The sequence below is a fragment of the Pseudomonas sp. ASL4 genome (assembly GCF_056680395.1).
In genome coordinates this window covers 6,490,216-6,605,558 of sequence record NZ_CM155280.1, presented here as the reverse complement: position 1 = coordinate 6,605,558, position 115,343 = coordinate 6,490,216, and the positions used below count along the sequence as shown (strand labels likewise).

At 57.8% G+C, this 115,343-nt stretch carries 81 protein-coding genes, 1 tRNA gene and 2 pseudogenes (1 of these 84 running past the window's edge); 56 read left to right on the top strand and 28 right to left on the bottom strand.

Going from position 1 to position 115,343, the window contains the following annotated elements:
* The 4 genes from rpoE to AC1MEW_RS30160 form a co-directional block, all read left to right on the top strand.
* A protein-coding gene (rpoE, locus tag AC1MEW_RS30175; RefSeq protein ID WP_007944079.1) for an RNA polymerase sigma factor RpoE/AlgU crosses the window boundary here: on the top strand, positions 1-555 show its 3' portion. 27 nt of this gene lie to the left of the window's left edge; the window shows 555 of its 582 coding nt (coding positions 28-582); the start codon falls outside the window, past its left edge; it ends in the stop codon at positions 553-555.
* Between the two features lie 30 nt (positions 556-585).
* Positions 586-1,173 (top strand): sigma-E factor negative regulatory protein, encoded by a 588-nt coding sequence (locus tag AC1MEW_RS30170; protein WP_322270751.1) that lies wholly within the window; start codon positions 586-588, stop codon positions 1,171-1,173.
* 8 nt (positions 1,174-1,181) lie between these two features.
* The gene (locus AC1MEW_RS30165; RefSeq protein ID WP_201201489.1) at positions 1,182-2,141 is read left to right on the top strand and encodes a MucB/RseB C-terminal domain-containing protein; all 960 of its coding nucleotides are present in this window, start codon (positions 1,182-1,184) and stop codon (positions 2,139-2,141) included.
* A gap of 246 nt (positions 2,142-2,387) precedes the next feature.
* Positions 2,388-3,812, top strand: coding sequence for a DegQ family serine endoprotease (locus tag AC1MEW_RS30160; protein WP_201201490.1), 1,425 nt, complete (start codon positions 2,388-2,390; stop codon positions 3,810-3,812).
* 78 nt (positions 3,813-3,890) lie between these two features.
* On the opposite strand, the gene AC1MEW_RS30155 is transcribed toward AC1MEW_RS30160, so the two are convergent.
* Positions 3,891-5,324: a M48 family metalloprotease gene (locus tag AC1MEW_RS30155; protein ID WP_201201492.1), complete on the bottom strand. Its 1,434-nt coding sequence runs from the start codon at positions 5,322-5,324 to the stop codon at positions 3,891-3,893.
* A 98-nt stretch (positions 5,325-5,422) separates the two neighbouring features.
* Between AC1MEW_RS30155 and AC1MEW_RS30150 the strand changes: the two genes are divergently transcribed.
* Both AC1MEW_RS30150 and AC1MEW_RS30145 read left to right on the top strand, forming a co-directional pair.
* Positions 5,423-5,662, top strand: coding sequence for a sulfurtransferase TusA family protein (locus AC1MEW_RS30150; RefSeq protein ID WP_201201494.1), 240 nt, complete (start codon positions 5,423-5,425; stop codon positions 5,660-5,662).
* Between the two features lie 31 nt (positions 5,663-5,693).
* Complete coding sequence (locus AC1MEW_RS30145) at positions 5,694-6,764, top strand: AI-2E family transporter (RefSeq protein WP_201195256.1); 1,071 nt, start codon at positions 5,694-5,696, stop codon at positions 6,762-6,764.
* Between the two features lie 93 nt (positions 6,765-6,857).
* On the opposite strand, the gene AC1MEW_RS30140 is transcribed toward AC1MEW_RS30145, so the two are convergent.
* Positions 6,858-7,331, bottom strand: a complete 474-nt coding sequence (locus AC1MEW_RS30140) for a peroxiredoxin (protein ID WP_201201496.1) — start codon at positions 7,329-7,331, stop codon at positions 6,858-6,860.
* 10 nt (positions 7,332-7,341) lie between these two features.
* Complete coding sequence (locus tag AC1MEW_RS30135) at positions 7,342-7,902, bottom strand: glycine cleavage system transcriptional repressor (RefSeq protein ID WP_017336973.1); 561 nt, start codon at positions 7,900-7,902, stop codon at positions 7,342-7,344.
* Positions 7,903-8,230: 328 nt separating this feature from the next.
* On the opposite strand from AC1MEW_RS30135, the gene dapA reads away from it, so the two are divergent.
* From dapA to AC1MEW_RS30110, 5 genes are all read left to right on the top strand, one after another.
* The gene (dapA, locus tag AC1MEW_RS30130) at positions 8,231-9,109 is read left to right on the top strand and encodes a 4-hydroxy-tetrahydrodipicolinate synthase (protein ID WP_201201498.1); all 879 of its coding nucleotides are present in this window, start codon (positions 8,231-8,233) and stop codon (positions 9,107-9,109) included.
* Positions 9,110-9,126: 17 nt separating this feature from the next.
* The gene (gene bamC, locus AC1MEW_RS30125; protein ID WP_201201505.1) at positions 9,127-10,242 is read left to right on the top strand and encodes an outer membrane protein assembly factor BamC; all 1,116 of its coding nucleotides are present in this window, start codon (positions 9,127-9,129) and stop codon (positions 10,240-10,242) included.
* A gap of 4 nt (positions 10,243-10,246) precedes the next feature.
* The gene (locus AC1MEW_RS30120) at positions 10,247-11,005 is read left to right on the top strand and encodes an MBL fold metallo-hydrolase (RefSeq protein WP_201195251.1); all 759 of its coding nucleotides are present in this window, start codon (positions 10,247-10,249) and stop codon (positions 11,003-11,005) included.
* A gap of 28 nt (positions 11,006-11,033) precedes the next feature.
* Positions 11,034-11,747 carry a phosphoribosylaminoimidazolesuccinocarboxamide synthase gene (purC, locus tag AC1MEW_RS30115; protein ID WP_480424659.1) on the top strand — a complete coding sequence of 238 codons (714 nt, stop codon included), beginning with the start codon at positions 11,034-11,036 and terminating at the stop codon, positions 11,745-11,747.
* Between the two features lie 84 nt (positions 11,748-11,831).
* A tRNA-Ser gene (locus tag AC1MEW_RS30110) sits at positions 11,832-11,921 on the top strand.
* Positions 11,922-12,144: 223 nt separating this feature from the next.
* Here AC1MEW_RS30110 and AC1MEW_RS30105 read toward each other — a convergent pair.
* The 3 genes from AC1MEW_RS30105 to AC1MEW_RS30095 form a co-directional block, all read right to left on the bottom strand.
* Positions 12,145-12,882, bottom strand: coding sequence for an SGNH/GDSL hydrolase family protein (locus AC1MEW_RS30105; protein ID WP_322270752.1), 738 nt, complete (start codon positions 12,880-12,882; stop codon positions 12,145-12,147).
* Positions 12,883-13,077: 195 nt separating this feature from the next.
* Positions 13,078-15,216, bottom strand: coding sequence for a bifunctional mannitol-1-phosphate dehydrogenase/phosphatase (gene mtlD / locus AC1MEW_RS30100; protein WP_480424658.1), 2,139 nt, complete (start codon positions 15,214-15,216; stop codon positions 13,078-13,080).
* Between the two features lie 678 nt (positions 15,217-15,894).
* Entirely contained in the window at positions 15,895-16,086 is a 192-nt protein-coding gene (locus AC1MEW_RS30095; protein WP_201255769.1) for a YegP family protein, read from the bottom strand.
* Positions 16,087-16,364: 278 nt separating this feature from the next.
* Here AC1MEW_RS30095 and AC1MEW_RS30090 point away from each other — a divergent pair, with 278 nt between their 5' ends.
* From AC1MEW_RS30090 to AC1MEW_RS30060, 7 genes are all read left to right on the top strand, one after another.
* Complete coding sequence (locus AC1MEW_RS30090; protein ID WP_201255768.1) at positions 16,365-17,333, top strand: glycosyltransferase family 2 protein; 969 nt, start codon at positions 16,365-16,367, stop codon at positions 17,331-17,333.
* Between the two features lie 3 nt (positions 17,334-17,336).
* Complete coding sequence (locus AC1MEW_RS30085) at positions 17,337-18,047, top strand: class I SAM-dependent methyltransferase (protein WP_480424656.1); 711 nt, start codon at positions 17,337-17,339, stop codon at positions 18,045-18,047.
* Complete coding sequence (locus AC1MEW_RS30080; protein WP_201201512.1) at positions 18,044-18,430, top strand: GtrA family protein; 387 nt, start codon at positions 18,044-18,046, stop codon at positions 18,428-18,430. Before AC1MEW_RS30085 ends, AC1MEW_RS30080 begins: the two co-directional genes overlap by 4 nt.
* Positions 18,427-20,523 (top strand): DUF6311 domain-containing protein, encoded by a 2,097-nt coding sequence (locus tag AC1MEW_RS30075; protein WP_480424655.1) that lies wholly within the window; start codon positions 18,427-18,429, stop codon positions 20,521-20,523. Before AC1MEW_RS30080 ends, AC1MEW_RS30075 begins: the two co-directional genes overlap by 4 nt.
* 86 nt (positions 20,524-20,609) lie before the next feature.
* A complete protein-coding gene (locus AC1MEW_RS30070; protein WP_201255766.1) occupies positions 20,610-21,548 on the top strand; it encodes a LysR substrate-binding domain-containing protein in 939 nt (312 codons plus the stop codon).
* A 16-nt stretch (positions 21,549-21,564) separates the two neighbouring features.
* A complete protein-coding gene (locus AC1MEW_RS30065) occupies positions 21,565-22,755 on the top strand; it encodes a low temperature requirement protein A (protein WP_480424654.1) in 1,191 nt (396 codons plus the stop codon).
* A gap of 70 nt (positions 22,756-22,825) precedes the next feature.
* Entirely contained in the window at positions 22,826-23,191 is a 366-nt protein-coding gene (locus tag AC1MEW_RS30060; RefSeq protein ID WP_322270757.1) for a 5-carboxymethyl-2-hydroxymuconate Delta-isomerase, read from the top strand.
* A 3-nt stretch (positions 23,192-23,194) separates the two neighbouring features.
* On the opposite strand, the gene AC1MEW_RS30055 is transcribed toward AC1MEW_RS30060, so the two are convergent.
* Together AC1MEW_RS30055 and AC1MEW_RS30050 are read right to left on the bottom strand one after the other, a co-directional pair.
* Positions 23,195-24,130: a LysR family transcriptional regulator gene (locus AC1MEW_RS30055; protein WP_322270758.1), complete on the bottom strand. Its 936-nt coding sequence runs from the start codon at positions 24,128-24,130 to the stop codon at positions 23,195-23,197.
* Positions 24,131-24,398: 268 nt separating this feature from the next.
* On the bottom strand, positions 24,399-25,334 hold the full coding sequence (locus AC1MEW_RS30050) for a LysR family transcriptional regulator (RefSeq protein WP_322270759.1): 936 nt from the start codon (positions 25,332-25,334) through the stop codon (positions 24,399-24,401).
* 173 nt (positions 25,335-25,507) lie between these two features.
* On the opposite strand from AC1MEW_RS30050, the gene AC1MEW_RS30045 reads away from it, so the two are divergent.
* The 6 genes from AC1MEW_RS30045 to AC1MEW_RS30020 are packed head-to-tail and all read left to right on the top strand — an operon-like array spanning position 25,508 to position 32,416.
* Positions 25,508-26,125, top strand: coding sequence for a thermostable hemolysin (locus AC1MEW_RS30045; protein ID WP_201255762.1), 618 nt, complete (start codon positions 25,508-25,510; stop codon positions 26,123-26,125).
* Complete coding sequence (locus tag AC1MEW_RS30040; RefSeq protein ID WP_201255761.1) at positions 26,122-27,687, top strand: AMP-binding protein; 1,566 nt, start codon at positions 26,122-26,124, stop codon at positions 27,685-27,687. The genes AC1MEW_RS30045 and AC1MEW_RS30040 overlap by 4 nt, the downstream gene beginning before the upstream one ends.
* A complete protein-coding gene (locus tag AC1MEW_RS30035) occupies positions 27,662-28,543 on the top strand; it encodes a TauD/TfdA family dioxygenase (protein ID WP_480424651.1) in 882 nt (293 codons plus the stop codon). Before AC1MEW_RS30040 ends, AC1MEW_RS30035 begins: the two co-directional genes overlap by 26 nt.
* 9 nt (positions 28,544-28,552) lie before the next feature.
* The gene (locus AC1MEW_RS30030) at positions 28,553-29,680 is read left to right on the top strand and encodes an aminotransferase class III-fold pyridoxal phosphate-dependent enzyme (protein ID WP_201255759.1); all 1,128 of its coding nucleotides are present in this window, start codon (positions 28,553-28,555) and stop codon (positions 29,678-29,680) included.
* Positions 29,658-30,998 carry an aspartate aminotransferase family protein gene (locus AC1MEW_RS30025; RefSeq protein ID WP_201255758.1) on the top strand — a complete coding sequence of 447 codons (1,341 nt, stop codon included), beginning with the start codon at positions 29,658-29,660 and terminating at the stop codon, positions 30,996-30,998. The genes AC1MEW_RS30030 and AC1MEW_RS30025 overlap by 23 nt, the downstream gene beginning before the upstream one ends.
* A 2-nt stretch (positions 30,999-31,000) precedes the next feature.
* Entirely contained in the window at positions 31,001-32,416 is a 1,416-nt protein-coding gene (locus AC1MEW_RS30020; RefSeq protein WP_201255757.1) for an amidase, read from the top strand.
* Positions 32,417-32,651: 235 nt separating this feature from the next.
* Here the strand turns inward: AC1MEW_RS30020 and AC1MEW_RS30015 are convergent, their stop codons facing one another.
* Positions 32,652-33,563 carry a DMT family transporter gene (locus AC1MEW_RS30015; RefSeq protein WP_201255756.1) on the bottom strand — a complete coding sequence of 304 codons (912 nt, stop codon included), beginning with the start codon at positions 33,561-33,563 and terminating at the stop codon, positions 32,652-32,654.
* Between the two features lie 194 nt (positions 33,564-33,757).
* Positions 33,758-34,945 (bottom strand): cyanate transporter, encoded by a 1,188-nt coding sequence (locus AC1MEW_RS30010; protein ID WP_201255755.1) that lies wholly within the window; start codon positions 34,943-34,945, stop codon positions 33,758-33,760.
* Positions 34,946-35,642: 697 nt separating this feature from the next.
* Between AC1MEW_RS30010 and AC1MEW_RS30005 the strand changes: the two genes are divergently transcribed.
* From AC1MEW_RS30005 to AC1MEW_RS29980, 6 genes are all read left to right on the top strand, one after another.
* A complete protein-coding gene (locus AC1MEW_RS30005; RefSeq protein ID WP_323570119.1) occupies positions 35,643-37,025 on the top strand; it encodes a glutamine synthetase family protein in 1,383 nt (460 codons plus the stop codon).
* 168 nt (positions 37,026-37,193) lie between these two features.
* Positions 37,194-38,843: a phosphoethanolamine transferase gene (locus AC1MEW_RS30000; protein WP_480424648.1), complete on the top strand. Its 1,650-nt coding sequence runs from the start codon at positions 37,194-37,196 to the stop codon at positions 38,841-38,843.
* 73 nt (positions 38,844-38,916) lie between these two features.
* Positions 38,917-39,579 (top strand): class I SAM-dependent methyltransferase, encoded by a 663-nt coding sequence (locus AC1MEW_RS29995; RefSeq protein WP_201255752.1) that lies wholly within the window; start codon positions 38,917-38,919, stop codon positions 39,577-39,579.
* A gap of 123 nt (positions 39,580-39,702) precedes the next feature.
* The gene (gene rnd, locus AC1MEW_RS29990; RefSeq protein ID WP_201201528.1) at positions 39,703-40,836 is read left to right on the top strand and encodes a ribonuclease D; all 1,134 of its coding nucleotides are present in this window, start codon (positions 39,703-39,705) and stop codon (positions 40,834-40,836) included.
* On the top strand, positions 40,833-41,126 hold the full coding sequence (locus AC1MEW_RS29985) for a YcgL domain-containing protein (RefSeq protein ID WP_007898694.1): 294 nt from the start codon (positions 40,833-40,835) through the stop codon (positions 41,124-41,126). The genes rnd and AC1MEW_RS29985 overlap by 4 nt, the downstream gene beginning before the upstream one ends.
* A 121-nt stretch (positions 41,127-41,247) precedes the next feature.
* Positions 41,248-42,180 (top strand): D-2-hydroxyacid dehydrogenase, encoded by a 933-nt coding sequence (locus AC1MEW_RS29980; protein WP_201255751.1) that lies wholly within the window; start codon positions 41,248-41,250, stop codon positions 42,178-42,180.
* 90 nt (positions 42,181-42,270) lie between these two features.
* Here the strand turns inward: AC1MEW_RS29980 and AC1MEW_RS29975 are convergent, their stop codons facing one another.
* A complete protein-coding gene (locus tag AC1MEW_RS29975) occupies positions 42,271-42,864 on the bottom strand; it encodes a nitroreductase family protein (RefSeq protein WP_201201530.1) in 594 nt (197 codons plus the stop codon).
* Between the two features lie 279 nt (positions 42,865-43,143).
* Between AC1MEW_RS29975 and AC1MEW_RS29970 the strand changes: the two genes are divergently transcribed.
* The gene (locus tag AC1MEW_RS29970; RefSeq protein ID WP_201201531.1) at positions 43,144-43,593 is read left to right on the top strand and encodes a YcgN family cysteine cluster protein; all 450 of its coding nucleotides are present in this window, start codon (positions 43,144-43,146) and stop codon (positions 43,591-43,593) included.
* 115 nt (positions 43,594-43,708) lie between these two features.
* The gene (locus AC1MEW_RS29965) at positions 43,709-44,938 is read left to right on the top strand and encodes a hypothetical protein (protein ID WP_480424644.1); all 1,230 of its coding nucleotides are present in this window, start codon (positions 43,709-43,711) and stop codon (positions 44,936-44,938) included.
* Positions 44,939-45,055: 117 nt separating this feature from the next.
* Here the strand turns inward: AC1MEW_RS29965 and AC1MEW_RS29960 are convergent, their stop codons facing one another.
* From AC1MEW_RS29960 to AC1MEW_RS29940, 5 genes are all read right to left on the bottom strand, one after another.
* Positions 45,056-45,433, bottom strand: a complete 378-nt coding sequence (locus AC1MEW_RS29960; RefSeq protein ID WP_322270764.1) for a YgaP family membrane protein — start codon at positions 45,431-45,433, stop codon at positions 45,056-45,058.
* Between the two features lie 77 nt (positions 45,434-45,510).
* A complete protein-coding gene (locus AC1MEW_RS29955) occupies positions 45,511-45,981 on the bottom strand; it encodes an RNA methyltransferase (protein ID WP_201195200.1) in 471 nt (156 codons plus the stop codon).
* A 213-nt stretch (positions 45,982-46,194) separates the two neighbouring features.
* Positions 46,195-47,607 (bottom strand): efflux transporter outer membrane subunit, encoded by a 1,413-nt coding sequence (locus AC1MEW_RS29950; protein ID WP_480424640.1) that lies wholly within the window; start codon positions 47,605-47,607, stop codon positions 46,195-46,197.
* Positions 47,591-48,757: an efflux RND transporter periplasmic adaptor subunit gene (locus AC1MEW_RS29945; protein ID WP_201255748.1), complete on the bottom strand. Its 1,167-nt coding sequence runs from the start codon at positions 48,755-48,757 to the stop codon at positions 47,591-47,593. The genes AC1MEW_RS29950 and AC1MEW_RS29945 overlap by 17 nt, the downstream gene beginning before the upstream one ends.
* Entirely contained in the window at positions 48,747-51,980 is a 3,234-nt protein-coding gene (locus AC1MEW_RS29940) for an efflux RND transporter permease subunit (RefSeq protein ID WP_480427368.1), read from the bottom strand. Before AC1MEW_RS29940 ends, AC1MEW_RS29945 begins: the two co-directional genes overlap by 11 nt.
* Positions 51,981-52,205: 225 nt before the next feature.
* On the opposite strand from AC1MEW_RS29940, the gene AC1MEW_RS29935 reads away from it, so the two are divergent.
* Both AC1MEW_RS29935 and AC1MEW_RS29930 read left to right on the top strand, forming a co-directional pair.
* Positions 52,206-52,610, top strand: a complete 405-nt coding sequence (locus AC1MEW_RS29935; protein WP_322270766.1) for a PA0061/PA0062 family lipoprotein — start codon at positions 52,206-52,208, stop codon at positions 52,608-52,610.
* A gap of 154 nt (positions 52,611-52,764) precedes the next feature.
* Positions 52,765-53,175: a PA0061/PA0062 family lipoprotein gene (locus tag AC1MEW_RS29930; RefSeq protein WP_201255746.1), complete on the top strand. Its 411-nt coding sequence runs from the start codon at positions 52,765-52,767 to the stop codon at positions 53,173-53,175.
* 170 nt (positions 53,176-53,345) lie between these two features.
* On the opposite strand, the gene AC1MEW_RS29925 is transcribed toward AC1MEW_RS29930, so the two are convergent.
* From AC1MEW_RS29925 to AC1MEW_RS29915, 3 genes and pseudogenes are all read right to left on the bottom strand, one after another.
* Positions 53,346-54,029 (bottom strand): response regulator transcription factor, encoded by a 684-nt coding sequence (locus AC1MEW_RS29925; protein ID WP_201255745.1) that lies wholly within the window; start codon positions 54,027-54,029, stop codon positions 53,346-53,348.
* A 260-nt stretch (positions 54,030-54,289) separates the two neighbouring features.
* A complete protein-coding gene (locus AC1MEW_RS29920) occupies positions 54,290-55,156 on the bottom strand; it encodes a hypothetical protein (RefSeq protein ID WP_201255744.1) in 867 nt (288 codons plus the stop codon).
* Between the two features lie 325 nt (positions 55,157-55,481).
* Positions 55,482-55,631: pseudogene (locus tag AC1MEW_RS29915) on the bottom strand (HNH endonuclease family protein); the annotation flags it as partial.
* Between the two features lie 132 nt (positions 55,632-55,763).
* On the opposite strand from AC1MEW_RS29915, the gene AC1MEW_RS29910 reads away from it, so the two are divergent.
* From AC1MEW_RS29910 to AC1MEW_RS29895, 4 genes are all read left to right on the top strand, one after another.
* Positions 55,764-57,113, top strand: a complete 1,350-nt coding sequence (locus AC1MEW_RS29910) for a hypothetical protein (protein ID WP_480424635.1) — start codon at positions 55,764-55,766, stop codon at positions 57,111-57,113.
* Positions 57,114-57,144: 31 nt separating this feature from the next.
* Entirely contained in the window at positions 57,145-59,079 is a 1,935-nt protein-coding gene (locus AC1MEW_RS29905; RefSeq protein ID WP_480424633.1) for a hypothetical protein, read from the top strand.
* A gap of 4 nt (positions 59,080-59,083) precedes the next feature.
* A complete protein-coding gene (locus tag AC1MEW_RS29900; protein ID WP_480424632.1) occupies positions 59,084-61,090 on the top strand; it encodes a hypothetical protein in 2,007 nt (668 codons plus the stop codon).
* Positions 61,091-61,161: 71 nt separating this feature from the next.
* Positions 61,162-61,596: a lysis system spanin subunit gene (locus AC1MEW_RS29895; RefSeq protein ID WP_480424631.1), complete on the top strand. Its 435-nt coding sequence runs from the start codon at positions 61,162-61,164 to the stop codon at positions 61,594-61,596.
* Positions 61,597-61,777: 181 nt separating this feature from the next.
* Here AC1MEW_RS29895 and AC1MEW_RS29890 read toward each other — a convergent pair whose 3' ends face one another.
* Together AC1MEW_RS29890 and AC1MEW_RS29885 are read right to left on the bottom strand one after the other, a co-directional pair.
* A complete protein-coding gene (locus AC1MEW_RS29890; protein ID WP_480424630.1) occupies positions 61,778-62,047 on the bottom strand; it encodes a helix-turn-helix domain-containing protein in 270 nt (89 codons plus the stop codon).
* A gap of 113 nt (positions 62,048-62,160) precedes the next feature.
* Positions 62,161-62,631, bottom strand: a complete 471-nt coding sequence (locus tag AC1MEW_RS29885) for a hypothetical protein (RefSeq protein ID WP_480424628.1) — start codon at positions 62,629-62,631, stop codon at positions 62,161-62,163.
* A gap of 463 nt (positions 62,632-63,094) precedes the next feature.
* On the opposite strand from AC1MEW_RS29885, the gene AC1MEW_RS29880 reads away from it, so the two are divergent.
* From AC1MEW_RS29880 to AC1MEW_RS29870, 3 genes are all read left to right on the top strand, one after another.
* Complete coding sequence (locus AC1MEW_RS29880) at positions 63,095-63,292, top strand: hypothetical protein (RefSeq protein WP_480424625.1); 198 nt, start codon at positions 63,095-63,097, stop codon at positions 63,290-63,292.
* An 81-nt stretch (positions 63,293-63,373) separates the two neighbouring features.
* Entirely contained in the window at positions 63,374-63,823 is a 450-nt protein-coding gene (locus AC1MEW_RS29875; protein WP_480424624.1) for an antitoxin Xre/MbcA/ParS toxin-binding domain-containing protein, read from the top strand.
* A 49-nt stretch (positions 63,824-63,872) separates the two neighbouring features.
* Positions 63,873-64,199, top strand: coding sequence for a hypothetical protein (locus AC1MEW_RS29870; RefSeq protein WP_480424622.1), 327 nt, complete (start codon positions 63,873-63,875; stop codon positions 64,197-64,199).
* A gap of 635 nt (positions 64,200-64,834) precedes the next feature.
* Here the strand turns inward: AC1MEW_RS29870 and AC1MEW_RS29865 are convergent.
* Positions 64,835-65,461, bottom strand: a complete 627-nt coding sequence (locus AC1MEW_RS29865) for a hypothetical protein (RefSeq protein ID WP_480424619.1) — start codon at positions 65,459-65,461, stop codon at positions 64,835-64,837.
* Between the two features lie 429 nt (positions 65,462-65,890).
* On the opposite strand from AC1MEW_RS29865, the pseudogene AC1MEW_RS29860 reads away from it, so the two are divergent.
* From AC1MEW_RS29860 to AC1MEW_RS29850, 3 genes and pseudogenes are all read left to right on the top strand, one after another.
* A pseudogene (locus AC1MEW_RS29860) lies at positions 65,891-67,050 on the top strand (IS3 family transposase).
* Positions 67,051-67,147: 97 nt separating this feature from the next.
* A complete protein-coding gene (locus AC1MEW_RS29855) occupies positions 67,148-67,948 on the top strand; it encodes a GNAT family N-acetyltransferase (RefSeq protein WP_480424618.1) in 801 nt (266 codons plus the stop codon).
* A gap of 460 nt (positions 67,949-68,408) precedes the next feature.
* A complete protein-coding gene (locus AC1MEW_RS29850) occupies positions 68,409-69,272 on the top strand; it encodes a pirin family protein (RefSeq protein ID WP_480424617.1) in 864 nt (287 codons plus the stop codon).
* Positions 69,273-69,414: 142 nt separating this feature from the next.
* On the opposite strand, the gene AC1MEW_RS29845 is transcribed toward AC1MEW_RS29850, so the two are convergent.
* The 3 genes from AC1MEW_RS29845 to AC1MEW_RS29835 are packed head-to-tail and all read right to left on the bottom strand — an operon-like array spanning position 69,415 to position 73,189.
* Complete coding sequence (locus tag AC1MEW_RS29845; protein ID WP_480424615.1) at positions 69,415-70,698, bottom strand: coproporphyrinogen-III oxidase family protein; 1,284 nt, start codon at positions 70,696-70,698, stop codon at positions 69,415-69,417.
* A 27-nt stretch (positions 70,699-70,725) separates the two neighbouring features.
* The gene (locus AC1MEW_RS29840) at positions 70,726-71,364 is read right to left on the bottom strand and encodes an MBL fold metallo-hydrolase (protein WP_480424614.1); all 639 of its coding nucleotides are present in this window, start codon (positions 71,362-71,364) and stop codon (positions 70,726-70,728) included.
* Positions 71,365-71,398: 34 nt separating this feature from the next.
* On the bottom strand, positions 71,399-73,189 hold the full coding sequence (locus AC1MEW_RS29835) for an ABC transporter ATP-binding protein (protein ID WP_480424612.1): 1,791 nt from the start codon (positions 73,187-73,189) through the stop codon (positions 71,399-71,401).
* 68 nt (positions 73,190-73,257) lie between these two features.
* On the opposite strand from AC1MEW_RS29835, the gene AC1MEW_RS29830 reads away from it, so the two are divergent.
* Positions 73,258-74,208 carry a pentapeptide repeat-containing protein gene (locus AC1MEW_RS29830; RefSeq protein ID WP_480424611.1) on the top strand — a complete coding sequence of 317 codons (951 nt, stop codon included), beginning with the start codon at positions 73,258-73,260 and terminating at the stop codon, positions 74,206-74,208.
* Here AC1MEW_RS29830 and AC1MEW_RS29825 read toward each other — a convergent pair.
* The 3 genes from AC1MEW_RS29825 to AC1MEW_RS29815 are packed head-to-tail and all read right to left on the bottom strand — an operon-like array spanning position 74,205 to position 80,559.
* A complete protein-coding gene (locus AC1MEW_RS29825) occupies positions 74,205-76,526 on the bottom strand; it encodes a condensation domain-containing protein (RefSeq protein ID WP_480424609.1) in 2,322 nt (773 codons plus the stop codon). The genes AC1MEW_RS29830 and AC1MEW_RS29825 overlap by 4 nt on opposite strands.
* Before the next feature lie 8 nt (positions 76,527-76,534).
* Entirely contained in the window at positions 76,535-78,364 is a 1,830-nt protein-coding gene (locus tag AC1MEW_RS29820; RefSeq protein WP_480424608.1) for a non-ribosomal peptide synthetase, read from the bottom strand.
* Positions 78,365-78,372: 8 nt separating this feature from the next.
* Positions 78,373-80,559, bottom strand: coding sequence for a penicillin acylase family protein (locus tag AC1MEW_RS29815; RefSeq protein WP_480424606.1), 2,187 nt, complete (start codon positions 80,557-80,559; stop codon positions 78,373-78,375).
* 362 nt (positions 80,560-80,921) lie between these two features.
* On the opposite strand from AC1MEW_RS29815, the gene AC1MEW_RS29810 reads away from it, so the two are divergent.
* The 11 genes from AC1MEW_RS29810 to AC1MEW_RS29760 all read left to right on the top strand — a co-directional run bounded on the left by AC1MEW_RS29810 (position 80,922) and on the right by AC1MEW_RS29760 (position 115,335).
* Positions 80,922-85,418 (top strand): amino acid adenylation domain-containing protein, encoded by a 4,497-nt coding sequence (locus AC1MEW_RS29810; RefSeq protein ID WP_480424605.1) that lies wholly within the window; start codon positions 80,922-80,924, stop codon positions 85,416-85,418.
* On the top strand, positions 85,415-86,911 hold the full coding sequence (locus AC1MEW_RS29805) for a condensation domain-containing protein (protein ID WP_480424603.1): 1,497 nt from the start codon (positions 85,415-85,417) through the stop codon (positions 86,909-86,911). The genes AC1MEW_RS29810 and AC1MEW_RS29805 overlap by 4 nt, the downstream gene beginning before the upstream one ends.
* Before the next feature lie 51 nt (positions 86,912-86,962).
* The gene (gene asnB / locus AC1MEW_RS29800; RefSeq protein ID WP_480424601.1) at positions 86,963-88,804 is read left to right on the top strand and encodes an asparagine synthase (glutamine-hydrolyzing); all 1,842 of its coding nucleotides are present in this window, start codon (positions 86,963-86,965) and stop codon (positions 88,802-88,804) included.
* Between the two features lie 512 nt (positions 88,805-89,316).
* Positions 89,317-90,246, top strand: a complete 930-nt coding sequence (locus AC1MEW_RS29795; RefSeq protein WP_480424599.1) for a pentapeptide repeat-containing protein — start codon at positions 89,317-89,319, stop codon at positions 90,244-90,246.
* A 234-nt stretch (positions 90,247-90,480) separates the two neighbouring features.
* Entirely contained in the window at positions 90,481-95,574 is a 5,094-nt protein-coding gene (locus AC1MEW_RS29790; protein WP_480424597.1) for an AMP-binding protein, read from the top strand.
* Complete coding sequence (locus AC1MEW_RS29785; RefSeq protein WP_480424596.1) at positions 95,574-97,106, top strand: HAL/PAL/TAL family ammonia-lyase; 1,533 nt, start codon at positions 95,574-95,576, stop codon at positions 97,104-97,106. Before AC1MEW_RS29790 ends, AC1MEW_RS29785 begins: the two co-directional genes overlap by 1 nt.
* On the top strand, positions 97,103-99,406 hold the full coding sequence (locus tag AC1MEW_RS29780; RefSeq protein ID WP_480424594.1) for a condensation domain-containing protein: 2,304 nt from the start codon (positions 97,103-97,105) through the stop codon (positions 99,404-99,406). Before AC1MEW_RS29785 ends, AC1MEW_RS29780 begins: the two co-directional genes overlap by 4 nt.
* Before the next feature lie 2 nt (positions 99,407-99,408).
* Positions 99,409-112,266, top strand: coding sequence for an amino acid adenylation domain-containing protein (locus tag AC1MEW_RS29775; protein WP_480424593.1), 12,858 nt, complete (start codon positions 99,409-99,411; stop codon positions 112,264-112,266).
* Positions 112,267-112,322: 56 nt separating this feature from the next.
* Positions 112,323-113,294: a 2,3-diaminopropionate biosynthesis protein SbnA gene (gene sbnA / locus AC1MEW_RS29770; protein ID WP_480424592.1), complete on the top strand. Its 972-nt coding sequence runs from the start codon at positions 112,323-112,325 to the stop codon at positions 113,292-113,294.
* Complete coding sequence (sbnB, locus tag AC1MEW_RS29765) at positions 113,291-114,310, top strand: 2,3-diaminopropionate biosynthesis protein SbnB (RefSeq protein ID WP_480424590.1); 1,020 nt, start codon at positions 113,291-113,293, stop codon at positions 114,308-114,310. The genes sbnA and sbnB overlap by 4 nt, the downstream gene beginning before the upstream one ends.
* A gap of 5 nt (positions 114,311-114,315) precedes the next feature.
* Positions 114,316-115,335, top strand: coding sequence for a threonine ammonia-lyase (locus AC1MEW_RS29760; RefSeq protein ID WP_480424588.1), 1,020 nt, complete (start codon positions 114,316-114,318; stop codon positions 115,333-115,335).
* The last annotated feature ends 8 nt before the right edge of the window (positions 115,336-115,343 follow it).

The following is a 115,343-nucleotide window of genomic DNA, read 5'->3' as shown; positions in this document are numbered from 1 at the left end:
CTGGTCGAGCGCGTCCAACGCGGCGACAAGCGAGCTTTCGATCTGCTAGTGCTGAAATACCAGCACAAAATTCTCGGGTTGATCGTGCGTTTCGTGCACGACACCCATGAAGCCCAGGATGTCGCACAGGAAGCCTTTATCAAGGCGTACCGTGCACTTGGTAATTTCCGCGGAGACAGCGCGTTTTATACGTGGCTTTACCGCATCGCCATCAACACGGCGAAAAACTATTTGGTTTCACGCGGCCGCCGGCCGCCGGATAGCGATGTCAGTTCTGAAGACGCAGAGTTCTACGATGGCGATCATGGCCTCAAGGATCTCGAGTCGCCAGAACGCGCATTGCTGCGGGATGAGATCGAAGGCACCGTCCATCGAACCATCCAGCAACTGCCAGAAGATTTGCGTACGGCTTTAACTTTACGTGAATTCGATGGTCTGAGTTACGAGGACATTGCGGCGGTTATGCAGTGTCCGGTGGGTACCGTGCGTTCCCGGATTTTCCGGGCTCGGGAAGCCATTGATAAAGCCCTGCAGCCGTTGTTGCAGGAAAACTGAGACAGCGGCGACAGCCAAGAGAGGAACGCCATGAGTCGTGAAGCCCTGCAGGAATCGCTGTCCGCAGTGATGGATAACGAAGCGGATGAGCTGGAGTTGCGTCGGGTACTGAATGCCTTTGACGATGTTGAAACCCGCGATACCTGGGCTCGTTACCAGATCGCTCGGGCAGTCATGCATAAGGATCTGCTGCTTCCACGTCTGGACATCGCTGCGGCAGTTTCTGCTGCGCTGGAAGACGAAGCCGTCCCGGCCAAGGCATCTCGCGGTCCATGGCGCAGCCTGGGTCGTCTGGCCGTTGCTGCTTCGGTGACCATCGCCGTACTGGCAGGTGTTCGTCTGTACAACCAGGACGAAATTGCTGGCGTCGAACTGGCTCAGCAATCCAATCAGCCTGCTCTGGCCGTTCCTCAGGTCAAGGGCCCAGCTGTATTGGCAGGCTACAGTGAGAGCTCGGAAGCCACTGGCCCTATGGCCAACGGCGTATTGCAAGGTCAGCCGGGCTGGCACGATCAGCGTCTGCCAAGTTACTTGCGCCAACATGCTCAACAGGCTGCCTTGAAAGGCACTGAAAGTGCTCTGCCTTATGCTCGTGCAGCAAGCCTGGAAAACCGTTAAGGAGGATCATGCGCGCCATACCTCTACTTACGCTTCTGCTTGGTGGCTGGTTTGTTGTTCCAGCCCACGCTGATGAAGCCCAAGACTGGTTGACCCGTCTGGGCCAGGCCGAGCAAACGCAAAGCTTCCACGGTACTTTTGTTTACGAGCGTAACGGTAGTTTTTCTACCCATAACATCTGGCACCGCGTCCAGGATGGCAAGGTCCGCGAGCGTTTACTCCAGCTCGACGGCTCGGCACAGGAAGTCGTGCGCATTGATGGGCATACTCAATGCGTCAGCGGCACCCTGATAGCGGGGCTGGGGGAGTCTCCCAAATCTGCTGCTCGTGCACTCGATCCACAAAAGCTCAAGAATTGGTACGACCTTGCCGTCATCGGTAAGTCGCGTGTGGCTGGGCGTGCGGCGGTGATCGTTTCGCTAACGCCGCGTGACCAGCATCGTTACGGTTTCGAGTTACATCTGGACAAGGAGACCGGCTTGCCCCTCAAGTCATTGCTGCTAAATGACAAGGGTCAGTTGCTCGAGCGATTCCAGTTCACGCAACTGGATACCGCCGATGTCCCATCAGACAAAGATTTGCAGGCAGGTCCTGATTGCAAGACAGTCTCCCTGGAACCTGACAAGGCAGAGGCGCTTAAAACCGCCGAGGTCTGGCATTCGGACTGGTTACCGCCTGGTTTCGAACTCAGTAGCAGTTCTTCGCGCAAAGACCCTGAGACCAAAACTCAGGTCAGTAGCTTGATGTATGACGATGGCTTGGCCCGCTTCTCGGTGTTTCTTGAGCCGTTGAACGGCGCTACTGTCACCGATACGCGTACCCAGTTGGGTCCAACCGTAGCGGTTTCCCGACGCTTGACTACGCCTCAGGGCGAGATCATGGTGACCGTGGTCGGTGAGATCCCTATCGGTACCGCCGAACGCATTGCGCTGTCCATGCGCTCCGATGCTACTGCGGCCAAACAGTGAGCTGAATTGTGATGCTCATGGATCGGCAATTTGATTGTGCGAGAGGCCAGCGATGCCCATTCCACCATTGAGATGTCGAAATGTTTGGTGAACATTTCAATTTGCAAATCCCCCTGAATTTTTCTATAGGTCAGAGCCTCACGGCTCTGGCCTTGTTTGTTGTTCCCGGAACAAAAATACCGGCGTATCGTTCCCGGTGTTCCTTGCTCCATATCGCTTAACCATGCTCGTCGTAACGGGAGCCGTATGTCGATACCACGCTTGAAGTCTTACCTCTCCATTTTTGCCACCGTGCTGGTGCTCGGTCAGGCGGTCTCTGCTCAAGCGGCCGAATTGCCTGACTTCACGCAACTGGTTGAACAGGCCTCGCCTGCGGTGGTGAACATCAGTACCACGCAGAAACTGCCTGATCGCAAAGTGTCCAGCCAGATGCCGGATCTTGAAGGCCTGCCGCCAGCGCTGCGCGAGTTCTTTGAGCGCGGCATGCCGCAACAACGTTCGCCTCGCGGCGATCGTCAGCGCGAAGCGCAGTCCCTGGGGTCGGGTTTTATCATCTCGCCTGATGGCTACATCCTGACCAACAACCACGTGATCGCCGATGCCGACGAAATTCTTGTCCGCCTGGCCGACCGCAGTGAGTTGAAAGCCAAACTGATCGGCACCGACCCGCGTTCCGACGTGGCGTTGCTGAAAATCGAGGGCAAGGACCTGCCGGTTCTCAAACTCGGCAAATCCCAGGACCTGAAGGCTGGCCAATGGGTTGTCGCCATCGGTTCGCCGTTCGGCTTTGACCACACCGTGACCCAAGGCATTGTCAGCGCCATCGGTCGCAGCCTGCCGAACGAAAACTATGTCCCGTTCATCCAGACCGACGTGCCGATCAACCCGGGTAACTCCGGTGGCCCGCTGTTTAATCTGAACGGTGAAGTGGTCGGGATCAACTCACAAATCTACACCCGTTCGGGCGGCTTCATGGGTGTGTCGTTCGCGATCCCGATCGATGTCGCGATGGACGTATCCAATCAACTGAAAAGCGGCGGCAAAGTCAGCCGAGGCTGGTTGGGTGTCGTGATTCAGGAGGTGAACAAGGACCTGGCTGAGTCGTTCGGTCTGGAGAAGCCGGCCGGTGCGCTGGTGGCTCAGATCCAGGATGACGGCCCGGCGGCCAAGGGTGGCCTGCAGGTGGGCGACGTGATCTTGAGCATGAACGGTCAACCGATCGTCATGTCTGCTGATCTGCCACACCTGGTTGGCGCGCTCAAGGCAGGCGCCAAGGCTAATCTTGAAGTGATCCGCGAGGGTAAGCGCAAGAACGTCGAGCTGACCGTCGGCGCAATCCCGGAGGAAGGCAAAGAGCTGGGCGCGCAGGCGAAATCCGGGGTTGAGGGCAGCAGCAACCGCTTGGGTGTTTCCGTTGCCGAGCTGACCGATGAGCAGAAGAAAGCCAACGACCTCAAGGGCGGCGTGGTGATCAAGGACATCCAGGACGGTCCTGCTTCGCTGATCGGCTTGCAGCCAGGTGATGTGATTACTCACCTGAACAACCAGGCGATCGGCTCCACCAAGGAGTTCACCGAGATCGCCAAGGCACTGCCGAAGAACCGCTCGGTGTCGATGCGGGTTCTGCGTCAAGGTCGTGCCAGCTTCATCACCTTCAAACTGGCTGAATAAACCGGTTGTTGGCTGAATAAAAAACCGCCTCGAAAGAGGCGGTTTTTTTGTGTCTGAAGTTTTTGTTCCAGGAGCAGATCAGCCCATCATGTCCTTGACCATGCGCTCTTGCTCCATCAGCTCTCGTTGCCGTGCATCGATCCGTGACGACAATGGGAAGTTGCTTCCGGCCTTGCGCTTGGCAAAGTCCAGTTGCTGAATGGCCTGGCGGTAATCGCCGACCAGAGCGAAGTATTCGGCGCGAGCCTGGTGTAAGCCAATGATGTTGCCCGACAGGCCGCGAGTCTCCGCCACCATGTACCAGACATCCGGATCGTCCGGACGAGATTTGAGCAAACTTTCCAGGGCTTTTTCCGCGTCCGCAGTACGGTTTTGTTTGAGTAGCAAGTCGACACGGACCTGGTTCAGCGGGTAGTTGCCCGGATACTGAGTCAACAGTCGATCAACCCGCGTTTGGGCCTCCGGCAGGCGATTGTTGGTGATGTCCAGATCGACCTGAGCCAGGTTGTAGATAATCTCGTTCGGCGCCGTGGCCAGCAGTAGCTTGAGATTCTCCCGTGCCTCGTTCAATTGGCCACCCTTGATCTGGGCAATGGCCAAGCCGTAGCGCGCGACGTCGTTTTTCGGGTTCTCATCCAATTGGGCGCGGAAGCGTTTGGCCCCCAGGCCAGGAGTTTCTTCGTAGATCAGTTGCACCCGTGCGCGAATCAGCTGGTAACGCATGCTGTCTTCGATGCCGCCCGGTTTGGACTGTTCGGCACGGTTACGGGTGTCGGCGATCCGTGATTCGGTCACCGGGTGAGTCAGCAGGAATTCCGGTGGCTTGGCATCGAAGCGGTACTGACGCATCAAGCGCTCGAACATGTTCGGCATCGAGCGCGGATCGTAACCGGCCTTTTCCAGATTGAGGATGCCGATCCGGTCGGCTTCCTGTTCGTTCTGGCGCGAGAAGCGCCGTTGTTCCTGGATCGCTGCTGCCTGGGTACCGGCAATGGTGGCGATCCCGGCATCACCGGCGCCAGCGGCGGCAATCACGATCCCGGCCAACAGAGCGGCCATCATCGGCACTTGCATGCGTTGCGAGGCTTCGACGCCTCGGGCGAAGTGGCGTTGCGACAAGTGAGCCAATTCGTGAGCCAGCACCGAAGCATATTCACCTTCGGTCTGGGCATTGAGGAACAAGCCGCCGTTGACCCCGATGATCCCGCCCGGCGCGGCAAAGGCGTTGAGCTGCGGGCTGTTGATCAGGATGAACTCCAGGCGTCGGTCAGTGACCTGACTGGTTTCCACCAGTTTGTAGACGCTGGATTCGACATAATCCTTGAGCTGCGGATCATTGAGCTGCAATACCTGGCTGCGCAACATTGCCAGCCACGCGCGGCCCAATTGGTATTCCTGTTGCGGCGAGACAATGGCAGAACTGGCGTCACCGAGTGACGGCAGGTCGTCGGCGAAGCCTGGTGAGGCAAGCAGGCAAGCGAGCGTCAGCAGGGTAGGGCGCAAAAAAGTCATGCACAAAGCCTTAGTCGACAAAGACCTTACTGTAGCCGGACACTGGCCTTCGGACCAGATATTCTAGGCCGCTCAACCACCTGATCCGGAGTGATGCAATGACCGACGCTGTAGCCCATGACGTGGAACTGGACGCCAGTGGCCTGAATTGTCCGTTGCCGTTGCTCAAGGCCAAACTTGAGCTTAATCGCATGGCCAGCGGTGCGGTACTCAAGGTCATCGCCACGGACGCGGGTTCTCAGCGCGACTTCCGCACCTTTGCCCGATTGGCCGGTCATACGCTGCTGCTCGAAGAAGACGAGGCGGGTGTTTACCGCTATTGGTTGAAAAAAGCCTGAAACCGGCTGCGTTCGTTCTTAAGGATTATTGATGTTCAAAGTGTTACGGGACTGGATTCAGCGCTACTTCTCCGACGAAGAGGCCGTGGTGCTGGCGGTGCTGTTGATTCTGGGGTTTACCGCGGTGCTCACGTTGGGCGGCATGCTCGCGCCAGTGCTGGCCGGGATGGTGCTGGCGTATCTGATGCAGGGGCTGGTCGTCACCCTTGAGCGCCTGCGCGTTCCCGGTGGTGTGGCCGTGGGGCTGGTCTTCGCGTTGTTCATGGGGTTGTTGCTGGTGTTCATCGTAGTGGTGGTGCCGTTGCTCTGGCATCAGTTGATCACCTTGTTCAACGAACTGCCCGGCATGCTCGCCAAGTGGCAGTCGCTATTGTTGCTGTTACCCGAGCGCTATCCGCATCTGGTGTCCGACGAGCAGGTGCTGCAAGCCATTGAAGTGGCCCGGGGCGAAATCGGCAAGTTCGGTCAGTGGGCGCTGACATTCTCGCTGTCGAGCCTGCCGCTGCTGGTCAACATCATGATCTATTTGGTGTTGGTGCCAATCCTGGTGTTTTTCTTCCTGAAAGACCGGGAAATGATCGGGCAGTGGGTGCGCGGCTACCTGCCGCGTGAGCGGGCGCTGATCACTCGGGTTGCGCAAGAGATGAATCGGCAGATCGCCAACTACATTCGCGGCAAGGTCATTGAAATCATCATTTGCGGTGGCGTGACCTACATCGCGTTCGTCGCTTTGGGGCTCAATTACGCGGCGCTGCTGGCGTTGCTGGTGGGCGTTTCGGTGGTGGTGCCTTACGTCGGGGCGGTGGTGGTGACGGTGCCGGTGCTGCTGATCGCGTTGTTCCAGTGGGGCTGGAGTGATCAGTTCATCTACCTGATGGCGGTCTACGGAATCATTCAGACGCTGGATGGCAACGTGCTGGTACCGCTGCTGTTCTCGGAGGCGGTCAACCTGCACCCGGTGGCGATCATCTGCGCGGTGCTGTTGTTTGGCGGGTTGTGGGGCTTCTGGGGGGTATTCTTTGCGATTCCCCTGGCGACACTGTTCAAGGCCGTGCTGGATGCCTGGCCGCGCAAGGAGCCGGTGGTGGCTCCGTTGCTCTAGAACGATGGTGATCAAAAAGATCGCAGCCTGCGGCAGCTCCTACAGAAGCTCCGCGATCGGCGTAGCTGCCGAAGGCTGCGATCTTTTTCGGTATCAAGCCTTGTTCAAGGTCTGAGCCGCAGCCAATACCGCATCCACATGCCCCGGCACCTTCACGCCGCGCCATTCCTGACGCAACACACCGTCCTTGTCGATCAGGAAAGTGCTGCGATCAACGCCCATGTATTCCTTGCCGTAGAGCTTTTTCAGCTTGATCACGTCGAACAGCTGGCAGAGCGCTTCTTCCTTGTCGCTGATCAGCTCGAAGGTGAATGCCTGCTTGGCTTTGAAATTTTCGTGGGATTTCAGGCTGTCACGGGACACACCGAAGACTTCGGTGTTGGCAGCCTTAAAGGCCTCAAGCTGATCGCGAAAGCCCTGGCCTTGGGTCGTGCAGCCCGGGGTGCTGTCCTTCGGATAGAAGTAAATCACCACTTGCTTGCCTTTGAGGCTCGCGAGGCTGACGGTCTGCCCGCTGGTGGCGGGTGCTTCGAAGTCGGTAACCGGTTGGTCGATAGCAACGGCCATGAAAGCTTCCTTACATTGGGTTTTGTGGGCGCCACGGTTCGATCAGGGCGTCCAGGTTCAGCGCATCGGCGAAATCCAGGAACTGATCGCGCAGCCAGCTGATTTGCACGCCGGCCGGCAGCGTCACGGTAAACGTGGCGTTGAGCATGGTGCCGCCGGTTTGCGGCGCCTGATACGTGTCGCAGGTCAGGTTTTCCAGCTCGACGTTGTGGTCCATGAAGAACTGGCACAACTCGTTGATGATGTCCGAGCGGTAAGCGGAACTGACATAGGCAACGTAAGGCAGGGCTTGAGGACGGTTCTCCAGTGCCGCACTGCGCACCACGTTGACCGTGAAGGCGTGCTTCTTGGCGAGGGTTGGCAGGCTGCCTTCCAGGCGGGCCAGAGCGTCCCAGCTGCCGGAGATCTCGAGGATCAGGGCACTGCACTCGCCATGACGGGTCAGGCGAGAGGTGACCACGGCGCAGCGGTTTTCATGGCTGGCGCGGCACAGGACGTTAGTCAGCTCCATGGGGTTGGCGCCGAGGGCACTGATGACAAGGAATTGTTCGCGAACTGTGGGGGTGGACATGCAGCATTCCTAAAGCGATGAGCGGTCGATACTTCTACGGGCTTTTTTAGCCGGGGGCGACCCTGCGCAGACGAATTCAGAAAACCCGGGCCGAAGGTTGCAACGTGCTCCAGAGTGGCCGGAGCGAGGGGTGGCAACGCTGGATCGGGGCTTGTGATGCCGAAAATGGAGGCTGGAACCCGGCGTACGAGCTTATCAGTACCGATCAAAGTCTGAAGGGTAGCGAAAAGCAGCGCCAAGGGGAATGGCAGCAGCGCAGTACTTCGCTTGTACAAGCATCTTGGCGCCAGTACCATTACGGCTCTCTTTTTCCGGCAGGAGCGGTTGCATGATTGCGGGCAGTATGGTGGCACTGGTCACACCCATGGATGCACAAGGTCGTCTCGACTGGGACAGCCTGAGCAAACTGGTGGACTTTCACCTGCAAAACGGCACCCACGCCATCGTGGCGGTCGGCACTACAGGTGAATCGGCCACGCTAGACGTGAACGAACACATCGAAGTGATTCGTTACGTGGTCAAGCAGGTTGCAGGGCGCATCCCGGTCATCGCCGGTACCGGTGCCAACTCGACGCGCGAAGCCATCGAGCTGACCACTAATGCCAAGGTCGCTGGCGCCGATGCCTGCCTGCTGGTCACGCCTTACTACAACAAGCCGACCCAGGAAGGCTTGTACCAGCACTTCAAGGCCATCGCCGAAGCGGTCGATATCCCGCAGATCCTTTACAACGTGCCTGGCCGCACCGCGTGCGACATGCAGGCCGAGACTGTGATCCGCCTGTCGACCGTGAAAAATATCATCGGTATCAAGGAAGCCACTGGCGACCTGGACCGTGCCAAGGCGATCATCGACGGTGTCAGCAAAGACTTCCTGGTGATCTCCGGTGACGATGCCACCGCTGTCGAGCTGATCCTGCTGGGCGGCAAAGGCAACATCTCGGTGACCGCCAACGTCGCCCCGCGTGACATGGCCGATCTGTGCAACGCCGCGCTCAAGGGCGACGCCGTGACTGCTCGTGCCATCCACGAAAAGCTGATGCCGCTCAATAAAACCCTGTTTATCGAATCCAACCCTATCCCCGTGAAATGGGCGCTGCATGAAATGGGCTTGATGCCGGACGGTATCCGTCTGCCGCTCACCTGGCTCAGTGCTGCCTGTCACGAACCGCTGCGGCAGGCCATGCGCCAGTCCGGCGTCCTGGTTTAATTGAGGAAGTACAACGCATGAAGCGAATGGCCGGACTTTCCGCACTTGCCTTGATTATCTCCAGCACCAGTGGCTGCGGATGGATCTGGGGCCCGGAAGGTTACTTCCGTGACCGTGGTAGCGATTACCTGGAAGCGCAACAGACTGCACCGATGCAACTGCCCCCGAATGTCAGCACCTCCAAACGTCTGGATCCGCTGTTGCCGATCCCGCGTAACGTGGCCGATGACACCACCAAGGGCGAATACATCGTGCCGCGTCCGCAGCCGCTGTCGGCGATTGCTGATGCCAGCGACTACACGCTGCAAAAAAGCGCTGGTTCGAGCTGGGTCATGGGTCAGCACCCACCGGCCGAAGTCTGGCCAGTGGCTGTTCAGTTCTTCCAGGACAACGGTTTCCGTCTGGACGAACAACGCCCGCAAACCGGTGAGTTCACGACCACCTGGCAGCATTCCGACGAGCTCTCCGCTGCCATGGCCAAGCGCCTGAGCGCGGCTGGCATCGCCGCCGACAGCGAAACCCGCGTGCGGGTCCGCATCGAGCCAGGCGTGCAGCGCAACACCAGTGAAATCTACGTGGTCAGCGCCCAGCGTCCTGCTGGCAGCACCTCCGACGTCGATTTCACCAACCGTTCGGTCAACACTGGCCTGGACGCGGCACTGGTGGACGACATGCTTGCGAGCATGAGCCGCATCTCCGAGAAGGGCGGTTCGGTCTCCATGCTGGCTTCCCAGGACTCCGACAAGCCAAACCGCGTCAGCCTAAGCGAAGACGGCAGCGGCAACCCGATCCTGAACGTCGGTCCGGACCTGGACCGCGCCTGGTCGAGTGTCGGTCGTGCGCTGGAACAGGGCGAATGGCGTGTTGAAGACATCAACCGCAGCCTGGGCCTGTACTACATCAACTTGTCGGAAAAAGCCGAGAAGAAAGACGAGAAGCCTGGTTTCTTCAGCAGCCTGTTCGGCAGTGCGCCGACCAAGGAAGAAGTTGAAGCCCGTGCCGACCGTTACCAGGTTCGTCTGAGCAAGGTGGGCGAGAACGTCCAGGTCACCGTCGAGAAAAACATCAACACCGTGGCGCCGGCAGAAGTGGCTCGCAAAGTGTTGAGCGTGATTCAGGACAACCTGGGCTGATCACATGCGTTTTGCCGTTCTCGGCAGCGGTAGCCAAGGGAACGGCACGCTGATAGCCAGCGCTGACACGTATGTGCTGGTGGATTGTGGTTTCTCCCTGCGGGAAACCGAAAAACGCCTGCTGCGCCTGGGTGTAAACCCGGCGCAGTTGAGCGCGATACTCGTGACCCACGAACATGCCGACCACGTGCATGGCGTGGGTTTGCTGTCTCGGCGCTACAATCTGCCTGTCTACCTCAGTCGCGGCACCCTGCGCGGGATGCGCAAACCGATTGAACCCGCGGGCTTCCTGGCCGGCGGCGAGCAATTGCAAATCGGCGCCCTGAACATCGAAGTCATTGCCGTGGCCCACGATGCACAGGAACCGACGCAATACGTCTTCAATGACGGTGAGCGGCGCTTCGGCCTGTTGACCGACCTGGGCTCGTATTGCAGCAAGGTGCTGGACGGCTATCGAGACCTCGATGCGTTGATGATCGAGTCCAACCATTGCCGTGACATGCTGGCTCGCGGTCACTACCCGTACTTCCTGAAGCAACGGGTGGGCGGTGAACTGGGACATTTGAACAACCACCAGGCGGCATTCCTGGTGTCCGAGTTGGGCTGGCAAGGCCTGCAACACCTGGTCCTGGCCCATCTGAGCAGCAAGAACAACCTGCCGCAGCTGGCCCGGCAATGTTTTGTCGACACCCTCGGGTGCGACCCGGACTGGCTGCAACTGGCCGATCAAGATTCAGGGCTCGACTGGCGACACATCGCCTAGCCCACCTACTTAGCAAGCGGAGCCCATCATGGAAAAACGTGAAGAACTCTACCGCGGCAAAGCCAAATCGGTTTTCAAGACCGATGACGCTGACCGCTTGATCCTGCTGTTTCGCAACGACACCTCGGCGTTCGACGGCAAGCGTATCGAGCAGCTCGACCGCAAAGGCATGGTGAACAACAAGTTCAACGCCTTCATCATGCAGAAACTCGAAGCGTCCGGCGTGCCGACCCAATTCGACAAACTGCTGGGCGACAACGAGTGCCTGGTGAAGAAGCTCGACATGATCCCGGTCGAGTGCGTCGTGCGTAACTACGCCGCCGGCAGCCTGGTCAAGCGTCTGGGCGTCGAAGAAGGCCTGAAGCTCAACCCTTACACCTTCGAACTGTTCCTGAAGGACGACGCCAAGGGCGACCCGTTCATCAACGAATCCCACGTCGTGGCGTTCGGTTGGGGTACCGCCGAGCAACTGGTTCGCATGAAAGAACTGTCGCTCAAGGTCAACGAAGTCCTGAGCAAACTGTTCGACGACGCCGGCCTGCTGCTGGTCGACTTCAAACTCGAGTTCGGCGTGTTCTCCGACGGCTCCATCGTCCTGGGCGACGAATTCAGCCCGGACGGCTGCCGTCTGTGGGACAAGGCTACTGGCAAGAAAATGGACAAAGACCGCTTCCGCCAGGGCCTCGGTGACGTCATCGAAGCCTACGAAGAAGTCGCCAATCGTCTGGGCGTACCGCTTTAATCGACGCAAGCATCTGATAGCACGGAAAAAATTTCGCTTAGGGGGTTCGCTTCCGGCAAAAGTGTTGTTATGATGCGCGCCGTTGGAGAGATGCCAGAGTGGCCGAATGGGACGGATTCGAAATCCGTTGTACCTTCACCGGTACCTAGGGTTCGAATCCCTATCTCTCCGCCATTATTGAACAAGACGAAGCCCCCGTAATCATTGCTGATTACGGGGGTTTTTTCGTTTCTGGCGTTTTGTTTAGGGCATTTCCAAGAGCTAAACCGCACCGTTCCAGTCCGCTCTAAAGCCCCTCATTTTTGACACGATACCCGTCGCCATACTTTTGGTGGCCTTCGGCATCACCTTCCGAAACGATCCGCTGAAAATCCTCGTACATCCAGGTATCCCTTGATTACTTAAGGGGATTGCGCGCTACAAGACGGGAAATAAATTTCCCCAGCTGTTTTATTTTTCCTTCCTGTTTGGAGGGTCCATATTGAGCGTGAAGCGCTTCTAGCAAGGGTGCCGCTAGCAGTTTTACGTGCTCAGCCGGATTGTAATGATGGTCGAGTTTGTTGGGGTTTAGCAGGGACTCTCTTAATTTGCCATCTGGCGTTGTTGAGCCGGCATCAAGTGCAATGTAGGTAATGCCAGCTTCAGCACAAAAAGCATTCATGAACTTATTAAAGCTGATCGTCAGGGCTGTGCGTTCTGCCTGTGTTGCCTTGACTTCTTTTCTTAAGTTGGCAACCTCGCCCCATTGCATGTCATCTTGTATGGTCGGCAGCGGGGTGCTTATACAGATCGCGTTAAACTTTTCAGAGATTTTAGATAGAAAACTTTGGTAGTTCTCTAATGCCAGGTTCAGCATGTCGTCTACCGAGATTCCGTGTTTTTGAGCTCGGTACCAAATGACAAAGCCGGTGTCGACTTCGCCCAGCATTACAACGACTGTTTCAGCCGAGGTGGCATCAAGAGCTTCGACGTACCGGGGCATTGCCTTTGTGACTGAATTTGGGTTTTCCAAGCCGGAAACCGTTGCGCCACCCACCGAAACAATCTCGAATTCAAACTCTGGAAATGCTTCTTTCATAGGCGGGGCGTTGAACACTTCGACATGCGAATCGCCTAGTACCAATACTTTCTTCATGAGATCCAGGTCGTTCCTTTCCGAGTTGCCCGCTGTGAATGTCGGATTTGCGTGTTTGAAGATTGCAAAAACGGATGATATCGAAAATCCACGAGATCGGTCATGTCAATCAAAACGCAGCAACATGCTTGATCCTGGAACAGGCTTACACCTGTTTCGGGGCTGGACATGTTGCTGCGACTAGTCCTCTTCCAGTTATTCCTGCACCGGCCATCCCCAATGCCCGGAGTCGGGCTGCACCAGCCGCTCGAAGTGCCCGGCAACGCCCTCGATCAACCCTGCATCCCTGATCGGGTCCAGTCCCGGATATGGCTTGCCGTTATAACTCCCCGTGTACGTCAATACCGCCTCTACACTCCCGCTCTCCTCGTAAAGCGTTCTCATCAACTGGCTCTCCTGATCCTTGCTGTCCGTCGAGCGCAGGGCGTAGTGCAGCGCCAGTGCTGTGCCGAATTCGAGGCCGGTGGAGTCGATCCCGTGTTTGCGGGCCAGGTCGATGCTGCGCAGGATGCGTTCGTTGCGTTGAAGTTTGCGCAAAGGATCGCGGCCGACTCGCGCACATGGGTCCTTGAAGGACGTGTTGCAGCGCTCGAGAAAGGTTTTGGCGAAGCCCGCGACGGCTTCGCTCATTTGTGGGTTCTCGGCGACCAGGGCCGGGCCGACTTCTTCTCGGATCAGGCGTTCGGCCAGGGCGCTGACGCGTGGATCGCCCATGCCCTGGCCCAGCCATGAATAGCCCAACAGACTGGCGTACCAGGCAATGATCGCGTGGGGGCCATTCCACAGGAGGTTTTTGATCACCTGGGTCTGGGTGATGTCCTCCACGGTTTTCACTTGGCGCAGTCGCTCAAGCAGGTTGCTACCGCGCTCGACGTACAGGGGCATGTCCGGTTCGCTGTTGAACAGGATCAGGTGCATCTGGCTAAGGGCGTTACTGGACTGGGCAAAGGGCCGGAAGCGACCGATCAACCGTTCATATTCGGGCGCCTTGGCGGTGGTCGGTACCTGTGGGGCGGCCGGTTCGTCGCTTAGGCTGTTTTGGAAGATCTTTGATTTGATCCGCAGCTGTCTGAGCAGGGCCTCGTTGGAGATCTTCGATACGATGCGGCTGACGACCGTTTCGGCAAAGTGGGTTTTTTCCAGGATCTGCTGGCAGGTCTCGGGTGAAACCAGGAGCAGCAGTTGCGCTTCGACATGGCGGCGCACGAAAGCAGCGCCGCCAACCTTGTTTAGCACGATCAGGATGGTCAGCTCGCGTCGACGGCGTTCAAAGCGGCGAATGAGGCCCTTGGCGATCACGTCGGCCTGTTTGCGGATCGCGGGTTCAGGCAGGCTCAGACCGACGATCTCCGCGACGTCGTACATATCGATCACTGCTTCGGCGTCGTCCATGTCGATCATCCGCAGGTTTTCGATGGTCTGGTCGAAGGACGTTGCGCCGTAGCGCACGCTGAAGCGGCCGAAGGCCTCGACCGTTTCACGCAGCATGCGTGAGCGGGTGGCGCCGATGATTTCGCAGGGGCGGGTGTAGCCGTCCCAGTGGGAGAAAATCTGCGTCAGGTAGCCACCGCCCATCGCGCCGAAGCCGTGGATGCCCACGCGAAACTGGTTGAGCGCCTGGGGGAAGGTTTCGGTCAGCTCGGGCGTGCCGAGGTCGGGCATGCATTCGGTCAGGTCACCTAGAAACTCCTGCATGTTGCCGTAAGCCTTGAGCGCGCCGGCCTTGACCTCGGGCGCAGGAGGCTTGATGTCCTCGATCAGGATCGGTTGCCCTTCGGCACGGATGGCCGAGAGCAGGCCGTTTTCCGAATCTTCGACCATGAAGCAATGGCCCGGCTCGCAATTGAGCGCACTGGCGGCCCGTAGGAAGATCTCCGGATGAGGCTTGCCCTGACTGACTTCGTCGCCACACACGGTGATGTCGAAATACTTGAGCACGTTGGCATTGATCAGGTATTCCTCGGCGATCGCCCGACGGCTTGAGGTCGCGACCGCCATGGTCAGGCCGTACTTGCGCAAGCGCTCCAGCACTTCCAGCAGGCCTGGCTTGATGGGGACGCCTTCATTGCGCACAAACGCCAGTTCCAGTTCATCGGCACGCTGGCGGATCTCGGCATAGGGGAAGTCTTCACCGTTGTGGGCCTTCGCCAAGGCTTCGGCCTTCTTGGCGCTCAAGCCCAGCGAGCCGATCAGGGTTTCCTCGCTCAATGGCTTGCCGAAAATCTCGCTGGAAGCCTGCTTGAGGGTTTTGAAACGCAGGCGTTCGGTGTCAAACATGGTGCCATCCATGTCGAAGATGGCGCTGAATATTCTTTTTCCCTGGAAAAAAATCATCGATTGATACTCCTTGTACCGTGGGGTGGCTCGACGCAAAGCCGCCTCATGAGGGGCACTGCGCCTGCAAAATCGGGTGACCTGGAGCTGACGGGCACGGTTCGAGGCGTGAAGGCCGACCGGCGATGTCTCGCTCAGGAAATGAAGGGTTCAGATAGAAAAGCCAGGCGAGCACAAACTCCGCGAAAAAACGGGAGAAGGACGCATCGGTTCAGTGGCTGGCGATCAGAAACAGGCGGGCGGAGGGATGGAACGATGGCGCCGATAAGCGCAGCGGCCGAAACAGGGTCGCAAGAGGTGTAAAGCGAGGAGTGCAAAGAGGCGGGAAACAAGCCCTGTGGCTGCGCCAGCGCAGCGTTTGATGTGAGGCCCACAGTGCGCAATCAGGGATGCGGAAGGTGGGCCGGCAAGGCGATCGATACGTGTGATTCCATGCATAAGGCGGTGTTATTTCCTGCGGTGTGGCTTAGAGTCTTTTTAGGTATACAGCATGGGAAGTGTCTAGATCAAGGTTGGGGGCGGGGGTGTTTGGCGTTTGGATGGGGCGGGTTGATCGCTGATAACGGTGTGAATGTGGGTTGCCATGCCCTTGAATTGAGATAAAACATGCCGTCATTGAAAAGCCTCGTAGCGTAACGTTACGAGGCTTTTTTTAGGCCGAGATGTTCGCCTTGTTCCTTAAATCTCCTTAACCGGCGTCCCTTCCTGCACGCCCTTTATCAACTCAATCACATGCAAACAATCAGACTTGTTCACATACGACTCGCCACTGGCAACCGTCTCGTGATTCCCCGCCCTTAGCCGCCAGCGCCACTGACCCTTGCCAGTATTCGGGGTGCCTTTCGATTGCCTGTAAATCTCAAAATACATTCAGCTCGCTCCATGCGATTCGTCAATTGCGACAACCTGTGTGCCGCATGTCAGCAAGCCTAGCGGAGCTGGGTTTTTTGACCATCGGGCATTTGTTTCCAATGATTTGAGGGTTTTTCCTACAGTCAGGCGAGTGCTGGGAGAATGGCCAAAACCGCCGCAGTTTCGCTCTTGCATCACCTTCCTTGCTCCTGCTTAATACGACTCGGCTCATGACGCTGGATTACACCTCGGCGACCGAAGATTGTTGAACAATCACTATAAAAAAGAGCAGTCAATTGACTCATCAGCACGGAACGCAATTGGCCGGGCACGTGGCGCTTTCGCTCGTTATCCCGGTGTTCAATGAAGCGGCGACCATCGACTTGTTCATCGCGCGGATTACTGACGTCTTCAAAGCTGAGGCGCTGGTGAGTCTGGAGATGGTGTTCGTCAATGACGGCAGTACTGACACGACGCTGGACTTGCTGCTTGAGCATCAGCAGTCTGATCCGCGTGTGCGTGTCGTCGATCTGAGTCGCAATTTCGGCAAGGAGGCGGCGTTGACCGCTGGCTTGCAGACGGCCACTGGCCAGGTGGTGGTGCCGATTGATGTCGATTTGCAGGACCCACCTGAAGTGATCCTGCAAATGATTGCCCTGTGGCGGCAAGGTTATGAAGTGGTATTGGGTCATCGTGTGAGTCGTAATACCGACTCCTGGGCCAAGAAAACCTCGGCCAATTGGTTCTATCGCCTGCACAACAAAATCTCTGACCAACCATTGCCCAAGGATGTCGGTGACTTCCGGCTGATGGATCGCTGCGTGGTTGAGGCGTTGGAATCGTTGCCCGAGTCCCGGCGCTTCATGAAGGGCTTGTTCGCCTGGGTCGGGTTTCGCACCACGCATGTCGATTACGAGCGGCCGGAGCGGGTGGCAGGTGAAACCAAGTTCAACGGGTGGCGCCTGTGGAATTTTGCACTGGAAGGCATCACCAGTTTCAGTACCGACCCGCTCAAGGTCTGGACGTATCTGGGGTTGTTCGTATCGGTGGTGTCTTTTGCCTTCGCCATTTTCATTGTGGTGCGCACGTTGTTTACCGGGATTGACGTGCCGGGTTACGCCTCGCTGATGGTGGCGGTGACCTTTCTCGGTGGCCTGCAACTGATCGGCATCGGGGTGCTCGGCGAATACCTGGGCCGCACCTACATCGAATCAAAGCGCCGGCCGGTTTATCTGGTGCGTCGTGTCTATAACCCCAAGGACTGAACCATGGATCTCAAGGAAACCGACATCCTCGGTTCAAGCATTGACCAGCATTGGTATTACGCCTCAAAAGCAGCGGCCACCAAGCGTCTACTGAGCGATACACCGATCAAAAAGATTCTCGATGTGGGCGCCGGCTCCGGGTTTTTTACCCATCACCTGCTGACCCACACCGCCGCGAACGAAGCCTGGTGCGTGGACATCAGTTACGACGCGGATTCCGACGCCAGCACCTGCGGGAAACCGGTGCATTACCGTCGCGGCATTGAGGCCGTGGATGCCGATCTGGTGCTGCTGATGGATGTGCTGGAGCATGTCGACGACGACGTCGGGCTGCTCAAGGCTTATGTCGATAAAGTGCCGTCCGGCAGCCGTTTCTTGATGACGGTGCCGGCGTTCCAGTTCCTCTGGAGCGGGCACGATGACTTCCTCGAACACAAACGTCGCTACACCCTGGCGCAATTTGAAAAAGTAGCCCGGGACGCTGGTTTGACGGTGAAGCAGGGCGCCTACTATTTTGGTGCGGTGTTCCCGATTGCGGCGACGTTGCGGCTATTGCCCAAAGGCGCGCAACCGTCGCCGCCGCGTTCGCAACTCAAACAGCATCATCGCGTGGTGAACTCAATCCTGAAGACCTTGTGCAGCATCGAATTACCGCTCATGGGCTTGAATCGTCTGGCCGGTCTGACGGTGTTTGTACTGGCGCAGAAGCCGTGACGTCAGCCGAAAAATCAGCGGTGATCAAAAGGGCGCTGAGGTTTGCCGTGACCGGATTATTTGTCACCGCGCTTCACGCAGTCGTCGCGGTGCTGTTCATCAACTTCGTGATGCCGATGCCGCCCCTGGCCAATGGCGTGGCATTTGCCGTGGCCACCGTGGTGTCTTACGTGATCAACACCACCTGGAGCTTTTCCGCACGGCTGCATGGCCGCACATTACTGCGCTTCATGATGGTCTCCGGCGCAGGCTTTCTACTGGCGATGTTCGTGGCTTGGGCGGCGCAAATGGCCGGGCTCAATTATTTGCTGGGGATCGGCGCGGTGGCGTTGACCCTTCCGGCCTTCACCTTTGTATTGCATAACTTCTGGACGTATCGATGAAGGATTCAGGCAAGCAGAAGGCGCTCGCATTGCTGCCCCTTTTGATGGGCGTTTTCGCGTTTTTCATGGTGATCGGTCCACGAGCCCTGGACCCGCAAAATATCGCCTGGCTGGAAAGTGGCGACCCGGCGACTCATTACCTGGGCTGGGTATTTTTCCGACACTCGCCTTGGTCTTTTCCGCTTGGCCTCAACCCCTCTTACGGGTTGGAGTTGGGCAGCGCGATTATTTTCTCGGACTCTAACCCGCTGCTGGCCTTTATATTCAAACCCTTCAGCGCATGGCTGCCCGAGACATTCCAGTACTTCGGCATCTGGCTGTTGGCGTGTTTTGTCCTGCAAGCCTGGTTTGGCTGGAAGTTAATCGGCTTGGTGACGCCTAACGTTGCCCTGAAATTATTGGGAGCGGGCCTGTTCCTGTTTTCCCCACCGATGTTCCTGCGTATGGGCGGTCACCTGTCCCTGGCCGGGCATTTTCTGATCCTGGCTGCGCTCTATCTGGCGCTGCATCCCGGATTGCGCAAGCGCCGTCTGGCCTGGGGCGTGTTGTTGGCTGCGACGGCGCTGGTGCACGCTTACTTGTTGGCGATGGTGGCGTTGATCTGGATCGCCGACGTTGCCGGCCGAACCCTTAAAGGCCAGTTGACGCGCCGCACTGCTGTGATCGAGGTGGTACTGCTATTTCTGCTGGTGAGTGTGTGTTGCTGGCAAGCGGGCTATTTCAGTATTGGCGACGGCATGGCGTCCGGTGGCTTTGGTTTGTACCGCATGAATCTGTTGGCGCCGATTGATGCCAGCGGCTGGTCATTGGTATTGCCGGACCTGCCGGAAGCCAGTGGCGACTACGAAGGTTTCAATTACCTCGGAGCGGGGACGCTGTTGTTGGTGATCTGCGCTGCTGTCGTTCTGCTGCGAGGTAAAACCGGTTTCGGCAGCGCTGCACGCAGTTTGCCGATTCTGTTGTTGGCGCTGATCGGCCTGCTGCTGTTCGCGCTATCGAACGAGATCGGCATCGGTCTGCTTAACGTTCACTACCCGCTGCCGGGGAAAATCGTCAAATTGGCGAATATCTTCCGGGCGTCGGGGCGGATGTTCTGGCCTGTGTTCTACGTCATTGTGTTTGTGGCGATTTACCTCGTGGTGCGTGGCACCCGGCCACGTATAGCGGTGAGCCTGCTGGCGGTGGCGCTGTGTATTCAAGTTGTAGATACCCAAAATGGTTGGACGGGGTTGCGACAGGCCAGAATGATGGCGCCGGCCAGCGAGTGGTCGACCCCGCTGCGTGATCCATTCTGGGCCAGCGCCGCGCTCCACTACGCGAACGTCCGTTCGTTGCCGTCGCAGAACCAGTCGGACACTTGGCAACTACTGGCCAATTACGCGGCCAAGTATGGTTTGAACACTGACTCCGCCTATCTGGGCCGGATGAGTTCGAAGGCGTTGGACCAGGCCCAGAAAAAGACCCAGCGGATGCTGGAAACCGGGCAGTACGACGCTGACTCGCTGTACTTTCTTGATGAAAACTCCATACCTGCCGCCGTGAAAACCATCAACGGCGACACTGATCTGCTCGCTCGCATCGACGGGAGGGTGGTGCTGGCGCCGGGCTGGAAGCGATGCACTCAATGCCTTGCGGTCGCCGACGAAAGTCATTCGATGCAGTTGGTGCCGATGATCAAGACCGGGCAACAGCAACTGTTCAACTACAAGACTCACCACTTGAGGCAGGGCTGGGGAACTCCGGAAACCTGGGGCACCTGGTCTGAAGGCGGGGAGGCGGACATTCTGCTTCGTGTGCCGCCGCAGGCTCATTCCATTGTGATCGAGGCCCTGGCTTTCGTGCAGCCGACGCACCTTGGGCAAACGGTGATCTTCAGCATCAACGGCGTACAAGCCCTGTCGACACGTCTTACAGCGCTGCAAGGCAATCGCATTGAAATCCCGTTGACGGCGGCCATCCATGAAGCTGTTGTCAATGACAAACTGATGCGGATTCATGTGCAGCTACCTGACGCGATCAGCCCGAAGCAATTGGGGCTCGGGGTGGATCCGCGTGTCCTGGGGCTGGGCATGAAGTCGCTGACGGTGCAGTGATCCTGCGTACAACGGCGATCATGCCGATAGACGCCACCCCCGGGCCTTTCTAAACTGGCCCAAGTCTTGGGGACCGGGGGCAGTGGATGAATCGCAACGAACTACGCAAGGCCGACATCAACCTGATGGTGGTGTTCGAGACATTGATGCTCGAACGCAACGTGACGCGGGTGGCGGAGAAGCTGTTTCTCGGCCAGCCGACCATCAGCGCCGCACTCAACCGCTTGCGCACGATGTTCAACGATCCACTGTTCATTCGCGTCGGTCACCGCATGGAGCCGACGGCCCGGGCTGAGGAAATCATTCAGCACTTGTCGCCGGCGTTGGATTCGCTGTCGGTGGCCTTGAGCCTGACCCACAATTTCGACCCTGCCAGCAGCACCATGACCTTTCGTATCGGGCTGTCGGACGATGTCGAGTTCGGCTTGTTACCGCCGCTGCTGCGCGCCTTGCGCCAGGAAGCGCCGAAAGTGGTGTTCGTGGTTCAGCATGTCGATTACTGGCGGATTCCCGACCTGTTGGCCTCCGGCGATATCACCGTCGGCATCAGCCAGACGCGTGGGCTGCCGGCCAACGCCAAGCGCAAATTGCTGCGGCACATCCAGCCCAGTGTCTTGCGCGCCGATGCGTCCGACACGCCATTGACCCTCGATGAATATTGCTCACGGCCGCACGTGTTGGTGTCGCACACCGCCAACGTGGCCGGTTTCGCCGATGAGTGGCTGGCGGAGATTGGCCGCAAGCGTCATGTCGTGCTGTCCGTGCCGCAATACAGTGCCTTGCCGGCCCTGTTGGCCGGGACCGATCTGATTGCCAGCCTGCCGGACTACACCGCGATCGCCATGGCCGCCTCGGGTCATTTGTTCAATGAGCCGTTTCCGTTCAAGACGCCGACCCTGGACTTGTCGATGGTCTGGCTCAGCCACGTCGATACCGACCCCGCCGAACGCTGGTTGCGCTCGCGCCTGGAAGCGTTCATGAGCGAGCGCGGTCTGGCCGATCCCCAAAGTTCGGGTTCACACTGATAACGGAGACATTGCGATGAGCCAATCCCGTTCTTTGCTGCGTGGGCGCGGCAGCCATGACAGTGGCAAGGTGGGCATGGTCGAGTTATTTTTCGATCTGGTGTTCGTGTTTGCGGTGACCCAGCTCTCGCATTCCCTGCTGGCGCATTTGTCGGTTGGCGGCGCGGTGCAGGTCGCGTTGTTGATGGTGGCGGTGTGGTGGGTGTGGATCTTCACCTCGTGGATCACCAATTGGCTCGATCCGGAAAAATTGCCGATCCGTCTCGGGCTGTTTGGCCTGATGATCGCCGGTTTGCTGCTCTCGTCATCGATTCCCAAAGCCTTCACCGATCACGGGCTGATGTTTGCCGGGGCGTTCGTGTTCATGCAGGTCGGACGCACGCTGTTTGCGATCTGGGCGGTGCGTGGCGAACCGCTGAACATGACCCGCAACTTCCAACGCATCCTTGCATGGCTGGTACTGTCCGGGGTGTTCTGGATCGCTGGCGCGTTTGTGCAAGGTGATCAGCGCCTGGCCTTGTGGGCACTGGCGCTGTTGATCGAACTGGTCTCGCCGTCCCTGTATTTCTGGGTGCCGGGGCTCGGGTGTTCGACGCTGCAGGACTGGAATGTGGAAGGCAATCACATGGCCGAGCGCTGCGGGCTGTTCGTGATCATTGCCCTGGGTGAATCGCTGCTGGTGACTGGCGCGACCTTTGCCGAACTGGCGTTGAGCGTGCAAGGCGTGACGGCGTTTGTGGTGGCGGTGCTCGGCAGCATTGCCATGTGGTGGGTGTATTTCGACACCGGCGCCGAGCGTGCCCACCATCGCATCGTTCATTCCTCCGACCCCGGCCGGCAAGCGCGGATTGCCTACACCTACCTGCATGTCTTGATTGTCGCCGGGGTCATCGTCAGTGCGGTGGCTGATGAGCTGGTACTGGTGCATCCGGATCACGCCAGTGACGCCGGCATCCTCGCGATCATCGCCGGGCCGTGGTTGTTTTTACTGGGTAACGCCCTGTTCAAATGGGTTATGGCTGATCGGCTATTGCCGCCGTTGTCCCATTTGGTCGGTCTGGGATTGTTGCTCGTGCTGCTGCCGCTGGCGTTGAATCATCTGTTTTCGGCGTTGGTGCTGGGCGCGCTGACCACGGGAGTGGTGATGTTGGTGGCGGCTTGGGAAAGCATCGCGCTGCGCGAATCCCTGGGCGCACCGGAGCATTAAAAGCTGCCTGGGAGTAGGGCGGCTCTGTGTTATATGTAGGCCCTTTCTGCCAACTCCCAGGAGCACCGTCATGCCTCATCTGCACATGGAATACACCGCCAACCTGCCCGAGCTGAACGCCGACGTGGCGCTCATACGGCTCAACAATACGTTGGTGGCTTCCGGTCAGTTTGCGGCGGAGTTCGATATCAAGAGCCGCGCCATTAAGGTCGAGACCTTTAAAGTCGGCACCAGCCTGGGCGAGCGTGCGTTCGTGCATGTGAAGCTGGCGTTGCTGAGCGGACGCTCGCCGCAGATCAAGAAGCAACTGTCCGAGAGCTTGTTGGCCGTGGTGCAGGAGTTGTGTGAATGGCCGAAGGATGTCGAAGTCCAGTTGTGCGTGGAAATCCTCGACATTGATCGCGAGTCCTACACCAAGACAGCCATCAGCCATTAAGTATCAGGCGGCCTGCTGCTCGGCGCAGGCCTTGACCACTTGCTCACGCAGCCACGTGTTGGCGCTGTCCTGATCGACGTTTTGGCTCCATTGCATATCGAGGCTGAACCCCGGCAAACCGTTGGGGGCTTCGCAATGATTGAACACCGCCCCGCTGGCCAGCAAACGCTGGATGCGCCGGGGCACGGTCAGGATGAAATCAGTGCCGGTGATCATTTTCAGTGCTGCGCTGTAGCTATTGGATCGCGTGACGATCTGGCGCTTTTGCGCCTGACGCTCCAGCCAGCCATCGACGATGTCGGTGGTGGAGGACCACGGTGTCGGGAACACATGCCGGCGTGCGGTGAAGGCTTGCAAGCTTAAACGCGGTTCCAGTGGTGTGGCGCGTTTGTCGAAGACGCAGACCAGATCGTCTTCGAGCAGCCTTAGGGATTTGAAGTCGTTGTGGTTGCGATGGAAGTTCGGGCCGAAACAGATCACTAGGTCGAGGCTGCCGTCACGCAAATCGTCGGCCGGTATATCGGTTTCGAATTTATGCAGGTTGACGTTCACTGGCAGGTCAGCGAAATCGAAGCGCTTCAACAAGCGCGGCAGGATCAACTGCTCGAAGTATTCCGGTGCGCAGATGTTGAAGGTGACTGGCTGTGCGGTCGGGTCGAACGCCTGGGCGCTGGCATGACACAGGTTGATGCATTCAAGGATCTTCAGCACATGGGTATACATGATGCTGGCCTTGTGGGTGGGGCGCATTCCGGTGCGAGTATTGATGAACAACTCGTCCTCGAAACTGGTGCGCAGTTTTTTCAGGCAGTAACTCACGGTGGACTGACTGACGAAGAGTGCCTCCGACACACCGGTGACGCTGCTTTGCTCATACACGGCGATAAACACCATGAGGTCCTGCATATCGAGCTTTCTAAGCAAGTTACTGTTCAGCATCCGTACTGTCTCGCTGTGCTCCTTGCGCTGACTGTGCGCAAACGTGTGCGAACGATCCTAACGGAACGATGGTGCCAAGAGAATGCCTCGTAGGAAACTTCAGTGTCAGATGTGGGACACATCGTGTAGGTAACACGACCTGCTGCTTGAAAGTGATCAGCGTCGAGCCCAGGGAGCGCTGGTTATCCAGTCACCAAGTGCCGGAGTGATGGCCGGGCACTTGGACCAGATCGCAAGTTCACTTTAACTTGTATCTTAATAATTCCTATTACAGCAAACCGTCCTGCGCGCAAACGCTGACAATCTGTTCGCGAAACCAGTTATTGGCGCTGTCATGACCCGGTTTCTCGTTCCACAACATGTCCAGGGTAAAGTTGGGTAAACCGGTCGGTGGTTTGCAATGGCTGTATTTTTCTTCGTTACCGAGCAGCATCTGGATGCGCCGAGGCAGGGTGAGCACGAAATCGGTCCCGGTAATCATATTGAGTGCCGCCACGTAACTATTGGCCCGCGCGACAATTTGCCGGCTGTAGGCCCATTTGCTCAGCCAGCCATCCACCATGTTGGTGTCTGAAGTCCAAGGGGTCGGGAAGATGTGCTGGCGTGCGACAAAGGTATCCAGGCTGAACTCGTCCTCTGGCGGCGCGAAGTTTTTGTCGACGACGCACACCAGATCATCTTCCAGCAGTATTTGTGATTTAAGATTTTTAGAACTGCGATGAAAGTTTGGACCAAAACAAATAACCAGATCGAAGCGGCCATCCATAAGCTCTTCGGTTGGAATGTCTCTATGAAACTTCTGGATATTTACAATGACCGGGAAACTGCTGCCGATAAAGCGCTTTAATAAGTTTGGAAGAATCAGTAGTTCAAAGTATTCGGGCGCGCAAATATTAAAAGTTATCTCTTTTTGCGTCGGGTCGAATGCGTGCAGTCCGGAGTGGCATATGTTTATGCTTTTAAGGATTTTAAGGACGTGACCGTACATGGTGGTGGCTTTGTTGGTTGGCCACATGCCATTGCGGGTATTGATGAATAGCTCGTCATCGAAGCTCGTGCGCAGCTTTTTCAAGCAGTAACTCACGGTGGACTGGCTGACACATAGGGTTTCGGAGACCTCGGTGACGCTGCTTTGCTCGTACACCGCCACGAACACCATCAGATCCTGCATATCCAGCTTTCTGAGCAAATTGCTATTAAGCATAAAATCCGTCTCGGTGAAAATCCATGTACGTCACTGTTCGTTGTATTTGTGACAGGGTTATTTATTTATATATTAGCGGAAGCAATTGGTTTTTTAAATAGTCTGTCGGACGTTTCCTCCATATATTCTCGCTCACTTTAAAAGGAGTCCTGAATAGGGACAGGGAGGTCAAAGTGTTGGTACGTGTCACGGAGAGTCAGACACCGTTGTGGGTTCAGGCGACTGAAGTTGTGAAGGAGAAGTTTCGCAGCTCTTATAACGCCTCCGTAGAGCCGAGCCCGCAGTATTTTGCGCTCACTCTAGACAGTGAGGAGCGTATTCTTTCTTGCGCCGGTATAACGTTTGCGGATCACCGCACATTGTTCTCTGAACAATACCTGTCGCAACCGATAGAAACGATACTGTCCGAACGTTTTGAAAAGACGATCGATCGGTCAACTATCGCTGAGATCGGCAGTTTGATTTCTCATCACCTGACGGCCGGAATGATCATGGTCAACATGATTCCGCTGCTGGCCTGGTGCATGGGCGGCCACTATCTGTTGTGCACCGTCACGCCCCGGGTCCGGGAAATGATGGAAAGCTGCCAGATCGATTTCGAGCCGCTGCTCACCGCAGACCCCCAGCGCCTGGCCAATGATGGCGGCAAAAACTGGGGAAGTTACTACTCGAAAATGCCGGTCACCGGTTTTATCCGCGTCGACCCGAAACGCTCGCGATTCGCCGCCATGACCCTCGGCACCTTGTTCACCCAGTTGCCGACCGATCTGCCAGCGAGGGCGCAGCCATGAGTGCTCGCTTCATTGCCGACCTGCGGCAGGCGTTGCAGGTCAATCGCCAGAAAGTCTGTGCAATCGATTGCGCCCCGACGGGTCTGGAGCACGCCTCAGCCATGACCTACGGCGAACTGGAATCCCGGGCGTTGAACCTGGCGGCGGAACTGCAACGGCGTTTCGACACGCCCGCCCATGGCGACCACGTCGTGCTGGGCATCGCGACACGCAACAGCAGCGACTGGCTGATTGCCGATCTGGCGTGCCTGTTCGCCGGGATCACCGCGTTGCCTTTGCCGCTGGCGTTCAGTCAGTCTCAGGCTGAGCACTTGGCCGAGCGCTGTGACGGGTTTCTGGTGGATGCCGCCGGGGAACGGACGCTGGCCGATCGCTGGATGCTCGACTTTCCTGACAGTCGCCTGCGCCGCATCAGCGAGCCGGCCCTGGAGCAATCGTTGCTGCGTGAGTCGGACGGCAGTGACTGGATCTGCAAAATCATTCACACCTCGGGCACGACCAGTCGGCCAAAAGGCGTGCGCCTGAGCACGGCGGCGGTGGGGGCGGTATTGACGTCGCTGCGGCAATGGATGCCGGTCGACGCCCATCGCAGTTACCTGTCGTTGGTACCTTTGAGCCTGCTGCTGGAACAAGTGACCGCTGCTTACTTGCCGCTGCTGGCCGGTGGGATCGTGTACTTCCTGCCCGAAGGTGAGCCGCTGCTCGGTGAGCCGGGGACTTCGCCGCAGCGTTTGATCGAGTGGATTCTGCGGGTCGAGCCGACGGCCCTGACCGTGCCGCCGGTGATGCTCAATCGCTTTTACGAGCAACTGGCCCAAGGTGACGCGCCGGGCAAACGCCTGTCGCGTTACCTGCATTCGGGCGTGCACATCACCTGTGGCGGCGCGGCCGTCAGCCTCGATATCCTGAATGCCCTCGCCGAGGATGGAATCCCGGTGTTCCAGGGTTACGGGCTCTCCGAGAACGCTTCTGTGGTCAGCATGAACACCTTGGAGCACCAACGCCTGGGCAGTGTCGGCAAGCCGTTGCCGCATGTTCAAGTGCGTATCGGCGCCGACCAGACCATCGAGGTCAAGAGCAGCTCGTTGTTCAGCGGCTACTCGGGCAAGGACCCGAGCGCCTGTTCCATGTCTGACGATGGCTGGATGGACACCGGCGACCTGGGCGAACTGGATGCCGACGGCTATCTGTACGTTCGCGGCCGCAAGAAGAATGTGATCTGTCTGCCCAATGGCCGCAACGTCAGCCCGGAACAAGTCGAGCTGGAATACCGTGAATACCCCGGCGTGCGCGATGCTGCCGTTTTTTTCGATGAAACCCATGGTCTGGTGGCATTGCTCTGTGTCGAGTCGGCACCGGATCGCGCTGACCTGTCCGCCTGGTCGACCCAACGCTTTTCCGACATCGAGCGACCGAGCCACCTGTGGTTACTGACCAAGGACGACCCGCTGCTCGAGCAACTCTATACCGTCACCGGCCGCCCAAAACGCGCCGATATCGCCACTGTTTTCTCCGACCTGCAAAGGACTGCATCTGATGAACACGCCTGCCTATCACTCTGAATGCCCCGACATCTCGATTATCGAGCCACATCATTTCGCCAGCCTGGGCAAGTCCGAGCTGTACCAATTGCTCGGGCAATACGGTGTCGTGCTGCTGCGCAACTGCATCCACAACGCTGAAGATTTCGGCACCTATGTGCGGCAGAACAGCTCGCGGCTGAGCCTCGACCCGGCGCGGATTATGGTCGGCGGCGCCGCGCAATTGGTGGATGCCGGTCGCCAGGCGATCGGCCTGCATTGCGAGAATGGCAACTCACCGTTCTGGCCGGACATCACCTGGTTCTATTGCCAGGAAGCGCCGCGCAAAGGCTCGCAAACCACGCTGTGCGACGGCGAGAAAGTGCTGGCGAAACTGTCACCGGCCTGCCGGACGTTTTTCGAATGCAACCCGATTCGCTACAGCCGCACCGTGGCCGGCGACAAATGGCGGCGGCTGGTTTGTCACTATTCGCCGGCGCTCTCCGACCCGGCTGCGGTCAGCATCGACGATCTGCTGCAGATCATTGGCGATGATCCGCAGACGCTGATCACCTTCAATCCTGCCGATGATTCAATTCACTACGCCTTCAGCACCCCGGCGATTCTGGTCTCTGACTTCAGTCAGCGCCCGGCCTTCGCCAACAGCATTCTGGGGCCGTCCTTCAACTATGAAGTGCCGGTGATCGACACCGTGTCCGGGCAACCGATTCCCCCGGAGTTCCTGGCCGAGATCGACAAGGTTTCGGCGCAATACACTTACCCGGTCGGCTGGCGTGACCATGACATGGTGATGATCGACAACCGTCGGGTGATGCATGGTCGCGAGGCCATCGTTGACGAGCGTCGCCGTATTTTCAACGCCTTGAGTTACCGCTGAGAACGATTGATGAAGACCAATAACAAACAAATAATCTCTGGTCAGTACGAGACGTATACCGACGGTAATGGCCGCCAGATCATCGATCTGGCCGGCGGATTTGGCTTTCAGGTACCTGCGGTGATCGAAGCGGTCAGCCATCAGGCGGACCGCATGGGATTGTCCAATCGCGTGTTGATGTCCGAACCCCTGATCGCCTTGTGCCGACGTTTGGCCGAGTTGCTGCCGCCACCGCTGGTCAGTTCTTATGTGTGCAGCTCCGGCGATGAAGCTTTTGAAGGGGCCTTGAAACTGTGCAAAGGCCTCAAGCCCAAGGGCAACACCCTCGTCTTCATCGAGGGCGGCGATTACGGCTCGCTGACTTACGGGCGTTGCCTGAACGCGCTGCAAAGCTATCAGGAGATCCGGCGTTTCCTCGGCATCAAGCTCGTGGCGGTCAGGAATGTCCGCGACCTGGACGCGGTGGACTGGCACGACTGCTTTGCGGTTTGCCACACCAGCACGTTGCTGGATGAAGAGGGGCGCCTGCGACTGATCGACCCGGCGCTGCTCGATCAGTTGTATGCCGCGGCGGCCAAGGTTTCGGCGCCGGTCATCGCGGTCGATGTGCAAAGTTGCCTGGGCAGCCTGGGTACCTTGTTTGGTTTCCAGCGCTATCACAACTCTCCGGACATCGTGGTGTTGGGCGGAGCCTTGGGTGGCAGCGCGATTCCTATCGGCACCTACACCTGCAGCGAGCAGATGGCCTATCAGGTTTATGGTCGCAGCAGCCCGGCGAAACATGGCAGCACCACGGCCGGCAATCCGATGGCCTGTGTCGCTGCGATGGCGGCGCTGGATTACGTGCACGACAACAACTCGGCCCGCCAGTGTCTCGACAACGGCCAGATCCTGGCGCAAGCGCTCAATGCGTTCGGTGCCGTCGCGTGCGGTGCCTGGGTCAGTCTGCCGCTGGCCGTCGACGTCAACGCGGTCGACTTGTGCGAAGAGCTTTATCAGCGTGGCGTCTACGTCAGCCTACCCCGTGGTCGTGAATTGATTCTGCGTTGCCCGATCACCGCGCGAGCCGAACAGATCCAGCGTGCCTCGACGATCATTCAGGAGACTTTCAGCTATGTCCTTAGCCATGCCGCATGAACAACTGCTGGACGATTGCCAGCGGCATTGGAGTGCCTCGGCGGCCAAGCTCTATCGCCTGGGTAAAACCAGCGTCGAGAAGGAAACCGATGGCATCTTTGTCACCGATCATACCGGCAAGCGCTTCATCGACTGCGCCTGCAGTTATGGGGTGTTTATCGTCGGTCATCGTAATCCGGTGGTACGTGAGGCTGTGCATACACAGCTGCACCAGATGGCCTGGGTTCCGGAAGGGCGGGTGCACCCGCAGCAAGATCTGTTGACCGAGCGCCTGCGGCAGTTGGTGCCGGGTGACTGGGGCGATGTGCAGTACATGGTGTCGGGCGCCGAAGCCATCGAACAAAGCATGCGTTATGTGCTCAAGGTGCAGAAGCACCGGCGCGGGATCGTGGTCATGAGCGATTCCTACCACGGCAAGACGCTGGCGGCGATGAGCATCCTCGGCCAGCAGCAACACCATCGCAGTTACGGCACCGGGGCGCCGGAGGTGACTTATGTGCCGTATGGCGATTTCGCCGCGTTGCAAAAAGCAGTGGGCGAGGGCGTGTGTGCGGTGTATGTCGAGCCGATTCTCGGCGGCGCGCACTTGCAGGTTCCACCCGTGGGCTACATGGCGAACATCCGTGCCCTATGCGATGCCACCCAGACCTTGCTGGTGGCCGACGAAATCCAGACCGGTTTCGGTCGCTGTGGCAAATGGTTCGCCGTGCAGTACGACGACGTCGTGCCGGACATCATGATCCTCTCCAAAGGCCTGACGGGCGGCTACACCTCATTTGCCTGCGCGATGTACAGCCAGCGCCTGGCCGAGAAATACCCGCTGCACGTGATCGAGCCGGACCAGCGAACCAATGGCGGGCATCCGGTGGCATGCGCCTCGGCGCTGGCCGCTATCGATTACATCGAGCAGCACAACCTGGTCGAGCAATCGCGGATCAATGGCGGCTTGCTGCGTCACGGCCTGCAACGGCTGGCCCAGCGTTACCCGCAGATTATCGAGGATGTGCCCGGTGTCGGCCTGATGACGGGTTTGCGCTTGCGCGGCTCGGTCTACGAAGCGCTGATGAGCATGGAGTTGGGCAAGCGTGGCGTGCATGCCGGGCATTCGATGAATGAAAAAGCCGCACACCCGGTGCTGCGCTTTTACCCGCCACTGAGCATCACGCCCGAAGCGCTGCGGCATGTCCTGGCCATGACTGAAGAAGCCCTGGACGCCATCGCCCGGCGTCCGAAACTGGCGGTCAAGGCGTTTTCCCTGGTGGTCAGAAACATGTACCACATCCCCAACAAGCTGCTTCGCAGCAAAGCGGAGCATTGAGCATGTTCAATCCGGATACCTTGACCCTGCGCGAAATGGCCGGTCTGCTGCGACGCGGTGTGCTGACCAGCGCCAGCCTGGTGGATTTCTACCTTCAACGCATTGCCGAGCGTAACCCGCAGATCAATGCGCTGATTCAACTGGAGTCTGCCGAAGCACTGCGTCGGCAGGCTCGCGAGGCCGACGAGATGGCGCGCATCGGTAATATTCGTGGTCCGCTGCATGGCATTCCGATGACCATCAAGGATGTCTGTCATGTGCGCGGCTTCTGCATGTCGCGAGGGTTGGAGGAGTTGCTCGGCGAAGCCAGCGAAGAAGATGCCACGGTAGTCGCGCGGCTGCGGCAGGCGGGCGCGATCATCCTCGGGATCACCAATGTTCCTGAGCTGTGCATGGCGTTTGAAACCGACAACTTGTTGTACGGTCGCACGCTTAACCCCTACGACCCGCAACGTTCCGCCGGCGGTAGCAGTGGCGGTGAAGCGGCAGCCATCGCGGCCGGTTGCTCGCCAGCCGGGCTGGCCTCGGACGCCTGCGGCAGTGTGCGGATCCCGGCACATTTCAACGGCATTTGTGGCTTGAAACTGACCCAGGGACGGGTGCCGTTGACCGGCCAGTTTCCCAACGACCGCTCCGGGTTGTTTCATCTGACTTCGGCGTTTGGCGTGATGGGGCGTTATGTCGACGACTTGGCGCTGCTTGGGCCACTGATCAGCGGCGCTGATGGCCGCGACCCGGACACCGTCGATGTGCCGTTCACCGAAAGCAAACCCCTGTCCGGACTGCGTGTTGCATTGTCCTGGGAATCATCCCGAACCCAGGTTAGTTCGGCGGTGAAGCAGGTGCTGCAACGGGTCGAGTCGTGCCTGAGCAGCGTGGTTGAGCAGGTGACACTGACCGCTCCGCCAATGCTCGACGAGGCCAGCGATGTACTGTGGCGGGTGTTTATCACCGGCGCGGATGCCGGGCGAGGCTGGAAGAAGCTGTTTGCGTCGATGAACAAGCAGACCTACACGCCCGCCACCTCGGAATTGATCCGCTTGAGCGAAGAGGTCGAGTTGAGCGTGGATGAGATGAAGCGCGACTGGATTATGATCGATACGTTTCGCTATCAGTTGGCGAAGTTCTTCAATCAGCATGATCTGTTCATCTGCCCGGTGTTCCCGGACGTGGCGTTCGGTCACGGTGATTCGCTGCGCGAACGTGATCGCTATGCCTTCGTGTTCCCGTTCAGCCTCTCCGGTTCCCCGGCAGTGGTCATTCGCGCCGGGCACGACCCGGTCAGCGGGATGCCGATCGGCATCCAGATCGTCGGCCCGCATTGGCAGGAGGAACGCTTGCTGGCCGTGGCCAATTTCCTTGAACGGGAAATGACGCGATGGAGCCCGGTAACCCCAAAGGCAACGACCCTTTACTGATTCCCCATGTGGGAACGGGCTTGCTCGCGAAAGCGGAGTGTCATTCAACAATGATGTCGACTGACACGGCCCCTTCGCGAGCAAGCTCAGCTCCTACAGGAATTGTGGCCGCACACAAATACCCGGCCCACCACCGAACAACTGTGGGAGCGGGCTTGCTCGCGAAAGCGGTGTGTCATTCAACAATGATGTCGACTGACACGGCCTCTTCGCGAGCAAGCCCGCTCCCACAGTTTCAAGCAGTAACTGCTTTCACATTTCGACTACTCATCACCAGCGCCAACATCCCGACCCCCACCAGCAGCGCACCGCCGAGCTCCATCAACGTCGGTTGCTGCCGCAGCCAGAACCAGTGGAACAGCGTGACAAACAGCGTGTTCAGGTAAACGTAGGAAATCACCGTCGACGGTGAAATCACCCCGATTGCCCGATGCAACAGCCAGAAGGTGGCGAGGGTGCCGAACACCGCCAGGTACACCAGCCACAACATATCGCGCACCGACAGCAGCGCACCACTGCGCCAGCCGCCGCTGAACAGGCAGAACACCAGCAAAAACACGGCGCCGAACAGCATGTTCCAGAAGGTCATCGCCACCGGGTCACGGCCCTTCAAGGTCTTGGCCTTGAAGCGCTGGCTCAATGGCGAATAGAGCGCCATCGCCAGGCAGCCGACGCCGAATACCAGCACCGGGTAGGGCGAGGGCAGTTCGCCTGGGGCCGAGCCCTTGAGGATCAGCAACACCGCACCGGTCGCCGCCATCAACATCGGCAGCAAGCGCGTCTTCAGGGTTGGGCTCGGCAGCAGGAACACCTCGAAAAACAGCGTCATCAATGGCACCAGCGTGTACAGCGTCGCGGTGTTGACCGCCGAGGTGTAGCGCAGCGCTTCAAACAGCGAACCAAAATACGTCGCCAGCAACAACCCGAGTACCGCATGAGCCAGCAAGCCTTTGGCCGAGATGGGTGCGGTGCTTTTCAACAACAGCAGCGGCAAGAACATCAAGGCTGAAAACAACAGGCGCAGCCCGGTCAGGAGGATCGGATCAATCGATTGGCCGACCTGCGCCGCTGCAAAAAAAGACGCGGCGATCAGCATCGCCCAAATCAGCATCCCCCAATGGGCTGCTGCAAAACCGACTTGTTTCATGAGTTCTTCCCTTGCGTCTGAATGCACGACGCCATGATCGGTAAGCCGGCCTGAAGGCTCTGGCAGTTTTTAAATACACGACCGCAAATACTTGCAGGCGATGTGGTGAAAGCGAGAGACGCTTTTGCGTGAAACGGTCCTTTCAAGGTCGGCTGATCAGCCACATAGGTGGGCCTTGAAAGAACCGTCGACGACTATTGGATATGCTGCGCGTAACGTTTCGGGTTGAAACGCAGCACCATCACGATCATCACCGCCATCACTGCCGTGAGTGACCACCAGGCCCATTCGAAGCTGCCCAACTGGTCGCGAATCATCCCGGCGATCAGCGGTGAAAGCCCGGCGATCAAGTAACCGATGCCTTGGACAAAAGCCGTCAGGCCACCGGCACGGCGCGGGTTGTCGAGGTGATCAAGGGACACGATCAGGCTCATCGGGAACAGACCGCCAATGCCCAGGCCCAGCAAGCACGGCCAGAGCAGGCTGAAGCGTTCCGGGCTGAGGATCAGGCCGCAGAAACCGGCCATGATCAGCGCCAACAGCACCACCAGCACCAGACGTTTGTCCTGGCTGCGGTTGGCAATCGCGGGCGTGATCAACCCGGAGATCACTTCCATGGCCGTCAGAAACCCCAGCAGCAGACCTGCGTTCTGTTCACTCCAGCCTTTTTCCACGTAATACGGCGCGAGCCAGGCCAATACGCAGGTGTAGGACGCCGTGCCCAAGCCGAAGAAAATCGCCAGTAACCAGGCCCGTGAGTTACCGACGAAAGACTCTTGGCGACCCTGCGGTGCCGCCGGCAATTTCGGGATGGCCGAACGTTGGGCGAACCAGAAGCCCAGGGCCAGCAGTGCCAGCAACGCCCAGATCGCCAGGCCCATGCGCCAACTGCCGGTCTGCGCCAGGACGAAAGGCGAGAACGAAGCCGCAATGGCCGCGCCGCCCATGATCGAGGTGACGTACAAACCCATGAACAGCGAGACGTTGTCGCTGAAGCGCGACTTGATCAGTGCCGGCATCACCGCTTGGATAAGGGCAATCCCGACCCCGGCCAGCACCGCGCTGAGGATCAATTCAAGGGTGCTGTCGAGGTACAACCGCGAGACCGTGGCCACGCCGATGATCAACAACGACACGACGATGGTGCGGTGTTCGCCGAAGCGTTGGGCGACACGCATGCCGAGGAACATTGCCAGGCCCATCGCCATGACCGGCAGCATGGTCAGCAGCGACGCGGTACTGAAACTCAGCGGGATATCCCCGCGAATCGCCGACAGCAAGGGGCCGACAGCGGCCATGGACGGACGCAGGTTCAGTGCGACCAGAATGATGCTGGCTATTAACCAGAATGCGGGACGAGTAGTTGCGCGAACGTTTTCCATGAGCGGACCTTAAAGAGCTAGGACTCGATTAGGCGCGAGGGGTAGGGCAGCGGCAAACTAGAAAGTCTGGGGCGATATCTAGAAATTAAATAAACCGGTGTGCACCTGTAGGAGCAAGGCTTGCCCGCGATGGCGATTTCACGTTTTGCGCAACCTGTGGCGAGGGGGCTTGCTTGTGGCGAGGGGGCTTGCCCCCGTTGGGTTGCGAAGCGCCCCCAAAAACGGTCGATGCATTTTTCCAATCAGGCAGCACCGTATCATTTACGACTGCTTCGCCGCCGAACGGGGGCAAGCCCCCTCGCCACAGGGATTGGTGGCGACCCTGCGAGTATGTTTAGCCAACCCACAACCAAACTTCTTCAAATCACGATTTAACCTCCCATCCACCCGTGTGACGCTGCGGCACATCTGTTTTCTGCGGTTTTCTCTATGGACGGTTGGCCAATCGCACTCCACCACCAGGCATCCAGCGGCGCTTGTGCGTCCAGCCTCGGTCGTCGGTTCCTGCCTGCCACCGCGCCAAACCTCTCAGCACTTCCGTCCGAACTGGCCTTCTGGGCGCTGTGGCATTGTCGTCATGCGCGCCCACCGGATTCCTGCGTTTCCCGTTGAATGTTCCTACAGGTCCCGGGCAATGCATCGGGATCAAATCGGCAGCGCCTGCGCGTTTGCCTGACACGGAAAAACGAGAATTCCCATGAGTAGTGCCATGACCGCCTTCGCCACGCAGCAAGAAGCCCTGACCTTTCTGGAACAGCACCCGGATATCGAGATGTTCGAGCTGTTCATCCTCGACAACAACGGCGTGCCACGCGGCAAGTTGCTGCATCGTGATGAACTGTTGGCGGTGTACGAAAGCGGCCGGCCACTGCCCAGCACCATTCTGGGCCTGACCATCAATGGCGATGACGTGGAAAACTCCGGGCTGGTGTGGGACGTCGGTGATATCGACTGCCGCGCCTATCCGGTCAGCGGCAGTTTGCAGCGCATGCCGTGGCGGCTGATTCCAACCGCGGCGGTGCAAGTCAGCATGCATCCCAAGGAAGGGCTACCGGCGACCATTGCCGACCCACGGCACTTGCTGGCAAAGGTTATCGAGGGCTTGCAGGCCGACGGCTATTACCCGGTGATGGCGGCGGAGCTGGAGTTTTATCTGCTGGATCAACAGCGCGATAGCAATGGTCGGCCGCAACCGGCGCGGGACGTTGATGGTGGGCGACCACGGGCCACCCAGGTTTATGGTTTACGCGAACTGGAGCAGATCGAACCGTTCTTGGCCGACCTCTACAGCGCCTGCAAACTCCAGGGCATTCCGGCGCGCACGGCGATTTCCGAATATGCGCCGGGCCAGGTCGAAATCACCCTCGAACATCGCACCGACGCCTTGCAGGCGATGGACGAAGCGGTGCGTTACAAACGGCTGGTCAAAGGTGTGGCCCACAAGCACGGGATGGCCGCTTGCTTCATGGCCAAACCCTTCGATGACCTGGCCGGCACCGGGATGCACATGCACGTCAGCCTGGCCGACAAGGACGGCAACAACCTGTTCGCCAGCGCAGCGCCCGACGGCACGCCGCTGCTCAGGCATGCAGTGGGCGGGATGCTCAGTACGTTGCTCGATTCGCTGCTGTTGTTCTGCCCGAACGCCAACTCCTATCGCCGTTTCCAGACCAACAGCTATGCGCCACTGGCCGCCACCTGGGGGGTGGACAACCGCACCGTGAGCCTGCGGGTGCCGGGCGGGCCGGCGTTCTCCCGGCATATCGAACACCGCATCTGCGGCGCCGACGCCAACCCTTACCTGGCAGCGGCCGCGATCCTGGCCGGTATTCACCGTGGCATTCGCGAGCAACTCGACCCCGGTGCTCCGGTGGAAGGCAACGGTTATGCCCAGGCCACCGAACTGCTACCCACCGACTGGTTGACCACATTACGGGCGCTGGAAGGCTCGAGTTGGGCGCGGGATGCGTTCGGTACCGAGTTTTTGGGGGTGTACCTGGCGGTGAAACGCGCCGAGTATCGCCAATTTATGGGGGAGGTCGGGGAGCAGGACTGGCGCTGGTACCTGAATCAGGCCTGAGCATTTTGCAAATAATTTGAAAGATTTGCCCTAATACCTGAAGCCAACTATTCGTTGGCTTCTTTTTCACGAAAAATTGATGGTCGGCTGATTAAAGTTTGCGTTGTCGCGGAAAATGAAATTTTCACAATTACCGGCGACGCTTCTTTTCAGGAACAATCGACCTGCATGTTGAAATTAAAAGCCGTGCGCCCCGAGTGGGTGACACTGATTGCCAGTGCCTTTTTACTGGCCGGGTTCAATCTGGTCCTGTGGCAGCACCTCTTCGAAATCACCGCTTCCGACGCCAAAGGCATCGCCATGCGCGTGGCATTTGGCGTCATGGTGTTCGGCGCCTTCAACGTCGTCCTGACTGTGCTGGCGTTCCGCCCCGTATTAAAACCGCTGCTGACGTTGGTCTTCATGGTCAGTGCCGGCGTGGCTTACTTTATGAGTCAATATGGCGTGCTGATCGATGCCGGCATGTTTCGTAACTTTGCCGAAACCAATGCCACGGAAGTTCGCGACTTACTGTCGATAAAGTTGTTTGTCTATATTGTCCTGCTCGGTGTTCTGCCTTCGTGGTTATTGTGGAAAACACCGGTCAATTATCGCGCCTGGCACCGTGAGCTATTAAGTAAAGCCCTGGTGAGTGTCGTCTCTGTCGCGGTGATCGGTGGCGTGGCGCTGATGAATTATCAAGGCCTGTCGTCTCTGTTTCGCAATCACCATGAATTGCATTTGATGGTGGTGCCGAGCAACTACATCGGCGCCTCGGTCGGTTATCTGCGTGAGCAGGTGGTGTCCTCGCAACAACCCTTTGTCAAAATTGGCGAAGACGCCCGTAAAGACCAGGCCTGGCAGTCCCATGAGCGCAAATCCCTGACGGTGCTGGTGGTCGGCGAAAGTGCCCGGGCCGAGAACTTCGGCATCCTCGGCTACAACCGCGACACCACACCCAAACTGAGTAAAGAAACCGGGCTGATCGCTTTCACCGACGTGCATTCCTGCGGCACGGAAACTGCGGTATCGGTGCCTTGCATGTTCTCCAACATGGGCCGCAAGGATTACAACGCCAGCAAGGCAAAGAACGAAGAAGGTTTGCTGGACGTGCTCAAGCGGGCCGGTCTGGACGTGATCTGGCGCGACAATCAATCGGGCTGCAAAGGCACGTGCGATCGGGTCACCATCGAGGATGTCAGCAATCTGAAAGACCCGGTGTTGTGCTCCAGCAGCGAGTGCCGCGATGAAATTCTCCTGCAAGGTTTGCAGCACTTCATCGACACCCTCGACAAAGACACCGTGCTGGTCCTGCACCAGATGGGCAGCCACGGCCCGGAATACTTCAAGCGTTATCCCAAAGAATACGAACACTTCACACCCGTGTGTGAAAGCAATGCGCTGAACAATTGCAGCCGCGACAGTATCGTCAATGGTTACGACAACACCCTGGTGTATACCGACCACGTGCTGTCGACCCTGATCGATCTGTTGCGCAGCAACCAGGACAAAGTGGATACCGCGATGCTCTACCTGTCCGACCACGGAGAGTCCCTGGGCGAGTACAACCTGTTCCTCCATGGCACGCCTTACATGATGGCGCCGGAACAACAAAAGCATGTGGCAATGCTGGCGTGGTTTTCCGACAGTTATCAAAAGTCGTTCTCGGTAGACGCCCATTGCCTGCAACAAAGTCGCGACAAACCCTTGAGCCAGGACAACCTGTTCCATTCGATGCTCGGTCTGCTGGAAGTCGACAGCAAGGTCTACGACCCGAGTCTGGACATGTTCGCCGGCTGCCGGGGGCCTGTAGGCGACGGCGTGCTGGCTAAAAAGTGAGTGCTTCGACTTATTTTTCACGGGCCGACCGCTAATCTGCGGTCGGTAGATCTTCCAACAAGAGCCCCTACACATGTCTTCGCTGCCCCCATCCGCCATCGAGCTTGAGTTCGCCCGGCGCTACGACCAGGAACACGCTCGCGTCTGTTTGCAGCCGCAACCGCGTGGCATGGCGGGCCGCCTGGCGTTTCGGCGCGAAGAGCAGTTGGTGCGCAACGCGCTCAAGGCCGCCGGCGAGCCGGGTCTGATCCTCGACGTGGCCTGCGGGGCCGGGCGTTTCTGGCCGGTGCTGGCCGAACATGGGAATCGGGTGATCCTTGCATCAGACCCGTCCCAGGACATGCTTGATCATGCCCGTACCCATCACCCGAAGCCGTTGCTCAAGCGGATCAAGACCTTTCAGAGCTCGGCGTTCACCATTGGTTTGTCGGTGAACGCGGTGGATTGCATTATTTGCATGCAACTGTTTCAGCATCTTTCTCGTCCCGAGCACCGGTTGGCCATGCTCGGGGAGTTCCACCGCGTCAGTCGTGACACAGTGATTGTCGCGGTTCAGCTTGAAAGCCGCCTCCGGCGCCAGCCCGCTGCTGCCGAAGGCGTTCAAGCGCAAACGCTGGTGAACAAGGCCGAGGTCGAAGCCGAGTTCAGGCAAGCGGGTTTCAGCCTGCTCAGTCACCAGGACTTCTTTCCCGGTTGCTCGCGGATGCGGGTCTACGTGCTGCGTAAGACCGGTTAGTCTCCCTTCGTCAGACATTTCTTGCCTTCCGGCAGGCATTTTCGCTAAAGCTCTTGTTCAGTGCATGCGCGGAAATCGTCAGGGGCGATATATACTGCGCGCCATTCTTCAAGGGAGAGCCGTGTGGCCATCGATATTCACTGGATTCGCGACAACGATAGCCTCGGTCAGTTTTGCGCCGAGTGGCAGCAGTTGCCATTCGTTGCCCTCGACACCGAATTCATGCGGGTCGACACCTTTTATCCGATTGCCGGCCTGCTGCAGATCGGCGATGGCGTACGCGCTTACCTGATTGACCCGCTGACCATCGACAACTGGCAACCCTTGGCCGCGTTGCTGGAAAACCCGGCCGTGGTGAAAGTCGTTCACGCGTGCAGCGAAGACCTCGAAGTTCTGTTGCGCCTGACCGGCAGCCTGCCGGCGCCGCTGTTCGACACTCAATTGGCCGCCGCCTATCTGAACCTGGGTTTCTCCATGGGTTACTCGCGGCTGGTACAGGAAGTGCTCGGCATCGACCTGCCGAAGGGCGAGACCCGTTCCGACTGGCTGCAACGTCCGCTGTCCGACACCCAGATCAGCTACGCCGCCGAAGATGCCCTGCACCTGGCGGAAGTTTTCGTACGCCTGCAACCGAAGTTGTCTGAAGACAAATACAACTGGGTCTTGGAGGATGGCGCCGAACTGGTGGCTAACCTGCGCCGTGAGGTCGATCCGTACGAGGTTTACCGCGAAGCCAAGCTGGCCTGGAAGCTGTCCCGCGCCCAACTCGTGGTGTTGCGTGAACTCTGCGCCTGGCGTGAGCACGAAGCCCGCGCTCGCGATCTGCCGCGTAACCGCATCGTCCGTGAGCACTCTTTGTGGCCGCTGGCGCGGACTCAACCGGACAACCTCGGCGCGTTGGCGAAAATCGAAGACATGCACCCGCGTACCGTGCGTCAGGACGGCGAATTTCTGCTTGATCTGATCAAGCGCTCTGGCAGTGTGTCGCCAGATCAGTGGCCGCCCGCCGTGCCGGAGCCATTGCCGGTGGACGCCGCCGTGCTGGTCAAGCAACTGCGCGCCATCGGCCAGGCCGAAGCCGAGCGCTTGAACATTGCACCAGAGTTGATGCTACGCAAGAAAACCCTGGAAGCCTTGCTCAAGAGCGGCTACCCCAACGGTCCTTACCAATTGCCTGATTCGCTGCGTGGCTGGCGCCGCGAATTGATGGGCCAGGCGCTGCTCGACAGCCTGGCCACCGCCGGAGAACAGCCTTGAAACGTATTTGCTCCATCTATCGAAGCCTGAAGAAAAACGAGATGTACCTCTACGTGCTCAAAAGCGATGCACTGGAGCGCGTCCCGGAATCGCTGATGGCGGCGTTCGGCAAGCCACATCACGCCTTCGACCTGGTGCTGACCCCCGAGCGCAAACTGTCGCGCGAGGACATCACCGTGGTCCTGGAAAACCTCGAAAAGCAGGGCTACCACCTGCAAATGCCACCGGCCGAGGACGAGTACATCGAACACTTGCCCGAAGAATTGCTGCGCCGCAACGACCCGATGTGATTGGCAGACAGGCTCTGTTCAGAGCCTGTGTGAAAAACTGGAATAATTTTGACGATGGCCGCGACCGATGGAGCGATACTCCGTCCGCGGCTGTCTGCCCTGTTTTTGAAAGGTTTGAACCATGCGCGTTCTGATTGCTGAACACGATCACCCTGTGTACGCCCAACTGTTGCGTCAGGCTGTGCCTGAGCTGGAAGTACTGACCAGCGGCGACTCCGCCGAACTGGCACGTCAAGCGGCCGATTGTCCGATCTGGCTTGGCCAGCCGGACTTGCTGGCGACCCTGCTGCGTCAGGGCCACCAGCCACAATGGCTGCAATCGACCTGGGCCGGCATCACGCCGCTGCTGGCCGACGGCTTGCCACGCCACTATCGCCTGACCCGGGCGGTGGGGATTTTCGGCCAGGTCATGGCTGAATACGTCCTGACTTACATGCTTGGCCACGAACGCGAAGTGCTGGCGCGACTGGTCAGCCAGGTCGAGCGCAAGTGGGACAATCGCCTGGGCCAGAGCCTGGCAGGGCGCAAGGTGTTGATCGTCGGCACTGGCGACATCGGCCAGACCGTGGCGAAATTCCTCGTGCCGTTTGGCGTCGAGTTGTATGGCATCGCCAGCGAAGCCCGCGAGCAGGTACCGTTTGTTGAAGTCGGCGCGCTGAGCGACTTGCCGCGGCTGGTCGGCGAAGTGGATTACGTGATCAATCTGCTGCCCAACACGCCGAACACCCACGACCTGTACGACGCGGCGCTGTTCAAGCAATTCAAGCCGACCGGCGTGTTCATCAACGTCGGGCGCGGTGTGGCGGTGGTCGATGCGGATCTGGTCGAAGCCTTGAAAGAAGGGCATCTGGCGGGCGCGGTGATCGACGTCTGCCGTCAGGAACCGTTGCCGCAACGGCATCCGTTCTGGACCGCCTGGGGCCTGTTGCTGACCGGCCACAGCTCGGCACCGACCTCGCCATCGATGATGGTCAACCTGTTCGTCGAAAACCTGCGGGCGTATGAGGCGGGCGAAGCATTGCGCGGCGAAGTGGACTTCAATCGCGGGTATTGAGGCGCGACCAAAAAGATCGCAGCCTTCGGCAGCTCCTACAGGGTTATGTGTACACCTGTAGGAGCTGCCGAAGGCTGCGATCTTTTGCTTTTAGAGGGTGAAGTCGCCTTCAGCAGCGAGCTCGCTCAACGGACGACGCGGGCTCGGTTCTTCGCGCGATTGCAGGTAATCCGCCAGCGTCGCTTTATCTCCCAGCTTGCCCACTGCCACTGCTGCGTGCAGGGCGTAGCCCTCGGGGATGTTCAGTTCTTTGCGGGTCAGGTCCTGGTCGAAACCGGCCATGCCGTGGGTGTGCCAGCCGCTGATGCTCGCTTGCAGCGCCAGGTGGCCCCAGGCCGAACCGGTGTCGAAGGTGTGCCACAGCGCCGGGGTTTCTTCGGTGGCACCGGGCGCCGTGAAGGTGGTTTTCGAGATCACGATCACCAGCGCCGAGGCGTGTTGCGCCCAGCCGCGGTTGAACTCGTTCAGCAGGCCCAGGAAACGCTCCCAGTTCGGCGTGTCGCGGCGCGCGTAGAGAAACCGCCAAGGCTGCGAGTTGTAGGCCGACGGCGCCCAGCGCGCGGCTTCGAAGAAGCTCAGCAGGGTTTCTTCCGGGATGCTTTCGCCGGTAAAGGCCCGTGGCGACCAACGATTGGTGAACTGTGGGTGAATGGCATGATCGGCAACGCGTGGATTGGCACTCATTCAGAGATTCCTTACTACGTTTGGACAGGGAGTCAAATAAAAACCAGCGGCCGCAGTTGAGCTGAGCGATAAGGTTTTCTTGAGCCGTGGCAGTTCACCGGAATGCAACGCGGTTGCGCGTTAATGGCCTTCAGGTTTGGCTCGTTGCGACTGGCAAAGCTACTCGGCGGCGCAAAAACTGACAAGTGAAGTTCTACCGACAGTCGCCAGCGCTTGGCCCGCGAGGCCTTGGGCACTAGACTGGCGGCCTTTTCACAACCTGATGTTGATGCTCGAGCCATGGCCGCCAAAGTCGAACCGTTCTGGATACGCAAAACCCTCGATCAACTCGATCCAGAGGAATGGGAATCGCTGTGCGACGGCTGTGGTCTGTGCTGCCTGCAAAAGCTCGAGGATGAAGACGACAACAGCGTCTACTACACGCGCATCGCCTGCAAACTGCTGGACCTGAAAACCTGTCAGTGCACTGACTACCCGAACCGTCGGGACTTCGTGCCGGATTGCATTCAGCTCACGCCGGGCAAGGCTGAGGAGTTCCAGTGGCTGCCGCCGACCTGCGGTTATCGACTGGTCAGCGAAGGCAAGGACCTGCCGCTGTGGCATCACCTGGTGTGCGGCGACCGCGATGCGGTGCACCACGAACGTATTTCCCAGTCCGGGCGCATGCTCGCCGAAGGCAGCGTGGCCGAAGACGATTGGGAAGACCATCTGATTTTCCGCGCCGGCTGAATGCCGACTGCTTTTGTGGCGAGGGAGCTTGTCGGATCGCCGCACCGTCCCGCTTGAGTGCGCAGCACTCACAATGTCGTCAATGATTACTAGAACTTTGCCACAAGGAGTGTGTATGGCTGTGGGATTGCGGCTGGCGTTGGCCGTTGGGGCGTTGGCCCTGAGTTCGTCGGTGTGGGCGGCGAAAAAGGTCGATCTGGATTACCACGTGCGTCTGTTGCCGCAAAGCGACCAGGCCGAAGTGCGCCTGACCCTGGCGCAGGGCTCGGCGGTGCGCAGCCTGGACTTTGATCTGGGCGACGGCAGCGACTACAGCGATTTCAAGGCCGATGGCCAATGGCAGCTCACGCCGGGCAAAGCGGCCCGTGGTGTCTGGCGCCCGGCCGCCGACAAGGCCAGCCTGACCTACCGCGTGCGCATCAGCCATGGACGCAAGAACGGCAGTTTTGACACGCGCATGACGCCAAACTGGGCGTTGTTGCGTGGCGACGATCTGGTGCCGGCGGCCAAGCTCGATCAACAGGACGGCACCGAGCTGGTGTCGCGCCTTGAGTTCGAATTACCCACCGGTTGGAAAAGCGTCGAAACCGCCTGGCCGCGCATCGGCAAGAATAAATTCCGGGTCAACAATGCTTCCCGACTGTTCGACCGGCCGACGGGCTGGATGCTCGCCGGCCACCTCGGCAGCCGCCGCACGCGGCTGGGCGAAACCGAGGTCACCGTCGCCTCGCCGCTGGGGCAGGGCATGCATCGCATGGATGTGCTGACACTGCTGACCTTTGTCTGGCCGCAAGCACAAGCGGTGTTCCCGCGTCACCCGAGCAAGTTGCTGATCGTCGGCGCCAGTGACCCGATGTGGCGTGGCAGTCTGGCGGCGCGGGAGTCGATCTACCTCAACAGCCGAATGCCGCTGGTCAGCGAAAGCGGCAGCAGTGCGCTGGTGCGGGAGATGGTCCAAGTGTTCGGGCGAATCAATGACCGTGAGCGCAGCGACTGGATCAGTGAAGGGTTTGCCGAGTTCTACGCCATCGAACTGGTGCGCCGTGCCAGCGGCATGAGTGATGAACGGTACGAGAGCTTGCAGAAAAAGTTGGCCAAGGACAGCCAGCAGGTCACGACCTTGCGCGGTGAGAAGCTCAGCCCGGCGCAGGTGTCAAAAACAGTGATTTTGCTGGGGGAACTGGATCGCGAGATTCGCCTGAAGACCCGCAACAAACGCTCGCTCGATGATGTGTTGCGTGGGGCGATGCATCTGGGGAGTGTTGATACCAAGGAATTTGTTCAGCTTGCCGAGAGCGTCATTGGTGAGTCTTCCAAGGTGCTCGATACGGAGTTGCTTCAGTAACACCGCCATCGCGAGCAGGCTCGCTTCCACATTAGACCGCGGCCGTCTGGACAACGCGGTCAACTGTGGGAGCGAGCTTGCTCGCGATGAGGCCATAAGCCTCACCGCAATATCGGATCAGCCCCCGGCTTTGGGCGAATTCAAAGAATCATTGCCGGTCACGGTCGCGGTGTTGGTCGCCGCCTCGGCATTCGCCTTCAACTGGCTCAACTCTTCCCCCGCCCGCTGAATCTTCGCCCGCACGTTGTTCATGTCCTGACGGCTTTTTTCCAGCAGGCTTTTCACCGAGCTGTGCCCGGTGATGCCACGGGCCAACGCCACGCCGCCAATCGCCACTTGAATCAAACCGAACACGCCGCCGCGACGCAGGCCCTTGCCGACCATTACCACGCCGCCGGCCAGGGAGCCGATGCGTTCCCAGCCCTCGACGTTCTGGTCAGGGGACGTCTGGAATGGCGTGGATTGAATGCGCTCTACGCGTTTGAGTTCGCTCATGATCTGTCTCCAGGCAGTAATGGATAGTTAAGCTGACTGCCGGGGCGGGCAGCTTGTTCCATCAGATGTGCGGTGAATCAGCGGAATTTCGGACCGGAGCGAGTGTTCAGGCCCTTGGCCATGCGGTCGTAGAGCACGACGTTGACCGTGGCCGCGAGGTTCATGCAACCGGTGGTCGGGATGTAGATCACGTCTTCACACCAGTCACGGATGTCTTGATCCAGTGAGCCGTCTTCCGGGCCGAAAATGTAGAGGGCACGGTCCGGGTGGGTGTATTCCGGCAGCGAACGAGCGCCTTCCACCAGTTCCACGGCAACTGGTGTGCAGCCCAGCGGCAGGATCTTTTTCAGGTCATCGATGCCGATCAGCGGAATGTCGTAGTGCACACGCTTGGTGTCGGTGACGAAGTCGGCGGCGCGTTCATAGCGCTTGCCGGTGTAGAACACTGACGCCGCGCCATAACAGCCAGCGGCGCGCATCACCGAACCGACGTTCTCCGGTGACTTGGGGTTATACAAACCAATGCAGCTGTACCGTTTATCTGCCACGAGCGGGGTGCCTTCGGGGAAAAAAGCGCGATTATACGGGGATTGGACGGGAGCGGTCAGTTTCGGGATTGGCGGTGCCTGGGCAACCGCCATCGCGAGCAAGCTCGCTCCCACAGGGGTTCAGCGTCAGGCGCAATTTTTGTGAACGACTCAAGTCCCCTGTCGGAGCGAGCTTGCTCGCGATGGGGCCCACGCAGACAACCTCAATGTCAGTCAGTTACCGCTATTCCAACCCCCACCCAACGCTACAACCAACCCGACACTCGCCTGCAACTGCCGTGTCTGCAACGTCTGCAACCGCCGCTGGGCCTGAAGCGCCGAGGTTTGTGCGGTCACTACATCCAGATAATTCACCGCCCCGGCTTCATAGCTGTTCATTGCCAGGGCCTGAGTTTGTTGCGCCGCATTGACGGCCGCCTGTTCATCCTCCGCCTCCCGTTGCAGATCGCGCAGTTGCGCAAGGTTGTCTTCGACTTCACGCACCGCCCGCAGCACCTGGCTGCGGTAATGGGCGGCGGCTTCTTCGAATTCGGCCTTGGCCTGGCGTTCGTTGGCGTCGAGGCGACCGCCGTCGAAGATCGGCAGATTGACCAACGGTCCCAGCGCCCAATAGCGATTACCGGCGGCCAACAGATTGCCGCTGCCGGCGGTTTGCCCGCCGAGCAGGCCGGTCAGGCTGAAGTCCGGGTACCACGCGGCGCGGGCGACGCCGATGTTGGCGTTGGCGGCAAATACCCGGCGTTCGGCGGCCGAGATGTCCGGGCGGCGTTGCAGCAGGGTGCTGGGCAATGCGCCGGGGACCGACGGTAAACCCAGCGCCTGGTTGCTCGCACTCAGTTGGAAAACACTGGCCGGTTGGCCGACCAGTTCCCCAATCGCATGTTCCGCCAGATCCCGCTGCGCCCGCACATCGTCCAGTTGCGCCCGTGCCTCGGCCAGTTGGCTTTGCGCGCGGGTCAGGTCCAGTTCCGAGGCGATGGCGCCTTCATAGCGGTCGCGGGTCAGTTGCAGTGCCTGGGTGTAATCATCCAGAGAACTGGCGAGAATCGTCTGCTGGGCATCCAGGCCGTTAAGCTGGATGTACAGCGTTGCCAGTTGCTGTTGCAGGCTCAACCGGGCCGCTGCCAAATCGTCCGCAGAGGCTTGGGCCTGGGCATCTCCTGCGGCCACCTGATTACGAATCTTGCCCCACAGATCAGGGTCGAAGTTCAGCGCAAAACCGGCGGTATTGCTGTTGTACACCGAAGGCTGATTGCTGCCGCGCAACGGCTTGTCTTCCGACTGACGCTGGCGCAACGGCTGCGCGCTGGCGGTGATTTGCGGGAATAGCCCGGCATGCAATTGACCGGCATAAGCCTGCGCCGCATCAAAGTGCGCGAGGGCCGCCGCCAGGTCCGGGTTGGCCTTGAGCAATTGCTGTTGCAGGTCGTTCAGGCGCGAGTCCTGATACAGCGTCCACCATTGCGTCGACAGCTGTTGCGCCGGGTCCGCCAGATGCCAGGGCCCATCGCTGGTCTGCTCGCGATACTGCGCAGGCAAGTCGATGGCTGGCGCCTTGTACACCGGCGCCATGGAACAACCTTGCAGGGCCAGCGCTATCACCAGCAGCTCAAGCCTTGGGCGCATGGGCACCTCCGGCGTCGGCCAGTTGCACGGCATCGCCTTCGCGCAGGGCATCCGGTGGGTTGTCGACCACACGGTCCGCAGGCTTCAAACCCTGATCGATGACCAGACGCTCGCCCAGATCCAGCCCGATATGAATATCGCGCAAGTGCACGTGGTTATCCGGGTCAAGCACTGCCACCTGAGTGCCCTGAGCGCGGAAGATCAGCGAGCTGGCGGGAATGCTCACGCCATGTGTATCGGCCGGAATCTGCAACGTCGCCTCCGCATAGTCGCCGGGCAACAAGGCACCGTCCGGGTTATCGGCGACAAACTGCGCAAGCAAGGTCCCTGAGCGTCGGTCGACGGCCGTAGAGTCACCAATCAGCCGGGCTGTGAAATGCTGTCCAGGGTGCTCCGGCACGATCAGTTCGGCCTGCATGCCGGGGCGAATCACGCTGGCGTAATTCTGCGGCACCGGTACGTACAGGCGCAGCTGATGAGTGTCGGCGATGTCGAACAGTTCGGGATCGCTGTCGCTGTCAGCCTTGATCAACTGGCCGATGTCGGTGTTGCGCGCGGTGATGGTCCCGGCGAACGGCGCGCGAATGGTCTTGTAGTCTTCCAGCGCCGAGAGCCGCGCGTAATCGGCGGCCGCCGCTTGGGCGTTAGCCTTGGCAGCGGCGGCGTTGGACAGTTTTTCATCGGCTTCCTGGCGCGACACCGAATGCGTCGCCAACAGGTTCTGCCAACGGGTCGCGGTGGTCTCGGCGAGGCGTGCGTTGGCCTGTTCCTGAATCAACCGGGCGTGGGTTTGCGCGACTTGTTGATCAAGGTCCGGACTGTCGATTTCCCCGAGAATTTGCCCGGCCTTCACTTGAGTGCCAATGTCGGTTTTCCAGTCCTTGAGGTAGCCGCTGACCCGCGCATGGATCGGCGCCTTGCTCCACGCCTCCAGGTGCGCCGGCAAGCGCAGGCTGTCGCCGTGCACGTTCTGTTGCGGCTGGAACACACTGACCAATGGCATGGCGGCGGTTTCAGTCCAGGCCGCCACGGCTTTTTCATGGCGAGTACGGGCGGCCAGACCGTTGGCCACCAGCAACGCGGCCAGGGTCAGGCCGCCGACCCCCACCCACATCAGGCGTTTGCGCGACGGTTTTTGATCAGGCGACATGAGAGCTTTCTCCATCAAGTTTTTCTTCCGCTAGAGCGCGAGATTGGCGTCCGTGGACCAGGCTGAACACCACCGGGACGAACAGCAGAGTGGCGGTGGTGGCGAGGATCAGGCCGCCGATCACAGCACGGCCCAACGGCGCGTTCTGTTCTTCGGACAAGGCCAGCGGCAACATGCCGATGATCATCGCCAGGGCGGTCATGCACACCGGGCGGAAACGTGTGTAGCCGCCTTCGAGCGCAGCCTTCAGGGCATCGCCGTGTTCCGCCAGGCGTTCACGGCAGAAACTCACCACCAGAATCGAGTTGGCCGTGGCCACGCCCATGCAGAGGATGGCCCCGGTCAGGGCCGGCACCGACAGTGAGGTGCCACTGAGAAACAGCATCCAGACAATCCCGGCAAGCGCGGCGGGCAGGGCGGTGATGATTACGAACGGATCGACCCAGGACTGGAAGTTGACCACGATCAGCAGGTAGATCAGCACCACCGCACCGAGCAGGCCGAAGCTCAAACCGCTGAAGGCTTCGTGCAACGCGTCGATCTGCCCGTGCAGGCTGATCACCGCGCCTTTGGGCCGCATCGAGGCGGTGTCATCGAGGACTTTTTGAATGTCCTTGGCCACGCCGCCGAGGTCGCGACCCTGCACGTTGGCGTACAAATCCAGGGTCGGCATGATGTTGTAGTGGCTGACCACCGCCGGGCTCTGGACTCGGGAAATACTCGCCAGACCACCAAGGATCTGCGATTGCCCGTCGCTACCGGTGACCGGCAAAGCTTCCAGCGACGGCAGGCTGTCGAGGCGATATTGCGGCGTGGCCGCGACCACGCCGTAAGACACGCCGTTGGCCGGGTTGAGCCAGAAGGTCGGTGCGGTTTGCGAACTACCGGCCAGGGACGCGACCATACTGTTAGTCACGTCACGCTCGGTGATGCCCAGGCCATTGGCCCGTAGACGATCGACGTTGACCTGCAGCGACGGATAACCGGTGGACTGCTGGATTCGCAGGTCGGCAATCCCGGCCACGTGTTGCAGGCGTCGTTCCAGCTCGACGGCGTAGGCGCGGTTTTCATCGCCATTGGGCCCGGAAATTTTCACGTCCAGCGGTGCCGGTGCGCCGAAGTTGAGGATCTGGCTGCTGATGTCCGCTGGAAGAAAGGCAAAGTGGCTGCCAGGAAAACTTTCCGGCAAGGCTTCGCGCAAGCGTTTCACGTAATCGGCGGTGGGGCTGTGGTCGGCTTTGAGGCTGACTTGAATGTCACCGTCCTGTGGGCCGATGGTGCCGCTGTTGCTGTACGCCATGTCGATGCCGCTCAGCGGGATGCCGATGTTGTCGACGATGGTGTCCAGTTGTTCGGCCGGAATGATCTCGCGAATTCGTGCTTCGATACGGTCGAACGCCGCCGCGCTTTCCTCGATCCGCGTGCCGAGCGGCAAGCGCACATGCAGCGACAATGCGCCGGCGTCGGTGGCCGGGAAAAAGTCCTGGCCGAGGCTCGGCAGCAGTGCAAACGACGCCAGCACACAGGCAAGGAAGCCCAGCAGGAAGCGCTTGCGGTATTCCAGCGCCAGCTCCAGCAGGCCGAAGTAGCGATCCCGCAGGTTGGAGAAATGCCGTTCGAAACCCTGCTGGAAATTCAGCACCCGTTGCAGCAACGGATGGTGCGTTTTGCGGTGCTGCTCGCCCTCGTGATGGTTGATGAATTCATCTTCCGGGTGATGCCCCGGACCTTGCTCGGGCACGTGGGGTTTGAGCAGAAACATCGCCAGGGTCGGCACCAGTGTCCGCGACAGGATGAAGGAGCTGGCCATGGCGAAGATCACCGCCAGCGCCATCGGCCGGAACAGGTAACCGGCGATACCCTGCAACAGGAACATCGGCACGAACACGATGCAGATGCACAGCAGTGAGACGAAGGCCGGGCCGACGATCTGTTTCGCGCCGTCAAGGATCGCGGTGTTCACCGCTTTGCCTTGCTCCAGGTGCCAGTTGATGTTCTCGATGGTCACCGTGGCATCGTCCACCAGAATCCCCACCGCTAACGCTAGCCCGCCGAGGGTCATGACGTTCAGGGTCTGGCCGCTGGCGGCGAGCAGGGCGATGGCCGACAACACGGCCAACGGAATCGAGGCGGCGATGATCAGGGTCGAACGCCAGCTGCCGAGGAACAGCAGGATCATCGCGCTGGTCAGCAACGCGGCGATGATGCCTTCCTTGGCCACACTGCCGACCGACTGTTTGACGAACACCGAAGCGTCGCCCAGCAGCGAAGTCTTCAGCGACGGCGGCAAGGTTTCATTGATGCGCGGCAGCATCTGGCGAATGCCGTCGATGATCGACAGCGTGGAGATATTGCCGTTCTTCAACGCCGGCATCAGCACCGCGCGGCGACCGTCGACCCGCACGATATTGGTCTGCGGCGGCGAGCCGTCACGCACGTGGGCGACCTGGCCGATAGTGATCAACGCGCCGTCGACGGTTTTGATCGGCAGGTCGTTGAGCTCGTCGATGGCTTTCGGGCTGTTGTTCAACAGCACCGTGTATTCGTTGGGTCCGAGTTTGGCGGTACCCACTGGAATGATCTGGTTTTGCGCCGCCAACGCATTGCCCACGTCTTGGGCCGACAGGCCTTTGGCAGCCAGCGCTTGCGGGTCGAGGTCGAGGGTGATCTGGCGCTGCTTGCCGCCCATTGGCGTCGGGATCGCCAGGCCCGGTACCGAGGTCAACGGCAGGCGGATGTTGTTCTGCACCAGGTCGCGGATCTTCGCTTCCGACAGCGTCGGGCTGGAAAACGCCATCTGCAGAATCGGCACGGTCGAGGCGCTGTAGTTGAGGATCAGCGGCGGGGTGATGCCAGGCGGCATCTGTTTCAGCACAGTCTGCGACACCGCCGTGACCTGGGCGTTGGCGGTACGAATGTCGACGCCCGGCTGGAAGAAAATCTTGACGATGCCCATGCCCGGAAGCGATTGCGACTCGATGTGTTCGATGTCGTTGACCGTGGTGCTCAGCGAACGCTCATAGGTGTAGATCACCCGCCCGGCCATGTCTTGCGGCGCGAGGCCGTTGTACTGCCAAACCACTGCGATCACTGGAATGCCGATGTCGGGAAACACATCGGTGGGTGTGCGCAGGGCCGCCATGGGCCCAATGATGCAGATGAAAATTGCCAGCACGATAAACGTGTAGGGCTTGAGCAGTGCAGTCTTTACCAGCCCGAGCATGCCGTAAACCTCCGAGGTCTTGAATTGCAATTCTCGGCAGTCTTGCGCTTGCTACTTAAAGATTTGCCTTCCGCGGGATGAAGAAATTTTTAACGATTACCTGAAAATCCTTTCATGCGGATTCATTTGTCCGAACCGCTCTGGCTCGCCACTCTTCACCTCAAGCCGAGAGCCCACCGTCACACCTGACGGCGGCATCGGCGTCCACTTGCGAGGTGTTTTTTAATGACGCTTAAACCCCTGTTACTGATCCCGACCCTGAGCCTGGTATGCCTGTTGTCGGCGTGCGCCGGGCCGATGCCCAAGGCTGACCCGAGCGAAGCCTGGATCGGCATGGACCAACCGGCGAGCGCCGATTTGCTGGCGGAGCGCATCGATGGGAAGGAGGTCCATGACGCTCGTTATTTCGAGGTCAAGCCGGGCGCTCATCGTCTGGACATGACCCTGCTTAGCGGCGCGGATGGCAACTCGACAGACCTCAATTGCATGGGCCGCCTCGACTACAGCGAGTTCAAGGCCGGTGAGCACTATCAGATCAATGCCTCGAGCGAGGGGTTGAAGGCGGCCGTCAGCCTGGTGGATTCCCACGGCAATCAGGTCGCGCAGAGCCACAGCTTCAAGTGCTCGTAAGACCGCACATAACCTGTGGGAGCGAGCTTGCTCGCAATGGCGGCGGGTCAGTCAATGTTGATTTTGAATGTAATGACCCTATCGCGAGCAAGTTCGCTCCCACATGGATTTGTGGGGCTTCAAGGTTGTTTTTTTAGGTAGGAAGGTCATTGCAATGACACTTAAACATCTGCTGTTGATTCCGGGCTTGAGCGTGGTCTGTCTGTTGTCTGCGTGTGCCGGCCCGATGCCCAAAGCCGATCCGGGCATGGCCTGGATCGGGCTGCAGGAAGAAGCGCCCAATGACCTGCTGGCCGAGCGGGTGGATGGCAAACGTATCGATGACGGGCGCTTCTTTGAAGTAAGCCCTGGCGCTCATGACTTGGCGGTGACGTTGTTCGAGATCCCGAGTGGCGATTCGAATCAGCAGGATTGCGAAGGCAAGGTCCATTACACCCAGTTCAAGGCCGGCGAACACTACCAACTGGTGGAATCGAGCCTGGGCCAGGAAGTCAGCGCTCGGCTTGAGGATTCCCACGGCAAGCAAGTGGCGCAGACTGGCGACTTCCAGTGCATGCCGGGTTAAGTATCCACTGCTTGCTGGGTTAAATACCTGTGGCGAGGGAGCTTGCTGTGGCGAGGGAGCTTGCTCCCGCTGGACTGCGCAGCAGGCCCCTTCTTTCTGAGGAATAAGAGGGGGGCGCTTCGCACCCCAACGGGGGCAAGCCCCCTCGCCACAGGGGACCGCGTCAGTCTTTAGAGCGGTTCGGCAATCACATACCCCGAGCCGCGCATGGTGCGGATCAACGGTGTCATGCCGGACGGGTCGACTTTTTTGCGCAGCCGGCCGATGTGTACATCGATGAGGTTGGTGCCGGGGTCGAAGTGATAACCCCAGACCTCTTCGAAGATCATCATCCGCGACAGAATCTGCCCCGGATTGCGCATCATGAATTCCAGCAGTTTGTACTCGGTGGGCAGCAAGTTCAGCGGCTGATCGGCACGCGTGGCCTGGTGGCTGATCAGGTCGAGTTCCAGATCGGCGACGTGCAGGGTGGTTTCGGTGGCCCGGACCGGACTTTTGCGCCGCAGCAGCACCTCGACGCGCGCCGCCATCTCGTCGGTGGCGAACGGCTTGGCCAGGTAATCATCGCCACCGGCACGCAGGCCGCGCACGCGTTCATCGACGTCGGAGAGGGCGCTGATCATCAGGATCGGCGTCGCCACCCCAATGGCGCGCAGCGTGGTGACAATGGCTAGGCCATCGAGCTCGGGGAGCATGCGGTCGAGGGTGATCAAGTCGTAATTGCCACTGACCGCGCTCACCAGCCCTTCGCGGCCGTTGCTCACCCAGTCCACTTCAAAACCGTGGCTTTGCAACTCGGCGACGATTTCCGTAGCCGTCACGGCATCGTCTTCGATGGTCAAAATACGGGGCATGTCGGTTTCCTGATGGAAATGGCGGATGCCCGATTTTGCCAACAAACGACGCTCGACTTGCTGATGAAAGTTTCATGTGCGTTACAAACGAAATGCGCTAAGGGTCTAGCGCTATTCATGGACTGCACAATCCCCGGTGGGAGCGGGCTTGCTCGCGAAAGCAATCGGTCAGCCGACATTGATGTTGGCTGATACACCGCTTTCGCGAGCAAGCCCGCTCCCACATGGGTTCTGCATTCTCAGGTCGAGATTGACGGCGCTTACTGCGTCGAAGGCAACATCGCTTTGATCTTGGCCATCATGGCGGCAGGCGCATCGGTGATCTTCGCGCTTTCCGGGTTTTTACTCCCGGTGCCACTGGTGTCTACGCCCGCCAGGATTTCCGCAAGATTGTTGAAGTGCCCGTCTTTTTTCTTGTCCGTGCTGGCGGAATTGCCCTTGTCGTATTTATTCAACGCATCCTGCAAGGTCTGGTGCTGGGACAACCATTCAGGCTTGGCCTTTTCCTCCGGGGTCATTTTGTCGAGGAAATTCAGCGCAGCCTTGGCGCGACCCACCGGATCATTGGCAAACGGGTCTTTCCAGTTTTTCTTTTGATCCTCGGGGCCGCTGTAGTGACCCGACGCCAACCGGGCCTGTTGTTGCATCAACGCTTTGGCCGCGACTTGCTCATCGTTCGAGAACTTGCCGCCTTCATTGGTGGCCACGGCGTTCAGCGAGCGTCGATCCAGATCGCCCATCAACGCATTCTTGTCTTCAACGCTGCCGCTGTAAGGCTTTTCGCCGGCCTTCATCTGCACGTATTTTTCATCCATGCGCTTACGGGCGTCGGCGGCCACGTCCGGGAATGTCTTGTCCTTGGAACTGGACACCGCACCGGGTTGGGTGACGCCCAGCACCAGAGCGTCAGCGTTCATGCCCTTGCGTACCGGAAAAAACGGCGCGTTGTTGGTAATCGAACCGCTGTAGTCGGTGGATTTTTTCGAGAGGCTGACCGCGTCACCTGTCTTGGCGTTTTTGGCCGCCTGCTCGGTGTCATTGGCACTGGCTTTCGCCTTGGATTCGGCAGCAGCGCTATAAGCCACCATCGCAGGACTGTTGAAGGTTGAGGTTGAGGTGACGTTCATTGGCTATCCCTGCCCAGGGTTGGCGCAGTTTTCGACGCGATGTGAGGGATCATCATCGTTTACTGCCTTGAATGTATTTATGCTGATACATGGCAAGAACAGTGCCAGCAGTGGCTGGCGGCAGCAGTAGGGCGGGTTTGTATCGGTTTGGACATGTTTATGGCGCGGCAAAAAGCGGGTTGCCTTGCCGGAAGCGGCAGATTTTTGCCGCCATGCACAAAACAAATGTGGGAGCGAGCTTGCTCGCGAAAGCGGTGGGTCAGTCAATATTATGTCGACTGACACTCCCTCTTCGCGAGCAAGCCCGCTCCCACAGGGGAAGACTTCAGTCTTCTTCTTTTTTCATCAGCCCGGCCAACGCCGCGAACGGGTTGTGCGTAGCCTTGGCGACTTTCGGCGTGCTGAGGGAGCCTTCGCTGAAGTACTGCTGGTCGGTGTAACGGGAGTGTTCGTTGTCGTGGCAATACAGGCATATCTGACAGTAGGATGTAATGGTATTCGACGTAGAAAACCTTGCATCGCTTCCCAGTGCCGTAACCATAAGAAAGTTGACTGTTGTCCAGATTGAGCTAGGTTTTGATGATGCCCACCCCGCAGGGGCAAGACCATGCAAGTGCTATTTCCGGACGCACAGCAAATGAAAGGGCTGGGATATCCCAGGCTTGCATATGTTCCTTTTTTGATTGGGGCTGATGGGGAATATCCGGTAGAGGCGAATAGATACCTTCGTGAGCGAGCATGTCTTGAGTGGCGGCCTTTGGTACCCGGGAAGGATGGGTGCCATCGCTTCAATATTCGTCAGACTGTTAAAAGCCTCGATGCGATGGCGCGACGTGTTATGGAGCTTTTACTGTGGTGCGAAAATTCGACTCCTAAAGTCTCTTGGAAAGAAATAAGTTATCTCGATGATTTAATGGATCGCTGGCAAGTAGGAATGCTAAATGGAAGTGCATCAAGAAGCGGTAAGAAGCTTGCTACCGAGACTGTAAATAGTCGTATATCAGAAGCCTGCTATTTTCTTTCATGGGCCGCTGAGCGAGGATATCGAGGTGCCTTTATAGTTTTGACCAAGACGGTTAGTCAAAATAAAGGAATTGGTAGCTTTCGACCAGGGCGTGGTGAAACAGAGTCCAGGGTGGGGGCTCTAACATCGCGGCGCCGCTCGCTGTCTCTTCCATCGGACGATGCCGTTGCCCTGTGGCATTCAAAATTGAAAATACGCCATGGCGAAGTAATCGGTCTTTTTTCCGAATTGCTCATTCGAACTGGCCTTAGAATTAGCGAAGGTACGCAGTTTCGAACTGAAGATTTACCAGAAAAAAATTTTGGACCTGGCGGTAATGGTTGGCGGGAAGATTGGCTTCAATCGGGCGAAGTTCCGTGCACCATTTCAATGGGTATAAAGGGACCTAAAATAACTCGCGGCTCCGAGGAAAGTGTAAAGTCTAGAGTAATCTACATTCCTATCGATTTGGCTGATCGTATGGATTATTACCGCAGGGAAGGCCGGTCTACTTTGATAGCCCGGTGGGTATCAGCAGGGAGAACAAAGGATGAGCGTGACAAGCGCCGGAGCTCGGTAAAAACTAACCGCTTTTGGTTAGGTAAGAAGGGGACTCCTCTATCTAACTCCTGGATTAGGCAGATTTGGTCTAGCGAGCTAGCTAGACCTTGGAAATGGTGTCCTCATATGGCGCGACACCTCTTTGCGGTTAAAACTCTTGTTAAGTATACGCGTGAATTGATATCTATTCATAAGGTCTCAACTATCCCGAGTGTGGGCTGGTTACACGGATTGTTGGCTAGTCAGATATCAATAATACTCACCCCACTTTTAGGGCATGTGTGCGAAGAAACAAGTTTGTTGTATTTGACGGCAGCGCGAGAAAGATTGCTTCGGGAATTCAAGCATCCAACCCTAACTTGGCTCGACGAATGTGAAAATAAAATGCGGTGATACAGGGTTTGAAAAAAATGTTTCCTCGGGTATGCATGAAGTAAAGTGTACTCATGTTGATTACATTTCTGCGAATAGACTTACTGACTTCACCGAGCTTTGGAGTGGTTCAGAAGGAAGAAAAATTAATCGTCAACTTTGGGGCGGAAATTTTACCGGTCGGCCTGGCCTAGCTGATGATCTGTTTGACGCGGTGAAAGGCATTTTACTGAACAAAGATTCAAGTTTTATTAATAGTACACTTACCGCATTAAGGTGTTTTTGGAGGTATCTTGACTCATATGAAAAATTATTGTCAATTCCAGGAGAAAGTAGAATCGATAGTATAGGGCAAATTGACACAATTCTTGGTCAGAACTGGTTGCGGCAAGTCTCTGATGAGTATAAGTCCGCAACTCCACGTCATTACGGTTTAATATACTCGATTATTAAAATTTCTTTTCGCTCTCTTGGGCTAACTCCCGTGTACTGGCCACCGAGCCAAAGTCGCGATAATGTAACTAGGAAAGATATGCCATCAATCGCTGATGGGATTACATTGGTCAGAGTCTTGACGAAATGCGCTCATGCGATTTGGACGCGATGGGAAAGGGCGGACTTGTTGGCTGAGTCCGGAAGGATATTAGATTCAAAAACGCTTTCAAATATAAATAAAAAGGATGTAGTGGAAGCAGATATTCATGCAACATATAGGGAAATAATACGCCGAAGTGGAAATCCGTCGCCCTCGCTTAAAGATCTTAACAAGTTTATAGGTTTAAGCTCTCTTGGGGTTCCAGCCTGGTGGCCCAGGCATTCAGCTAGTAAAGGATCGAATGGTAGACGTATCAGTATAGAAAGGGATTTGCTTCCTGGGTTGTACCCTACCCCTTCAGACCTGTATTGCCTGAGTAGCTTGTTAATGGCCCGGTCTGGATGGAATGCTGCTACTGCCTTCGCGCTAAACTGTAGCCAATCCGACCTTTGGTGTCGCAATTATGATGATGGACTAGTTTGGATGTTTAGTTATAAAAATAGGGCTGGACACTGGCAAGATACAATTTCTCCAGAACATCATGCGACGCATAGCTATCAAATTGTCACCCGGTTGCTGAATCGAAACGTAGCTCTGCGAAAGTTAGTGATTGATGAGCCAGCAAAGTGCGCTTTTCCTGATGTTGCGCCTAGAAGCCCTTGGTTATGCATTCATGACTCAACTCGTGTCGGTGTGCTGGGTCAACACGCGATGTGTCAACTCAGAAGTTATTTGAAGAAAGTAATCAAAGAATACAATTCAGGGAAGGACGTTGGTTTGCAATTGCCATTTTTCAAGCCGTCCGATTTTAGAGATGTATTTGCAGAGGCGGTTCACAGGGCGGGGAATTATTCTATATTTTTAACCCAGATCGCTCTTGGGCACAAGAGTTTGGCATCAACAAGAAGGTATTTGCGCTCCGTGGCTTGGCGTAAGGAGTCTGAAGCCCAATTGAATGATATGGTTGTAGGATTGTTTGATCAGATTGAAACGCACAGAAAAATAGATCTAACTCTTCTTAGGGCGAAGATGGATGGAGTCGTTGTAACACAAATGCATGTGGATAGGTTGGAGTCTTTCAGGGCAAACAAAACGTATAGTGGGTTGTATTGTTCGGATCCGGCCAATCCCCCGGAATGGATTGAGCCTAGGAATCCTGGAGATGGCTCTGAGGTCTGTAAACAGGGACATCGGTGTGCGAGTTGTCCTAAAGGGAAAGTGTTTGAAGACAGTCTATCTTACATTGCTCGATACACTGCTGAATTGGAATGGAAACAGAGGAGCTTCGGCGATGTTAGGTGGTATCAGTCAACGGACTCGTTGGATTTAGAAGTCTATCGACAGACCTTGAAGCAGTGGCCAGCGGATGAAGTGGAAGCTCATTTGCAGTTTTGGCGAGATAAGATAGTTTTAGGTGAGCATCATGTACTTATTTTCTCCGCTGGAGTGTAATAGTATGTTGCAGGCTAATAATAGCGCAGAGATTTGTCGAAATCAGTTGATGAGTGATCTGGTAAGTTTAGATTTTAGAGTTATGGGTAAAGACGAACTCGTAAAGATACAGCAGCGCCTGGGTATGGGGTGTGAATGGGGCGTTTGGGAGTTCCCATCAAATATGATGCCTGCCGGTGCATTACAGCGCAGGAGCATGCTTTTTATCGAAATGAAAAGTCTTTGTAAGGACGTTACATCGAATCAGGTGAGAATCGATCGTGCTTGGATTGAAATATTAAGATATGGGGTTGTTAGGAGCGTGGTGCCAGGCTTAAAAGGCGTTGCAAAGCCATCGACGGTGAGCGGTGAGATGTCGCAGCTAGTAAACTTCGCACGTAAAATATTGTCCATGCCGTTTTGTGAGGGTAAGTTTTGGAGTTTGCTTGTAGAGGAAGATGTAAAAAATATTTCTGTGACTGGAAAATCCATGCTTAAGACGCTGCGTAGTTATTTTCATCGTGGGCTGCTGCCAGACGCCCCTTTGCTTCTATCACATGTTGAGGGTATGAATGCGGAGCGTGACCGTTACGGTGAGGAGGAATCGGATGAAGTTGTAAAAAACGTTAAAACATGGCAGCCCTTTCCAGATGACTTTACCAGCGAGTGCGGATGGCGTTCGTTAAAGATTATAAAGGATCTCGGTCCAACTCTTTTAAGTGCTTTGGAGTTGGCATTGAATTCATTTGATATATCTGGCCGTCAGAAACGTAATGTCAAAGATAAGCGGGATAATATTATCCGTAATTGGATTTGGACCGCGCATGATAATTCCCCGCTACCTGATTTAGGTTTTGAATTGAAAGTTAAGCGAACAGGCAAAAAAACACGCCTAGGGAGGCATCAGGACTTAGAGTGGCCGCCAACAACTTTTTCTGATGCGTGGAAGTTTCTTGCTATTCTGCAGGGAGCTCATCTATTTCCTGTTTGTCTCGCCAGTGGTCCTCGTGCTTCGGAGGTTTCAAGTTTAAATGTCAACTGTCTGGAAGAGCTAGTGGGACGAAAATTTTCTAGGATATCAGGTAAGACATATAAGTTGGTTCAGGATTTTGGTGGCCGAGATCGTGATTTTGCGGCTCCAGAGATCGTGGTTTCAGCAATCAAACAGCAGATTAGGCTTTCTGAGTTGGTAAAGGCTCGCGCGGCAGTATCAGGTGACCATCTCTGGGTGCAATTGACCTCCAGCGGTAAGTCGCAGATGGGTACGCCTCACAATTCCTTGACAAGTTTTATGGCAGATTATTGTAAAAAACTTAAGCTTGATACCTTTCTTAGGGCGGATGCGCCTAGAGTGCATTTACATCGTTTTAGAAAAACACTGGCACGAGTGGTGGCGCTATCACTAGTTAATTCGCCTACTATATTGATGGATTGCTTCGGTCATGAAGATCCAAAAATGACAATACGTAGTTACATTTTGAGCGATAAGAAAATTGCTCGAGATGTACTGGTTATTCAAAGAGAGTTAGTTGTAATGATGGCTGTAGAGCTGATAAATAATTCTGACGAGTTAGGAGGTGCAGTTGGTGAACAACTGCGTATAAGGAAAGCACAATATTTACAATTGTTGGGTAAGTCTGAATTTGAACCTCAAGACGCCTATGAGTTTGCTAGGCGTGAGACGTTTGATGGTAGGTCTTGGATGATGGTTGCGCCAGGGATTTACTGTACGCTTCCGAGCGGTGAAGGTGGTCTTTGCTCAAAAGGGCAAGGTGGAGCTAATCCTGCATATTGTCAAGCTGGGTGCCCTTTTCAATTGCTAACAACATATAATAAAATTAAAACAGAAGATGCAATTAAGGAGATTATAAAAAATCTTCAGAGAGCAGTCGATGAAGATGAAGTGATGCTTGTCGCGCAATGGTCAGGTCAATTAAAAAACTGGATTTATCGCTGGGCGGAAATTGCTGAAAAGTGGCGTGATCATCCTTTAGTGCAGCTTTATGCACCACTTAGCGAGGTTCGCGCATGAAGCAAGAAAGTCCGCTTCGAATTTTTTCGCGGTCCAGGAGTGATGAGGTTTCGGCGAAAATTAGGAAAGCCATGGAAGCAATCGAAAAGGATATTGAGGATAATGATGGGCTGTATCCATTCAATAATGGAAGACTGTCCCTGGCAGAGGTTTGTCGTCGTGCATCGATACATAAAGTTACCCTGCAGGGCCCAACACATAGCGCCACTACAAAGGTTGTCGTTAAAGAGTGGCTTCAGAATTTAGACAAGTTATCAGTGATCGGCGCTAAGACGGTACGCAAACGTGTCACTGCTGCGGCAGACGAATGGCGGGATCGTTATCTTACCATCGCAAGAAAATACAATGAGATGTACGCTATAGATATAGTTTCTTTGCAAAGTAAACTTGATGAAGCTCATAATCGAATTTCTGATCTTGAATCTGAGAATATGGCCTTGCGAATAAAGTTGTCTGCAGGAGGTGTTTCTCTAATTTCTGATGGGCGAAATAAAAAAGATATCTAGTAGGTGCTTTTTTACTATGCGTCTTCTGAATATTAGATACTTTCTTTTAATTTTTCAGATTAACTAATATCCGTCTGACTACCAATTCTGAATGAAAATCGTCTTCCCAGAGCTCCGCCGGCTTTGGGCTATCTTTCACATGTAGGTAGCTGCCCAGGAGGGCTTTCCTTATGTGACTCAGCTATTTCAGGCTATCAAGTTCGCTGGCGACCCGAGCTAGGAGTTGAACCGAATCTTCAGGCCCCATTTCGCTGTAAACCGCTGTAAGTAGCGTCAGAGGGTGAATTCCTAAATTCTTTGCGATGGCAGCCATTTTCGGAAGGGTTGGCATTTTTTGGCCATTTTCGAGCTCGCTCACATAGCCTTGATTTATACCAATCGCGATTTGTGGGAGCCCTTTGCTATTACGAATTGCTTTGACGGTAACCCCGAAGGATTCTCTGAGATCCATTTGCTGTTCCACAAAAGGCACGATAAAGCCTTGCTGCGGATCAAAGATCTATACGCTATAGCAATATTTTAGGTTTTCTTACGAACAAACTGTCTTTCAGTGCCGTGGAATTGTCAGCGTATCCGTACGGGGGTAAGCATTTGCGGATATGTGTCCTCGGAAGGAGCGTCAGAAAACTCCGGGCAATGCTGCGTTAGGAGACGAGTTGAATACAAAACACGAGATTGTTTTTTCTTTCGAAGGTCCAGATCGCCTAACTTATAGGTCGCTACCGATGTCCGGTAAACAATCGCGCTTTCATCAACGTTGACCCCATTGAAAGCGATGATGCTCTCAAGCTCCTCCATCGCCCAGGTGCTGCGTCCGCTTATAGAGGGAGGGCACATCATATGCACGTGTCTGACTACGATGTCCTTGGCTGTTAAAAGATAGTGTCGTAGCTCATACGCACACTCGACCATCGCAGCGCGGTTGCGTTGCCCCGTTCTCATCGAGGTGATGGTGGCGATGAAGCAAAGTCCTTCTATTTCGCAATGAGTCCAAGTTCGTACCTCATTATGCTTAGGGTCGAAAAGGAAAATCACTGAGCGCTCCGATGCAGTGCCCCTAGAGGCATATTATTGCTGAAGGAAAAAAACTATATGCTATAGCAATATTTGGTAGGCCGCATTCCCTTTGGTCGTCGTCGATCTTATGTTTTTGGTGCAGTTGCCTAACCGCTTGTCGCACGCAGCATTGAGACCGGGTCTATCGCGTGAGTAGATCCTGAAAGGGGCCATGACGAAAGGAAGACGCAAGGTTGTTAGCTATAAAATGATCATTGCAGACCTCGGTTTGAGGTCGAAGACAAGCGGAAATTGGGAAACAGATCAAAAAAGCTGAACACAGATTTCTCAATGTGGGTTTAGTATTTGGCGCAGATTTTGAACCTATCGGTCTGTTGTTGGGTGTCTTGCGTAACCCTGCTCTGGAGGAGGGTTACATTACCTCGACCAATGCCTGAACCCCTTGGGAGATAGGTGTCTGTGACTGAAATCGAGAACCGCAATGAAAGGCAAACGCAAAAGCACAACGACGAAGTGGCTGATGGCTGAGCAGTTCAAGTCTGAGGCTCAGGGCATTTTGAAGGGGCGCTCTGCCCGAGCGAGCCGATTCTTGGGCGTAGCGCTTTCGGCCGAGGGCGTTCTGGAGCCCATTGGCGCACTGGCGGGTAAGCGCTCTTCCATTTTGACGGAGCACGACTGACGCGACGTGTCGGCAACCTACCTTCACAGCATCTGAGAATTGCCGGATGCTTTACGGCAAGCCGAACCAGGGAGGCGACTCATGTTGGCTGAAGTGATGCGCGAGGGTGCTTACCGTGCCTATCGAGTCCGGCTGGGGGTGTTTCTCCCCATTCCCATCGACGCTTCAGATCAGGACATCCACGAGCTGATCGAGGCGGGCTTCTTGGCCGCTAGCGTCAAGCTGCTTTGTGATCGGGGCACACTCAGTGATGCCGGGCACGACCAGATCATTCAGCTGAAGACCCTCAAAAAGCGATTGGCAAACGGTCAGCGACTGAGCGTGGATCAGAGTGATCGGCTGTTTCGCGTGGCCCATATTACCGCCATGGCCGAGGTGCTCTTCGAAAGCGATGAGAAGGCCAGGCGCTGGCTGTCCAAACCCAAGACACGCTTCTTAGGTCAAAGTCCCATAGCGATGTTGTCGACCAGCCAAGGCACCCGCCAAGTTGAAGAGGTGCTGATTCAATTAGCAGAAGGGTTGGTTTTTTGATTCTGGAGCGCCCCGATCTGTGCGCGACTAATGACTACGGGTGGTGCTGATGAAAATCAAAGAAAAGAAAGCGGTGGAGGTCGTCCGCGACATCCTGTGCGATGTCTGCCTCGATAGCACTCGCGTCGAGGATGGTAGCCTCCAATACGGTGTGTTGCAGGCACATTGGGGATACGGTTCAGACCGCGATGGTGAGCGCTATGAGATACATTTATGTGAACGCTGCTTTTTCCAGGCAGTTGCCAGTCTTAAGCAGGAAAGGCGTATTCAAAGGATGTTCAGTGAGAACGACAATGACACATTGACCGACAATTTCGGTTTGGTTGCAACGGACGACTACTTCAACGACGGCGGCAGCTCGACAAATAAGCCATGAATCAGACAACTCAACTGACTCATCGATTCGGGCGCTCGCGACGGGATCATTCGACTGAAAACGGTCCGATCGAGAAGCTGCATTCGGCTTCAGAACGCGTTTCTTCATGGGGGCGGCTTAGGTGCCCAGCGAGGAAATTTTTCCCTTGCAAGCCACCGAAAAGATGTGAAAAGAAAAGTGAAGGTGTGGTCGGGCTTTCGGGCGGGAGATAGGCGTAGAGGCCGCGTAATTACTGAGAAAATGGCAAAAAAAATATATGCAATAAAATGCGAAGCCTAATCCCGAAGAACATGCTCTAGTCAATAAAAGTGCGCTGGCGCACGGTAGCTTTGCCACCCAATGCGCCTCTGAATGTGGGTTGTCGGGTAAATCCTCTCAGTTGCTTTCTCGTCTGCGTCCGCGTCGACCAGCCGTATGCGTGCGGCGAACATACCTTCTGGAGCTCGAAGCCAAAGGCAATGGTGTCCACCTAAATTGAAGTGGACAGTTCTAGCCTTATACACACGCGAGGGTGTCAGAAAAAAGAAAGGGTTTGGTGGCCACTGTCTGTCGGCCTCGATAGGTAGCGCCACTGAATATTCAACATTTTGCTTGTCAGGTGTAGCTCGGTGCCCGCGGCACTTGGGGTTGATGACTTAGCCATGGGTAATGCCAGCTACCTCGTCCTTTGCTGCTTCAATAACCCGCTGCGGATCTGTGACTAGCAGGTCTTGTGGTCGCTTGCCTTCAAGCAGGCTGCTGGCTGAGGCAAACCAGTACGCCATGCCCCAACTGCTCTTCTTGGCTTCCAAGATCTTGATGACTTCCCGTATCGCTGGTAGCGGGCGATACGCGGCGTCCTTGTCGAGCCCGTAGAATGGGAAGTAATCGCAACCGTTGTGCCGGATCGCGAATAAGCGATTGTCTCGCTTCCATTTGTTGGGTTGCGAGCTGGGATTGCGCGAGCTGAACTGCGCGAGATGCGAGATCTCGTTGGCCGTCACCCAGTCGTTACTTTGAAGGATCTCGGTTTTCGCCTGTGCCAGCATTCGGGCCTCGCGCAGTAACGTCGACGGCACCGGCTGCTTGGGAACCATCAGGGCGACGATGGTTGAAATCGTATCGGCAGGGAGCGGGTGAAGGTGGGCGCGGAATACCTGAGTGAGCATGTCTACGGAGCATATGTAGGCATCGACCAAGTCCCGTGACTTTGCATCCACGGTAATGACAATCTTATGCCTAGAGCCCTCGGAGTCTTGAGATGTAGTTTCAATCTCAATCACAGGTGGTTCCCGAACGAATCCAAAGGTTCCAGTACTCAAAGTCATACACGCCGGTCAAAAGTTGTTGGTGTGATCAATAACTGCCAGTAACCAATCTATCCCCGAAGGTTGGTTGTCGCAACCACCGCCTGGCGGTGGTAACGGCGCCTCCCTGCCTGGCGACGGAGGAAGCGTATGAGGTTGAAAACGAAATCACGCTTGATTCGTCAGGAAGGAAACCTTCCGGCGTTTTAATGTTTCGACCGTCCCCTTCAGTTGGGTTGCGACGGTTGAGTGGAGAGGGGCGCCGGGTAAATATACCCCTCGATCTGCTCTGTCATGTTTAACGTATCGTCGACCTCAATCTCTAAAATCTGACGGTGTAGTGGTCTAATGAAATCTATGGTCACCCCCATTTAGGCGGGAATGCTCGCCAGATCGAGGTGTCAAATGACCAAACAACGCCGTTCCTTTTCTGTTGAATTCAAACGCGAGGCTGCTGACCTCGTGCTCAAGCAAAACTACAGCTACATCGAAGCCAGCCGTTCACTCGGCGTCGGCGAGTCTGCGCTACGCCGCTGGGTTGAGCAGGTTCAGCAGGAACGCCAAGGCGTCACCCCGCAGAGCAAAGCGCTGACCCCGGAGCAGCAGAAAATTCAGGAGCTTGAAGCTAGGATCGCCCTCCTTGAACGGGAAAAATCGATACTAAAAAAGGCTCCGCGCTCTTGATGTCGGAAGATCACGAGCGTACGCGCTGATCAATCAGCTAAGCGTCCATGAACCGATTGATTGGCTGTCCAAAGTGTTTGAAATCAACCGCTCAAGTTACTACGCCTACCGCCGCAGACGTCGGACATCCTGATGTTGAGCGGCTTCGGTTGCGCAGCCGGGTGAGCGAGTTGTTTTCACAAAGTCGCAGTGCTGCTGGCAGCCGTAGCATTCTCTCGTTGATGCGTGACGATGGTGAGCAACTCGGTCGGTTCAAAGTACGCAGCTTGATGCGTGAGCTTGATTTAGTCAGTAAACAACCCGGATCACATGCTTACAAACGAGCGACGGTTGAACGGTTGGATATCCCGAATGTCTTGAATAGGGAGTTCGATGCCCGGCACCCAACCAAGTGTGGTGCGGCGACATCACCTACATTTGGGCTAGGGGAAATGGCACTGTCTGGCTGTCGTGATGGATCTTTGCGCGCGCCGGGTGGCGGGCTGGGCGCTATCGGAAAAGCCGGATGCCGAGCTGGTTATCAAGGCGCTGGATATGGCTTACGAACAACGGGGAGGGCCTCAGGGCCTGCTGTTTCACTCTGATCAAGGGCCCAGTATGTGAGTCGTCTATTTCGCCAGCGACTGTGGCGTTATCGAATGCGTCAGAGCATGAGTCGCCGGGGAAATTTCTGGGACAACGCGCCGATGGAGCGCGTGTTCCGCAGCTTGAAAACCGAATGGATGCCGACCACGGGCTACAGGACTGCTCAAGAAGCCCAACGCGATATCAGTCATTTCTTGATGCATCGGTACAACTGGATTCGGCCCCATCAATTCAACGATGGACTGGCGCCAGCTCGGGCCGAAGAAAAACTTAACGACGTGTCCGGGATTAGTTGACCACTACAAGGTCATACGCTGGTACGCGTTTATGTCGAAGCGTATCGTATGATGCGCTCTGCCTATGTTGGGGATTTCTCAGAAAAGGATTACGCAAATGGATATTGAAATGGCTCTTAAGATCGAGGCCGCAGAAAGAGAGTATTTGTGTTTGCGAGTGAAGAACCTGTCACTGATAAATGGAAACCCTTATGGCGCACGCGTTTTTTTCAACGAAGATTTTTCTTGTTTTCAAGTGAAAGCAACGCCCAGTCCAATGCTTAATCGTATCTACGGTGACAACACGGACGAGCCACAAGCCATTTTGAATTTGCTCAGACAATCGGCTGAATATTTAACTGTAACCCCACTGGTAGGAAAATCCTCGACGTTAGGGCAACACGTTCACATGGGGGATGGGCGTCTTGAGCGCCTGAGAGGATGGACGCACTTGCAGTTATCTTGTGCGGTAGAGGACGCCGTCTTAAATCGACACTCATTCGAAGTTGAGGAGGTCACGCCACAAACGCTTCCGGAATTCGCAGATATTCACGCGGGTGGTTTTCATACCAGACCCGATCAGCGGGGGCTGAGTCAAGCTTCATTTTTAGCGCAAATATCAAATGATCGGATGAAAATCTACGTTCTTAGAGCAGGCGGAAAGGTGGTGGCAGGAGCCGTGATGTATTTTGCCAGCAATGGTGTCGCCTATCTTGGAACGGCAGCTACCCGCAAAGATGCACGGGGATTTGGCTACCATGGAGCGCTGATATCTCACCGGATAGAGCAAGCAAAGAAGTATGGCTGTAGTCTGATCGCTGCGACCGCCTTGGCTAGCTCTCAAAGTCGCCGAAATCTGCAACGCGCCGGACTAGCGCAATCCCATGCTCAAGCGCTGTACCGCCTGGCAGAAAATTGAGAAGTACTGCGAGCCACAACAGGCTGTTTTTGGCGGATACCGGAGACGTCAGGGGTGTTTCTGTATTAAACGACGCGATATTCCAGATGTCATACAAGTCCCAAGTGCGGCGACTTCGTAAAACACGCGACAGAGGCCTGGGGTGATATTTCAAAAAGTCGTAGGCACGGTGGAAAGTGCCCGGACTCTGGACTAGAGTTGTTCGTGCCTGAAAGCATTGGGGGAAATGACTTACGTTTTGGTTCACATGGTTTTGTCTTTTTCAAGGGGATTGGTTGTAGATTGCCGCCCTGTTGAAGCTAACACTAGCAGCAGGCTTTTCCTCCTCTCTGCTTCACGTTAGTCATTGGAGTCTCTTTCGCTCCAACCCGACGTTGCGCAACATCTCTTGTTCGAACCTCAGTCCCAGATAGCCGAAGTACTGCTCAACAATATCTTCTATTGCCTTGAGGGAACTCACATGAATGCGACCGCCGCAGTTCTGCAACGCTCCATTATTCATCGTACCAAAGGCAAAAACCTTGGCTCTTTAACAAGACTTATGAGCCCGGCTGACTTGGGCGAAATTTTGAAGCCTTTTGTATTTCTGGCTATTTTCAGTTTAGGTGCAAACCGCGGGAAGGCCGATTCTGGTATGCATCCGCATTCAGGAATTGCGACGGTTACTTTCATGATTGACGGCGATATTGCCTACGAGGACACGACCGGCGCTGTCGGGGTTTTACCAGCAGGGGGGCTTGAGTTGATGCATGCCGGTAACGGCGTCTGGCACGACGCGGTTCCAACCTGTGACGCATCCATTCTGGGGTTTCAGCTTTGGGTGGCATTACCGGCTTCAGAAGAGAATAGCCCGGCGAAAAGTGTCTACCTGGCGCCCTCGAAAATCCCACAAGTAGGCCCGGTACGCGTACTCCTGGGGCAATATGGAAATGCGCAGAGCGTTACTGAAGCACCGGCGGGCGTGAACTATCTCGCCGTATGTCTCAAAGACGGAGAGCGCTGGCGTTACACGCCACCAGCTGGCCATACCGTGGCCTGGTTAGCAGTAGAGTCGGGCTGCGTAAGCACTGGAGGTCTGGTGACTAAAGGCGAGCTCGCCGTCTTCGAAGAATCCGAGCAGTCCATCGAAATCGTTGCGCGAGGCGACACCGCTTTTGTGTTGGGCTCTGCGGCTAAGCATCCACATGATCTAGTCACCGGTTATTACTCCGTGCATACCAGCAAAGAGGCAATGGCCCAAAGCAAAACCGAAATACAGCGCATTGCCGCACGTCTACGCCAGGAAGGTCGATTGAGCCAGGTCGTTCCTAGCCCTTCGTCCTGAAAGGATTGTTTAAACGCTTGCGCCATCTCATGCGGTGACGTTCGCAGTCTTCAACACTGCCCCCCGACGGCATGTGACCTTCCCCAGCGAGCGGGGACTTGACGCCTAAATGGATAAAACAGGGGCAAGACACTGCGCCTTGTCACACCCTTAAACCGCGATCAAGCGTGCCATCCAAAATATGGGTGTATAAGTGCTGAATATAAACGTCGTGTATGTTGGCTGACTTCAACGCGATACCGTGTTCGGTTTTGTAAAATGTCCCTCCGCACTTTTGCAGGTGCTTCATGAACGTGCGTACGGGCACGTTTTCGCGACAAAGCTGCTTGAAGTCGAGCCCGGTAAGCTGCTCAAACTTGTTGAAGTTCAAGCCGTCTTTAGTTTGCAGCGCCGCGCCAACTCGAGTCATCAATGACTCGATCTGGTCAGGTTCGACCCCGAATTTAACGCACTTTCCCAGCACCAAAGGATTTTCGATGTATTCATCGTAAAAGGCGTTGTCATTGATGATTCGATACCCTCCCAACATTGACTGCGCTCCGCTACCGAGCCCAAGGATGTCGCCTTCCAATCCATAAGTGTGCATGCCGACGATAGACTCGGATTTTTTTTCCCGTGCAAAGTACGCGAGACAATATTGGTCGAAACCGTGCGCTTCGAGTAGGTCTTTCGCCGTCTGGTAAGCGAGCTTAGTGTGCTCGAAGCTTAATTGGCCGCGACGCCCCGTGTCGATGAGATTTGCCATCTTTGTTCCGGGCGAAGGTCGATAGGGGTATACCGAGATATGTTGAACGTCCAAAGCTGCGGCTCGGACGATCGAATTCTCGACTTGTGCAATATCCTCATCTGGAAAGCCGGCGATCAAGTCGACGTTAACATTCGCCACGCCGGCCGCTCTGGCCATATCCACCGCCGCCACTGCCTGTTCAGCGGAGTGCGCACGTCCTGCCCGGCGCAGGTGTTCTTTGTCAAACGACTGTACGCCCAGGCTGACTCGATCCACCGGATGCGCATCCAGCGCACGAAGGTGTGCAACTGTCAGTGTTTCAGGGCTTGCTTCCAGCGAGTGTTGGCGTACTTTTGACAGGTCGAAACTGGACTGGAGTGCTTCCATTATCCGCTCAAGATGGTATGGATTCAGTCGAGTTGGTGTGCCGCCGCCCCAATAAATCGAGGTGGGGACATAATTAAGGCCAGCACACTGTTGGCCAGCATCTTGTATCTGTCGGCATAATGCATCTACATACGCTTCGCCTTTAGTGTCGGCAGACGTCAATTGGCGGGTTTTATTACCTATCACATAGTCACAAAAATGGCATTTTGATGTGCAAAACGGTACATGGATATAAATTTGCAGATTTCGAGGTGCAGTGTATACGGCAGTCTGCTCGCGCATAGCGTTAAATACATCAGATAAGTATCGCATGCTTCAACCTCTCCATTCTTCAACTCATCAGTGAGTAGAGACCAATTGCCTGATCGTGTCATTCAAGATATTTTCCTTTTCGGCGCTGCTGATGCGCCTGCAGGCACCACCCTGGCAGGCAAATGAATTGGAAATGATATGATCGAATTCGAATACTTTGAGTCGGTTAAGCGTATCGGCGAGTTTTTTGCGGCTTGGCGGCGAAACCCAATACTGCCATGCCTGCTCTACGGGAACTAAGGTGTCACCAATAAATAATATCTTATTCACGCCGTTATCCCACAGGTATGAAAATGCACCGGTTGTGTGCCCTGGGGTCGGAATGATCTCGATATCGCTTCCTAACGCGCGCTGTTCGTAGGGCAGGGCTGCATTTATTTTAAAACCCTTTGCACTCAGTATCTTCGCTTCGATGTTGCTGCACATCAACGGCGCGTTGAAGTGCGCTGACATTTTGATAGTGTCCGGGCTCACATGATGGCGGTCACCAATCAGTACCGCAGAAACACCGCCCTTTTTTTCAATATCGGCATAAAAGGGGCTGATATCTGCTTTGGTGCCGAATAAGACATTGCCCTCTGGCCTTAATGCCAGATACGTAAACGGGCTGGGCGATGCATGAGCGTCATTCCTGATTAAAAAAAGATTGGGTAATATCTCTTTCATCTTACTCTCCGTTCGGTTGTCCGCAAGCCCGAGGTCAAGCTTCAATACGCATGGAGTAGCGACCTTGTTTATCCCAGATTTTTCCGTACCGACCTTGTTTGGCAATCAGTTGCAGGTGCGTTCCTTGTTCTAGAATGCGTCCGCCTTCCAAGTAAATGATCAGATCCATATCTTTAATGGTCGAGATACGATGTGCGATTGCAATGACCATTCGATCACTCATCGCGTTGGCGATTGCCATTTGAATGTCTTGTTCAGCGGCGGTGTCCAGCGCGCTTGTTGCCTCGTCGAGAATCAGTGTCGGGCGACCGGGTTTCAGGAGTGCGCGGGCCAAGCTCAAACGTTGTCGTTCGCCGCCGGAGAATTCACTGCCATTCTCGCCGGCAAGGGTATTGAAGCCGGCGGTCCGACGATTGATAAAAGTCTCAGCCGAGGCCATCTGCGCCGCCGACAAGACTGCATCGTCGTCAGCATCAGGCGCGCCGTAGGCAATATTGTCGCGCACGGTACGGTTAAATATTCCAACATGCTGACTGACCACGGCGAACTTTTCGCTCAACGCGTCACGGTCAAAGGTATGCGGCTCAATACCGTCAAATAAGATTTGCCCGCTGCAAGGGGCCAGTTGCCCTAGAATCAATCGAATCAGTGTTGTTTTACCCGCACCCGATGGACCTACCAGGCCAATTTTTTGCCCTGCTTCGAAGGTGAGATCAAGGTCTTTGAATAACAGCCCTTCACCCGGGTAGCCGAAGCAAACTTTCTTGAATTCGATCCTGCCGGTCTGCTTGGTGGCTTTGTGCACTGGACTCTGAATAGTGGGTAAAGGCGCAAGGGTAAGGTCATCCTGAAGAATAAATTCCAACGCGCCATCCAACGAGCCCAGGTTTTCATAAAAGCCAATCAGGTTTTTTGAGAGGTCGAAGACCGTCATCACCAAAATATTAGTGGCGGTGAATACCAGTGCAAACGCTCCCACATTGCGCTCGCCGGACAGGACGTCCTGTAAGGCCAGTGTCGTCATGATGGCGAACAGGCTGAACACCGCTACGCTGGAAAAAATGCGCATGAGTAATACGTAGCGGCGCAGCTGGCAAGTGCGCCGTCTTTCTTCATCCAAGCCTTCGGCCAGAAACCTGTTTTCGCGTTGGGATGCCCCATAAGAGTAAACAGTTTCGAAATTACGTAACACATCGCTTATTTGGCCGGCGGACCGTCCTGAGGCAAGGAACTGTTGACGTCCCAGCCTCAGGCAGCGAAAGGCGAAGAAGGTTGTTCCAGATAAATAGATAACCAGCCAGCCGATAATCATGAGTGCATAGTGGCTGTCGGCGATATAGAGGATGATGCTGATGTTTAGAATCACAACAATCATGTTGACGACGTCGAACGTGAGCAGTTGCACCAACGCTACGCAATTGTAACTTGAGCGTTTTATTGATTCGACCAGTGCGCCGCCGTGTCGGTGTTGAAGTGATGCCGGTGAGCGATTCAACAGGTAGGCAATCTGACGTTTCTGGATATGCGCCCGTAAATCGGCACTCGCCCTGACATCGACCCATTGATAAAGCCTGAAGAACACCATCGCTCCTGCGCTTAACCCGATGAGTCCAATAAACCAGTGTATGGCCGACAGGCGTTCGGCTTCAGCAATGCTCGTCAGACCGTTGATGACGCGTTCAAACGCGACTGGCGTCGAGCTTTCAAAAAGAGTACCTAAGGCTGTGAAGACGGCCATTAACCCTATACGCAATGGCACGCTTTCACTCAGCATCTGGCGTAAATAGACGAGTGGTGTTCGAGCCAGTGGCGGGTATGAATTCATAGTGCTATTACTCCTTGTGCAACTACAGGTTGTCTAACCAAACGTGATATCAACTGACAGGAATAACCATGAATAGCAACCTCCCGGACCCGGAACTTTTAAAGCAGTCGGTAGCTTTTGATCTATCATGGGCCGTCGACTTTGCAACGGAATTGCATGCGGCCAATAAAACCGGCCAATTTCGCTTTGAACTGGGAGATATGTCGATGGCAGACCTCGACCTCTCCAATACCCGAGTCACATACTCCAATATTCGGGATAGCAATTTGTCGGGTGTTTCGTTGAAAGGCGCACGCTGGGACGGTTGCTTTTTTGATTCCGCGAATCTTTCAAGAGCCGATTTAAGCAACGGCATATTCACCTCATCCAGCTTTGTCGACACGGGCTTGGCCAACACTGTGCTTACCGGCGCCGATCTGAGCGGTATCAATGCCTCCAGTGCGTTGCTGGACAGTTGCGCCGCCGATAATTCCAATTTGACCAAGGCCATGCTCATCCACTCAAAGATTGTGGGGGGCTCTTTCAGGGGCGCAATCTTCGCGGGTGCCGTCGCGCGTGAGTCCATGTTCGAATCGGTAGATATGACAGGAGCCGATTTTTCGGATGGCATTTTTTCGGACTCGGTTTTCAACGCGGTTAATTTGTCCAATGCCACCTGTGCCGGTGCGAACTTCGAGAAGGCCAAGCTCAGTGACATTGACTTGACCGGTGCCGACCTAAGCAATGCTTTTCTTGCAGGGGCCGACTTGTCCGGAGTGAACCTCACGGGGGCCAACCTGGCCAACGCCAACCTGCAAGGGGCCAACCTGACTGGCGCAAACCTCAACGGTGCGCAACTCATCGGCAGCAACCTGCAAGGTGCGGATTTACGCGGAGCCAGCCTCGAAAAAACCACGGTGGCAGGGGCCAATTTCGCCAATGCCAAGCTTGACGACTCATTCATTCGCCAGTCCGGCTTTGAATCCGATGGCCAGATACAGGCCGGCAACTCTAAGGCCTTCGCGCTGCGGCTCATTTAGAACGTCGTCGCGTGATCGGCTGCTCCCTGGGATGATCGTCCCAAGGAGCACACTGTCTGTATCACCTCGGTCAGCCTTGCGTCGTTCTGATCACTGATGTCGGCACTCCAGCACAGCCGAGTGCCGCCAGCAGTCCGGCGGATCGCCACCCAGCTTCGTCCGCCGGCAATCGCCAAGTCGGATATTTCCCGTTCTTCGGCAAATAACGTGGACTCTGCGGCCGTGGTGTGTTCCAGCACGACGACCACCTGCGGATCATTGCCACGCACGCGTTGCTCAATACCGGTGAAATGCCCAATGCGCTGATCATCGTTTTGACGCAGGGATGTCAGGATGCTGACTGACAAGGGGAAGAGCGCTTCGGCGATAGCTTGAGCGAGGTCGTCGCTTGCTATTTCATGGCCCAGCACCCGGTGTTTGATTTCGCGCGAACCGCGACGAACCGGCGCTCCGACCCACGAGGGCAGATCAGGCTCGACAACATTACCGGCTTTTGCCTGTGGCATTTTGGGTGCGGTGTCGGTGGCGATAATGCGATAGAACCATTCCAGATGGCCCAGCATGATCGACCACGAAGCCTCGTCCATGACGATGCGGTGCATGGCAATTGCCAAGGTGCTTTTTTCGTCGCCGTTAGGGGAGGTCACAGCAAACAACGCTAACGGTTCGTTTATCCCGGTGCCGACTTTTGATAACAGTGCATTGGACAGCCGGGCTTCCAGGGTTTTTCTCTGCTCGCCGGATTTGCCTGACAGATCCGCCCAGATAAGTGGCAGCAAATTGGATATCGCTGCGACTTGGCTTTCCACGCCGTTGTCTGTCTGGGTCAACTGCATGCGTAGCGCGGGGTGCAGCGTGAGTACCTGGAACAGTGCCCGTCGAAACAGGTTCTGGTCCAATGGTTCTTGGGTCACGATGACTCGGGTGATCCAGCCTTCTTTGGCAGTGGCGGGTAGCGCGAGGAACTGCTGCTGCGCGGCGGATAACCGTGTTGGTTTTCTCGGCGGGATAATTTCTATTGGCGTTATCAGTGGCGCCAGCGTTTGTGCCATAGGACGGCCTTGTTCGTCGCGCTGGATAGTGGCGACTCTGATCAGCTTGGGGACCACGTCGTTGCGTGGCCAGCGGGTTTTCACCGCCTGTTCGAGATCCGCCATGGTCTCGCCGTTCTTCAACACGGAGAAAATCTCGAGGTGGGCAGGTATTGCATCGAGCGGTGTGGGTACGTACTCGATTGAGCGAAGGATCTTTGTCACCCGCTCGCCGTCGGAAACGCCAGCCAGCTCAGCCAGGGCGCTGTCGCGATCCAAATGGCCTAGACGAACCTCCCAGGCGGTAGGTATTTCATAATTCGAGAAGCCTTTTTCAATGCCGTGAACGGCAACACCCACGTCATTTATCAAGCAATTTGAGGAGCAGAAGCCGGTATCTTTTGGTTCTTCCCACCCGGCCTGGCTGGTGCTCAGATAATCGTAGATGTCCTGCTTTCTGGCGTCGCTATAGCGGTAGAAGTCGATCAGGCGGACCCGGTCAAAAATCGAATTATCGTAGAACGGTTTTCCATCCAGGCCGGCGTAACGCTCAACCTGGTGGTAGATCCTGCGGCCCTCGGCCAGTTTCGCGTCGATGGTCTGCGGGTCGAAGATATTCCGATCATGGAAAAACTTAAGGCGTTCCTCGACGATCTGCCCACGGGACATGCCGGTGAATATGAGGTTGATACCGCGCTGGTCGGCCAGGGTCAGGCTGTGGTCTAGAAGGGCCTTGAAACAGCCTTTACAGACGGTGCTGTGCCGTTTCAGGCTTTGACGGAACACTTCGCGCATCTGCGCATGGGTTCCGGTGACGTGCTCGATGTTCAGATCGCTGGTGATACGGGCGATATTGTCGAATGCCTGGCGTGAAATGAAGCCGTTGTCGAACGTGTATGTCATCACCTTCAGTTGCATGTCTACCAACTGGTGCAAAACATACGTTGAATCCTTGCCGCCACTGAACAGCAGCATGCAGTCGATATCCGATCGTTTGTGCGGTTGATTGGCCGTCACGATTGCTTGCAGTGCATCCCGGTCGCTGAAGTAAAGGTCCAGGCGCTCTTTATAGCGATCGTAACGGCGACACTCGGTGCAAACCCCTTCCTGGTCCATCCGGATGCCACTGACTTGTGTCGAGATCGCGCAACGGCTGCAACGCCTGACCGTTTCATACTGCGGCTTATAAACAACCGCGACGTCTGTGACGAGCCCGGAAGACAGGACGAAGTGCTCAATGGCACTTAGTTCCTCGGCGGTGATCGCCAGTTGTGCGGCACTCTTCATTGGGCCTGTCATAGTTGCTCCAACAATTGAAGAAGCTCATCGTCATCCGTGGTCGCCGACAGCAGGTCGGCCTCGATCTTCGCTGCCAGGCCCTGGATAGTCGGGTCGTCAAGAAAGTCGCGCAACGCGATACTGATGGCGAAGGCTGCTTCAACACGTGACAGAACCTGCATGGCGAGCAACGAATGCCCACCGACTGAAAAGAAGTTGGCGGTGGTGCTGGGCGTATCGATTTGCATGAGTTCGCGCCAGATTGATGCAAGTGTGACCTCTACGGGAGTTTGCGGCGCGACGTACTGGGCGCTGTCGGCGATTTGCGGGGTAATGTCAGGCAGGGCGCTGTAGTCGATCTTGCCGGTTACGGTTCGTGGAAGAATGGGAAGAAAGATGAAATGGCGCGGAATCATCGCCGTTGGCAATCGTTCGCTCATGGCCCGACGCAGTTCATCTTCCGGCACTTCGGGGCTGGCGACTATGTAGGCGATGAGTTCATTTTCGCCTTCCTCAAGCTTGCGCTCCACGAGGGTGATGTCCCGCACGTTGGGGTGTTGGTGGAAGTTGTTTTCAATCTCACCCAGTTCGATACGGATACCGTTTATCTTGATCTGACGGTCGCGGCGCCCAATGAACTCCAGTGCCCCATCGTCGAGCGTCCGTCCAAGGTCGCCAGTACGGTAAACCAGATCGTCGGGATCACCGCTCACAGGGTTGCTCACGAAAACTTCTGAGGTCAAGTCGGGCCGCTGATAGTAGCCGAGGCTCTTGAAGGGGGTGCGGATGTAAATCTCGCCAATCATGCCGATGCCGCAGGGCTTTTGCCGGTTGTCGAGAATCAACACACGGCAACCGTCGATCGGCTTACCCACCGGTACACTGGCGCGCTCTGCGTCTTGCTCTCGAACAGAGTGAAACAATTTGATCATCGTGGTTTCAGATGGCCCGTAGAAGTTGACCAGCTCGACGCGGGTGCCGAACACGTCAAAAAAACGCTTCACGTCGATGGGTAATAGCACTGCTCCGGCGACGCAGATCCGGGTCAGGGTGCCAGGCCTTTGTGAACGGGCTTGCAAGGTTTTGAGCAGGATGCGCAGGATGGCCGGCGTGGTGTGCATCAAGGTGATCGCCGCTTCATCCAGCCAGTTGACCAACCTTTCACCGTCGGCGACCAGGTTGCGGTCCGGCGGCAGGCACACGGTGCCGCCGATGTTCAGGGGGGTAAACACATCCCGTAAAAACGCGTCGAACGCCGGGGTTGTCAACTGCGTGCAGCGCACGGATTCATCAAGGTTAAATGCCCGCGCCTCCCACCTGGCGAAGTGTGCAATGCTTTTGAGTCGCCCCAGGATACCCTTGGGTTCACCGGTGGAGCCGGAGGTGAAATAGATATAGCTGGCGCTCTCCGGATCTTCTTCGTCGGCGTATTGCAGTGGCGTCTGCAGGGTTCGGGGCGCGCCGATCTCGATGCTTTCGATGAAGGCCGAAAGCTCGAGTTCTTTGACGATTGCCGCACTGTTCGCATCACACAGAATGGCGACCGGATCCGCACTGTCAATGGCATTGCGCAGGCGTGCCGGCTGTGACTGCGGATCCAGTGGCACAAAGATCTGGCCTTTTTTCATCGTCGCGATGACGGCGGCGATCACTTGCATCGGCTCCGAGGAGAGCACTATCACGGGACCGACCGTTGAACCCAAGCGGCTTCTCAAATCTGCGGCAATGGCATCGGACCATTGGTCGAGGGCACCGTAAGTGAGGTCTTTCCCTGTACTCGATAATGCGATGCGCTCAGGGTGTTGTTTTGCAAGGGCGGAAAAGATTTTCGCGGCATTGGTCGTCATGAGCAGTGTTACCTCCAAGGCATAGTCGGCACAGGGCGGTTTCCCGCGTCAGCGGCCCGCAGTGGGTGATTTGGCACATAAGGAATCAGTTCTTTGAGCACGATGTCGCTTTGGGCCACTGGCGCCCGTAATAGCGTGCGCAGTCGTTTGTCGGCATAGAGTTGCATCTGGTCGCGAACCCCCTGCGGCGAGGGCTCGGTGAAGTTCCCATACGCCAGCAACCCCATGGCATGAGGCTCCGTGCCGAACTCCACAACGGCGCTGAATCCATCGCCACCGTTGGCGATGTAGTCTGGCGTTGGGCCTGGCTGGGCAAAGTAGGTCGCGCGGATCAGCCCAAGCGGGTCAGGGCCTCCATTGGCGGGCAGCCGCTGAGCGCCGGGTAACTTGAATATTTCACCCCAGGCAATGTCCGGGGCAACGCCTGTTTTGCGTAAAGCGCGAACAGCATCGCCAAGCAGCGCTGCGGCTTTTGCCGGTGCTGCCAGGCCGCGAGGACCGGCCAACGGTTTTCTCGGATCGAAGGGGACGGTGAAGATGCTATCGTCACCCGGCATCAGCGTTACCCATTGGCTGAACAGCGGCGCGCCGTGGCTGTCGGCATTCATGGCTCGGTCCCAGGCGGCAAGAATTTGCGCACCTGCCTGGCTATCGGGATCACTGGCCTGGCGTCCAGCCGCAATCAAGTCATCGAGCGTACGCAGTGCGAGCTCGGAACCGGTGTCGAGTTTCAGGTTCAGCAGGGCATTGAAGTCAACCGTTGGCGTGGCATTCAGGCGTTCGATGATGCGTTGCGCGCGCAAATTGACGAAGGGGCTGGTCACCAAACCCTTCGGATAGTCAGTGGGGGAGAGGCGACCGGGCTGAGTGGCTGTCCATGGCGGGTCGTTAGCGTTCTGTACCCATCCGCTTTCAGGATCAATCACGGCGGGCACCTGCTCCAGGGGCAGTACGTCAGTCCATAGGTTTGCGCGCTTGCTTCCATCAAGAATGATCGAGCCACGGGGGATGTCGTTGCGCGAGGCTGGGTTGCGACCGCCGAAGTAATAGGCGATTTTTCCGTCACGGTCAGCGTAGATGATTGAGAAAATTGCGATCTGTTGGCGCTTGAGCAAACGGCTGAACGCTTCATGATTCTGTGCACGTGCCATATCGCGGTATTGAGTCAGGGTGTGAGCGGCGTCCTTGCCGGTCACCCAAAGCGCTAATGCTCGATTCTTGTCGTGGGCTACCACCGGGCCGAAGATACTGTCGTTGACGGTTATGGGCTTTTCGATGAACTCACCAGAAGGCTGGCGCGCACGAATCGTTTCGGTGCGGGTCTCGAACGCCGTCGGTTTGCCGTCGAGCAGGTAACCATCCCCCTCGAGTTTGAGTTCATAGAGGTAATAGCTATGCATGGGGTTGACGGTATGGGTCCAGCCCAATTTCTGGTTGAAACCGATGACTTGCGTGGGCAGGCCGAGCAGGCTCACACCGTAGAAGCTCCCCTCCGGCGTGATCGACTCGTATTCGAACCAGCGAACCAAGTCGGACCATGGCAAGTGCGGGTTACTCAATAGCAGGGCAGCGCTGCCGGACTTGCGGGGGGCGATTGCTACGGCGTTGGAACCGCGATTCTGCACACTGGCCATTGCCGGTTCGCCCCCCCTGTGCCAGGCACCGGCATCCTCGGCGACCCTGGCTGCGGATACGGCAAAATCGTAAAGCATCACATGCGCCAGGCGAGCCAGCACATCGACAGCCTGAATCGGCAATACCGCTCGCAACTCATCATTGATGTCATCGGGATGAGCCGTCGCGAAGTCGTTAATCCCGTCGGCAAAAGATTCCAGGGTCTCCCGCTCAATGGGCTGTTGTTGGTCCCACCATTGAAGCGCGGTCTTGGCAATGCCCATCTGATGGACCCAACGGTCTTGCTCCAGCGCGTAGTCCAATTGCAGATGGCCGGGGGTTTCGGCGAGGCGCCCGCGCGAACGGGCCATCAGCGTCAGCACCACATTTGCATGGCTGCGCATCTGTGCCCAACCTGCGGCATACGCCAACGCGCTCTCGGAGCTGGCCTCTATGTGAGGTACACCCCAGTTGTCCCAAGTGACGGGCACCTGCCCCTGAGCGGAGGTAGCGTGGAGAAAAGGCGACGTGAAAATGGTTACGCAAATGACTGCGAGCAGACGATTGCCAGTTACACCCATCAATTACACCTCCCTGTGTCTCGCATTCGTAGATCCGTCTACTCACTGGTCCATCCTCCCAAGGACAGCCGCAACGCTGATGTGAAGAAGTCATGCTGAGGCGCTGCCAGCGAGTGCTGCACGAGGCTAGTACATGTTCGTGGAACGCGCCAATGGGAAATCACAGGTCAAGAGGGGGAGCGGCAGGACTGGTCGATATTATTTTTCAAAAAAAATGCTTTTTTTAAAAATTGAACTACTTTTCTTTTTCGGCATGAGACTAAGTTAGGTCTCCGTAACTGCCTGAGGCCGATACGGCGATGGTTAAACCTGTGGGCGAGCTCGTTGGACGATGCCCCGGTTCACAAGGAGCAGTGAAATCGATGGCAGATCAGCTTCAACTCCCCGTTGACTCACATCCGTTGCCGGTGACGGTGCAGGCACTGGATATCTATCCGTTGACCTTTTTGCAGGAAGGCCTTCTGTTTCACTCTCTGCAAGACGGCGCCGAGTGCGACTACCTTGTGCAGGTTTCCTGTCGCCTCAAAGGCGTCGACCATGAGCGTTGGCGTGCAGCCTGGAGTCAGGTCGCCAGCGGTGTCGATATTCTGAAAACCGCCTTTGCCTGGCGTAACGTATCCCCGCCGATGCAGATCGTGGCTCGTGACGTTGAATTGCAATGGACGCTGATCGACTGCAGCAGACAAACCGCCGCAGAGCAGGAGCGGCAGTTCGACAGCCACCTTGAAAAAGATCGTGTCAGCAGTTTCAACCTGTCTCGTCCACCCCTTCATCGGATGGCCGTTTTCATTCTTGGCGACGGCGCATTGCGGTTTGTCTGGACGTACCATCATCTGATCCTGGATGCATGGTCGGCCACCATTCTGCTCGGCTGGGTCATGGACACCTATCTGACCGGCAGCCATCCGCCCAGCGCGCCCTTCAAGACGTATGTCGGCTGGGTCCAGAAGCGCAATACCACCCAGGCGCGGGAATATTGGTCAAATCTGTTTGCCGAGCCGGCACTGGTTTCAAGCCCGCCTTTTTTACCCCCCCCATCTGAAGCCGCCGAGCGTCAGCCGCAGCGCCTCAAACGCGTACTTTCACAAGCCAGCACCGCGCATATTGGCCAGGCCGTCATTGCACGCCGCTTGACCTTGGCCACGCTGGTTCAAGCGGCCTGGGCGCTGACCTTGCGTGATTTCAGCCTGTGTGAAGACGTCACGTTTGGCTGGGTGATTGCCGACCGCTCAGTAGATCTTAAAGGGATCGACAGGATGGTCGGGCTGATGGTCAACACCGTGCCTATTCGCTTGCGCTGCAACCCGGCGACCGCAGCCGGTCAGTTTCTCGATGAGGTCCAGGCATCATCCACCCTAGCCTGGGACAATGGCCGATTACCGCTGACGGAAATTCATGAGATAGCCGGCCTGTCTGCGGGGGAGGCGTTGTTCGAGACGGTCGTGGTGTTCGAGAACCTACCCCCGCTGCGAGATGGCACTGCCAACGGTGTCAGTGTGCAAGACCGGCGCGCGTTTTGGCGAACCAGCTACCCCATTAGCCTGATGGTTGCTCCCGGCCCTTGCCTGAAACTGGAAATTGCCTATAACGCTGCGCAGGTCGAGGAGGGTGCTGTTGCTGCTCTGTTGGCGCGGATGGAAGCTTACGCAGGTGCCTTGGTCGGGTTGCCGGATCAGCCGATCGGCGATCTGGTGGAACAGGCAGCCCCGGTCAGGTGGCAAGGTCAGCAGCAGCCGCTGAGCGAACACGGGCTGGGTACGCAACTATGGGGTCGATTGGTCGCACGTGGGCATTCGACAGCCCTGCACTGGGGCGATGATGCCCGTATGTCGGCGGCTGAGTTGGCCCTGCGCAGCGAAACGCTGGCCCAGCGGTTGCGGGCATTGGGCCTCAGGCCTGGCCAACTGGTCGGCACCCATCTGGATCGCGATGCCGGGCAGGTGGTCGCGTTGTTGGCCTTACTTAAACTGGGCTGCCCGTTTTTGGCGATTGATCGTTGCTTGCCTTTGGAGCGCAAGCAGTACCTGGTCGCAGACAGTGGTGTCGGGTTGGTACTTGGCCAAGTGGGCGATGACCTGCAGGTTTGTAACGTTCAGTTGGCGGGTCTGGACGCGTCGGGCGAGCTGGTCGCGGCGCCTGACCGTGTGGCAGGCGGCATGACGTTGGCGGGCAGTGCGGCCTATCTGATGTACACCTCCGGTTCGACCGGGCAGCCCAAAGGAGTGATCGTGCCGGCCCAGGCTCTGGAAAACGTGCTCATCAGTTTTACCCAGTCCCCGGGCCTATCCGAGCACGACCGGTTCCTCGCGTTGACCACCCTGTCATTTGATATTTCCCTGTTGGAGATTTTTGCTCCGCTGTGGAGCGGCGCATTGCTGTTGCTCGCGCCGAGTGAACTGGGCCGGGACCCGCAACGATTGGGGCAGATGATTGCCCGGACCACCCCGAGCGTGATGCAGGCGACGCCATCCATATGGCGCCTGTTGCTGCAGCACGGCTGGGAAGGCAGGCCGCAGATGCGCGCCTGGTGCGGGGGCGAAGCGCTGGAGCGAGAGCTGGCTGATCGCTTGCTCCCCCACGTGAACCAATTGTGGAATCTTTACGGGCCGACTGAAGCCACGATCTGGGCGCTGGTTGAACAGGTCGGTGCGCAGGAGCGAACGATTTACCTGGGAACCCCGATCAGTAACATGCGTGCCTATGTGCTGGACGTACGTGGTCATCATGTGCCCATTGGAGGCCGGGGCAGATTGTTTCTCGCCGGGCAAGGGCTGGCTACCGGCTATCACGGCCGCCACGAGGCCACGCAGGCGGTATTCGTTGCCGATCCTTTTGAGGGAGGGACGCCGTCCCTGATGTACTGCACGGGCGATCTCGTGCATATCACCGAGCAAGGACGGCTGCGTTACCTGGGCCGAAACGATGGACAGATCAAGTTGCGCGGTATTCGCTTGGAGTTGGCAGAGATCGAGGCCGCATTGAGCCGGCACACGGCGGTGGTGGTGGCGGCGGCAAAACTGTGGCCCGACGCACAGGGCAACTACGACCTGGTCGGCTACGTTGTTTGCCGGGCGCCGGTCAGTCATGAGGACATACGCGCAGCCGCAGCCGCCGTGTTGCCCCCAGGTTCAGCACCGGCCTGCATCATTGAGCTGGACCGGTTGCCGCTTTCGCCTGCCGGCAAGGTGGACCGCAAACTACTGCCGGCGCCTTGTCAGGGTACTCAAGCCCAGGACGAACGCCTGCATCGTTCACAAGTCAGCGAAGTGGTTGCTGCCACATGGAGCAAGGTGTTGGGCGTGCGCTCGGTCGGGCAGGACGATGATTTTTTTGCCCTGGGCGGCCATTCGCTGAAGGTGGTGGCGGTCACCTCTTTGCTCAACCGGCTGTTTGGAACGTCGATTGCGCTGGTGGAGTTGTTCAGGGCGCCGACCTTGAAGGCCTATGTTGCAAAGGTCGAGCACCTCATCAATCACCATTGCGGTGTGGCGCGTCCGGCACCACGCCTGGTGGACCGCGATATGTGGCGCCGGTTGTCTTCGTCGCAACGTCAGCTCTGGTTCGCCAGCCACGCCGATAAAGAGCGGCGGGCCTTTCAGTTGACCTGCGCGCTACAGATTGACGGGGGGTTGGATGCGCAGGTACTGAGCCAGGCCGTTGAGCAGTTGCAGCAACGTCATGTCGCACTGCGCACTATTTTCTGTGAGCATGCTGGTGAGCCGCAGCAAAAGGTGCTTGCCTCCCCTCAACGCACATTACGCATATGGGACGTTCCGGAGCGGGAAGCGGCGCTGGCACAGCTCACGCTCGAGGCCCTGTCACTGGAGCAAGGCCCGCCGCTGCAATTCGTTTTGATCAGGGAGTCTGCGGCCAGCGCCGTCTGTGTGCTGATCATTCACCACCTGCTGGTGGACGAGTGGTCGCTTGGTGTACTGGTTGAGGATTTGAGCGGACTCTACAGCTCGATACAAGCCGCTTCGGTCCTGCCGACGCAGCAGGCCAAGGTCGATTTTATCGATTATGTCGCTGACGAGCTCGAACAATCTGAGGCGCCCGAACGTCGTGTCGACTTGGACTATTGGTCACGACAGCTGCATCAACTGCGCCCCACACGCCTGAGCCCTGATCGCCTTGGAGATACCCACCTTGTGTCCAGTGGGGGCCACTTGCGGATTGATCTCGACGCGACGCTGCGTGGTCATCTGGAGCGCGTAGCCGCCGCGCGTGCAGTGACCCCGTTTGTGGCATTGCTGGCGGGCTTTTACATCATGTTGCAGCGCTATGGCATGGGGGACGACATTTGTCTGGGCGTGATGGATGCGGGCCGCACTCGATCCGAAATGGAGCGTGTGGTCGGCCTATTCGCGCGCGCGCTGCCGATTCGGCTGCATATGGATGAGGGCGAGTTGCTGGAAACATTGATGCGCCGCGTCCAGTCAACCCTGCTGGATGCGTCGATCCACGCCAATGCCCCCCTTGATGAAATTGTCCGTGGGTTGGAGTTGCCTGGCGCGCGCGGGCGAAATCCTCTGTTCAATATCTTGATCGTCATGCAAAACATGCTGGGCGGCACGAGCACCTTTGGGGGGCTGCCGGCCCGACCGATCGCGGTCGACAGTGGCGTGTCCGAGTTCGACCTGCTGATCGAGATATTTGCTTATAACGGTGGCTACGGCATACGCCTGGTGTACGACCGGGAACGCTTCGAGGCCGGCAGAATCAGCGAGTTTGCCCTGCGCCTGGAGCGCACCTTGCTGCAAATAGCCGACAACCCGTTGGCTCAGGTGGGCGATATCAGCTTGCTGGGGCCTGGCGAAGTCGATTCCTTGCGCCAGGCCTTTGCTTCGGAGGCACCATGATTCCAAGTCGCGAAGAGTTACTGCAGGACAAATTACGCGCGCTGAACCCGGTGCAAAGGCGCCTGTTCCTCGATGCTGTGGGCGAGCGCCTGAAAGCCCAGCGGTTGACGATCCCACGGCGCGAAAAAAGTGACCGTTTCAGCCTTTCGTTTTCCCAACGGCGGCTTTGGTATATCTACCAGTCGAATCCCGCCAGCACGATGTACAACATGCCTGAATGTGTACGTTTGCGCGGCGCCTTGGATCTTGATGTGTTCCAGGCTGCCTTTAACGATGTCGTCACCCGGCATGAAAGCTTGCGCGTGACCTTTCTCAACACCCCGGAAGGGCCGGTACAGGTGGTGAACGAACAGACTGACTGCGCAATCGAGGTGGTTGACCTTTCGGGCGTGAACGAGGAGCAGTCGGAGGAGCGGGCGCGTAAGTTGCTGTTCGAGATTTCCGACCGGCCTTTTGACCTGAATCGCGGGCCGGTAGTGCGTCTGTCGCTGATAAAAATGGCCCAGGACCATCATTTCCTGTTGATCAACATGCACCACATCGTCAGTGATGGTTGGTCCATGAGCGTTTTCGCGCGGGATTTTTCTGCCTTTGTGGCCGCGCGGATGCATGGAACCGATCCCCAGCTCCGCCCTCTTGTGATCGGCTTCGGCGACTTCGTGGAGTGGCAGATAGAGCGCTTGAACGGGCCGGTGATGGACAAGCAAATGGCGTACTGGCAGCCAAGGCTCAAGCAGGTTGAAGAGCTGGCATTACCCTTTGATCGCTTGCCGACGGCGTCGACTACCGAGCGGGGAGGGTTTGAATACATTCTTTTTGATCGAGCCTTGGCCGACGGTATCAATGCCTGCGCCCGGCAGTGCGGGGTGACGTTGTACATGATGTTGCTCGCAGCCTTCTGTGTGCTGCTGCACCGGCAATCGTTGCAAAGCAGCATCACGGTGGGCTCACCTACGGCGGGCAGGGTGCGCGCCGAAACAGAGAACCTGATCGGCTTCTTTGCCAACACCCTTTTGATCACCTCCGCGGTGCGACCGGACATGAGCTTTCGCGAGGTCGCACAGGGGGTGCGAAAGTCTGCCCTGGGGGCTTTCAATCACGATGAAACGCCCTTCGAAAAATTGGTCGAAACCCTGCGCCCGGATCGCGACTCGTCGCGCAGTGCACTGTTCCAGGTCATGTTCATCCTGCAAAACACACAAAAGCCGGCGCTCAATTTGCCTGGTCTGCTCACCGAGCCATTCGCAGCCGGCAGCCTGTCGGTCAAATTCGACATGCTTATCGAGTTTTACGAGTCGCCGGAAGGCATTACCGGATGGCTCGGATACCGTCGCGACTTGTTTGATGAACGAACCTGCAAGCGCTTTGCGAACAATTATCACCGTTTGCTCACGTCGATCATTACCGACCCAGATCAAGCTGTGTCTGAACTATCACTGGACTCCGAGCCGGTCGTTTCGGCGTTCAACGACGATCTGGACACAGAGTTTTAGAGCTCAATTATTGGCTAGGGCATTTGGCAGATGTGTGGAATCGCTGGATTTATGGATTTATCCGGTCAAGCAAGTGCTGCGCCCAGCGTGCTGGACAACATGTTGCGGGCATTGATTCATCGCGGGCCAGATTCGCAGGGCACCTTGGTGGAGGGCGGCCGGGCTATTGGTATGCGGCGCCTGGCAATTATCGACCCAGGAGGCAGCGAGCAACCGCTCTATAACGAAGACCGGTCCCTGGCCCTGGTGGGTAATGGCGAGATTTACAATTACGTTGAGTTGCGCGAACAGTTGAAGGCTCGCGGTCACGTCTTTCGCACCAATGGCGACATGGAAGTAGTGCTGCACCTGTTCGAGGAATATGGTGCGGACATGACCGATCATCTCAATGGCCAGTTTTCCCTGGCGCTGCTAGAGCGTAGTAGTGGTCGGTTATGGCTGTTTCGTGACCCCATGGGGATAACCCCATTACATTACGCGGTGTTCGGCAACACCTTTGTGTTTGCTTCCGAAATCAAGGCTATCCTGCAACATCCGGCCGCCTATCGGGCGATTGACCCCATTGGCCTGGATCAAACCCTGTGTTTTCCGGGATTGGTGAGCCCGCGTACGCTTTTCAGCGGCGTTCGCAGTTTGCCGGCAGGTCATCGCCTGATGGTCGACGGCACGACGATCACGCAAGAAGTATTTTGGGACATGGATTATCCCCTGCAAGGTGAGGCGTCACCGTTCACCGATGAAAAGGCTGCCGCCGAGCAATTTCTCGGGCTGTTCGATGCGGCGGTCAAGCGTCGGCTGCGGGCAGATGTGCCAGTGGGCATTTACCTCAGCGGAGGCCTTGATTCGTCTTTTCTGGGCGCTTCGGTAAAGGCGGTTGCCCCTGATCATGAGTTGACCACCTTTTCGGTGGTCTTTCCCGAGAACCGAGCGATCAACGAACGCATTTTTCAGACGTTGATGGTGCGTCAGCTAGGCAGTCACCACATCGAAATCCCGTTCGAACCTGCGCGCATCGCCGAACATCTGCATGAGATGGTCTGGCATAGCGAATGCCCGGTGAAGGAGACTTATAACACCTGCACCATGGCCATGTCCGCGGCCGCGCGGGCTCACGGTATTCCTGTGGTGCTGGGTGGGGAGGGCGCGGACGAGCTACTGGCCGGCTACCCGGGGTATCGTTTCGACGCATTTAATCACCAGCGTGGTCCCGAAGACCTGAGCCAGGAGGAGGCATTTGCCCGAGAGCGATTGTGGGGCAGCAGTGCAGTGCGCTACGAGCGCCAATATGGCAACTATCGCGAGTTTCGCCGGCGTTTTTTATCGAAAGACCTGGAACAGCGCCTGCTCGTCGAAGATTGTCTGTCGAGGCCGGTCATCGACGTTTCCAAATTACTGCGGCGGCATCCGGTCAATCAGCGTTCCTATCTGGATATCAAGCTACGGCTGGCGGACCACCTGCTCGGCGATCACGGCGATCGGATGAATATGATGTCTTCGATCGAAGGCCGCTTCCCGTTCCTGGACCGCGATGTCGTGGATTTTTTACGCCGGCTGCCGCCGCACTTCAAGCTCAATGGAATGGATGAGAAGTATCTGTTGAAGCTGGCCGCTGCCGGGCGTGTGCCTAAAGCCATCATCCGACGGGAAAAGTTCGGTTTCCGAGCGCCCGGCTCCAGTTATTTGCTCGCGCAAAACAAAGAATGGATATACGACACGCTTTCGCCTGAGCGCATTGCCAGGGAAGGTTTTTTCGACCCGGCAGCGATTGCGGCCGAACTGCAACGACAACAGCACGCCCCCATCGGCGCTAATCCTCATGCCGATGACGACATTTTGCTGTTTGCGCTGACCTTTTCGATTTTATTGGAGAAATTCGATATCAAAGGACTTTAGAGGCTGACCCCCGTTAATCAGGTTGTGCGCTGTTAGTCGGGAATGATGAGCTCGATTATCGCATTCGATACTGGCGGATTGCCCGCAGCTATTGGGCACGGGAAAACTGTGACTGTTAAATAACTAGCGACATTTAATTATTTAACAAAGGCGCGTGCCTTAATGTGTTGTGTATTTGTAAAGTCGATTGCGGTCTTACAGAGAGAATTGCTCCAGATCTAGGCCGGCAGCCTGATATTTTTGGGGGGAGGAGAGTGTAGTGACAGCGACGGAAACCCTGAAATAGAGGGGTTTATTGCTGTGTTGAATTTATTTTTCTGATGCAAATAATTCATACTAAGTATGCTTGACAGAATTGGATCCATTGTCTAAAAACTAGCAGGCGAGTTACCCTCGCATTGTGTAAGGCCTCATGTTCTGCAGTGTAAGCTGCACTGAATTACTTGGACGAGGTTTACTCTGTACTTAACTTCCGTTTCAAAGCCGTCTCAAACCATTAAAGAGAGACAATTATGCACTTGAAATCAGTTATACAAACGCAAGAGAGCAATACGTCAGACGTTTCAACCTCACCCGTTGCTTATCGTGCTGCCTGCCTGCGACAACAGGCTGCCCGCAAAAACGATGGTCACGACCTTTCGGAGCAGGATTTCAGTGGTGCGGATCTGTCCCACCTGCGTCTGCGTTCGAGCAATCTAAGTGGCAGCAAACTCTCGCAGGCCAACCTGGCCGAGGGGCGTTTCGAGTCGAGCGTTTTCGCCGGTGCCGATCTCACTGAGTCCAATCTGTCGAAAGCGGTACTGCGTGGCAGCAATTTCGAAGGTGCAACACTGTCGGGCGCCATGCTCAACGGTGCCGTCTTCGAAGATGCTCGACTCACTACGGCCCTGATGTCCGGCGTGAGCGCTCAGCAGACTTCTTTCCGCCGTTCTTCGGCAGACGGAAGCGACCTGTCCCATGCAAATCTGTCCGGGGCGGATTTCTCTGACGCGTCACTGGCATCGGCTGATCTGGATCACGCTTCTCTGGTAGGCGGCAACTTTTGCCGTACCAACCTTGAGAGCGCGGACTTACGCAACGCTGACCTGACCAAGGCTTTCCTGGGCCAAGCAGTGATGATTGGCGCCAACCTGTCCGGTGCCGACTTGAGAGGTGCAGATCTGCGTTTTGCCAACCTGCGTGGCGCCGACCTGCGTGGTGCTAATCTGGGCGACGCCATCCTGGCAGAGGCTTGCCTTGATGGTGCTGATCTGCGTGGTGCGCAATGGGCCGGTGCAATGTTCGCCGGTGCCGGTGTGAAGGGCGCTCAACTCGATGAGTTGCTGGTACAGCACTTGACTCTGGGTGTGGTCAAAGGCAGCCAGTCCGCAAGCGTCATGAGTATGTTCAACAATGCCATTGTAGCGAAAGACGGTGGGGGTGGTGGTGGCGGCAACGCCTGATAGCTGCTTGGTGGTTTAAAGCCTGAACGCCGTCCCGCTTCTGTTGAGGCCGGGCGGCGCCTGCACCACGTACACATCTGTTTTTGCAATGAGCAGTTATCCGATAGAGCGGGTCATGACTTCTGATGGGGCTTTTTGCTGATTTCTGTTTCTGGCAGGGGTCATCTGAGATAACTCGCAGTAGCAGACGCTTCGGGTGTTTGAAACGGAATTCGGAATATCAAGGAGCGAACATTGCCCATCAGCCTAGCGCAAGTCCTGGCTCGTCACGCCTGTTCAGTGCCTGATCAGGTGGCCTTTCGCTTTTTGAATACACAAGGTGTCGAGGTCGACAGCCCGACCTACGGGGTGCTGGCCCGGCAGGTCTGCGAGATGGCCGGTGGGTTGCTGGCTCGGGGCTTGCTGCCGGGCCAGCCGATTGTTCTGGCGTGCGGCAATCCGGCCCAGTTCATTCGTGGCTTCCTGGCCATCGTGCACGCTGGCGGTATTGCCGTGCCTGTTCCGGTCAATAGTCTCCGTCGAGGGCGGCTGGAGCATGTACTGTCCGACTGTCAGCCTTTCGCTTTGTTGCTCAGCGACGCCAGCAGCGTCGCCCGGCATCACGACACACGGACCATGCCAGCGCTGATTGCGCTCGATGAACTGGCCAACGCGCCCGTGCCGCCTTTCACCGCGAGCGCGCAGGATGTCTGCTTTATCCAGTACACCTCCGGTTCGACGAGTGTTCCCAAAGGCGTCGTGGTGACGCACCGGCAGTTGGCGGCCAACTCAGGGATGATCGCCGCCGTATTCGGGCATGACAGCAGCACCCGATTCGCCAGCTGGTTACCGCTATTCCATGACATGGGGTTGGTAGGGGCGGCATTGCATCCATTGCTGATTGGCGCGCAGGCCATTTTGATGCCCACTGAGGCATTTCAGGAGCGACCGGAGAGATGGCTGAAAATGATCTCCGATTATCGAGCCCATACCAGTGGCGCTCCAGACTTTGCCTATCGAATTTGCGCAGCCATTGACGATCCGGAGCGTCTTGAAGGGATCGATCTGTCCTCCTGGCGCGTGGCCTACAACGGCGCGGAACCCGTGAGAGCTAAAACTCTGGAGCGCTTTACCGCGACAATGGAGTGTTATGGGTTCGATTCGAAGGCCTGGCTACCTTGTTATGGCCTCGCGGAAACTACCTTGCTCAGTGCGGGCCACCGTCAGCAATCTTCGGTGAAAGCCACCCGCTTTTGCCGCGTTGCACTGGAGGGTGGTCACGCCGTCGATCCCTTGGCCGGGCTGCCGACCGCCGACATTGTCAGCAGCGGCGCAGCAGCACCGGGAGCCGACATCCAGATCATCGATCCGAACAACCTGAGTCCATTGGCCGAGGGGTGCGTTGGCGAGATCTGGGTCGCGGGGGAACATGTTGCAAGCCGGTACTGGGGGGGCGGCACGGATGCCTTCGGAGCAACTCTGGCAGGCAGCCCGCATGTGCCGTATCTGCGCACCGGCGACCTGGGTTTTCTGTTGAAGAATCAACTTTATGTCACGGGCCGTATCAAGGACCTGATGATCATTGCGGGGCGCAACATTTACCCTGGTGACATCGAAGAGCTTGCTCGCGAAGCGCACCCGCTAATGGCCGAGACGCGGCTGGTCGCGGTGACGCTTACCAGCGAGCAGTTCGGCAGGTGCATGGGGCGTGTGTCTCATCAGGCATTAGATACCGAACAGTTGGTGTTGATTGCGGAGCTGCCGGTACTGCCGCCATCGGTTGCGCGAGAGCACCTCGCTCAAGCGATTGCTCAAGCCAGTCAACACCCGCTGGGAGCGATTGTTTGGGTGGCCAGAGCAGATATCAGTGTCACCACCAGCGGCAAGACTCAACGTGCCGAAGCCCTTCGCAAGATGCTCGCGAACCAATACCGGGTGCGCTCGGTCTGGCTCTCGCCGACCGTGGGCGACAGCCTCGATGGCGCTCTAGCCCACTTGGCTCAGGCCCTTGGTACCCGAGGCACTCAGAGTATGGTCACAGCAGCGTTGGCAGAGGTGTTTACCATCGCCGCCAGTTTGCCGACGGCGCCTGCGGCTGATTTACCCCTGCTGGCCATTGGGTTGAGTTCCCTGGCGGCCACCCACCTTTTTGCCAGGTTGACCCAGGCCACCCACATTCGGGTTTCGGTGGCGTCGTTATACGACGGATGGAGCCTGGCCCAGCTTGGCGCCTGGCTTCGTAAACAGCCGCAAATGCCGTCAACGTCCGACCCCACGGACGGCCCCCTGCTCGCCGGGCAGCATTCGATTGTTCAACGCCGCACGGAGCAGGGTGATGGTGCTTATGCACTGGCATTTGCCGTGAGTGGCCCGGCACAGGCAATTGATCATGTGGCCTCGCTCGCTGCGCACCTGCCCAACCAAATGCCTGCCCTGGGTTTGCGGGTCGACGCAACAATCGCAGGAGCGGGTTTTGTCTGGGGTGATACACCGGCGCCTGTTCCAGTGACGAGTGTCACCGGGCCGGCGCGGGGTGACGGGCGCGCCGCGCTCTTAAACACGTTATGTGCCGAGGCCTTTGACCTGGCGCAGGGGCCTTTACAACTGGTGCGGATCCACGCCGAAGACGAATCCGAAGATACGCTCTTGGTGCGGGTGCATCACGTTGCTGCGGACTTCTGGGGCATGCTTTGGATCGCGCGTTACCTGGTGCAGCCCGCCGGCAAGTACCCGATGACGCGACAACCCATGGCGCCGTCGGTCGACAGCGCCGACCTGGCGTACTGGCGTGATGAGCTGGCGGCGCTCAACCCGGCCCAGCTGCCACGCGAGCGCAGCATCGCCCAGCCGCAGCCTCCCCATTGCGTCCCGTTCACCCTGGCCCAGGAGGCCGTCAACCGCTTGGGCCAGGCTGCCGGGCAGACGCCGTTCGTGGCCTTGCTGACCTGTGTGTTTGCGGTATTGGGCCGCTGGACCGGTCACTGGGATGGGGTTATTGGCGTGCCTGTCAGCGATACCTCGGGAGGTCGCCAAGGTTACGGCATCAGGGTGGTCCCCATCAGGGCACAACTCGCACCCTCACGGTCCTTTGCCGACGCCGCCTGTCACGTCGGCCACAAGGTCGCCGGGGCCTTGATCCATGAGAGTGTCTCCATTGAACAGATCACTGCCCAATGGCGCCAGGCGCGCGCCGATGCAGGGGGGCTGTTTGAAGTCGCGGCGGTGCACGTACCTGCTGTTGCGGATGTGCCGCAGCCGTGGCGGCGTTTGATTCTGCGTGATGGGCGCAGCCAGGTGCAGGTGGGCGACTTGACACTGTCGTCCAATGACCTGGGGCCGTATGCCTTGGAGCAGCCGATCGAAATTGTCAGCTGTGAGACATCAGCCGGGGTGGAGGGCGTGGTACGCGTCGACGCTTGTTGTTTCAGTGCAGCGACCGCGAGGCGGATTGCGCAATGCCTTGAGCAGGTGATCACTGTCGCCGCGCAGAATCCGGCGACATCGTTGCAGGAGTTGGTCGATCACAATGCCGACCGAGGTTGGCAGACGGCGCCGCGGATCAATAAGGCGGCGCGGACCTTGCCGGCAATGATCAGCGAATGGGCGACGTCCCACGCCGATTCGCCGGCTATCCAAACGCCCCATGAAACGTTGAGTTACAAGCAACTCGATGATGCAAGCAACCAGCTGGCGCGGCAGATTTTGCAGCAGGCCAACCCCGCCGTGGTCGCGGTGCGCAGCGGTAGTCCGAGCGAGTGGCTGGTGGGTGTACTGGCGGGCATGAAGACCGGTGCCGCGATCATGCCGCTCGACAATGGTTTGCCCAGCAAGCGCCTGCAAGCCCTGTTAACCCTGAGCGCGAGCGATCTGTTGCTTGAGAGCGAGGTCGCCGTGCTGCCGTTACCCGACGATGAGTTGCCCAGGCTGAGCCTTTCTCGCCCTGTCACCACGGATCGGCTTGAGCACATCGCGTTGCCCGAGGTCCCGATCGACAGCAGCGCATACCTGATATTCACCTCAGGGTCCACCGGGCAGCCCAAGGGGGTGCGGCAGTCGCACAAAACGTTCGGTCATTTTCTGGAGTGGCAGGCCCGCACCCTGGACATGTTGCCCGGCGCGCGGGTCGCACAGATCGCCGCCCCTGGGTTCGATGTGGCCCTATGCGAGATTTTTGGCGCGTTGTGCCACGGCGCGACGTTGGTACTGCCGGACCGTCCCGCAGACTTGGCCCCAAGTCGGCTGTTGCAGTGGCTCGATGACGCCGCGATAACGACCCTGCAAATTACCCCAAGCCTGTTGGACGAGATGCTGCGCGGCGCATCCGGTTGGCCTCGCGCCCTAAAAACCCTGGCGACGGTCGGCGAGCCGCTGCGCCTTACGCTGGCCGCCGAACTGCTCAAGCGCGGCGGGCCGGAATTGAAATTGATCAATATTTATGGGCCTACGGAAACCGTCGCAGCTTGCTGGCACCAGGTCACGGCCGCGGACCTTCAGCGCGTGCGTATTCCAGTTGGCCGGCCGATTCCCGGCCGAACCGTTGAAGTGCGTGATGCGGCGGGCCTGCCTGTCCCAGCAGGTGTTCAAGGCGAGATCTATTTGCGTACGCCGGATATGAGTGACGGTTACACCGGTGCCACAGGCGACGCAGGCTTTGTTCTGCCGCCGTCGCGCGCCGCTGATGGCTGCGGGCTCTATCGCACGGGGGATATCGGACGCTGGACAGCGGACGCAGTGCTCGAAATGCTTGGCCGTCTGGACAACCAGATCAAGTTCAAGGGAGTGCGCATCGAGTTGGAGGAGGTGGAGAGTGCACTTGTCTTACATCCCGCTGTGCACGCAGCCGTCGCTTCTTTGCGCCATGTTGATGCCACCCCCAGGCTGATCGCCCACGTTGAAGCTGACGAGGGCACGCTGCCGGCGGATGTGCGGCGCTTCGTTCTCAACTACCTGCCATTGGTTGTGGTTCCGTCTTTGATCGTCGTCGCCGCTCATTTACCGCGTACGCCTAACGGCAAGCTTGATCGCCGTGCGCTGGACGCCTGGGAACTCCCGCAGCCTGCAGCTACGCCTGCGGATGTCTGTTCGTCGCCGCACCTTTTGCGCCTGCAAGGGACGATTGCGGCCCTGTGGCAAGAGGTGTTGCCCCATGAAGACGCTCCGGGTGTCGACACCGACTTTTTCGGCATAGGCGGGCATTCGATCCATGCCATGCAAATGCTCAATCTGCTCAAGACCCGAACCGGAGTCGCCATTGGTCTGGCGCAGTTTCTGGCCGAACCCACGGTTTCAGCGCTTGCCAGCCTGGTACATAGCCACCTAACGCCTACACGCCCAGCAGAGGTCAACTGATGTCACAAGCACGCCCGATCGTCATTGATGCCAACTTTTTAAGCCCACTGGACCTGGTGTCTGTCGCGCGCAGTGGTTGCAGCTTGCACTTGGATTCCGGCGTGGTTGATAAAATCGACCGTGCTCACCGCTTTGTGTTGGAGATAGCCGGGGCCGAGGCGCTGCACTACGGGATCAATACCGGCTTCGGCTCGTTGTGCACCACGCATATTGCCCCGTCTGACTTGTCCACGCTCCAGCACAACCTGCTCAAATCTCACGCATGCGGGGTCGGGCCAACGGTGAGCGAAGAAGTCAGTCGAGTGGTCACGCTGATCAAGCTCCTGACGTTTCGTACCGGTAACAGTGGGGTGAGCCTGTCGACGGTCAATCGGATCGTTGATCTATGGAACCATGGGGTCGTTGGCGCCATCCCGCAGAAAGGCACCGTCGGGGCCAGCGGCGACCTGGCACCCCTGGCACATTTGTTCTTGCCACTGATTGGTCTGGGCGAGGTTTGGCATCGAGGTGTGCTGCGTCCCTCCCGTGAGGTCATGGACGAGCTAGGGTTGGCACCCTTGACGCTGCAGCCCAAGGACGGTCTGTGCCTGACCAATGGTGTGCAGTATCTCAATGCGTGGGGAGCGTTGGCCACGGTTAGGGCCAAACGCCTGGTGGCGCTGGCTGATCTCTGTGCGGCCATGAGCATGATGGGGTTCAGCACGGCCCGTAGCTTCATTGACCCGCAAATTCACCAGACATCCCTACATCCGGAACGCTCCCAAGTCGCACGGCATATCCGCACGCTCACTCACGGCAGCAATCATGCGGACTTGCCCCACTGCAATCCGGCCATGGAGGATCCTTACTCCTTCCGCTGTGCGCCGCAGGTACATGGTGCGGCGCGACAAGTGGTCGGTTACCTCGAAACGGTCATTGGTAACGAGTGCAACAGTGTTTCGGATAACCCGTTGGTCTTTCCCGACACTCGACAAATCCTCACCTGCGGCAATCTGCACGGGCAGTCGACGGCGTTCGCACTGGACTTCGCGGCAATCGGTATCACTGACTTGTCCAACATCTCGGAGCGTCGAACTTACCAGTTGCTCTCCGGCCAAAATGGTTTACCCGGTTTTCTGGTGGCCAAGCCAGGCCTGAATTCGGGGTTTATGGTGGTGCAGTACACCAGTGCCGCGTTGCTCAATGAAAACAAGGTACTTTCCAATCCGGCCTCGGTCGACACCATTCCTACCTGTCACCTGCAGGAGGACCACGTGAGCATGGGCGGCACCTCGGCTTACAAACTCCAGACCATCTTGGACAATTGTGAAACGATCCTCGCCATCGAGCTAATGACGGCGTGCCAGGCCATCGACATGAACCCCGGACTCCAGCTGTCCGAACGTGGGCGGGCCGTCTATGAGGCAGTGCGCGAGGAGATACCGTTCGTCAAGGAGGACCAACTGATGGCAGACCTCATCATCAAGTCCCGGGAGGTGTGCCAACACTCAACAGTGATCGCCCAGCAACTGGCCGAGATGCAAGCGCAATGAGTGAGGGTCAACCATCGCAGGGCGTGCAGGCGCGAGGGCCGGCCAACTCCGTGCAGGAGGGGCTTTGGGTTCTGCAGTCGATCGGACGCGCCGGCACCGCCTACCAAGAAGTGCTAGCGCTGGACCTGGAGGGAACCCTGAATATCCAGCGCCTGGAGCAGGCGCTGGACTTGGTGGTGCGACGTCACCCAGGCTTGCGCAGCTGCTTTGTGGCCGGGCCCCAAGGGCTCGAACAATGGGTGTTGAGCATGGGCGGTCCGCAGCTGTTGGCTGAGCCTGTGCTCCCTGAGCATCTTCAGGGCTGGATTCAGCACCAGCAGCAGTTGCCTTTCAATCTGTCAGTAGCACCGTTGTTTCGTGTTCGCTTGGCCCTGTTGGGGCCGGACCATCACGTATTGCTGATCGTGGTCCATCACTTGATTGTCGATGGTTGGTCTCTGGGCGTATTCGAGCGTGATCTGTCGGCGTTCTATGCGGCGGGTCCCCTGGCTTCCTTGCCTGAGTTGAGGGCCTCACCTATCGGTCATGCGCGAAGCGAGAGAATACGCGTGAATACGCCCGCATGGCGTGATGCCCAGCGCTTCTGGTCGCAGTATCTGGCAGGCATCCCCAAGGTCATCGCCCAGAGTGGCCCTCGTGCGTTGACCCAGGCATTGCACCTCGATGGCCAGGCGACCCAGGCACTACTGGCGGTTGCGCGGGCGCTGAAGGTCTCGCCGTTTACGCTGGGCTTCAGTGCCTTCGCCGTCGCCATGAGCACGCTGACTGGCCGCGACGATCTGGTGCTGGCGACGGACTTCAGCGGTCGCACCGAAACAGCTTACGAGCCGGTGATCGGCATGTTCGTCAACCAGATTCCATTGCGCTGGAACATGAGCCCCGGCCTGACGGGCGCAGGCGCCGCGCAGCAGGCCCAGCGGCTGAGCCGCGAAGTGCTGGCGCACGCGCACCTGCCTTACCCGTTGATTGTCGAAGGCAGCCAGCAAGCAGGCGGCCAGCTTTTCGAAGGGAAATTCGTGTTGCACAACATGCCGCGCCACCCCCTGCACCTGGAGGGGCTCAAGGTGCAGGTCACCGGGATCCAGGGCTCTGATCCAAAGTTTCCGGTATTGCTCGAGTTGTGGGAGCAGGGCAAAGGCTTATCTGGAAGCGTGACGATTGACCCCAGCCGTAGCCGGCTGACGCCAGAGGCGCTCGCCCAGTGTTTCCACGCAATTCTGGAGGGCATCGTGCTCACGCCCGAACAACCGCTGGGGACGTTCCCACCAACGCCTTCATTGCCTACGTTCGTGCCGTCGCGCCGGCGTGTCGATATGACCACTGACCCGGTCAGTATCACACCGTCCACGGCCGCGCCATGCCCGACCATGATCGAGTGCCCATCAGCAGACGTCGATCTGTCGCGCTGGGCACACAAGGAACGCGAGGTCATCGAAACCCATCTGAGGCGCAGTGGTGCCGTTCTGTTTCGGGGGTTCGGTCTGAACAACAGCGAAATGTTCGCGCGGGCAGTGAAGCAACTGGGCGGAGAACCACTGCCCTACGTACAGCGCTCGACGCCAAGGACCGAGGTGGAGGCGGGTGTTTATACCTCCACTGAGTACCCGTCGGACCAGAGCATTTTCTTTCACAGCGAAAATGCCTATGCCTCAAGTTGGCCGGCACGCCTATTTTTTTTCTGTGAAACCCCAGCCTTTGAAGGCGGGCGCACGCCGTTGGCTGACTGTCGGGCCGTGCTCAACCAACTGCCTGAGTCGATTCGCAGCGCTTTTGAACACCACGGTGTGATTTACCGTCGGCGGTTTCGACCCGGGCTTGGGTTGAGTTGGCAGCAGGTGTTCGCGGTGGATGACCTGGACACCCTGAACCGTCAATACGTACCGCAAGGCTATCGGTTTTCCAGAGGCTCGCAGAATGAGTTGGTCGCCGACCTGGCTGTGCCCGCAGTGATCACCCACCCCGATACCGGGGAAGTCGCCTGGTTCAATCATGCGGCACTTTTTCATCCGGCGGCCTTGGCTGAAGCGCTGGGGGAGGTTGCTGCGGGGCAAGATGTATCTCAACTGCAGGCGGTGGAGACCTTGCTGGGCAACGGGTCTGCGATTCCGGCCGAATGGATTGCACAAATACGTCGCGCGTATGTCGCCGCGTCGTTTTCCTTCGACTGGCAGCAGGGCGACCTGTTGATGCTGGACAACCGCTTGACGGCGCATGGGCGCGAGCCTTTTACCGCGCCGCGGCGAATACTCGTGGCGATGACACAAGCGCAGCGACACCAACCATTGTTGAAGGAGTTTTAATCATGCACGAGCATACAGTCGCCGCTCCTCACCAGGTTTTCGAATGGTCCGGCGATAGCATCGCGGGGCCGCGCATCAGTGTGTGTCGATTCGAAGTCGACTCCAGCGTCGTACTCGACCGCCTGGATGCCGCACTCAGTACTGTCTGGCAGCGCCACGAAGCGTTGCACAGCCGCCTTGTAGTGCCAGCGCCCCGGCGTTATCCGGTGACGGAGCTGGTAAACTCCGCGGCCCCGGTAATTCGGGTTTTGGCCCAGGCGGCCGATAGGGCGTGTGCCGAGGCGGCCCTCGCGGCCAGTTTGCTGGAAATGCCATCGGTAAGTGACGAATGGCTGGGCGACGGTGTGATTGTGCCGAGTTCAAATGGCCCGACGTTGGTCGCTTTGCGCCACCGGGCAGCCTTGGTCGATCCGGAAAGCTGGGTACTGCTGATTCAGGAACTCGCAGACCAATTGCAGGGGCTGTCATCGGTAACGCGGCTGGACTATAGCGAAGTGGCCGGCTGGCTCGAAAGCCAGTCCCCGGCGCCCGTGGAACCAATCGCCCAGACGAGCGCCTGGGCCAGTGCCACTGAAGACTCGGTTGCCTCACTAACCACACTCGACATTGCTCGGGTCGACCGCGCGGTGTGCCTGGCAGTGTTCAGTGCCGTCCTGGCGCGCTTTCGCGTCGACGGCGCACCGGCGATGGATGTCTGCGATTCCATCAGGACGACCATCGGGGACAACGCCGGTGTCGGTGCCTACCGTGTCGCGGCGCAGGTTGCGACTCGGCTGGACCCGTCAATGTGCATGTCGACGTTGGTGGCCGCCTTGCAAGGTGGTCCGTCCCAGTCACTTTTCGGGGTGTCAAGGTTGGCGGATGCAAGCTTTGCCTGGATCGAGACGCCGCAGGCGACGATGGGCCTACTGACACTGGTGGGGATCGAGTGGATGCCCGGCGCGGTGCCATTGGCACTGACCTGCCACCGCGTGGGTAGCCGCTTGCAGGTTCACCTCTATCACGACCCCCAAGTGGTCGAAGCCACGACGGCTGCGGCGCTGCGGCTGGCGTTTTCCAGTGCGCTTGAGGCTACCTTGCAGGCGCCCGACACCTCGATTGATGATCTACCGTTGACACCGCCGCAGAGCGGTGCGTTGACATCCCGTGGCCCGAGTGCAGAGGGATGGGAGTATCCCTTCCTGAGTCTGTTTGAGGACGTCGTCGCGCAGCATCCGGCGGCGGTGGCCATCGAGCGCGTCGGCACCCAGGCGCTTATGAGTTATCAGGCGCTGGACCACTACGCGCGCCGTATCGCCAATGACCTGAAGCAGCGTGGGGTTGGGCGGGGAGACGTGGTGGCCGTGGTGCTTCCACGCAGTATTGAGTTTGTTGCGGCCATTTTGGGCGTGCTCAAGTGCGCGGCAGTGTTTATGCCCATAGCACCTTCAACGCCCACTGCGCGCCTGCGCGCGTTACTGGCAGGGGCCGGTGCGACAGTGGCGCTGGGATCCGCACAAACCCTGGCCACCCAGCGTGATGACAGTTGCGACTGGGTTGACATCGAGACGATCGGCGACGATGACCTGCCCTTCAATCGTGCCCCGGTGGACCCGGAAGATATTGCCTACATCTTGCATACGTCCGGTTCCAGCGGCCTGCCCAAACCGGTTGAGCTGACACAGGGCGGCTTATCGAATTATCTGCGGTATGCCGCACGGCATTACGCCCTGGCCGAGGGGTGCGGGGCGATCGTGCAATCGCCGGTGACCTTCGACCTGACGCTGACGGCGCTGCTGGGGCCGTTGGTGGTGGGGCAGCGCTTATTGCTGGTGGACGAAAGCGAAACCGGCCACGGCGCGGGCTCGGAGGTTGAGCAGGTCTGTGCGCTGCTGCGGCGCGCTGACGTCACCTTGCTCAAAGCCACGCCGTCCTATCTGCGCCTGCTCAATACCCTGCTGTCGGCCGAGTCGCTGTCCGGCGCCGTCAGGGTGTTGGTGGTGGGAGGGGAGGCCCTGCCTTATCCGGTGATTGAACCCTGGCTGCAAGGCCCACGCCCCGCCCAGGTATTCAATGAGTATGGCCCCACCGAAACGGTGGTCGGTTGTGCCTGGGCACACATCACCGGCCCCTGGCCCGAGGGCACACCCGCGCCCATTGGAGGGGCCATCGACAATGTGCAATTGAGCGTGCGCGATCACCAGTGCCGAGCGCTGCCGGTGGGCGCAATCGGCGAGATATGCGTGACCGGCCGGGGCGTCGGCCGAGGTTATCGCGGCCGCGAGGAGGAGACGGCGTTGCGCTTTGTCACCTCGTCCGAAGCGCCTGGCAGGCTGTACCGAACCGGCGACAGGGGGCGCATGCGTTTCGATGGGACGCTTGACTATCTTGGCCGACTGGATGATCAACTCAAGCTCAATGGCATTCGCATAGAGCCCGGGGAGATCGAGCGTTGCCTGGAGTCGGCGGCGGGCGTCAAGTCGGCGGCGGTAGTCAAGTCCGGCGCCGCAGACGGTGTCGAAACCCTCATCGCGTTTGTCAGTGTCGACGGTGTGATTGCGCTCGAACCCCAAGCACTGCGCGACTATGTCCGCAGCCTGCTACCTGCCGCATTGGTGCCTGCGCGTATTGCGGTGCTGGCTGCACTGCCGATCACTGCGAATGGCAAGATCAATCGTAGCCTGCTGACCCTTCAAGCCAGCCAGATGTCAATGCTGCCCAGTGTTGCGCCCCTGCCTCCGGCCTCGGCGCTGGAGCAGGCGCTGCTGACGGTCGTAACACAGGTGCTGGGCGTCACCACGATCGGTGTGAGCGACGATGTGTTCGACCGGGGCGTAGACTCCATCCGCTCGATCGCCATTGTTGGCCTGGCGGCACGCGAAGGCATTCATTTGACCGTAGCCGATATCTTTGAGCATCGCAGCATCAGGGCATTGGCCGCCGTCGCTGGTGCAACCGACTGTGCGGCTGCCGGTATCGAGGCTTTTGCCCTGTTGCAGCCCCAAGATAAACAAGCATTGCCGCCGGGCATTGTGGATGCCTATCCGATCAGTCAGCTCCAGGCCGCGATGATTTTTCATTACGAGCTGGAGCGCAGCAACGCTGTCTACCTTGATGTCTTCAGCTACCGGCTGCAGTTTTCCCCAGACATCGACGTGCTGCACCAGGCGGCACGCTTGCTGGTCACACGGCATGAAGCCTTGCGCACGACCTTCGACTTCGCCGGCTACAGCGAGCCCCTGCAGTTGGTGCACGAGCATGGCCAGGACATACTCGACATCGTGCCCCTTGAAACACTCGATGAGGCGACGCAACAGGCACGTATCGCCAGCACGTTCGAGGAGGAGAAGGCCCGTTCTTTCGACATTGGAACGTTGCCGCTGGTGCGTTTGCGCGTGGCGTGCCTGGGGCCGGACAGTGTTCAACTGACCATGAGCTTTCACCACGCGATCATCGACGGCTGGAGCGATGTGAGCTTGCTGATGGAGCTGTTTGGCCTGTATCGGGCTTTGCTGGATAAGCAGGCGCTGCCGCCGGCTCCTGCGATCCGTTATGCCGATTACATCAGTCTGGAGCGACAAGCCATTGCCAGCGCCTCGACGCGTGATTTCTGGCAACGGTATCTGCAGCACGCGCCATCGGGGCTGTTGGGCCAGAAGGTGCGTGTACCCGGTGAGGGGCGCGGGGTGCAGATCATTCCTGTCTTCATTGCTGCGGAGCATGCGGCGGTTCTGCGCGAGATTAGCGCCGCCCATTCGCTCCCCCTCAAAAGCCTGCTGTTCACTGTGCACCTGAAGGTGCTCAGTGAGATGAGCGGCCAGGCGGACTGCTTGACCTCGATGGTGATGACGGGGCGTCCGGAACATGCCGATGGGCAAAAACTGCTCGGGCTGTTCATCAACAGTGTGCCGATCCGGGCCAGGGTAGAGGCGAGCTCCTGGGTTGCACTTGCCCGAGTGGCGCTTGCGGCTGAGGGCGAGGTGTTGCCTCATCGCCGACTGCCACTGGCTGAAATACAGAGCATCAACGCGGAAGCCAGGTTGTCCGATACGTTGTTTTATTTCACTCACTACCACATTGCTTCCAACCTTGAGAGCTTGGGCGTCAAGCTGCTGGACCTCAAAGCCCATGAAGCGTCGAGCTTCAAACTGGTGGCCAACTTCTCAGTGGACCCGTTCGATGACAGCATCAAGCTGACGTTGGCGATCAAAGGCGACGCGCTCTCCGGGGAGGAGCGCACCCGGCTGGCTGCGCTCTACGCAGCGGGGCTCGCGGCCTTGGTTGACGATCCGCAGGCAGCACATGAGGTGACCGTGGCGCTTAACCCAAGCGAAGTAGCGCCCGACAATAAAACCATCGTCGGCAGTATTCGACGGGCTATCAGCCGTGTTCCCGAGAGCGACGCTGTCATCTGTGGCAACCGCTCACTGAGCTATGCCGAACTCGGGGTACTGGCCGAGCGCTCAAGTGCACGAATTCTTGAGCGGGTGTCTGCAGGCGGGCGCGTGGCGATCCTGGCGGCGAGGTCGGAGCGTTACATCGCCGCATTGGTCGGGATTTTCGCTGCGGGGGCCATCTATGTGCCCCTGGACCCTGCACATCCGGCAGCGCGCCGCGAGGCAATCCTGCGCGATGCACAACCCGGGCTGATCATCAGCGATGATCCCGCTGCGGTAGCGGGCTGGCCGCATATGACCCTGGATGACCTGCTGGCGCCGACGACCAGCTGCACCGGGCCGGCCACTTTGGCTCCACAGCTCGAGGACGCCGCATACCTGCTGTACACCTCGGGTTCGACGGGCAACCCCAAAGGCGTTCTGGTGTCGCATAAAGCCCTGGCGAGCCTGTTCGAGGCAATGACTCAGCGCCTGGGCAGCGGCGAGGGCGCCGTCTGGCTTTCTCTGACTTCGGCCGGGTTTGATATCTCGCTGCTGGAATTGCTGTACCCGCTGGTATGTGCAGGGACCATCGTGGTCTATGAAGGCTCGCAGATGTTGCTGGCGTCCCCTCGCGCGAGGGTCGAGCCGGACGTGAACTTCAGTCTGTTTTTCTTTGCCAGCCAGCCCGGGCGCCAAGCCTATGAGTTGATGTTGGAAGCTGCGCGTCGAGCCGACAAACTAGGCTTCCACGCTATCTGGACACCCGAGCGTCATTTCCATCCTTTTGGAGGTCCATTTCCCAACCCTGCGATCACGGGGGCAGCCTTGGCGGTGGCCACTGAGCACCTGAAAATCAGAGCAGGCTCGTTGGTGCTTCCCCTGCATGATCCTGTGCGCGTTGCGGAAGACTGGGCGATGGTCGATGTTCTGTCAGGCGGGCGGGCCGGGATCGCCATTGCCACCGGCTGGGACCAGAACGACTTTCTGCTGGCGCACGGTGGGCCACAGAACTTCGCGCATCGGCGAGAAATGACGCTGGAGGCGATCAACACCTTGCGTGAGTTGTGGAAAGGGCAGGCGGTAACCCTGAACCGTGGCGCAGGCGAGCAGAGCATATCAACCTTTCCCCAGCCCATTCAGGGCCGGATACCGCTGTGGCTGTCGGCTTCGAGTGCGGTCGAGACATTCGAGACGGCCGGAAAAACCGGCGCCAACGTGCTGACCCACCTGTTAGCCCAGGACGTGGCCGCATTGCAGAACAATATCCAGCATTATCGCCTTGGTGCAGGCTCACAGGGCACGGTCAGTCTGATGCTGCATACGTTTGTAGCCGCGACTCTTGCTGAAGCGGAAGCGGTTGCTCGCGAACCCCTCAAGCACTACCTGATGTCCTCCGTGGACCTGGCGCGATCAGTGTTTGGCCAGACGGCGAGTGACGGGCTTGATGACGACCTGAATTACCTGGCAGACCGGGGGCTTGAGCGTTATATGCACAGTGCCAGCCTGATCGGCGGCGTGCAGGACTGCGTCGAGCGTGCGCGTTCACTGATGAACATAGGTGTGAACGAATTCGCTTGTTTGATCGACTTCGGTGTCAGCAGCGAAAAGGTCCTGCAGAGTCTCGACCATCTTGATCAGGTGCGTCGACAGTTGCAGGGCAGCTCTACGGCGGCGCAGGACAACTCAGTCGCAGGGTTGTGCGCACGCCATGGTGTTACTCACCTGCAATGTACGCCCACAGCCATGCGAGAGTTGCTCACCGATAACGGCAGCCGCAGCGCCATCGCAGCACTCGACACCCTGCTGGTGGGGGGCGAGGCATTGCCCCAGCACGTCGCCGATGATTTGTTGCAAGCGACTCGCGCCAGGGTCTTCAATGTCTATGGCCCGACTGAAACCACCATATGGTCAACGGCATGGCGCGTCGCGCCCGGGCCTGTGCGGATTGGTTCGGCCTTGGGCAACGGCGTCGTTCATCTGCTGGATGCCAGCAACCAACGGGTGAGCGGCGATCAAACGGGCGAAATCTGCATCAGCGGCGCGGGCTTGGCCGAGGGTTACTGGCGCCGGGAGGCAGAAACCCGCTCTGCGTTCTATTCGCTGCAACTGACGGCGGACGAAGCGCCGACCAGGATCTATCGTACCGGCGACATCGGTCGTTGGGACGCCGCAGGGCAACTGGAGTTTTTGGGGCGTCAGGATCGCCAAGTGAAAGTGGGCGGCCAGCGGATTGAACTGGCTGAAATTGAAGAGCAGATCCGTGCGGTTCAAGGCGTCGCCGATGCAGCCTGTGCGATTGCCGACGATGGCTCGATTGCGGCCCTGGCAAACCTGTATCCAGGTGTCGAAGTCGACACCGCCAAAATCCGCAGCCACCTGCAACAAACACTCACCAGTGCGATGCAGCCACTGGCCCTGGGCATCGGCGCGCTGCCGAAAAACCCGAATGGCAAACTCGACAATACCGCCTTGATTGCCATTGCCCGCGAGCAACATCAAGCATCTGCGCCCGTTGTGGTACGCCCAGAAATGGTCGCGCCGAAGGCCCGCAACCCCCGCTGGCAGGAGATTGCCCAGATCTGGGAGCAGACGCTGCTGACACCTGTGGCTGATGAGCAAACCGAGTTCTTCAAGTCCGGCGGCAACTCGCTGCGGGCGATGGTAATGGCCAGCCGTTTGAGCCAACAACTGGGGACCAAGGTTTCAGTTCGTACCATCTTTGAAAACCCCGCGTTCGGCGCGCTGTTTGCCGCGTTGAACGTCGATGCGGTATCAACGGAACTTCCTCTTGAGCCGCTGCCTGTTGCCGGGCTCTCACCGGTGAGTTTGTCCCAGGAACGCTTGTGGCTGGTGGACCGGATTTTACCTGACCAGGCAGCCTACAACGACTCGATGCTGCTCAGTGTGGCCGGTGACGTGGACGGCGCAATGATCGCCGCTGCACTGGAGCAGATCAGCGCCCGGCATGATGCGTTACGCATGACGTTCGAGGAACACAATGGACGGGTGCAGGCCAGGTTTAACCAGCAGGTGGCCTTGGACTTTTCGGTGCAGGACCTCAGGGGCGTGCCACAAAGTGAGCGTGTCGACGCCGCCCTGACCACCGCCCGCGATCAGGCACGCCTGCCTTTCGACCTGGAGCGCGGCCCGTTGCTGCGCGCGCGCCTGTTGCGGCTGGAAGACAACCATCATTATTTGCTGGTCACGGTGCATCACATTGTCTGTGATGGCTGGTCCCTTTCGATCATGCTCAATGAATTTTCGGTCCTGCTCAGCGGCGCGGGGCAATCCTTGCCTCCCGTGACGTTCAGTTTTCGAGAGCATATCGACACCGAGCGCCGCCGCCTGACCGCTGAGCGGCGAACCGTATTGATCGACTACTGGACAAGGCAGTTGGATGATCTGCCGGCGCCATTAGAGTTGCCACTCGACTTCGCAAGGTCCAAGGCAGAAACGTTTCGCGGTGCCATCGCCAGCAGTGTCGTGCCCAGTGCCTTGCTGGCCAGGCTCGATGCATTCGCGGTGACCGAGAGCGTCAGCAGTTACATGGTATTGATGGCGGCGGTCACAGCCGTTTTGGGGCGCATCAGTAACCGTCGGGACATCGTTCTGGGCACCGACGTCGCGAACCGTTTTTCGGTTGCCAGTGCGGGGGCTGTGGGGTTGTTCGTCAACCAGATGGTGTTGCGTACTCGGCTGACCGCAGCGCAGAGCTTTCGCGAACTGGTCCATACCGAACGTTCGACGATCCTGGATGCATTGGACCACAGTGACTTGCCGTTCAACGAGTTGGTCGATGAGCTTTCACCGGCTCGCGACTTGAGCCGCAACCCGCTGTTCCAGGTCGCGTTTACCTATCAGGAACCAATGAACTACAGCCGGCTTGGCGGCGCGGGCCCGACCCTGCAAAGAATACCGTTGGACATCGGGATATCCCGCGTGGACCTGGAAATCAACGCTACGCGCAATGACGACGGTTTGCTGATCGAGGCGATTTTCAATGACCGTTTGCAACGGCGCGAGAGCATCGAGCAGTTGCTGAGTGCGATTGAAGTATTTCTGGAGCAGGCCCTGCAGACTCCGGATGCCGCTCTACAGGACATCGAATTGCTAACCCCGCTTGATCGTCAGGTGCTGGAAGCCGGGCTTGGCAGTTTTACCGTGGATTATGGTCTTCAGTCGCCCAGCCAAATGCTGCGCACCTGGGCCGAACGGACCCCGGATGCGATCGCACTCTCAGGGCAGGAGGGAACCTATACCTACAGGCAACTGAGCGAACGGGTAGATGCCCTGGCGCGTGGGCTGGCCGGGCAGGGCATCCAGCGCGGTTCGCTGGTGGCGACGTGTCTCCAACGAGATGCATCACTGGCCGTGGCAATGCTGGCCTTGTGGCAACTGGGCGCCGTTTATCTTCCTATCGACCCGGACCATCCTGCGAGCCGTTCAGTCCAAGTCTTGCGCAAGTCCCAGGCCAAGGTGGTGCTGACCAGTGCGGCGTTGCAGGCGCACACCGGGGCATTGGCGTGGAAGGGGCGCCTATTGGTGCTCGAACACTGCCTGATTCAAGGCGACTCATTGCCCTTGGCGCAGGGGCTGCAACGCGAACCGGCTTATGTGCTGTTCACGTCCGGCTCGACCGGAGCCCCAAAGGGCGCGATTGTTCTGCACGAAGGCATGATCAATCACCTGGGCGCAAAGATTGTCGACCTGGAACTCGGCGCGCGGGATCGCCTGGCACAAACCGCACCTCAGACCTTCGACATTTCCATCTGGCAGTACATTGCGCCGCTGATGGTGGGTGGGGCGGTGCACATTCTCGACGATGAAACCGTGCGCGACCCCGGATTGCTGTTGCAGGCGTGCGAGACCCGTCAAATCACCGTGCTGGAGAGCGTGCCATCGTTCCTTGAGCTTCTGGTTGGCTTGGCGCAACGTCGAGATACGCCTTCTTTCACCACCTTGAGGGTCATGCTTTCGACCGGCGAGGCCCTGCCGGTGATGCTCTGTCGGCGTTGGTTTGCGCTGTTTCCGGATATCGCTTTGCTCAACGCCTACGGCCCCACGGAGTGCTCCGATGATGTCACTCATCACCTGATGACGCAGGCTCCCGCACAGGAGCTGGCGTGTATCGCCATAGGTCGGCCTATCGCAAATGTGCGTCTTTATGTGCTGGACGATGCCGACCGGCTGTGCGCACCGGGTGCGGTAGGGCAGCTGTGTGTTGCCGGTATTGCGGTGGGGGGCGGCTACCTCAATGACGCTCAGGTCACGGAACGAGCGTTCGTCTCTGACCCGTTTGCCCCCGACTGCGGCACTCAAATGTATCGTACCGGTGATTTGGCACGCTGGACGCCGGATGGGCTGCTCGAATACCTGGGGCGCATCGACAACCAAGTGAAAATACGCGGTTGCCGTATCGAACTCGGTGAAATTGAAACCTTTCTGGACCAGGACCCCCTGGTCAAACAAAGCGTCGTGACGGTGGTCGACGATGATCAGGAACGTAAGCGCCTGGTGGCCTACGTCGCACCGGACTGGTCCTACGTCGAATCGACGTTGGACCAGGAAATGCAAAGCGGCCGGCAGCAAGAGTGGCGTTCGGTCTACAACTACTTTTATGAAAACGAAGTCGCGGGCGCGATCCAGGGGCCGGTTGATCCGACCTTTGACACGACCGGCTGGAACAACAGTTTTACCGGACTTGCGATCCCCTCTGTCGAGATGCGCGACTGGCTGGATCAAGCCTTGGGGCGGATGCAGGTATTCAAGCCAAAGCGAGTACTGGAAATCGGTTGTGGCACAGGGATGGTGCTGTTCGGGCTCGCGGGGGCCTGTGAGCGTTATGTCGGCCTGGACTTCTCGGAGCCTGTGGTGCAACGCCTGGGAGGGCTACTGGCAACACTGCGCCCTGACTGGCATCACGTACGCCTGGAGCATCTAGCCGCAGACGAACTCGCCCAATTGGATGAGGGCGACTTCGACCTGATCGTCCTCAACTCGGTGGTGCAGTACCTGCCTAGCTCCGCGTATTTGATCAATGTATTGCGTGAGGCCCTGGGTAAACTCTCGACAGGGGGGCGAATTTATCTGGGGGACCTGCGCAGCCTTGAATTACAGGAAGTCTTCCACACGGCCATGGCGGCGAATGATGCGGCGGATTATCCGCTGGACCAGTTACCCGCGCGTGCCAGCAGTGCCATAGCGCATGACAAGGAGTTGTTCCTGGCCAGTGGTTTCTTTGCCCGGCTGATGGCCGATGAAGTGTTTGCGCTGCGTGCTCCAGGGTTACTGACCTGGCTGAAAAGTGGCGTTTTTGACAATGAGTTGACGGTCTATCGCTTTGACGCCGCATTGACCTTCGATGTTGATGATGCCCTAGTGGGTGAGCCGTTGCCGTGGCGGGCCGTGGAGGGCGACATTCACGCGCTCGAGCAACGCTTGCAACACCTTGGGCGTAACAGCCTGCGCATTACCGGCGTGCCCAACCGACGGCTTGATCGCGACCGCCAGCTGGCTGCCCGGATCGTCGGTGATACAACCGCCCCACAGGATGCACCTGCCCTGGATCTGTTTCAGCAGATTGCGGGCCGTCATGGCCTGGTGCTGCAGTCGCGCTTTATCGAGGGCAAGCCGTTTTTGCTCGACCTGTTGTTTCAGCCCGCACTAGCAGGCTGGCCTGCGTCCCTCGGGCGTGGGCCAGGCTCCAATGAACCGCTGCGCAACCGCGCAATGCAACCGATCATGCAACGGCTTCGGGACCGCATAGGCGAGCATCTTCCGGATTTCATGGTGCCCCACAGCATCACAGTCCTTGATCATCTGCCCTTGACGCTCAACGGTAAAATTGACCGTAAAGCGCTACCAAAGCCGCTGTTCGGTGGTGTTGATGCGCCGTTGCACGACACGCAGCCACGCACCCGCGCCGAAGAGGTCCTGAGCCGGATCTGGCAGAAGGTACTCGGCCTGTCTTGCGTCGGCCTGCGCGATAACTTCTTCAGCCTGGGCGGCGATTCGATTCTGGCTATCCAGATCGTTTCGGCTGCCACGCGAGAAGGGATGCTGCTTTCACCCAAACAGGTGTTTCAGAACCAGACGATTGCAGAGCTGGCAGCCGTTGCCAATGCGGTGCGCAACGCCAGCGAGGAGCGGGCGGCGGATGGAAGTTGCCCATTGGCTCCCATCCAGGCCGAGTTTCTGGAGCGTGACCTGCCGTTACCTCAGCACTGGAATCAGTCCATCTTGTTCGGCGCCGAACAAACGCTTGATGAGCTGCAGGTTCACAGTGCATTGGATAAGGTTACGCAGTGTCATGATGCCCTTCGGCTGCGTTTCCGCCAGCGCAGTGATGGTAGCTGGCAGCAGCACTACGTGTCCGGCGGTGCCACCTTTGAGCTGCGGGTATTGCTGCCGAAAGAAAACCTGGCCCAGGTAGGCGGTGAGCTGAATGCCGGGCTTTCCCTGGAGCACGGCCCTTTGCTTCGCGTTGCGCTGCAAACGGGCGCTCAGCCGCGAGTGTTGCTGATCGCTCACCACCTGATCATCGACGGCGTGTCATGGCGCATCCTGCTTGATGATCTGGACCGCGCCTTGGCTAATCCGCAGAGCTGGCAACCGGACGCGCGCAGCGCCAGTTATCGCACCTGGGTGGAGCGGCTTATCTGTGTCGCGGAATCTCGCTCGCTGCGGGGGGACTTTCCCTACTGGATGGAGCAGTCACGCCTGGGGCCGGCCCACCCGGTTGCCGGTGCCGTGACCGGCGCCGCATGCGCAACACAAGTGCTCGGCGGCCCGCTGTCCGAGGCGCTTTCGAGTCGCCTCTTGCAGGTGGGACCCGGTGCACGCATCGAAGAGGTGTTGTTGACGGCGTTGGTCCTGGTATTGCGCAAAATCAGCGGCTGGTCTGATGTGGTACTGGCCAGTGAAACCCACGGTCGTGATCTGTTTGACGACCTTGATGTGTCGCGCACCCTTGGCTGGTTCACCACGCATTTCGCGGTGCGCTTGCGCTTGCCGCGCGACGGCGACACGGCAGACGCGCTGGGAGCAATCAGCGGCCAGTTACGCCGGGCACGCTCGCTCGCCGCCAGCTATGGGATTTTACGCACTTACGACCCCGATCCGGAACTGCGCACCAGCCTGGCTGATAAGCCTTCGCCGGAACTGGCCTTTACTTATTTCGGGCGTACCACCGATGCCGGTGAAGGAGGCCGCCTATGGAGGACCGAAGGGGACAGCGGGGCGGTTCGTGCGGCGGCCAATGGCAGTGAAACGGCCTTGGAGGTGAGTGCATTGTTTATCGGGCAACGGTTATCGGTGTTATGGACAGTCGAGTTGTCACGGCTTGATCCGCAGTATGTCGCCAGGATCCAACATGCGTTTCCCCTAGCGCTGGCGGATGTTCTGGAGGTGGAGGATGTACATGGGCCGGACCTCACTTTTGCGCAGAACGGCGTGCTTGCAGCGGCGTTGAGCGAGCTGATGGACAACACCACCCAGGACTGAACTGCCCCCGAAAGCGGTTGCATCAATTACTTTGTTGGCTAGACCAGGAGGTCGCCATGTTAACCAATACTTCGCTCGATCTGATCATGCGTGATGTCTTTCTGGAGCTGCCGGAGTTTGTGCCGGGTAGTCGCACCGTATTGAAACTCGAAGGGCACCATATAACGGGGTCGATCAAGATAAAGCCGGCCATTGCTTTGATCGAGGCTGCCGAAGCCAGCGGGTTGGCGACACCCGGTGTGACCACCTTTATCGAGTCTTCGTCCGGCAACCTGGGCGTCGCGATGAGTTGTGTATGTGCGAGCAAAGGCTACAAGTTCATTTGCGTCACGGACCCCATGGCGACACAGGCCAATCTCAAGGCCATCCATGCCTATGGCGGGCGTACGATCATTGTGGATCGACGTGATGTCAATGGGGGCTTTTTAGGCACGCGTATCGAAACCATACGGCAGATGTGCGCGCAGGACCCCGATTGCATCTGGCTCAATCAATACGAGCATCCCGCCAACGTGCAGGCTCATCGCGAGCAAACCGCTCAGGAAATACTACGGGCTTTTCCCTCGCCTGAATGGCTATTTATCGGGGTCGGGACTTCCGGCACCTTCATGGGCTGCGCCGAGGCATTCAAGCAGGATTCGCCGGCCACCCAGTTGGTTGCTGTTGATCCCTTCGGGTCCGTCAGCTTTGACGGATCCCCCGGAAAACGACTCATTCCTGGGATCGGTGCCAGCCAGAAACCCAAGCTGCTGGATGCATCACAGGCCGACTTCGTGGTGTCAGTGAGCGAGCGCGATACGATTGCCACCTGCCGTGATGTGGCTCGCCGCTACGGCATCCTTCTGGGCGGCTCATCCGGATCGACGCTGGCAGCTATTGCGGCGCTTTCGGTGCAGATAAAAGGCGGTAGCACCTTGGTGGTCATTGCCCCAGATCTGGGCGAGAAGTACCTGGACACCATCTACGATGACGCGTGGGTCGATCGACACTTTTCCACAGAGAACCGTGCCGTGGAAATGTCGTTATGAGCGCCGATGCTGCGTTTGCCATCGTCACCGGGGCCGCCATCGAAGGCATTCTGTCGGGGCAGTATCGTCAGGTCATGAACGTGATCGCCCAAGCCTATCATCTGCATGGTCAGGGGGATTCGGTGAACCCCGATAGCTACTTCCTGCGGTTTCCACAAAAAACCGACGCCCGCATCATTGCACTGCCTGCGTACCTCGGAGGCGACGTCGACACCGCTGGGTTGAAGTGGATCTCCAGCTTTCCGGGGAACATTCAGCACAACCTTCAGCGCGCCTCTGCGGTGCTGATCCTCAATGACTTCGCTACCGGCTACCCACGTGCGGTCCTGGAGTCTTCCTTGATCAGCGCACACCGCACCGCCGCCTCGGCGGCGCTTGGGGCGGGGGCGCTAACGAGCGGTAGTCGCAGCGTTCGCAAGATCGGCATTATCGGGGCAGGGGTGATAGCCCGCCAAACACTCGATTACCTGTTCGCCGATGGCTGGTCGGCTGAGGAGATAGCGATCCATGACTTGAGGCCGCAGGACGCCGATCGCTTTGCTCAATGGATCAATAAAAAGGGCAGGGAAGAGGCCTATGCAGTCGACGATGCACGGGCAAGCTGTGAGAACGCGCAACTGATTATTCTGGCGACGACGGCCGCATCGCCCTACCTGGTAGAGCCTGATCTGTTTACCCATGCCCCGACGGTGCTAAACATCTCGCTGCGCGATATAGGCCCAGGCCTGATCCTCGCCGCGCAAAATGTGCTGGATGATGTCGACCACTGTTTAAAGGCGAATACATCTCCCCACCTGGCTGAAATAAAGACCGGCAACCGGACGTTTGTCGCCGGCACTTTGCACGACGTGCTGACTCACCGTCTGTTACCTGACCCTACCCGAGCGCGCATCTTTTCACCTTTTGGTCTTGGCGTGCTAGACATCGCGCTCGGTGATTTTGTGCTCAAGGCTGCCCGCGCGAGCGGGGTTGCCGTTGAAATAGATAACTTTTTTGCCAGTACCTCACGGTGGTGAACCTGATGACAGTGACTAATCTGGAAGCCGATGGTTCGCGCTGGTCATCCACACTCGACCTTGCTGCAGTTCACAGCGCGGCACGCCGTCTCGAGGGGTTGATTCTCCATACCCCGGCACTGGAGTCACAAGCGCTTAACTTGGCAGCCGGCGCTAGGGTACTGCTCAAGGCAGAGTCATTACAGAGCGGCGGATCATTCAAGTTGCGCGGTGCACTCAACGCATTGCTGGCACAAGAGCAACGCCCTCGAGAAGTGGTTGCCTATTCTTCTGGCAATCATGCTATCGGCGTGGCGATGGCAGGTAGGCTCATGTCGATACCTGTGACGGTGGTCATGCCCCATGATTGCCCTGCCATCAAACTGGCAAAGGTGCGAGAGGCTGGTGCTCGAGTCGTGTTTTATCATCGAGGCCGTGATGATAGGAATGCAATCGCCGAGCAACTCTGTGCAACGAACCGAGCACTGTTGATTCCATCTTTTGATAATGCCGAGGTGATTGCCGGGCAGGGCACCGTTGCCCTGGAATTAATTGAAACCGCGCAGACGAAGGGCTACAGCCTGGAGCATATTTTTGTGCCCTGTGGTGGTGGCGGGTTGGTTGCGGGCAGTTGCATTGCCGCCAGTCACGCACAGCAGCCGTGCTCGATCATTGCGGTTGAGCCGGGAGGTTACGACCGCGTTGGGCGCGCTCGTCGCCTCGAGCTTCCGGAGCGGAATATCGGCACATGTGGATCAATTTGTGACGCACTGTTGACGGCAATGCCTAGCAGGCTGCTCTTGAGTTTGTCGGAGTTCAACGCATTGGGTACTTCGTGCGTTGATGATGATCAGGTTGCTTACGCGGTGCGTTTCGCATATCAGGAGATGGGGCTGATGCTCGAGCCTTCTGGTGCGATCGCCCTAGCGACAGTGCTTACGGCCCCCCCCGAAATAAAAGGAAAATTTATCGGGGTCATTTGCTCCGGCGCAAATGTTGATCAGGACCTCCATGCACGCTGCTTGGTGGGAGGGCGACTCGCCTGACAATCTCC

Bases quoted from the DNA above. Each gene is read 5' to 3' on its own strand.
- AC1MEW_RS30170 (WP_322270751.1), top strand. From the start codon at position 586: ATGAGTCGTGAAGCCCTGCAGGAATCGCTGTCCGCAGTGATGGATAAC.
- AC1MEW_RS30165 (WP_201201489.1), top strand. From the start codon at position 1,182: ATGCGCGCCATACCTCTACTTACGCTTCTGCTTGGTGGCTGGTTTGTT.
- AC1MEW_RS30160 (WP_201201490.1), top strand. From the start codon at position 2,388: ATGTCGATACCACGCTTGAAGTCTTACCTCTCCATTTTTGCCACCGTG.
- AC1MEW_RS30155 (WP_201201492.1), bottom strand. From the start codon at position 5,324: ATGACTTTTTTGCGCCCTACCCTGCTGACGCTCGCTTGCCTGCTTGCC.
- AC1MEW_RS30150 (WP_201201494.1), top strand. From the start codon at position 5,423: ATGACCGACGCTGTAGCCCATGACGTGGAACTGGACGCCAGTGGCCTG.
- AC1MEW_RS30145 (WP_201195256.1), top strand. From the start codon at position 5,694: ATGTTCAAAGTGTTACGGGACTGGATTCAGCGCTACTTCTCCGACGAA.
- AC1MEW_RS30140 (WP_201201496.1), bottom strand. From the start codon at position 7,331: ATGGCCGTTGCTATCGACCAACCGGTTACCGACTTCGAAGCACCCGCC.
- AC1MEW_RS30135 (WP_017336973.1), bottom strand. From the start codon at position 7,902: ATGTCCACCCCCACAGTTCGCGAACAATTCCTTGTCATCAGTGCCCTC.
- dapA (WP_201201498.1), top strand. From the start codon at position 8,231: ATGATTGCGGGCAGTATGGTGGCACTGGTCACACCCATGGATGCACAA.
- bamC (WP_201201505.1), top strand. From the start codon at position 9,127: ATGAAGCGAATGGCCGGACTTTCCGCACTTGCCTTGATTATCTCCAGC.
- AC1MEW_RS30120 (WP_201195251.1), top strand. From the start codon at position 10,247: ATGCGTTTTGCCGTTCTCGGCAGCGGTAGCCAAGGGAACGGCACGCTG.
- purC (WP_480424659.1), top strand. From the start codon at position 11,034: ATGGAAAAACGTGAAGAACTCTACCGCGGCAAAGCCAAATCGGTTTTC.
- AC1MEW_RS30105 (WP_322270752.1), bottom strand. From the start codon at position 12,882: ATGAAGAAAGTATTGGTACTAGGCGATTCGCATGTCGAAGTGTTCAAC.
- mtlD (WP_480424658.1), bottom strand. From the start codon at position 15,216: ATGATTTTTTTCCAGGGAAAAAGAATATTCAGCGCCATCTTCGACATG.
- AC1MEW_RS30095 (WP_201255769.1), bottom strand. From the start codon at position 16,086: ATGTATTTTGAGATTTACAGGCAATCGAAAGGCACCCCGAATACTGGC.
- AC1MEW_RS30085 (WP_480424656.1), top strand. From the start codon at position 17,337: ATGGATCTCAAGGAAACCGACATCCTCGGTTCAAGCATTGACCAGCAT.
- AC1MEW_RS30075 (WP_480424655.1), top strand. From the start codon at position 18,427: ATGAAGGATTCAGGCAAGCAGAAGGCGCTCGCATTGCTGCCCCTTTTG.
- AC1MEW_RS30070 (WP_201255766.1), top strand. From the start codon at position 20,610: ATGAATCGCAACGAACTACGCAAGGCCGACATCAACCTGATGGTGGTG.
- AC1MEW_RS30065 (WP_480424654.1), top strand. From the start codon at position 21,565: ATGAGCCAATCCCGTTCTTTGCTGCGTGGGCGCGGCAGCCATGACAGT.
- AC1MEW_RS30060 (WP_322270757.1), top strand. From the start codon at position 22,826: ATGCCTCATCTGCACATGGAATACACCGCCAACCTGCCCGAGCTGAAC.
- AC1MEW_RS30055 (WP_322270758.1), bottom strand. From the start codon at position 24,130: ATGCTGAACAGTAACTTGCTTAGAAAGCTCGATATGCAGGACCTCATG.
- AC1MEW_RS30050 (WP_322270759.1), bottom strand. From the start codon at position 25,334: ATGCTTAATAGCAATTTGCTCAGAAAGCTGGATATGCAGGATCTGATG.
- AC1MEW_RS30040 (WP_201255761.1), top strand. From the start codon at position 26,122: ATGAGTGCTCGCTTCATTGCCGACCTGCGGCAGGCGTTGCAGGTCAAT.
- AC1MEW_RS30035 (WP_480424651.1), top strand. From the start codon at position 27,662: ATGAACACGCCTGCCTATCACTCTGAATGCCCCGACATCTCGATTATC.
- AC1MEW_RS30030 (WP_201255759.1), top strand. From the start codon at position 28,553: ATGAAGACCAATAACAAACAAATAATCTCTGGTCAGTACGAGACGTAT.
- AC1MEW_RS30025 (WP_201255758.1), top strand. From the start codon at position 29,658: ATGTCCTTAGCCATGCCGCATGAACAACTGCTGGACGATTGCCAGCGG.
- AC1MEW_RS30020 (WP_201255757.1), top strand. From the start codon at position 31,001: ATGTTCAATCCGGATACCTTGACCCTGCGCGAAATGGCCGGTCTGCTG.
- AC1MEW_RS30015 (WP_201255756.1), bottom strand. From the start codon at position 33,563: ATGAAACAAGTCGGTTTTGCAGCAGCCCATTGGGGGATGCTGATTTGG.
- AC1MEW_RS30010 (WP_201255755.1), bottom strand. From the start codon at position 34,945: ATGGAAAACGTTCGCGCAACTACTCGTCCCGCATTCTGGTTAATAGCC.
- AC1MEW_RS30005 (WP_323570119.1), top strand. From the start codon at position 35,643: ATGAGTAGTGCCATGACCGCCTTCGCCACGCAGCAAGAAGCCCTGACC.
- AC1MEW_RS30000 (WP_480424648.1), top strand. From the start codon at position 37,194: ATGTTGAAATTAAAAGCCGTGCGCCCCGAGTGGGTGACACTGATTGCC.
- AC1MEW_RS29995 (WP_201255752.1), top strand. From the start codon at position 38,917: ATGTCTTCGCTGCCCCCATCCGCCATCGAGCTTGAGTTCGCCCGGCGC.
- AC1MEW_RS29980 (WP_201255751.1), top strand. From the start codon at position 41,248: ATGCGCGTTCTGATTGCTGAACACGATCACCCTGTGTACGCCCAACTG.
- AC1MEW_RS29975 (WP_201201530.1), bottom strand. From the start codon at position 42,864: ATGAGTGCCAATCCACGCGTTGCCGATCATGCCATTCACCCACAGTTC.
- AC1MEW_RS29970 (WP_201201531.1), top strand. From the start codon at position 43,144: ATGGCCGCCAAAGTCGAACCGTTCTGGATACGCAAAACCCTCGATCAA.
- AC1MEW_RS29965 (WP_480424644.1), top strand. From the start codon at position 43,709: ATGGCTGTGGGATTGCGGCTGGCGTTGGCCGTTGGGGCGTTGGCCCTG.
- AC1MEW_RS29960 (WP_322270764.1), bottom strand. From the start codon at position 45,433: ATGAGCGAACTCAAACGCGTAGAGCGCATTCAATCCACGCCATTCCAG.
- AC1MEW_RS29950 (WP_480424640.1), bottom strand. From the start codon at position 47,607: ATGCGCCCAAGGCTTGAGCTGCTGGTGATAGCGCTGGCCCTGCAAGGT.
- AC1MEW_RS29945 (WP_201255748.1), bottom strand. From the start codon at position 48,757: ATGTCGCCTGATCAAAAACCGTCGCGCAAACGCCTGATGTGGGTGGGG.
- AC1MEW_RS29940 (WP_480427368.1), bottom strand. From the start codon at position 51,980: ATGCTCGGGCTGGTAAAGACTGCACTGCTCAAGCCCTACACGTTTATC.
- AC1MEW_RS29935 (WP_322270766.1), top strand. From the start codon at position 52,206: ATGACGCTTAAACCCCTGTTACTGATCCCGACCCTGAGCCTGGTATGC.
- AC1MEW_RS29930 (WP_201255746.1), top strand. From the start codon at position 52,765: ATGACACTTAAACATCTGCTGTTGATTCCGGGCTTGAGCGTGGTCTGT.
- AC1MEW_RS29925 (WP_201255745.1), bottom strand. From the start codon at position 54,029: ATGCCCCGTATTTTGACCATCGAAGACGATGCCGTGACGGCTACGGAA.
- AC1MEW_RS29920 (WP_201255744.1), bottom strand. From the start codon at position 55,156: ATGAACGTCACCTCAACCTCAACCTTCAACAGTCCTGCGATGGTGGCT.
- AC1MEW_RS29910 (WP_480424635.1), top strand. From the start codon at position 55,764: ATGCAAGTGCTATTTCCGGACGCACAGCAAATGAAAGGGCTGGGATAT.
- AC1MEW_RS29905 (WP_480424633.1), top strand. From the start codon at position 57,145: ATGCATGAAGTAAAGTGTACTCATGTTGATTACATTTCTGCGAATAGA.
- AC1MEW_RS29900 (WP_480424632.1), top strand. From the start codon at position 59,084: ATGTTGCAGGCTAATAATAGCGCAGAGATTTGTCGAAATCAGTTGATG.
- AC1MEW_RS29895 (WP_480424631.1), top strand. From the start codon at position 61,162: ATGGAAGCAATCGAAAAGGATATTGAGGATAATGATGGGCTGTATCCA.
- AC1MEW_RS29890 (WP_480424630.1), bottom strand. From the start codon at position 62,047: ATGGATCTCAGAGAATCCTTCGGGGTTACCGTCAAAGCAATTCGTAAT.
- AC1MEW_RS29880 (WP_480424625.1), top strand. From the start codon at position 63,095: ATGAAAGGCAAACGCAAAAGCACAACGACGAAGTGGCTGATGGCTGAG.
- AC1MEW_RS29875 (WP_480424624.1), top strand. From the start codon at position 63,374: ATGTTGGCTGAAGTGATGCGCGAGGGTGCTTACCGTGCCTATCGAGTC.
- AC1MEW_RS29870 (WP_480424622.1), top strand. From the start codon at position 63,873: ATGAAAATCAAAGAAAAGAAAGCGGTGGAGGTCGTCCGCGACATCCTG.
- AC1MEW_RS29855 (WP_480424618.1), top strand. From the start codon at position 67,148: ATGGATATTGAAATGGCTCTTAAGATCGAGGCCGCAGAAAGAGAGTAT.
- AC1MEW_RS29850 (WP_480424617.1), top strand. From the start codon at position 68,409: ATGAATGCGACCGCCGCAGTTCTGCAACGCTCCATTATTCATCGTACC.
- AC1MEW_RS29845 (WP_480424615.1), bottom strand. From the start codon at position 70,698: ATGCGATACTTATCTGATGTATTTAACGCTATGCGCGAGCAGACTGCC.
- AC1MEW_RS29840 (WP_480424614.1), bottom strand. From the start codon at position 71,364: ATGAAAGAGATATTACCCAATCTTTTTTTAATCAGGAATGACGCTCAT.
- AC1MEW_RS29835 (WP_480424612.1), bottom strand. From the start codon at position 73,189: ATGAATTCATACCCGCCACTGGCTCGAACACCACTCGTCTATTTACGC.
- AC1MEW_RS29830 (WP_480424611.1), top strand. From the start codon at position 73,258: ATGAATAGCAACCTCCCGGACCCGGAACTTTTAAAGCAGTCGGTAGCT.
- AC1MEW_RS29825 (WP_480424609.1), bottom strand. From the start codon at position 76,526: ATGAAGAGTGCCGCACAACTGGCGATCACCGCCGAGGAACTAAGTGCC.
- AC1MEW_RS29820 (WP_480424608.1), bottom strand. From the start codon at position 78,364: ATGACGACCAATGCCGCGAAAATCTTTTCCGCCCTTGCAAAACAACAC.
- AC1MEW_RS29815 (WP_480424606.1), bottom strand. From the start codon at position 80,559: ATGGGTGTAACTGGCAATCGTCTGCTCGCAGTCATTTGCGTAACCATT.
- AC1MEW_RS29810 (WP_480424605.1), top strand. From the start codon at position 80,922: ATGGCAGATCAGCTTCAACTCCCCGTTGACTCACATCCGTTGCCGGTG.
- AC1MEW_RS29805 (WP_480424603.1), top strand. From the start codon at position 85,415: ATGATTCCAAGTCGCGAAGAGTTACTGCAGGACAAATTACGCGCGCTG.
- asnB (WP_480424601.1), top strand. From the start codon at position 86,963: ATGGATTTATCCGGTCAAGCAAGTGCTGCGCCCAGCGTGCTGGACAAC.
- AC1MEW_RS29795 (WP_480424599.1), top strand. From the start codon at position 89,317: ATGCACTTGAAATCAGTTATACAAACGCAAGAGAGCAATACGTCAGAC.
- AC1MEW_RS29785 (WP_480424596.1), top strand. From the start codon at position 95,574: ATGTCACAAGCACGCCCGATCGTCATTGATGCCAACTTTTTAAGCCCA.
- AC1MEW_RS29780 (WP_480424594.1), top strand. From the start codon at position 97,103: ATGAGTGAGGGTCAACCATCGCAGGGCGTGCAGGCGCGAGGGCCGGCC.
- AC1MEW_RS29775 (WP_480424593.1), top strand. From the start codon at position 99,409: ATGCACGAGCATACAGTCGCCGCTCCTCACCAGGTTTTCGAATGGTCC.
- sbnA (WP_480424592.1), top strand. From the start codon at position 112,323: ATGTTAACCAATACTTCGCTCGATCTGATCATGCGTGATGTCTTTCTG.
- sbnB (WP_480424590.1), top strand. From the start codon at position 113,291: ATGAGCGCCGATGCTGCGTTTGCCATCGTCACCGGGGCCGCCATCGAA.
- AC1MEW_RS29760 (WP_480424588.1), top strand. From the start codon at position 114,316: ATGACAGTGACTAATCTGGAAGCCGATGGTTCGCGCTGGTCATCCACA.